This is a genomic window from Roseivivax jejudonensis (assembly GCF_900172265.1).
GTDB lineage: Bacteria > Pseudomonadota > Alphaproteobacteria > Rhodobacterales > Rhodobacteraceae > Roseivivax > Roseivivax jejudonensis.
In genome coordinates this window covers 1-109,159 of the sequence record NZ_FWFK01000007.1, presented here as the reverse complement: position 1 = coordinate 109,159, position 109,159 = coordinate 1, and the positions used below count along the sequence as shown (strand labels likewise).

Genomic DNA, 109,159 nt, shown 5'->3' with positions numbered 1-109,159 from the left:
CGCCGTTGTCCCACGCGATATCGGCCGACAGGATCTCCTGCGGCTCCTCCCCCGTGACGAAGCGCGTCGAGCCGTAGATGTAGACTCCGATGTCCGGGATCGAGCCGCCGCCGGTTTCCGCACGGTTTCGGATGTTCGCCATGTCGTCGTTGTGAAAGCTGAACATGGCCGTGACGGATCTGATCTCTCCGATCGCGCCGGTCTGCACGAGCGTGCGCGCGCGCTGCCACTGCGGATGATGGACGATCATGTAAGCCTCGGCTGCCAAGAGGCCCGACCGGTCGCGCGCCGCGATCACCTTGTCGAAGGCCCCGGCCTCCGTCGCGAGGGGCTTCTCGCATAGCACATGCTTGCCCGCGTCGAGCGCGCGCAGGGTCCATTCGACATGCATCGAATTGGGCAGCGGAATATAGACCACGTCGATGTCCGGATCCGACAGAAGCGCGTCGTACGTGTCGTGGACCCTGAGGCCCGGCGCGAAGGCGGCGAACGGTGTCGCCTTTCCGGGATTCGAGGTCGCCAGCGCATCGAGACGCGCGCCGCGCGCGGCATGAATTGCGGGGCCCATCTGGTCGCGCGCGAAATTGGCGGCTCCGAGAATGCCCCAGCGGACGATGTCGCTCATGTCACTGCCTTTCGATCCGAACGCTCCGATCCCCTTCATCGCGAGCTTGCGGCCAAAACGCAAAACCGCCGCGCGAGGGTCCTCGCGCGGCGGCATGATCTCGGACGGCTCTGGCGTGCCATGGCGATGCGAGCGGATCAGGCGCTTGCCAGCATGCCCTGCTCCTTGGCGAGGTCCGTCATCCGCTTCTGCAGCTTCTCGAAGGCGCGCACCTCGATCTGGCGGATACGCTCCCGACTGACGTCGTATTCGCCCGAAAGATCTTCGAGCGTCATCGGCTGGTCCGACAGCCGACGCTTGGTCAGGATATCGCGCTCACGGTCGTTGAGAACGTCCATCGCCTCGGTCAGCAGGGCGCGGCGCGCCTCGAGCTCGTCCTTGGCCTCGTAATCCTGCGCCTGGTTCGCGTCCTCGTCCTCGAGCCAGTCCTGCCACTGCATCGAGCCTTCGCCCTCCTGCCCGACCTGAGCATTGAGCGACGCGTCGGAGCCCGACAGCCGGCGGTTCATCGAGATGACCTCATCTTCGGTGACCCCGAGGTCGGTGGCGATTTTCTCCACGTGTTCGGGGCGCAGGTCACCGTCTTCGAGAGCCCCGATCCGGCTCTTAGCCTTTCGCAGGTTGAAGAACAGCTTCTTCTGCGCCGACGTGGTGCCGAGTTTCACGAGGCTCCACGACCGCAGGATATATTCCTGGATCGAGGCGCGGATCCACCACATCGCGTAGGTGGCGAGGCGGAAGCCCTTTTCGGGGTCGAACCGCTTCACGGCCTGCATGAGACCGACATTGGCCTCCGAGATCACCTCGGCCTGGGGCAGGCCATAGCCGCGATACCCCATCGCGATCTTGGCGGCGAGGCGCAGGTGCGAGGTGACGAGCTTGTGCGCCGCCGCCGTGTCCTGATCCTCTACCCACCGCTTGGCGAGCATGTATTCCTCTTCCGGCTCGAGAAGCGGAAACTTGCGGATCTCCTGCAAGTAACGGCTCAGCCCGGCCTCGGGGGACGGCGCGGGAAGGTTGCCGTAGTTGCTCATGACCATCCCTCCTTATGTAAACGGGCTTAACATGCCCCATTCGCAAATGGGTGCGGGCCCGAGGGGTTTCAAGCGAACGTCGTCTGATTTCCTTTACGTGGATATAACGCAAATCCGTCGCGCACGATCCAAGTTTCCGTGCGCTCAAGCACCCGTGCTGTGTGTTTCAGGCCCATCTGTTCGCAGAAGCGTGATCAGATCGGCCATATCCCGCGGAAGATCCGCGTCGAAGCGCAACGTCTTGCCGTTCGCGGGGTGCACGAACCCAAGGCTCGCCGCGTGCAGGGCTTGGCGCGGGAAAGCCGCCACTGCCTCGGCCGCGTCGGGCTCGAGCGCGGTGGCCTTCGCGCGCCGCCGCCCGCCATAGACGGGATCTCCCACCAACGCGTGCCCGGCATGCGCCATGTGGACGCGGATCTGGTGCGTGCGGCCCGTCTCCAGCCGGCACTCCAGAAGCGCCAACGACGGCGGCGTGCCAAAGGACTCGAGCACCCGGGCCCGCGTGATCGCGTGGCGCCCGGCGCCGAAGACCACCGCCTGCCGCTGCCGGTCGGTGCGATGCCGGGCGATGCCGGTCGTCACCTTGATGACGCCACCCGGCTCGACCGACACGCCGCGCGTATTGACGAGCCGAGGATCGCCCGGATCCGGCACCCCGAGAGACAGCGCGAGGTAGCGCCGCTCGACGGTGTGCGCGGCGAATTGCTCCGCCAGTCCGTGATGCGCGCGGTCGGATTTCGCCACGACGAGAAGCCCGCTCGTGTCCTTGTCGATCCGATGCACGATGCCCGGCCGGCGCTCTCCACCGACACCAGAAAGACGGTCGCCGAAATGCGCGAGCAGCGCGTTGACCAGCGTGCCGCCGGGGCTGCCCGGCGCGGGATGCACGACCATGCCGGCGGGCTTCATCACCACGCACAGGTCCTCGTCCTCGTAGCGGATGTCGAGGGGGATCGCCTCGGCCACGGTCTCTACCGGGGCGGCCTCCGGCACGTCGATCTCGATCACGTCGCCTTCGCGCACGGCCGCCTTGCCGTCGCGCAGCGGCGCGCCGTCGCGGCGAACGGCGCCGTCGGCGATCAGACGGGCCAGCCGCGTCCGCGACAGCGCCGCCGCCTCTGGCACGTCGCGGGCGAGCGCCTTATCAAGGCGCGGGGGCGGCGCCGCCCCGATCACGACGCGAAGGATGCGCTCCGTCATGAGTGATGCTCCCGATCCGGCTCCGGGCGCGGAGATCCGATGGCTCAAGATCCTCGTCAGCGTGCTGACGATCGTGATGATCGGCGGGGTTCTAGCGGTGACGTCCCTGCTTGTCATCCGGCTGCGCGCGCCGACCGTGCCCCTGCCCTCCGAGATCGCCCTGCCCGACGGGGCGCGGGCCACCGCGCTGACGCAGGGAGAGACGTGGTACGCCGTCGTCACGGACGCGGACGAGATCCTCATCTTCGACCGGCTGACCGGAGAGATGCTCCAGCGGATCGAGGTCATGACCTCTCCGTGATCGCGGCAGTCCGCACTTGAAGCGTTCGTGCAGCGCGTCATCGTCGAGGCATGACCTCGCGCAAGGCGGCGCTGCCGTCACTCCTGGTGTCGATGCTCGTGTGTGCCGCCGCCCCCGCGGCGGCCGAGCTGCGCCATCGCCAGACGCTCGACGGCATCCGCGGCGTCAGCCTCGCCTACGACGCGCAATTATGCGGCACGTGGGTCGCGACCGAGGGACCGACCCTGTCGCTCTATTCCCCGGGCGGGCGCGAGATCCTGAGCATCGATAGCGGGTTTTCATCGGTGCGCAGTCTGACGGTCGAGGAGGACGGTTTGCTGCTCGCCGATGGATGGGGCCGCTTCCGCCGAATCGACAGGACCGGCCGGCCGCGGGACGAGACTTTCAGCCTGTCCGACCGCATCCGCGACACCGAGGGGCTGCACCGCGATGCTGACGGCTCCTTCCTCGTGGTGGAGGACGATCCGTCGCGGCTCCTGCGGCTCTCACCGGACGGTGCGGTGCTGATGGAGCTTTGGGGTGACGGGTTCGATCCGCCGATGGTGGAGCCTCAGGGCGTAGAGCGCGATCCCTATTCCGGCAACATCCTCGTCGTGGACGACAACGAGGGGCGCAACGCGCTCTTCGAGCTGTCGCCCGACGGCGCGGTGCTGAGCGTGACACCCTTGTCCGAATGGGGCCGCGACGCGGAGGGCGTGGCGCTCCAGCCCGAAACCGGCACGCTGTTCATCGGGTTCGACGGCGGCGTGCGGCTTTCGATCTTCGACTGGCGGCCGTCAGGCATGTCGATCGACACGCCGCTCGATCACGGCCCGGCCTGCGCCTATTCCTGATCCTGTCGGGAGTATGGTACCGCCTCCCCGGCTCGAACGGGGGACCTCTAGATCCACAATCTAGCGCTCTAACCTACTGAGCTAAGGCGGCACTGATCGGGGCAAATAGCGCCTCGGGCGGAGCGATGCAACCCCGCGAACGGGGCGTTCCGGCGGCCCGGATTTCCGCTCAGAGCGCGATCTCCCAGTGCTGTTCGACGAGCGCCTGTCCGAAGTTCGTGACCGGTCGCGTGCTCCGGCAGACAAAGCCGGTGCGCGCGTAGAGCGCACAGGCCGCGCGATGGCTTTCATGGGTCGCAAGCGTCATGCGCGCGTATCCCCGCGCCCGGGCCCACGCCATGCAGGTGGCGAGCATGTCGCGGCCGAGCCCCTGCCCGCGCGCCTCCGGCAAGAGCAGGAAGAGCCGGAGTTTCGCGGCGCTGCCGCCGGCATCGACGCAGAAGATGCTGCCGACCCGCGCATCGTCGTTCCACGCGATCCACCCGCGCTCTCGGGCCGGGTCGTGATCCGACAGGAACGCCTCCACGATCGTCGCCACCAGCGCGCCGAAACTGTCGTCGAAGCCCGCCTCGCGCGCGTAGAGAACGCGGTGCGCGTCGATCAGCCAGTCCGCATCCGCGGCGGTGAAGGGACGAAGGGCGTGCGCCATGCACAGCAGAAGGGCATGGCGCGGCTTGATTCTCAATGCACGCGCGCGTACCTCCGGCCAACCCCGGGCATGGACCTCCGCCCGGGCGGACGAGCGGCACGGAGAGCGCGGACCATGAGCATCAACGACGAGCGCGACATCGAGGCGAACCTCCAGATCGGCCCGACCGACGTCGGGATGGTCCGGCTCTACATCACTGCCGACGGGCAGGAGATCCCGATGGATTTCTCGCCCGACGAGGCGCGCGAGATCGCGGAGGAGATCGTCGCTGCCGCCGACGCCGCGGCCCGCGTCAAACCGAAGTCCAGGCGCTGACCGCGTCGGGATCGCGCGCGGCCTGAAGCCGCCGCGCGGCATGAAAGGCGAAGCGGCGGACCAGCGCGTTGCGCCGCGCGGACGCCAGCTTGTGCTCCGGCGCCATGCGCAGGATCTCCGCATCGTAGGAATCGGCGATGATGAGCCCGGTGCCCTCGGGCAGCAAATCGGTCGGAAACTCCTGATCCACTGCCCAGAAGTAGCGGTCGCACCAGTCGAGGTAGCCTTCCCACTTGCCGTCCGACATGAAGTCGGCCCGGCTCGACTTGCACTCGACGACCCAGATCTCGCCCTTCTGCCCGAGCGCCATGACGTCCACGCGCTTGCCGCGCTCCGGCACGAATTCCTCGACCACGGCAAAGCCGAGCGCGCCCGACAGGTGTCGCGCGACGCCGCGCGCCAGCAGTTGGCCGGGCATAAGGAGCGGGTCTGGATCCAGAGACATGCGCCAATTAAAGAACAATGTATGAACACGCGCAAGGCCTCACGTTTTCGCCGGTCCCTTCCCGCGAGCCCCCGCGCATCCTAAGTTTGTGCGAACGCCACGATATGCGGGGGTGGAATGGACGACGGCAAGCTGAGCCGCGCGGAGGCGCGCGGCGTCCGCTACGCGCGAGAGCTCGAAGGTCACGTAAGCTGGCTCGACACGTTTTCGGGCACCGCGCTCGGCGTTCTGGCCGTGGCGTCCGGGATCTACACCTATCTCGGTGTCTCTTCCCTTCTCGAGGACAACGGCGCGATGTCGGTGTTCGCCGCAATCGCGTATTCCACGGCGGTCTCGGTCGGCATCTTCGTCTTCTGGTCCTACCTGCTTCGGCTCTTTCCGGCGGTGCGCTCGTCCGGCGCGCGCGCCGGGCTCTTTGCGGCGATGGGCGTCGGATCGCTCGCCATCGTCGCGATGTCGTCGTGGCTGAACGCGGCGGCGCTCGCGGGTTCCGCGGCGGTGGAGCAGCACCTCGCCACCACGGTGCAGGACTATCAGGCGAGCCTCGAGCGCGCGCACGAGGTCGCGCTTTCTGGACAGGCGCTGGAACGCGACGTAGCGCGGGTGCGCCAGAGCTTTCAGGATCTCTCCGAGCAGGAGGCTGCCGGGTCGCTGTCGGGACTGGCCGGGCGCGGCGCCGTGTTCCGGGTGCTGACCCAGAAGTCCGAGGAACTGGCCGCGCTCGAAGAGCAGATCGCGAGCCAGACGCCGCTGGTCGAACAGGCCTTCTCCGAAGGCAACGCGATCCTCAGCCGGATGCGCGCGCTGACCGTGGAGCAGGGGCCGATCGAGCCGCGGTCGGTCGAATTCTCTGAGGCAGCGGTGCAATTGCAGGGCCTGATCACGCGACTGCGCCAGCTTTCGGTTGCGAGCCTTGTCGAACGCGCGGCGCAGGACCTCTCGGCGTCGGTCGTGCTGCCCGAACTTGACGGCAGTACCGCGGAGAGCCGTGGCAACCAGCAGGCCACGATCACCTCGGTTCTCGACGTTCTGGCCGCGCGCGCGCAGACCTTGGAGCGTGCCGCGCAGGCCGTGCAGGACATGGCCCCTGCCGACGAGGTGACATACACGCCGGTGTCCTCGGCCGACGCCGTGATCCTCTACGCGCGCAATTTCGTGCCGTCCTGGGCCGGCGCGATCGCGATCGACCTTTTGCCGGCGGTCCTGGTCTTCATTCTCGCCATCACGCAGGCCGCGATCCGCTCGGGCCGTGAGGGCGCGGGCGTGGAGGATACGCTGACCCTCGCCGAGTTGCGCGCCGCGCTTCTCGCCGTGCGCGACGTCGAAGGCGCGGTGAGCGCGCTCGACCGGCCCGAAGCGGCGGCGTCGCAAGACCCCCGGACCGGCGACGATACCGACACCGCGCCGGCGGGGACGGACGAACGCCCGGTGTCCGCGGTCAAGCCGTTCACTGGCTCGCGGACATGAGCACCGCACCCGCCGTCGGCCGCACGCTGAAGGCGGTGCTGGCCGTGCAGATCGGCCTCGGACTTCTGCTGGTCCTCGGCGATATCGGGGCGCGCCCCGGCGGGTTCAGCCTGCCCGGGTTCGGGCCCGACGCGCCGAGCCTGACCGAGCCCGTGCGTCCCGGCGATCAGCGCCGCGTCTACGACCCGAGCCGGCCCACGCCGTCCACGCGGCCCGCGCGCACCCCCGGCGATCTGCCGGAGCGGCTGACGCTGACGCGGATCGATGGCGCGCGCTATCGTCTCGAGGGCGGAATCCAGCCCGGCGACGCGGATCGCGTCGCGACGCGCCTGACCGAGGTGTCGCCGGCACCCGACACGCTCGTGCTGCAATCGCCCGGCGGGTCGGTGACGGATGCGCTGCGCCTCGGTCGCACGCTGCGCGAGCGCGGGATCGGCACGGAGGTTCTCGCGGGCGAGGTGTGCTTTTCCGCCTGTCCCTACCTGCTGGTCGGCGGCACGACCCGGACGGTCGAAGCGGACGGCGCGGTCGGCGTGCACCAGCACTACTTCGGCGAAAGCACCATCCTACCGGCCCGTTTCGCGGTCGAGGACATCCAGCGCGGGCAGGCGGAGGTGATGACCTACCTGTCGGACATGGGCATCGACCCGATGATGATGACCCATGCGCTCGCGACCCCGCCGGACGAGATCTACGTCCTGCTTCCGGAAGAGCTCGAACGCTACGGGATCGTCGACGCCGAGAGCTGAGCGCACGTCAGCGCCGGGTGCCGATCGTGATCAGGTAGTCGCGCTTCACGTGCAGCCCCGCCTCGGTCACGTACCGGTCGTGGAACGCGTCGATGTCCGACCATAACACCGCGCGCCGCGCCGGATCGAGCGAGGCCGCCATCGCCCGTACCGGCCCGAAGCCGCGCGCGTACCAGTCGCGGATCGCCGCGACGGTTTCGTGATAGGCATGGCTGGTGCCTTGCTCGAAGGTCAGCTCGAACGCGTCCCCGAGAAGCCCGTCGACATGATCGGGATCGCCCCAGAGCATCGGCGACGGTTCCGGCGGTGCGGCGTCGCCGTGTCGGCCGATCACGCCAAAGAACTCCTCGACGCTGCCGCCGGGCGCCCACGTGGCCAGCACGAGCCGCCCGCCGGGCCGGCAGACGCGGGTCAGCTCGGCCGCGGCCTGGCGGTGATCCGGCGCGAACATGACCCCGAACGTCGATATGACGCCATCGAAGGTGGCTGTTTCGAACGGAAGCGCCTGCGCATCGGCGACTGCGAAGGTGATCTCCTTGATGTGCGACGAAAGCGCACGCGCCGCGTCGAGCATCCCGGGCGAGAAATCGACCGCATCCACGTGCGCGCCGAAGCGGGCGACATTGCGGGCGGTCCATCCGGTGCCGGTGGCGACATCCAGAACCCGGGCCCCGGGCGGTGGCGCCAGCCGCTGCGCGGCGTGGGCCAGCGCGTCGCCGATGGCGAAGCTGACGAGATCGTAGTGCGCGCCGCCGAGACCCCACATCTCGGCCGCGGGCGGCGGTGCCGTCGTCGTCTCTGTCATGGGCTTGTCCTCCGCGTCGCCCGCCGGAGTCCCAGTCTCGCGAAACGGTCCGCGTGTGGGACCGACAAGACACGTTTAGCACGAATCACGAGACCTGCGCATTAGGCAAAGCTGCATCCGGCGATCCGGCGCGCGGAGGCCACTTGTCAGCGGACAGATGTGCGCTTAGCTCTGGTGACAGGCGGGCACTGCCCTTCCCGTGAAACGGTTGCATTCCGGTGGCCTTAAGCAATTCCGAGGGAGCTGGCTCTGTCCGGGCCGTGGTCCGGTTACCTGGCGCCCACCTGTATATACAGGTCCTCGGGAATGAGATAACCTCACGGTTGCGGTGGTCCCGCCGCCTTAATCCCTGAAACTCTCCCGCTCGCGTATCCGTGACTTGGCGTGTCTCCAGTCACTCGCGGCGTGCTCTCAACGGCCGTCGCCTCGTCCCGGCGGGCCGCGCCCGATATCGGCCGGGCCGGAAAGGGTCCGACCATGAAGGACAGCGCGCCTCATCCCAAAGCGGCCGTGAACGCCGCGGAATACGTCCTGCGCCTGCTCGACCCCGAGCAAGAGCGCGCCGTCGAGCGGCGGATGCAGACCGATGCGCGGCTGCGGCGCGAGGTCGTGCTTTGGGCGATCTGGCTGGGTGGCCTCGCGCATGACATGCCCCCCTCAAGCGCGCAGCCGGCCGCGCGGCGCGCGCTGTGCCGCCGGCTTTTCGACGACCGCTGAGCGATGGGCGCGACCGCGCGCCTCTGGTCATCCCGCCACCCGTGCCTTATCTGGCGCGGGCAGACGGACGAGGACGCGCGATGACCCATTTCGAGAGCCCGGGCCCGGTAGAGAGCGAATGGCGCGACGCCATCTCGGGGGTGGACGACATTCTCGAGGATGCGCGCAACGGGCGCATGGTCATCCTGGTCGACCACGAGGACCGCGAGAACGAGGGCGACCTCGTGATCCCCGCCCAGTGGGCGACGCCGGATGTCATCAACTTCATGGCCACCCACGGGCGCGGCCTGATCTGCCTGGCGATGACCTCCGACCGGATCGACGAGCTCGGCCTGTCGCTCATGTCGTCGAACAATTCCTCGCGCCACGAAACCGCCTTCACGGTGTCGATCGAGGCACGCGAGGGCGTCACCACCGGAATTTCCGCCGCGGACCGCGCGCGAACGATCCAAGTGGCGATCGACAGCTCCAAGGGTGCGGCGGACATCGCGACGCCCGGCCACGTGTTTCCCCTGCGCGCCAAGGACGGCGGCGTTCTGGTGCGCGCGGGCCATACCGAGGCCGCGGTCGATATCGCGCGGCTCGCCGGGCTCAACGCCGCCGGCGTGATCTGCGAGATCATGAACGAGGACGGCACGATGGCGCGCCTGCCGGAGCTCATCGCCTTCGCGCAGCGCCACGGCATCAAGATCGGCACGATCTCCGACCTCATCGGCTACCGGCGGCGGAACGACAATCTCGTGCGCGTCCAGAAGGAGGAGCAGATCACCTCCGAGTTCGGCGGCACGTGGCAGATGCGGATCTACGCGGACACGACCCACGGCGACGAGCACATCGTGCTGACCAAGGGCGATCTGGCGACCGCCGATCCGGTGTTGGTCCGGATGCACGCGATGGACCCGATGCTGGACGTCGTGGGCACCGGCCCCGAGGGCCGCGCCGACGAGTTCCGCGATGCCATGCGCGCCGTCGAGGCCGAGGGCCGTGGCGTCGTCGTGCTGCTGCGCGACACCGCGATGAAGCTGGACGTGCCCGACAGCGTAAGCCCAAAGACGCTGCGCCAATACGGGCTCGGCGCGCAGATCCTGTCATCTCTGGGCCTCTCCAAACTCGTCCTGTTGACCAATTCGCCGACACCGAAGGTCGTGGGCCTCGAGGCCTACGGTCTCGAAATCGTCGGCACGCGCAAGATATCGGAGCTCGGCTGATGGCCTCGCAAGAAGACCACTACACCCTGCCGCGGCCGACCTTCGACGAGGGTCCGAAGATCCTGATCGTGGTCGCGCCCTATTACCGGCAAATCGCGGACAACCTGATCGCCGGCGCGCGCGCCGAGATCGAGGCGGCAGGCGGCTGGCACGACACCGCCGAGGTGCCCGGCGCCCTCGAGATCCCGACAGCCATCGGCATCGCCGGGCGCATGTCGGACTATGACGGATACGTTGCGCTCGGCTGCGTCATCCGGGGCGAGACGACACACTATGAAACGGTCTGCAACGACAGTTCGCGCGGGCTCACACTGCTCGGGCTGCAGGGCCTCGCGGTCGGCAACGGCATCCTGACGGTCGAGACGATGGCCCAGGCCGAAGTGCGCGCCGATCCGGACGGCCAGAACAAGGGCGGGGGCGCGGCCGCGGCGGCCTTGCATCTGATCGCCCTTTCGCGCAAGTGGGGCGCTTCGCGCAAGGGTGTCGGATTCGTCCGGCCCAACGACGACGACAGCTGACGCGGCGCCCCTGCATCACCCAGGCGCGCCCGAGGATCCCGAAGTGATGACCGCCGACACCGCACCAGACGACAGCCCGAAAACCCCGGACGCCCGCGAGCTTAAAAAGCTGCGCCGGTCGGCCGCGCGGCTCCACGCCGTGCAGGCGCTCTTCCAGATGGAACATTCCGCGCTGTCTTCGGACCAGGTGCGCGAAGAGTTCCTCGCCCACCGGTTCGGGCTGGAGCTGGAGGAAGGCGAGGAGATGATCGATGGCGACATCGATCATTTCCGCATGGTGATCGACGAGGCGGTGAACTGGCAGGCCAGGGTCGACCAGATGACCGACCGCGCGCTCGTGGCGAAGTGGCCGATCGACCGGATCGATCCGACGCTGCGTGCGCTCTTCCGCGCCGCCGGCGCCGAATTCGTGGCGACAAAGACGCCGCCGCGCGTCGTCATCGTGGAATACGTCGAGATCGCCAAGGCGTTCTATCCCGAAGGACGCGAGCCGCGCTTCGTCAACGCCGTTCTCGACCACATGGCCCGCGAGGCGCGACCCGACGCGTTCTGAGCGCGGCGCCACCCCGCGCGAGGTCTAGTCCCTTGGTCCGGCCCCGCGGCGCGACGCGGCATAGAGTGCGACCGCCGCGGCGTTCGACACGTTGAGCGACCCGAAGCCCCCGGCGAAGTCGATCCGCACCAGCGCATCGCAGGTGGCCTTGGTCTTCGGCCGAAGTCCGGGCCCTTCCGCCCCGAGGACTAGGCCGAGCGGCCGGTCCTTCGCGGCGACGAGCTCGGTTTCGAGAGAGGCTTCCGCCTCCCCGTCGAGGCCCAGAAGCACGACCCCCATCTCGCGCAGCCGCGTCATCGTGTCCGACAGGTTGCGCTCGCGCAGGTAGGGCTGACGCTCCAGCGCGCCGCTCGCGGTCTTGGCCAGCGCCCCTGTCTCCGGCGCCGAATGATGACGTGTGCCGATCACCGCGCCGGCACCGAACACCTCTGCCGACCGCAGGATCGCGCCGACGTTGTGCGGATCGCTCACCCGATCGAGCAGCACCACGACCGGCGGGGCGCCGTCGCCGCCCAGCACGACGTCATCGAGCCGCCCCCAGTCGAGCGGCCGCACCTCGAGCGCGGCGCCCTGATGCACCGATCCCGGATCGAGCGGCGCGGCAAAGCGCCGGGGATCGCTTTCTTCCGGCGTCACGCCCGCCGCCGCGATCGCGTCCGAGAGCTTCGCACCCGCGTTCGGCGTGACGACGAGGCGCAGCTTCTCCCGCCGCGGGTTCATCAACGCGTCGCGCACCGCGTGCAGCCCGAAGAGCCACACCGTCTCCGACGCCTTCGACCGCGCCGCCTGTTCCTTGCGGATCACCCAATCCGGCTTCTTCATATTCGCCTCCGCGCGGCCTGATCCCGTGCTGTCGCACCGGTCGCGCGACGAGACAAGAGCGCCTGGGAATTTCCTGTTGACGCTTTCGGGGGCCGCTTGTATCCCCCGCGCTACGTCGGCGGAGGGCTGTTGTCCGCGCCGTCTCGGGCGACGAGCTGCAAGGTGCGGCAGCGGACTGTAAATCCGCCGGGGAGACCCATGCCAGGTTCGATTCCTGGGTCGCCCACCACTCTCCCCTCTCCTGCGACATGGCGATGCACCCGGCCCCTGGTGGCCCGCCCCGCGTCGCGTCACCCTTGACATGACGCGCCGATCCTCGACCCTCGGGGGACAGGATCGAGGCCCCAGATGATCGAATTCACCGTCAACGGAACGTCCCAGCGGATCGAGGCCCCGGCCGAGATGCCCCTGCTCTGGGTGCTGCGCGACAGGCTCGGGCTGACCGGCACGAAGTACGGCTGCGGCGTGGGCCAGTGCGGCGCCTGCACCGTCCATGTGAACGGCATGGCGGTCCGGTCGTGCCTGCGCCCCGTGGGTCAGCTCTCGGGCGCCGATATCACCACGATCGAGGGCCTCGGCGACGCTGGGGCGCCCCATCCCGTCCAGGCCGCATGGATCGACCGACAGGTCGCGCAATGCGGCTACTGCCAGTCGGGCCAGATCATGCAGGCGGTGGCCCTGCTGTCCGTCCGGCCGGATCCTGACGACGCGGAGATCGACGCCGCGATGACCGGCAATCTCTGCCGCTGCGGGACCTATCCGCGCATCCGCGCCGCGGTCCGCGACGCCGCGCAGCGCCTGCAGGAGGCCTGACCCGTGTCGCGCCTCGGCACGATCACCCGGCGCGGCCTCGTCATCGGCGCCGTCGCCGTCGCCGGCGGCGTGGCCTTCGGCGCGTGGAGCGTTCGCCGCCCCCACGCCAACCCTCTCGCGGACGGGCTTGCCGAGGGCGCGGCGACCTTCAACCCCTGGGTCCGTATCGACGCCGACGCGGTCACGCTCGTGACCCCGCACAGCGATCTCGGACAGGGCGCGCGCTCCATGCAGGCGCTGCTGATCGCCGAGGAGATGGACCTCGACTGGGGCGGCTTCCGGACCGAGTACGGCCCGCCCGCGCCGGCCTACTGGAACCGCGCGCTCGCCGATGAGGGCGCCCCCTTCATGGCCCACGATGACGGCACGCTCGCCGAGGGCACGCGCGCCGCGATGGGCGCGGCGATCAAGCTGCTCGGACTGCAGATCACAGGCGGGTCCACCAGCGTTCCCGACAGCTGGGTCAAGCTGCGCGAAGCCGGCGCCGTCGCCCGCGAAACGCTGAAACGCGCCGCCGCCGCAGAGGCGCGCGTGCACGTGCGCGACGTCCGTACGGAGGCGGGCGCGGTGATCCTGCCCGACGGCACCCGGCGCCCCTACACGGCGCTCGCCGCCCGCGCCGCGCGCATCGACCCGGTCACCGACGTGACCCTGCGCGATCCGTCCGCCTGGCGGCTGATCGGACAGTCCCTGCCGCGGCTCGACATCCCGGCAAAGTCGACCGGCGCCCAGACCTACGGGATCGACCTGTCGCTGCCCGACATGCTGCACGCCAGCGTGCGCACCAATCCCGGGCGCGGCCCGCTCGAGGACTTCGACGCCGAGGCGGCCCGCGCCATGCCTGGGGTGGTCGACGTCGTCGAGGTCACGAACGGCGTGGCCGTCCTCGCCGCCGACACCTGGACCGCGATGCGCGCGGTTCACGCGATCGCGTGCCGCTGGGGCCCCGCGCCGTATCCGGCCGAACAGGCCACGCACTGGCAGAGGGTGTCCGACAGCTTCACCGACGCCGCGCTCGACAAGGAGTGGCGCCACGACGGCGACGTGCCCGGTACGCTGACCGCCGAGGCGGCCATCACCGCCGAGTACCGCGCGCCCTACGTCGCGCACCAGCCGCTCGAACCGCTGAACGCGACGGCGCGCGTCGCCGACGGCCGGGTCGAAGTCTGGGCGGCGCACCAGATCCCCCGCTTCGTGGAGCGGATCGCGGCCGAGACGGCAGGCGTCGCGCCCGAAGCCGTCACCTTCCACCAGCAGGATGCCGGCGGCAGCTTCGGCCACCGGCTCGAGTTCGAGAACATCCGCCTCGCGGTCGAGATCGCCGCGCAGGCCGAGGGCCGTCCGGTCAAGCTGACGTTCACCCGCGAGGAGGACTTCGCGCAGGATTTCCCGCGCCAGATCAGCATCGGTCGCGCGCGCGGCACCGTCGGCCCCGAGGGCATCGTCGCCGTTGATATCGAGATCGCCTCGGCCTCGGCCTCGCGATCGCAGATGGCGCGCGCCGGTCAGCCGCTCCCGGGCCCCGACAAGCAGATCCCCTCCGGGGTCTGGAACCAGAGCTACGCGATCCCGCATTTCCGCTGCCGTGCCTACACGGTCGACGGCCTCGCGCCCACGTCCTCGTGGCGCTCGGTCGGCGCATCCTCGGCCGGGTTCTTCTGGGAAAGCGTCGTCGACGAGCTTCTCCACGCGGCGGGCCGCGATCCGCTCGAGGCGCGCATCGCCATGTGCACGGTGCCCCATCACCGCGCCACGCTCGAGGCGGTCGCCGAGATGTGCGACTGGGCCGGCCCGCTCGGCGACGGACGCGGCCGCGGCGTCGCGATGATCGAGAGCTTCGGCGTGCCTTGCGCGCAGGTCGTCGAGGTCGAGGCCTCCGAGGCCGGCCTGCGCATCCCGCGGGTCTGGGTCGCGCTCGATGTCGGCCGCGTGGTCGACCCGATGACCTTCGAGAACCAGGTCCAGGGTGGCGTGATCTGGGGCCTGGGCCACGCGATGAATTCCGAGATCACCTATGCGGGCGGACGCGCCGAGCAGCGCAACTACGACGCGGCACCGGCGATGCGGCTGCACCAGGCGCCCGAGATCGCGGTCCGCGGCCTCGAAACCGCGCCCGAGATCCGCGGCGCGGGCGAGCCGCCGGTGCCGCCCGCCGCGCCGGCGCTCGCCAACGCGATCTTCGCGGCGACCGGGCGCCGCCTGCGCGAGATGCCGTTCAGCCGCGAGATCGCATTCGTCTGATCCGCCGCGCGCGATCCTGCATCAGGCCGCGCGCGGCGCCCGCTGGCGTTGCCGCGACAGCTGCACCGCGAGGATCCCCGCGGCGATCACCGCGACGCCCAGCGCGTCGAGCGGCCCGAACCGCTCGCCGAGCAATACCGCCGCGATCGCCACGCCGAAGAACGGGTTCAGGAAATGAAACGTCGCCGCCCGGGTCGCGCCGATGCGCCCGACGAGCCAGAACCACACCAGAGTCGCGGCGAGGCCGGGCACCAGCGTGGTGTAGAGGAACGCCCAGAACAGCGGCCAGGACGGGCTGACCGCATGGGTCTCGAAGAGCGCCGGCACGACCAGCGCCGCCGACCCGACGAGCATCTGCAGCCCCACCACCATCAGCAGATTGCCGCCCGAACTCGCCTGCCGGAGCGCCAGCGTCGCAGTGGTCAGCGACGCCGCGCCCACGATGCAGAGCACCACACCCAAGGGATCGATCCCGCCCGACATCCGCGCGCCCATGATCACCGCCACGCCGGCGACGCCGGCCACCAGTCCGGCGATACCGAGCGCGGGCAGCTTCTCACCGAACAGCGTCCAGCTCGCGAAGGCCACCATCAGCGGCATCGTCGACGCGATGATGGCCGCCAGCGACGCCTCCACGCTCTGCATCGCGACGAAGTTCAGCCCGAGATAGAGCGTGTTCTGGCAGATCCCGAAGATCACCGTCGCCTTCCATTGCGCCCGCGTCAGATGCCAGCTCTGGCCCAGCGCCCGCGCGATCGCCACCGCGATCAGCCCCGAAATCAGAAAGCGCAGGGCCAGCGCCGACAGCGGCGGCGCCGCGGTCACGATGATCCGCGCCGAGGTGAAGGCCGAGGACCACATCGCCGCGAAGACGAGGCCCATCAGAACGGCGCGGATATCCATGCGGTCTCTCCCGGTCGGCGTGCCGGCCGACCTGACCGGACCCGCGCCGGAGCGTCAAGCGCTCCGCCACCCACGGCGCGCCGGCGCCCCTTCTTCTTGGCCGAAATACTCCGGGGAGCGCGAGGGGCAGCGCCCCTCGCTCCTGCGGTCCGCGTGCGGCGCGGCTGCCGAACGAAAAGGACCCCGCCTGATACGCAGGCGGGGTCAGTGGCGCTCCGCGGCGAGGCGCGGGCGCTGGCGGTAACCGAAAAAATCGTGGAAAGGCGCGCGCCTCAGCCGCTGCCCTGCATCTCCGCGCGGATCTGCTGGCGCAGCACGTCGATCGGTACGGTCACGCCGTCCCGCACGAAGTGCCAGTAGGTCCAGCCGTTGCAGGACGGCGCGCCCTCGAGCGCGGCGCCGACCTGGTGGATCGATCCGGTCACGTCGAGCCCGACGAGCGTGCCGTCCGCGCGCACCCGCGCGCTCTTGCCGGTCGCGGAGACCAGCGTCTCGCCCGGGCGCAGCATGCCGCGCTCGACCAGCTGGCCGAAGGGCACGCGGGGCTCGGCACGCTTCGGCCGGGTGACCTCGAGCGCCGCCTTGTCGAACTTCCGCACCTGGGCGATGCGCGTCTCGGCGACCGTGCGGTAGCTCTCCTCGCGCTCGATGCCGATCCAGTCGCGGCCCAGCATCTTGGCGACGGCGCCGGTCGTACCGGTGCCGAAGAACGGATCGAGCACCACGTCGCCCGGCTTCGTGCAGCCCACCAGCACGCGGTGCAGCAGGCTGATCGGCTTCTGCGTCGGGTGCGCCTTTTCCCCGGCCGCGTCCTTCAACCGCTCGCCGCCGGTGCAGATCGGCAGAACCCAGTCCGACCGCATCTGGATGCCCTCGTTGAGCGCCTTCAGCGCCTCGTAGTTGAAGGTGTAGCGCGCGCCCTCGGACCGCGACGCCCAGATCAGCGTCTCGTGCGCGTTGGTCAGCCGCTTGCCGCGGAAGTTCGGCATCGGGTTGGACTTGCGCCAGACCACGTCGTTGAGGATCCAGTAGCCTTCGTCCTGCAGCGCGGCGCCGACGCGAAAGATGTTGTGGTAGGACCCGATCACCCAGATCGCTCCGTCGGGCTTCAGCAGACGCCGCGCCTCGCGCAGCCACGCGCGGGTGAACGAGTCGTAGCTCGAGAACCCCTCGAACCGGTCCCACGCGTCGTCGACGGCATCGACCCGACTGTTGTCCGGACGGCGCAGATCGCCCTTGAGCTGCAGGTTGTAAGGGGGATCGGCAAAGATCAGATCGACCGACCCGGCGGGCAGCGCGGCCATCTCGGCGACGCAGTCGCCAGCCAGAATCGTGTTGAGAGGGAGCGCCGCGGCGCCCTTCATCCGGTCCATCTTCGTCATTCTCTGCCTCGTTCCCCGGCGCCTCTCTGACGGGCGCGCTGTGGTTGCCGAGGAGGATGAGTCAAAGGCGATTCGCGGTCAATTCCAATTTTGAATCAGCCACTTGGCAAATCATCTTGATACAAGATATTGCGCACGGGCCGGAAGCTCCGCCTATGGTGTGGGGTCACGCCGAGATCTCGGAGCGCCGTTCTGTGTCTTTTGGACGGGTAGCCCATGTTGGTCTCCCAGCCGTAGCCGGGAAAGTGTTGCGCCAAGTCCCGCATGAGCGCGTCGCGCACCACCTTGGCCAGAACCGACGCCGCGGCGACCGACACCGCCCGCGCGTCGCCCCGTATCAGAGGCGTCGCCGGCACCGGGCACGGCAGTGGCACGTGCCGTCCGTCGATCAGCGCATGACCCGGGCGGCGCGGCAGCGCCGCCAGCGCCCGAACCATCGCGAGGTGGCTGGCGCGCAGGATGTTGATCCGGTCGATCTCTTCCACGCTCGCCATGCCGACGCCGGTCTCGCAGCGGGCGAGGAGGATCTCGGCCAGCGCCTCGCGGCGCAGCGCGGACAACGTCTTGCTGTCGCGCAGGCCGTCTGGCAGCGCCGCGGGATCCCAGATCACCGCGGCGGCGACGACGGGGCCGGCCAGCGGGCCGCGGCCCACTTCGTCGACCCCGGCGACCGGTCCGAGGCCGGCCGCGACCAGCGCGCGTTCGTGGTGTTCGTCCATCTGCCTGCTCTAGCGCGAGGACCCGCCCCCGCGCCAGAGCCGCGCTGCGCCCTCAGCCACGAAACCGGTAGCCGCGCTTGCGCAGACACCGCGCGTCGTAGGCCTGGTGCACGCCGCCGCGCAGCCGCACCAGCTGCCGGCACGCATCTGGCAACCTGTATGCGGCAACCCCGTTGCGCAGCAGGCAGCGCGTTCCGAGAAGGCGCGCGTCGCGTCCGTGCCGGGTCTCGACGCGGCGCAAGCAGCGGGCCGGCAGCGTCCGCCGCGACTCGTGCCGCAGGATCCGGCCGCGATGGCCCGGCCGCACGTGGTGCCTGCGGTCCCGGTCGCGGAACCGGTGGTCGTCGCGGTCCCTGTCGCGGATCACGACGCGCCGCTTGTCGCGGTCGTGGTCGGTGTCGCGCGCGGCGTTGACCGCGCTCCCGATGATGGCGAGCGCGGCCGCACCGCCAAGGATGCGGGCAATATCGTCGCGGTCCGCGGCACGGGCGGGTGCCACGCTCGCAGGGACGAACGCCGTGGCGATGGCGGCGGCGATCAGGGTGGTGCGGATGGGCATGGGTCGTCTCCTTGTGGTCGGACAGCCGGATCGGGCGCAGCGGACCGGGGTGAGCGGTCCGCCAGCGCCACGGACAGGTTGACCGGCGAGAGAGACGCCACGCCATGTCGCGCCGGTGTCATCGCATAACCGCGCGCCGAACCGACTGCGGTTATTGCCTTTCCCGGTGCGGCTCCGCAGTGTCGTCGCATGTTGAGATGCCTCGTACTCCTCGCGCTTCTCGCGCCCGTAACCGCAACCGCGCAGGCGGCCTGCTACGCGGATTACAAGGCCAAGCGGGAAGACCCGCTGCGCCTGCACTACGGCGTTGCCGAGATCGCGGGGCCGTGCCGCCGGGGCGCGGCCGCGCGCGAGCTGGAGCCACGGCTGGCCCGGGCGGGATGGACGCTGTTGAACGTGGTATCGGTGTTCGACGAGGACGGACTCGGGGAGAGACGCGACAGTGCCGGCGCGAACTTCCTCCGCTACTGAGGCGCGCCGCTCCGGCACGCGCCTGGTGACGGCGGGCATCGCCGCCATCGTCGTGCTGCTGCTCGGCGCTGGCGCGTGGCTCTTGCTGACCCTGCCGGACGCCGGGGCGTTCAACGACCGGGTCGAACGGCTCTTCGTCGAAAACGACGACCTGACCGCGCAGGCGGAAATCAAGCTCCTCGAAATCCTCGCGCAGTCCGGCACGGCGTTTTCCGAGACGCTGGCCTCCTACCGCACGACGATCTTCGTGCTTCTTGTCTTTGCCACCGCGCTGATGATCGCGGCGCTGGTCTTTCTCGTGATGCTGGTGACGCTCAACCGCCGCATGGCCGAGATCGAACGCTCGGGCATCGAGGTGTCGTCGCTGATCATCAGCCGCGAGGAGAATACCGTCTACCTGAACACGATGGGCTTCAAACTGACCGAGGCGATGATGGAGACGCTGGCGGTGCTGGCCGAGGCGCGGCTCGACGACGAGATGCTGACCGGCGCGCAGATCGAGGCGATGATCTCGGGCCGCCTGGAAGCCGATTGTGACGAGGCCTCGGGCGCCACGCGGGTGAAGCGCCTGCGCGACGGTCTGGGCAATCAGCTGGTCTCCGAACTTCTCGTCAAGACGATCGCGCGGCGGGGGTACGTTCTGGCCGTCGACAAGGGCGTGATCGAGGTCGTCTGAACGCGACACGGAATCGTGAGCACGTCGCTTTCGTGTCGGAAATAGCCGCCGGCTGGATACCGATCGAAACCGGCGATCCTTATATGCCTGCCAGCGTTCAACACCAGTACAGGCACCTCCTCCATGTTCGTCGGCATCATCAGCAGCGTCATCGTCCTCGGCTGCATCGCAGCGGGCTACTTCATCATCAGCGACTTCGTCGGCAAGCTCGAAAAGAAGTCCTGATCCACCGTCGGCCGGTCTGGCACCGGCACCTCGCGGATCCACGAAAAAGGGCCCCGGCAGCGATGCCGGGGCCCGTTCCTTTTTGGAAGCCGAGGCGGCGATCACTCGTCCGCCGGCTCCTCGCTCTTCTCTTCCGAAACCTCTTGGCCGGTCTCCTGGTCGACGACCTTCATCGACAGGCGCACCTTGCCGCGATCGTCGAAGCCCAGAAGCTTGACCCAGACTTCCTGGCCTTCCTTGAGGACGTCCGAGGGATGGTTGAGCCGCTTCGGCATGATCTGCGACACGTGCACGAGGCCGTCGCGCTTGCCGAAGAAGTTCACGAAGGCGCCGAAGTCGACGATCTTCACGACCTTGCCCTTGTAGATCTTGCCTTCCTCGGGCTCGGCCACGATCGAGTAGATCATGTCGTAGGCCTTCTGGATGGCTTCGCCGTTCGGGCTGGCGATCTTGATCACGCCGTCGTCGTTGATGTCGACCTTGGCGCCGGAGGTTTCCACGATCTCGCGGATCACCTTGCCGCCCGAGCCGATCACTTCGCGGATCTTGTCCTGCGGCACGGTCATCGTCTCGATGCGCGGCGCGTGAACGGAGAATGCGCCCACTTCCGACAGCGCCTTGTTCATCTCGTCCAGGATGTGCATCCGGCCGTCCTTGGCCTGCGCAAGCGCCTGGCTCATGATCTCGGGGGTGATCCCCGCGACCTTGATGTCCATCTGCAGCGAGGTGATGCCCTTCTCGGTGCCGGCCACCTTGAAGTCCATGTCGCCGAGGTGATCCTCGTCGCCGAGGATGTCGGTCAACACGGCCCATTCGCCGTCGTCCTCGAGCACGAGGCCCATCGCGACGCCGGCCACGGGCGCCGTCAGCGGAACGCCTGCATCCATCATCGACAGCGACCCGCCGCAGACCGACGCCATCGAGGACGAGCCGTTGGACTCGGTGATCTCGGACACGACGCGGATCGTGTAGGGGAAGTCTGTCGCCGCAGGCAGGACCGCCTGCAGGGCACGCCACGCCAGTTTGCCGTGGCCGATCTCGCGCCGTCCCGGAGGTCCGACGCGACCTGCTTCACCGACCGAGTAGGGCGGGAAGTTGTAGTGCAGCAGGAAGTTCGAGCGGAAGTTGCCGTGCAGCGCGTCGATGATCTGTTCGTCGTCGCCGGTGCCCAGCGTCGTGACGACCATCGCCTGCGTCTCGCCGCGCGTGAACAGCGCCGAGCCGTGCGTCCGCGGCAGGAAGCCGGTCTGCGCCTCGATCCCGCGCACCTGGTCGAGCGCGCGGCCGTCGATGCGCCGCTTGTTCTTGACCACGTCCGCGCGCAGCACGGTGGATTCGAGCTTCTTCAGCGCCGAGCCGAGATTGGGATCTTCGAGTTCGTCCTCGCTCAGCTGCTCCTTGATGGCGGCCTTGGCGTTCGCCACGGCCTCCTGGCGCTCGAGCTTGTCGAGGATCGCATACGCATCGCGCATCTTGTCCTCGCCGAGCGATTTCACTCGGTCGTAGAGCCCGGAGTAGTCCGGCGGCTGGAAGTCGAACGGATCCTTCGCGGCGTCCTCCGCCAGCGACACGATCAGGTCGATCACCGGTTGGATCTGCTCGTGCGCGAAAGTGACCGCGCCCAGCATCTCCTCTTCGGACAGCTCGTAGGCCTCGGACTCGACCATCATCACGGCGTTCTTGGTGCCGGCGACCACGAGGTCGAGCTTCTGGTCAGGGTTGTTGCGCAGGTCCTGCATGTCCTCGACATCGGGGTTGAGGACGTATTCGCCACCCTCGTAGCCGACGCGGCAGCCGGCGATCGGCCCCATGAACGGCGCGCCCGAAATCGTCAGCGCCGCCGAGGCGGCGATCATCGCCACGATGTCGGGATCGTTGACGAGGTCGTGGCTCAGCACGGTGCACATGACGAGGACTTCGTTCTTGAAGCCGGGCACGAAGAGCGGGCGGATCGGACGGTCGATCAGGCGCGCGGTCAGCGTCTCCTTCTCGGTCGGACGCGCCTCGCGCTTGAAGAAGCCGCCGGGCACCTTGCCGGCCGCATAGTATTTTTCCTGGTAATGAACGGTCAGGGGAAAGAAGTCCTGACCCTCTTTTTGCGTCTTGGCAAAGGTCACGTTGGCCATGACGCTCGTCTCGCCCAGGGTGGCGATGACCGAGCCGTCGGCCTGACGGGCGACCTTGCCCGTTTCCAGTGTGAGCGTTTCCTCGCCCCACTGCATTGATTTCTTCGTAACGTTGAACATCCGCGTATCCTGTCTGGGAGCACTCCCGGCCGGATGCCGGGTCTCCCGTTTGAATGGCGGCCCCATTGCCGCCGGCCCCATCATCATCTCCCAGCGCCGGGGCCCGGGCGCCGCGTCTCAGATGCATGGGGCCTATACGAAATGCGGAACGAATGAAACTGTGATTCGCGTCGCAGCCAAGGGGCCGTCGAGCGCACGAAAAAGGGCGGCCCACGGGCCGCCCTGTCGCCTCATATACGCCATGACTTCAGTTGTCGGTGGCGGTCCCGTCCTCGGTATCGTTCATCGCCGGATCGTCGGTCATCGTGGCGATGGGACCGCCGCGCGCGGCTTCCGACGACTGGTCCATCGCGTCCTGAACGGACGCCTCGGAGTCCATCGCGCAGACCTCGAACACACCGGTCACGAGTGCGACCATCGGCTCGCCAGAGGCCTCCCGGTTACCGGTGTCGCCGCCGTCCATTGCGCCCGACGCACTGGCCGTTGCCGAACCTCCGGTCTCAGCGGCGCCCGACGTGTCAGCCGAGGTCGAGGCGCCGGTTTCGGCGGTGCCCGACATGTCCGACGCGGTCGAGCCGCTCGTTTCGGAGGTGTCCGACGCGCCATTCGTCGCATCGTCGGTCGCGCCGAGGTCGGATGCCGTCGTGTCGGAGCTTCCGATCTCGGGATCTTCGGTCATCTCCGCGCCATCCCCTTCGGTCCTGTCGGACGCGCCGAGATCCGATGCACTGGTGTCCGACGTGCCGATCTCCGGATCCGTCGCTGCACTGTCATTACCCGACTCCGACTGTCCGGACGCGCCCTGCATCGACGGCATGATCGGCATCAGGATTTCGCCCTGTTCGGGTGTGTCGAGGACCAGGAACTCGGCGCAGGTCACGTCCATCGCGTTGCGCGGCGCGCCGTCGTCCGACTGAGCGAGAGCCGCACCGGCCGGGACCAGGGCGGTTCCGGCTGCGAGGGCGAGGATACGGGTGATGGTCATGGCAGAAACTCCGCTATTGCTTTCGTCCGCCGGCAGGGACTCAACCAAAGCGCGGGGGTGATGTTCCCGAGCGTCATACGACGCGCGGGCCCCGAAACGCGAAAGGACCGCCGTGGCGGTCCCTTGCATGATGCGGAATGTCCGGTCTCGAGCCGGTGGCTCAGCGACGGATGCCGAGCTTGCCGATGAGCGTGCGATACCGTCCTTCATCGCGCGACCGCAGGTAGTCGAGCAGCTTGCGGCGCTGCGCGACGAGCTTCAGAAGGCCACGGCGGGAGTGGTTGTCCTTCTTGTGCGTCTTGAAGTGTTCGGTCAGCGCGGTGATCCGCGTGGTCAGGATCGCGACCTGAACTTCCGGAGAGCCGGTGTCGCCCTCCTTGGTCGCGAAATCCTTCATGATCTTCTGTTTTTCTTCGAGCGTGATCGACATCGGGATCTCCTGTTCTGGTGTTTCGGTCATGGCGCAAGCCGGGATGTCGTCCAGCAGGGCCCGTGGAGGCACCGGCCACGGCGGCCGGGATGCGCGCGTATAGGGCGAATCGGCTGGCGTGAAAAGCCGAAACTCCGTGCGCTGCTCAGCTCTCGCCATGCGGCAGCAGAGCGATCGCATCGAGCGGCGGCGCATCGGCACCCGGCACGGTGGCGAGGACCGTGCCGTCGGCCACGAGCCGCGACAGCGCCGGGTTCGCCGGATCGACCTGCCAGGTAACGTCCGGCGCTGCACCGGCGGGGTCGAACAACACAACCAGCTTGTCCTCGGCGGGGTCGAACTCTGCCAGGTGCGCCGGGGCGTCGCCCCCGCCGACCGGCGTGCCCCGCAGGTCCAGCGCAACGAGATCTTCGCCGGGCCCACCGGTCACCGTGTCGCCCGCCCCGGGGCGCAGCGTGTCCGCCCCATCGTTGCCGTTGATGTAGTCGCCGTGCGGCACGCCGGCCTCTCGGCCCGCGAGCACGTCGTCACCGGGCCCACCGAACAGGGTGTCGGCGCCATCGCCGCCGTCGAGCATGTCCGCGCCCTCCCGCCCGTGGAGCGCGTCCGCCCCGGCGCCGCCCGAGATCGAGTCGTCGCCGAGCCCGCCGTGCAGCACGTCGGCGCCTGCGCCGCCGCGCAAGGTGTCGTCTCCGTCATGTCCGAATATCGCGTCAGCCCCCGCACCGGCCACGAACCTGTCATCGCCCGCCGCACCGTGAAGCGTGTCGGCCCCGGCGGCCCCGATCAGCAGGTCCGCACCGTCCCCTCCGCTGAGCGCATCGTCACCGGCGGCGCCCCGAAGGGTATCGTCCCCCGCCCCGCCGTTCAGATGATCGGTGAGAACGGTGCCGGTGATCGAATCGGCCGCGGCGCCGCCATCGGCGACCACGCCGCCCTCCTCGGTGACGGGCCAAGACACCGGGCCGGGCGGCTGCGGATGCCGTGCCGGCTCGGGATCCGGTTCCGCGTCGAGGCCGCCCGGCAGGTCCGCGTCGGCGGTATCGACCTCGTCGGGGGCCTCGTCCTCCGCCGCGACCTGGTCGAGGGGGAGCATCCCGGCGAGCGCCACTGTCCCGAGCAGCATCGCCCCGGCAATCCCGGTCAGCCAGATCATCCCGAACCTCCGTCGCGGCGGCGCGGCACGCGATCCGTGCCGGTACTGTCTGGATGTCGGCGACCGCCGCGCGGCGATCAATCGCTTTCGGGTCCGAAGGTTAACGCGGCCCTACCGCTCCGGCACGGCGTAGCGATCCGTCGGCGGCCACTCGGACGGTGCCACCGCATAGGGCACGTAGAGCGGATGCCGGGGATGGCCGTCGCGCGTCAGGCCGAGATGCCAGAGCGCCCCGAGGCGGCGCGCCGCGGCCGGGCCGGCGCCGCGCAGCGCCCCGTGCACGCCCCACGCGGCAATCGTCATCGCCGCGTTTTCGCTCCACTCGGACAAGAGCGCAGCGTTGCCCGGCCCTTCCGGCGCTTCCGCCCGACGCAGATCCGCGGGCCGGGTCGCGCGCCATGCGAAGAGGTTGGCGATACGCACCCCGCCGGCGTCCATCGCCCGCGCACGACGCTCGCACCGTTCGATCGTCGGGTCGTTGGCGCGCTCTGTTGCGGTCGAGGGATTCAACATCACGAAGAGGATGGGCGCTCGGTCCGGATTCCAGATCCGCTCGAGCCCGTAGCGGTAGGCGTCGCAGGGCGAGTAATGCGCGGCCGACACCGTGCCGTCGCGTTCGAACCGTCGCGTCAACATGGCGCCGTCTCTGCCGCGGCCCGCGCGCGGCCGCAAGCCGCCTTGTCTTCGCGGCGCGCCACATAGATCAGGACGCATGACCGCGCTTCCCGCATCCCTGCAATCCTGGTTCGACGCCCGCGGCTGGCAGATGCACCCGCACCAGCGCGCGATGCTGGACCGGGCGCGCGCACCCGCTCTGCTGCTGATCGCGCCGACGGGCGGGGGCAAGACCCTCGCCGGTTTCCTGCCGACGCTGGCGGATCTCGCCGAGGCCCCCGAGCCGGGGATGCACACCCTCTACGTGTCGCCGCTGAAGGCGTTGGCGGCCGACATAAAGCGCAATCTGCGCACTCCGATCGACGAGGCCGGGCTGCCGATCCGGGTAGAGGATCGCACCGGCGACACCTCGGCCCACGCCAAGAAGCGTCAGCGCGCCGACCCGCCGCATATTCTGCTGACCACGCCCGAGAGCCTGGCGCTGCTGACCTCCTACGAGGACGCGCCGCGCATGTTCGCGGGGCTCAAGCGCGTGGTGATCGACGAGATTCACGCGCTTGCGGAATCGAAACGCGGCGATCAGCTCATGCTCGCGCTCGCCCGGCTTCAGGCGCTCTGCCCGGACCTGCGCCGGGTCGGGTTGTCGGCAACGGTGGATGACCCCGACGCCATCGCGCGCCTCCTGGCGCGACATCCCGACCCCTGCGAGATCCTCGAGGCCGATCCCGGCCCCGATCCAGACATCGAGATGCTTGTGACGGACACGCCGCCGCCCTGGTCCGGCGGCGGCGCGAAATACGCGATCCCGGCGGTGCTCGAGGAAGTGCGCAAGCATCGCACGACGCTGATCTTTCACAATACCCGGGCCCAGGCCGAAATCTTCTTCCACAACCTCTGGCTCGCCAATGACGAGGGGCTGCCGATCGGTATCCACCACGGCAGCCTCGACCGCGGCCAGCGCGAGAGGGTGGAGGCGGCGATGGTCGCAGGAGAGCTGCGCGCCATCGTCTGCACCGGATCGCTCGACCTCGGCATCGACTGGGGCGACGTCGATCTCGTGATCCAGGTCGGCGCGCCGAAGAACGTGAAACGGCTGGTGCAGAGGATCGGGCGCGCCAATCACCGCTACAACGCGCCGTCCAAGGCGCTGCTCGTGCCGGCGAACCGGTTCGAAGTGGTCGAATGCGTCGCCGCGCTGCAGGCGGTCAAGGAACGGGACTTGGACGGCGACCCGCGCGGCCCGGGCCCGCGCGACGTCCTGTGCCAGCATATCCTGATCGCCGCCTGCTCGGGGCCGTTCGACGCCGACATGCTCTTTGCCGAGATGAACTCGGCCGGCGCCTACGCGGGGCTCACCCGCGCGCAATTCGATGCCTGTCTCGATTTCTGCGCCACCGGCGGCTACGCGCTGCGCGCCTACGATCAGTGGCGCCGCATCGTGCAGCGCCCCGACGGGCTCTGGCAGCTGCGCGATCCGCGCAGCGCGCAGCGCATCCGCCAGAACATCGGCACGATCCAGGACACCGACACGCTCAAGGTGCGCTGGCGCGGGCGGGGCGGCGCGCCGCTCGGCGAGGTCGAGGAGGGCTTCGCCGCGACCCTGACCAAGGGCGACACGTTCCTGATCGGCGGCCAGATCGTGCGTTACGAGGGCCTGCGCGAGATGATCGTGGAGGTCAGCCGCGACGCCGCGCAGAAGCCCAAGATCGCGACGTTCATGGGCACGAAATTCGCCACGTCGACGCAGCTGTCCCATCGCATCGTCAAGATGTGCCAGCAGGAGGACTGGCCGGAGCTGCCAGATCACACCGCCGACTGGTTGCGGCTGCAACGCGAGGTGTCGCGCCTGCCACAGCCCGGGCGGCTCCTGATCGAGAGCTTTCCGCACGACGGGCGCGAACAGCTCGTCGTCTACGGGTTTGCCGGGCGCAACGCGCAGCAGACCCTGGGCCTGCTTCTGACAAAGAGGATGGAGGAAGAGGGCCTCGCGCCGATGGGGTTCGTCGCGACGGACTACGCCACGCTGATCTGGGGCCTGGACGCCGTCACCGACCCGCGGCCGCTGTTCGACATCGCGCGGCTCGAGGCCGGGCTCGACGGCTGGCTGGCCGGCAACGCGGTGATGAAGCGGACGTTTCGCGCCTCGGCGTTCATCGCCGGTTTGCTCGAACGGCAGGTCGGCGGCCAGCGCAAGACCGGCAAGCAGGCGACGATGTCGTCCGACGTACTTTACGACACGCTGCTGAAATACGACCCCGAACATCTGCTGATGCAGATCACCCGCGAAGAAGCGATGCGCGGCCTGGTCGATTTCGACCGGATCCGCGAGATGGCCGCCCGCGTGGGCGACCGGATCGACCTTCTGCGGCTCACACGCGTGACGCCGCTCGCCGCCCCGCTGTTCCTCGAACCCGGACGCGTGCCGATCCGGGGCACGGCCGACGAGCGTCTGCTGGAAGAGGAGGTGACGCGGCTCCTCGACGCCTCCGGCCTCGCCACGGTCGACGCCCCGGCCCGCCCGGTCTGGCGGGTGCCGTGGTGAGATCCTGAAAGGCATACGCGATGTCCGACCGTGCCCGCGATCACGGCGTTGCCAGAGAGCCGCTTGACCCCGCTCGCCGGGCTGACACATGAGGCCACGAGGATCGGGACCGCCCCGATCGAGGGATTGAACCTGGAGAGAAACGATGCGGCGGCCGCTCGACCGGATCCGACATGCCGTGCTGTTCGAGGCGATCGCGATCTCGCTCGTGACGCCGCTGACGGCTTGGGTGTTCGACGTGTCGCTGGAGGACAGCTTCGTGGTGACCGCGGTGAGCGCGCTCGTGGCGATGGCGTGGAACTACCTCTTCAACGAGGGGTTCGACCGCGCTCTCGTGCGGGCCGGCCGGTCGACCTACAAGACGCCGCTCCTGCGCGTCGTCCATGCCACGCTGTTCGAGATCGGGCTGATCCTGATGCTGGTGCCGTTCTTCATGATGTGGCTGGATATCGGCACGGGGCGGGCGCTGGCGATGAACCTGAGCCTGTCGGTGGTCTACATGGCCTACGCGTTCGCGTTCAATTGGGCCTACGATTGGCTGTTTCCGCTGCCGGAGTGGCAGACCGACACGTGATCGCGCCGCCCGGTCCGGGCTGACGGGTCGAGCGGATGGGACGGCATGTGCGGGCCGCAGCTTCGTCTTGCGATACTATGGTCGCCGCTCCGCTTTGCCGTCTTCCCGGGCGCCGCTTCGCTTTGCCCTTGTCGGCGCCGCTCCGCTTTGCCATGAAACAAAGCATGAACCGACTGGTCTTCGACTTCTGCGGTGCGACGCTCGAGGCGTTGGGATCCGGGGCGCTGCACTGGCCCGCGGCGCGCACGCTCGTGGTGTCCGACCTGCATCTCGGCAAGTGCGCGCGCGGCGCGGCGACGGGCGGCGCCGCGCTGCCGCCCTACGACACGCGGGAAACGCTCGCGCGGCTCGCCCGGGACATCGCGGCCACCGAACCGGAGCGGGTGATCTGCCTCGGCGACAGCTTCGACAGTGTCGCGATCGGGGCCGCGCTGCCGTCCGAGGAGCGCGCGCGGATCGCCGCACTGCAGACGGGCCGCGACTGGATCTGGATCGAGGGCAACCACGACCCGGGCCACGTTGGTGCGGGCGGGACGCATTTGGAGACATGGGCGCAGGCGCCGCTGGCCTTCCGCCATATCACCGTGCCCGCGTCCGACGCCGGAGAGGTGTCGGGCCATTACCACCCCAAGGCGCGAATCCTCTTGCGCGGGCGCGCACTCAGCCGGGCGTGCTTTCTCATGGACAGCGAACGTCTGATGCTACCGGCCTACGGCGCATACACCGGCGGTCTCTGGACACATTCGGCGACGCTTTCGAGGCTGATGGGCCCCGGCGCCGAGGTCATCCTCTGCGGTGAACGGCCGGCGCGGCTCCCGATGCCCCGCGCAGAGGCACGGCGGGCGTGAGCGGCATCGCGCCTCGGCTTCAGGCCAGTTTCGACCGTCAGGCGATGATGGCGACGCTCGGGGCACGGATGATGTCCTGCGCCGATGGCGCGTGCGAAATTACCGCGCCGATCCTCGATCTCGCGATGCAGCAGCACGGCTTCGGCCATGCGGGGCTTGCCTTTTCGCTTGGCGACAGCGCGATGGGCTATGCCGCCCTGTCGCTCCTGCCGGAGGATCGCGAGGTCGTCACGTCGGAGGTCAAGACCAACCTGCTGGCGCCGGCACGCGGTGATGGGCTGGTCGCGCGCGGGCGGGTGGTCAAGCCGGGCCGCCGCCTGATCGTCACGTTGGCCGAAGTCTTTGCCCAGCAGGGCGACCGCGAAGTCGCGGTCGCGCTTCTGACCGGAACGATGGTGCCCGTCGATCCCTGAGCGGGCTCAGGCCGGAGAGACGAGAGGGCGCACCTCGAACCCCGCCCAGGCAGGCTGATCCGGCACGTGAAGGCGCAGCATCGCCCCGAGCGTGATGAGACCGGGTCGCTCGACCCACGCCGTCACGCCGCGGCGCCCTTCGGCGGCGGCCTTGAACCGTGCCCCGGAACCCGGCAGCTCCTGTTCGATCTCGCGGCCCGGCAGGTTGCAGGGCCGGTTTGCCATATCGACCACGAGCGTGACGCCGTCGGGCCCCTGCAGCCGCGAGGAGGGCGGCAGGTTGGTCAGGTCGGGCAGACCCTCCAGCACCATCGACGCACCGAGCCACGACGGCGCCAGCGCGCGCAGCCCCATCGCCTGCGCGATGTCCGACAACTCTTCCTGCGACACGATGGACAACTGGCGCACGTTGCGGATCTCGGTCCCACGCGGATGCTGGTCGGTCACGCGACCGCAGGAGGGGCGCGTCAGGCCGCTGTGGCGCTCGTCGCGCATCCCGGCCCAGCCCAGTTCCACACGGGTCAGGGGAGACGAGCGCACACCGTCGCCAGACACAGGTACGGAGCCGAGCCACAACACGCGGGCGTGGTAATCGGTCGGTCTGAGAGCGGGCATTCACGTCTCCGCAACGTCGGGGGCTTCAGGGTTGCCCGTTCAGCCAAACGATCCCGCGTGAGGCGCGCGTGACTTCAGGGGGCGTGCAGCGTGAAAAACAGCCGGCGGAACGGAAAGAGGACGGTGCCGCGGGCATCGGTCGGATACGCCTTGCCGATCGACGCCTCGTAGGCCGCGATCAACTGCGTGCGCTCCTGTTCGTTCAGCGCACCGAGGATCGGCCGCGCAAAAGTGGCCTCGGTGAAGCGGCGGACGGGATGGCCCTCGCCGTCGGGCGCGAGTTCCTGGTAATACTCGGTTTCCCAGAGCGACACGCGCCCGAGCGGCGCGAGCATCCGGAAATATTCGGCAGGCAGGAGGATGCGCGGACGCTTTGCCGGATCGCTGCGCCCGGGGAAAAGCTCGTCTGCGATCTGGGTCCAGAAGCGATGCGACGGCGCGTTGTTCTGGTTGGGCAGTTGCACGGCCAGAACGCCGCCGGGTGCCAGCATCTCCGCCAGCCGCGGGACCAGCGTGTCATGGCCGCCGACCCAGTGCAGTGTCGCGTTCGCGAAGATCAGCGCCGGTGGACGGTCCGGCGCCCACTCCACCAGATCACTCTCGATAAGGGTGTCGTAGACCCCGGTCAGCCGCGCCTGCGAGAGCATCTGCGGGCTCTGCTCGACCCCGATCAGAGGGCGCCGCAACTGCTTGAGCGCGGGGCCGACGGCCCCTGCCCCGCACCCGAGATCGATCACATCGCCGTCGGGCAGCGGTCCGATGCTGCGCAGGAGGTCGAGCGCCGGTCTCAGGCGAAGACCCCGGAACCTGTAGTAGGCCCCGGGGTCCCAATCCGGCTCGGTCGTGTCGTTCATGCGGTCGGTTCGGGCTCCATCCCGCCGTCGCCGCCCGCGGGCTTCGACTTGGGCTTGGTCTTGGGGATGGCGGTGACGCTCGGCCGGTCGTCCTTGATCTCGCCCGCGCCCTTGTCGTCATCGCCCGATTGCGGCGGCTCGCCGTTCATCACGCGCTTGATCTCGTCGCCGGTCAGCGTCTCGTATTCCAGAAGCCCCTCGGCCAGCCGTTCCCACTCCTCGCGGCGATCCATGAGGATCTTGTATGCCCGTTCGTAGGCCTCGGAAATGAAGCGGCGGACCTCGTCCTCGATCAGCTCCTTCGTATGCGCGGAGACGGACAGGCCGGCGGTGTTGCCCTGGTAGCCCTCATGCGCCTCGGCATAGTCGATGTTGCCGATCTTTTCGGACATGCCCCAACGCAGGACCATGGCGCGCGCCAGCGCCGAGGCCTGCTGGATGTCGCCGGCCGGGCCGTTCGACACGTTCTCCTCGCCATAGTGGATGATCTCGGCAGCCTTGCCGGCCATCGTCATGGCGAGCTTTTCCTCGCACTCGGCCTTGTGCCAGTTCAGGCGGTCGATCTCCGGAAGCGACACGACCATGCCGAGCGCGCCACCGCGCGGAATGATCGTCGCCTTGTAGACCGGATCGCACTGCGGAAGCGTCAGGCCGACGACGGCATGGCCCGCCTCGTGATAGGCGGTCTTTTCCTTCTGCTCGGGGGTCAGCACCATCGACCGGCGCTCCGACCCCATCATCACCTTGTCCTTGGCGTTCTCGAAATCGACCATCGTGACGAAGCGGCGGCCGACACGCGCGGCCATGAGCGCCGCCTCGTTCACGAGGTTGGCGAGATCCGCACCGGAAAAGCCGGGCGTGCCGCGGGCGATGATGCGCAGATCCACGTCCGGACCGAGCGGAGTCTTCCGCGCGTGCACGCCGAGGATCTTCTCGCGGCCCTTGATGTCGGGGTTCGGAACCGTGATCTGGCGGTCGAACCGGCCCGGGCGCAACAGCGCGGGGTCGAGCACGTCGCGCCGGTTGGTGGCCGCGACGATGATGACGCCTTCGTTCGACTCGAAGCCGTCCATCTCGACCAGGAGCTGGTTGAGCGTCTGCTCGCGCTCGTCGTTGCCGCCGCCGTAGCCCGAGCCGCGGTTGCGGCCCACGGCGTCGATCTCGTCGATGAACACGATGCACGGCGCGTTCTTCTTGGCCTGCTCGAACATGTCGCGCACGCGGCTGGCGCCGACGCCCACGAACATCTCGACAAAGTCGGAGCCGGAGATCGTGAAGAACGGAACGCCGGCCTCGCCCGCGATGGCGCGCGCGAGCAGCGTCTTACCCGTGCCCGGAGGACCGACCAGAAGCGCGCCTTTCGGGATCTTGCCGCCGAGGCGCGAGAATTTCTGCGGGTTGCGCAGGAACTCGACGATCTCCTCGAGCTCCTCCTTGGCCTCGTCGATGCCGGCCACGTCGTCGAACGTTACTCTCCCGTGCTTCTCGGTCAGCATCTTGGCCTTTGACTTGCCGAAGCCCATGGCTCCGCCACGACCGCCGCCCTGCATCCGGTTCATGAAGTAGATCCAGACGCCGATCAGCAGCAGGAACGGCAGCAGCGATATCAGGAAGGACTGGAAGCCGGACTGCTCCTGTTGCTCGGCCCGGACGGTCACGCCGTTGTCGACCAGAAGCTGGGTGACCTCGGCATCCTCGGGCTTCACCGTCACGTAGTCCTGACCGTCGGAGGATCGGAAACGCACGCGTTCACCGTCGATCGTGGCCGACTGAACGGCGTCGTTCTCGACCCGCTGGACGAATTCGGTGTAGCTCACTTCGCGGCTCTGCAGCGTGTTGCCGCCGCCCGAGAAGAGGTTGAAGAGCGCAAGGACGAGCAGGAAAAGCACGACCCAGAAAGCGATATTGCGCGCGTTGCCCAAAAGGGACCTCCTTCCAAAGGGGAGACGGCCGCTGTCGCGACCGGATTGCACCATAACATAAGGATCGCGGGGCTGCGTTCAATCCGAAAGCAACCGGGCGGTGAACGCGTCGCAGGTGTCGCAGATCCGGTGCGGGACGCCGAAACCGGCCGGCGAGAAGCCCGCGAGTCGGGCGCCCGACCACAGCGCAGGAAGAACGCGGGCGATGCGAAGCGGCGGCACCGCGGGCGCCGCGCGCCTTTCGGCCGGGAGCGCGGCCCATCCCGCCTCTCCCAAGGCCCTGACCTCGAGCCCCGAAAGATCGCGGTCCTCCGCCACGACGACGCGCCACCGGCCGTCCCACAGCGTGTCGCCTGCCGGCGTCGACAGGTCACGCACCGCGCCCGCATCGCGCCAGATCGCGATTTCTTCGGGCAGGCAGGCGACTTCGCAGCCATGCAGGGTACCGCGACCGCCCGCCAGCACGCGATCGAGCAGATCCTCGAGCGGCACCCCCCGCGGTTTGTAGTCGGCGCCGGACACCCAGCGCAGGGCAGCGGCGAGGAGGCGCGCCTGGCTCTCACGAGGTGCGGCCTCGACCGGTGCGCGCGCGAAGCACAGCGTGCCCGGATGAGCGGAACGCATGGCGATTTCGGCCAACTCGGCAACGCCGTGATCGAGCGCGGTGCGCGCCCGCGCGAGGCGTGTTGCCGCGCCGGCCAGTTGCGGCACGCCGATGCCCTCGTCCGCGAGCGTCGCGACCACGCGCCGCATCCGCGCGCGGTCGTAGGCGGGATCGGCGTTGGTCGGATCCTCGACCCACGGCACCTTCAACGTCCGGATGTAGTGGCGCAGCGTGTCGCGCCGTTGCCGCAGAAGCGGACGCACGACAGCGAAGCCGGGCGCCCAGATCCCCGGCGGGGTCTCTCCGCTTACCTCGGCCGGGTCCAGAGGCAACGGCGCCTCTGGATTCGGAATGACCCGGCGCGACGCCGCCATCGCGGACAGACCGTCGATCCCCGCGCCGCGCTGCAGGCGCATCAGGAAGGTCTCGGCCACATCTTCGGCGGTATGCGCCATCAGGACGTGCCGGATCCCGCCGCGCCACCGGTCGATCATCGACAGCCGCGCGCGTCGCGCGGCGTCCATCACGTTGCCCCGCTCGTCCCAGCGCCAGCGCAGGGTCGCATGGGGATGGCCCAGAAGTCGGCATTCCGACGCGACCATCTCTGCTTCGCCCGCGCTTTCGGGACGGAGCCCGTGATCGACGGTGACAACCCACAAACGCACGCCCCAGACGCGGGCCCAGGTGTGGGCGAGCGCCAGCATGGCCATGCTGTCGCCACCGCCCGACACGGCAAGCGCGATGTCTTCGGGAAAGTCCGGGCCGAGGTGATGGCCCATTTCGGTGGCGAAGGCGTCGTCGAGCGACGCGTCGCCGCGGCCGGTCACTGGCAGGACAGCCCGGACCGCGCCTCCTGTGCCCGCGCAACCGCATCGGTACCCGGGTAGCGGTTCGGCACTTCGGCCAGCGTCACGCAGGCCTCCCGAACCGAACCGAGCTCACCGAGCGCGGCGCCCAGCCGCCAGAGCGCATCGGGCGCGACGGGGCTGTCGGGATAGCCGGAATACACGTCGAGATAGGCGCGCGCGGCCTCGCGCGTGTCGCCCAGCCCCTGCAGCGCGCGCCCCCGGCCGAGAAGGGCGGCGGCGTCGAGCGGGCCGCCGGGATAAGTCGTCCGGAAGGACGCGAACTGGTCTGCCGCGGACTGGAATTCCCCGGCCTCGAGCGCGCTGCGGGCACGGCGGTAATCCTGTTCTTCGGCCGCGGCGAGCTGCAGGTTCGGATCGCTCAGCGGCAGCGGCGCTTCGCCCTCGGACGCCCCCTCCGAGCCTGCGACCGGCCCGGTCTCGATATCGGACGGCGTGACCGGCCCGGACTGGGTGTCGAGCCCGCCGAGGCTAGGGCCGCCGCCCGTTTCCGGAGCGGCGCCACCGAGCGGATCCTCGGTGTCGAGCGATCCGATGTCACAGCCCTCTTCCAGCTCGCAGAGCCGGAACTTCAGGTCGCCGATCCGGTTCGACCCGTCGGACACGACCCGGTCAATCCGGTTCTGCAGCTCCTCTGTGCGCGATGTCAGCCGCTGCAGCGCGCTCTCGATCTGGTTCACGCGATCGAGCGTCGAACCCGCCACGTTCACCTGCGCGCCTCCGGTTGTCGACAGCTCGCGCTTGAGCTTCTGCAGCTCGAACGCGAGTGCGGACACCTCCTGCCGGATGTCGGCGAGGGTCTGGTCATCCTGCGCGGCGACGGGACCGGCGATCAGGCAGGCGGAAAGACAGAGCGCGGCGAGCCGGGTCAACATGGGTCTGGCCTCAGACGCCGGCCGAGCCGAACGAGATCACCGTGACCGCGCGGCGGTTCTTGGCGTAGCAGCTCTCTTCCGAGCAGATCTCGATCGGACGTTCCTTGCCGTAGCTGACGGTGCGCAGGCGATTGGGCGCCACCCCGCGCGAGATCAGGTACTCTTGCACCGCGTTCGCCCGGCGCGCGCCGAGCGCGATGTTGTATTCCCGGGTGCCCTGCTCGTCCGCGTGGCCCTCGATCACGGCGAGGTAGTCGGCGTTCTGCTGCAGCCACTGCGCCTGCCCGTCCAGCGTCGTCTGCGCCTGCGGCGACAGCGTCGACTGGTCGACCGCGAACAGCACGCGATCTCCGACGGTCTGGTTGAAATAGGCGGGCGAGGCGGGATCGTTGGCGCTGCCGGGGATCACACCGCCAGCGGCGCCCGCGCCGGCACCGGCGCCCGCACCACCGGCCATGCCGTCGGCCCCGCCGGGGCCGAAACGATCGGGATTGGTGCAGGCCGCGGCAAGAAGCACGGCGCCCAGCACGAGGGCCTTCGAGAAATGGGTCATTGTCACTGTCCTGCTCGGGTTTTGCCGCAGATTATCACGGCGAGTCACGCAAGGGAATGGAAGCGGCACGCCCGAGACGCGATACCGCGAACATTCTCGTGACGTCGCCGCCCGCCGGATCACTGGAGGGGGCCCCAGCTTGGGTCGGAGGCGCCGTCGGGCGTGGGCACGGGCTTGAGGTTCCGGCCCGACACGTCGACCGTGTAGAGCGAGGACGACCCCTGCGCGCCCTGCGTCTCGCGCGCGAACATGATCACCCGGCCGTTCGGCGCCCAGGTCGGGCTCTCGTCGAGGAAGGATGCGGTCAGCAGACGCTCTTCGGAGCCGTCGGTGCGCATCACGCCGATATGGAAGCGGCCCGCGTTCTGCTTGGTGAACGCGATCAGGTCGCCGCGGGGCGACCAGACCGGGGTGCCGTAGCGCCCCGGGCCGAAGCTGATACGCGTGGGTTCGCCGCCGCCGGCGGACATGATGTAGAGCTGCTGCGACCCGGAGCGGTCGCTCTCGAACACGATGCGGCTGCCGTCGGGCGAATAGGACGGTGCCGTCTCGATCGCCGGGCCGGAGGTGATCGCGCTCGTCTGCCCGCTCGAGATGTCCATGCGGTAGATGTCGGTGTTGGAGCCGCTGGTGGCGGAGTACAGGAGCCCCTGCCCGTTCGGCGTGAAGCGCGGCGCAAAGCTCATGTCGCCCGACTGCGCCGGAAGCACGCGGCTCTGGACGTCGCCCACGTTCAGGACGTGAATGCGCGGGCTGCCGGTGGCGTAGCTCGTGTAGATCACCCGGCCGCCATCGGGCGAGAACCGTGGCGCCAGCACGATCGACCCGCTGTCGGTGAGATACTGCACGTTCGCACCGTCGTAGTCCATGATCGCCAGCCGCTTGGCGCGCGCGTCCTTGGGCCCGCTCTCCGAAACGAAGACCACGCGGCTGTCGAAATACCCGCCCTCGCCGGTGATCCGCGAATAGACCTGGTCGGCGACCTTGTGGGCCAGCCGGCGCCAGCCGTCCTCGCCGGCGGCGAACTGCATGCCCTCGCCCAGTTCGGTGCCGGCGAAGACGTCGTAGAGGCGGAACTTCACGCTCACCCGGCCGCCCGACACGCTGACCGCGCCGGTGATCAGCGCCTGCGCGTTGATGGCGCGCCAGTCGGCGTACTGCACCGGACTCGCGAAACTCGTGACCGAACTGATGAAGGCCTCGCGCGGGATCCGGCGGAAGAGCCCCGTGCCGGTCAGGTCATCGGCGACGACCTGCGTGATCCGCTGCGCCAGTTCGCCCGCGCCGCCCTCGTCCACGAAGGCCGGCAGGGCGATCGGGACGGGTTCGATCACGCCCTCGGTGATGTCGATGCGCAGCGGACCGTCCTGCGCCGCCACGGGCGCGGCGAGCACCGGCAGAAGCGCGGCAAGGCCGAGAAGCGTCAGAAGCAGTCGTCTCATCTGTCACCCTTTCCGATTGAGTCGAACGAGGGGCGTCCGGGTTGGCGCGAGCCTATCCTGCCCGCGCGTCGGGGAAAACGTGGCGCGGCGGTAACCCGCCGTTGCCGGAAGGGATGCAGGCACCCCGATCATCGCACGCGCATGCCGGACGGATCGAAGGTGATCTCGATCCGGTCCCACTGGCCGTATTTTTCGGACGGCAGGTCGTATCCGTCGCCCTGGCACCGCAGGATCGCGCGGCGCGCGGCCTGGAACGCCGTCTCGATCGCCCGGGCGTCGCCGCCCGACGCGCTCAGGCGCTCGATCGAGTCGGTGACGACCTGTCCGCTCTGCTGCATGTCCATGCCGATCGTCACCGTGACATTCGCGGCCTGGCTGCCGACATCGACGACCCAGCAGCTCTGGACAGCAACGCGGAAGGCATCGCGCTCGCCCGACGTCATCGGCGGGCCGACGGGCACGTCCGGCTGCGGATCCGTCGTGCCGCCTCCGCCAAGCGCCTCGGCCAGGGCATCCTCGATGCCGCTGCCCAGGTCCTCCGGCGGCGTTTGCTGCGGCTCCGGCTCTGGCTCCGGCGCGGGTTCGGACTCGGGCTCCGGCGCCGCGGCGGTCTGCGTGTCGGGCTCTGGTTCGGGCTCCGGGTCCGGCTCCGCGACCGGAGTCGGGCGCGCCGGGCGGACACGGGGTCGCACCGATGCGTCGGGGGCGCGCGACGGCTCCTCGGCCTCGGTCACGATCTCGGACGCGGCCGCCTCTGGCGCTTGCGCCTCCTGGGGCTCCTGCGGCTCGTCGGCCGGGGTGTCCGACGGCTCCGGCTCGATCGCCTCGGCCACGTCCGGGGCAACCTCGGCCTCCGGTTCGGGCTCCGGCAGCGGCTCGGGCGCGACGCGCGGCACCGGGCGCGGCACCGGCCGTTCGGAGACCTCTGGCGCGTCGATCTCGGGATCCGGCTGCGGCGGCGCGGCCACATCGTCCTGCGCGTCGGCCTGCGGCTCGGGCGCGACCGGCTCCGGCGCCGTCTCTGGCTCGGGCGGGGTCACGGCTTCGGGCTGCGGCGGCGGCTCCGGGGCCGGCTCGGGCTCCGGCGCGGGCGGCTCGGGCGACGGTTCGGGCTCCGCCTCGGGCACCGGCGGCGCGTCGATGTCCTGCGTGCTCTCGGGCGGCTGGCTGCGCTCGGTCAGCGCGGCGAACTCCTCCTCGGACAGGATCGAGACCTCGCGCACCTCCACGGGGTCGGGCTCCGACGAGAACACGCCGCCGAACAGGACCCAGCCGATCAGGGCCAGATGGCCCGCGCCCGAGATGTAATGGCCCGTGTGCAAAGGCCGCCCCTCAGTTGCCTTCCCCGGCAGGCGCCGCAAGCGACGGCTCGGCCGCGGCCGCCCCGTCGAGCGCCGGCCCGCCGATATCGGTGACGAGACCGATCGACGCGAAGCCGCCCGCGTTGAGCGCGCCCATCACCTCGGCCACGTCGTTGTAGGGCACGGTGCCGTCGGCCCGCAGGTACACGCGATCGTCCGACCGCTCGGCCGCGATGGCGCGCAGCCGGCCGATCAACGCGTCGCGCGGCACCTCGGTCGTCATCACCGTGACCGTGCCGTCGGCAGCAACCGTGACCGTCAGCGGCTCCTCGTTGTCGGAGGGCAGCGCGGTCGCCGCAGTCTTCGGCAGTTCGACCGGAACGCCGACCGTCAGGAGCGGCGCGGCCACCATGAAGATGATCAGCAGAACCAGCATCACGTCCACGAAGGGCGTGACGTTGATCTCGGACATCGGCTGCGCGCCGCCGCGGCGATTGCGCCGCCGCCGGCCGCCGCCCGAGCCCTTCTTGATGACGCCCGCGCCCATCTCAGCCGTCCAACTGGCGCGACAGGATGGTCGAGAACTCGTCCGAGAACGCCTCGTAGCCGCCGATCAGCCGATCGGCGTCCGCCGACAGCTTGTTGTAGAAGATCACCGCCGGGATGGCCGCCAGAAGCCCGAGCCCTGTGGCCAGCAGCGCCTCGGCGATGCCCGGTGCGACGACGGCGAGGTTGGTGTTCTGCTGCTCGGCGATCTCGATGAAGGCGTTCATGATGCCCCAGACCGTCCCGAACAGCCCGACGAACGGCGTGACCGACCCGACCGAGGCCAGGACCGGGAGCCCCGCCTGAAGCTCGTCCGCCTCCTTGGCGATGGCCACGTCCATCGAGCGGTCGATCCGCGCCTGCGCGCCGGCAATCATCGCGCCGTCGTCCCGGTGGCTGCGCCGCCATTCCGACATGCCGGCCGCAAAGACGCGCTGTGCGCGGCCGCTCGGATCGGGCCCGATCTCGTCGAACAGCTCGTCCAGCGGCTCGCCCGACCAGAAGGCGCGGTCGAACCGCGCCGCCTCGCGCCGCGCCGCGCGGTACGAGATGATCTTCTGCACGATGATCGACCACGACCAGAAGGATGACAGGATCAGCGCCAGCATCACCAGCTTCACGGTGAGCGTGGCGCGCGCGAAAAGGCCCCACATCGAAAAATCGACCTGCGACGCCGCCTGGAGTGCTTCGGTTTCCATGAGCCTGCTCTTTGTCCGCCTCGGGCCTCTGACGGGCCTCCTGAGGCTCGGTCTACCGCAAATCCGCCACCGCGGCCAACACGGAATGCCGCCGGGCCTTACACGGTCGCGTGCACTCAGTGCACCTTTTGGCGGATCTCCGCCGGCAAACGCACCGGCTGTCCCGCAAGAGTTGCGCAGACGGCCGTGACTTCGGCCCGGAACAGGACCTCGCCGGCGCGCAGCACCTCCTGGCGCATGACGAGGCGCGCGGCTGTCACGCTCTGCGTCTCGGTGCGCACGAGCAACTCGTCGTCGAGCCGCGCGGCGCCGAGGTAATCCGCCTCGATCCGGCGCACGACGAAGACGATGCCGGCCTCGCGCATCGCGTTCTGGTCGACGCCCAGCGTGCGCACCCAGGCGGATCGCGCCCGCTCGATGAATTTCAGGTAATTCGCGTGATAGACGATACCGCCCATGTCGGTATCCTCGTAGAACACCGTGACGGCGAACTCGTGCGGCTCCATCGACATTCCCTCGCAGGCCGGATCAGGACAGGCGCCCGGCGGTGAGCCGGGCATGAAGACGCAGCGCGTGGCTCGGGTCGCGGGCGACGTCCGGCAGAACCGGGTCGTAGGCGGCACGCAGGATCGCGGCGACGTCCGGGCGCAGCACAACCCGTCCGTCCGACAACGTCCCGAGCGCGGAGCGCGTGGTGAAGGCGGTGTCCGACCACAGAAGCATCGAGTGCACGACCTGCGAAAGCGCGAGTGTCTCGGCCGGGACGGCCGACAGTTCCGCATCCATGCGCAGGAAGACGAAACAGGCGGTGATCGCCCCGTCGCCGTCGAACCGGAACACGCGGTACTGGTTCGCGTCCGCCGCCTTCAGTCGCTCCACGAGCGGCGCCAGCCCCTGAACCAGCCGGTCGAGGTTCGGCACCTCTGTCAGCTCGTCCCAGTCGCGAAAGAAGAAGACCATGACATTGGCGCCCAGCTCGGGATCCGTCTCCGCGATCTCGTGCCCGGCCAGCTCCGCGACCGCCTCGAACGCGCCCTTGACAATGCCGAGCGTGCGATCGTCGACCCCGAAGACGACCGGCGCCAGCGGCCGCCCCCACCGCGCGCAGAGATACTCGCCGTCCGACCGCGTGAAGAGCGCAGCGATCTCGTCGGCGGAGGGCTCGGAACCCCGCTCGGGCGGCGGTGTGTCGTGCATGGCAGGTGGCTCCTGTCGCTCGCGGCGCTCCTGCCACAACGGCGCGGCGAAGTCCAACGGCCGGACCGCGAGGGGGCTCTGCCCCCGTCGCCTGCGGCGACTCCCCCGGGGTTCACGGGCAAGATGAAGGATGAGCGTGTCGCGTGGAAACCTCCTGTTAACCCAACTCACGTCAACTGGTTCCGCGGGGCCGGCTGGGGAGCCGAGCCGCGTGCAAGGTGAAGCCCCGTTCCGGCCCGGTCCGTTTCCGTATCCACGGCGCGCCGAGTCGGAACGGGGTGGATTGCGCATATCGTGTCCGACCGCCCAGGCTTCATCTTGCCACAAACCCCCCGCCGGAGGCTCCGGATGGTCGTGCCGAACCATCGGCTGCCGCGCCCGGGCGAGACGTGGGTTTACCTGAACAGCGCTCCCTGGCCGGGCGCGCCCTGTGCGGGCAGACCGAGATGGCTCCAACCTTTCTGCGCGAGCATGCGGCCGCGCGGCGTGCGCTGGATCAGGCCCTGTTGCAGCAGGTAGGGTTCGATGACTTCCTCGAGCGCATCGCGGCTCTCCGACAGGGCCGCGGAGATCGTCTCGATGCCGACCGGACCACCGGCGTAGTTCTCGGCGATCAGTCCGAGATAGCGCCGGTCGGCGCCATCGAGGCCGAGCGAGTCCACGCCGAGACGAGTCAGCGCGTTGTCGGCCAGCGCGCGGGTGACCACGCCGTCGCCCTCGACCACCGCGAAGTCGACGACGCGGCGCAAGAGCCGGCCGGCGATGCGGGGCGTGCCGCGGGCACGGCGGGCGATCTCGCGCGCGCCGTCCGGCTCGGCCCGCACGCCGAGCTTTTCCGCGTTCCGGGTCACGATGCGATCGAGTTCCTCGACCGTGTAGAATTGCAGGCGGGTGGGGATGCCGAAACGGTCGCGCAGCGGCGTGGTCAGGAGCCCGAGCCGCGTCGTTGCGCCGACGAGCGTGAAGGGCTGGAGTTCGATCCGCACGGTGCGCGCCGCGGGGCCCTCGCCGATCACGAGATCGAGCTCGAAGTCTTCCATCGCCGGGTAGAGCACCTCTTCGACTGCGGGGTTCAGGCGGTGGATCTCGTCGATGAAGAGCACGTCGCGCGCCTCGAGATTGGTGAGGATCGCGGCGAGATCGCCGGCCTTCGCGAGGACGGGGCCCGAGGTCATGCGGAAGTTGACGCCGAGCTCTTTCGACATGATCTGGGCCAGCGTCGTCTTTCCGAGGCCGGGGGGGCCGTGAAACAGCGTGTGGTCCATCGCCTCGCCCCGGCTGCGCGCCGATTGCACGAACACGCGCAGGTTCGCGCGCGCCTCGGCCTGCCCCACGAAATCGTCGAGCGACTGGGGCCGCAGCGCGCGCCCTTCGTCCTCGGCCTGAGGCTCGGGGCGCAGCATCGGATCCGGCCCGGTCATCGCAGGCGCCCGCGACGACGCCCGTACGGGCGGAGGCGCGCCAGCCCGATCATGCGGGGGCCAGGCGCTTGAGTGCGGCGCGGATGAGCGTTGCGGTGTCGGCGTCGGGCGCATCTCCCGCGGCTTGTGCCACGGCGCCGGCGGCCTCGCCCGGCGCATAGCCGAGGTTCGTCAGGGCCGACAGTGCCTCGGACTGCGCCGCGCCGCTGCCGGCCTGCGGCGTGGCCGGTGCCGGGAACGGCGCGGCTTCGTCCACGGCCGGGGCCGCTCCCGCCTCCGGTGGCGACGCCGGGGCCGCCACCGCACCGGCGCCCATCGCCATCACGCCGGGCGCCTTGTCCTTGAGTTCGTGCACCACGCGCTGCGCGGTCTTCGGGCCGATGCCCCGGGCCGCCTTGATGGCGGTGGCGTCTCCCAGCGCGATCGCGCGGCTGACGCCGTCGGGTCCGAGCGCGCCGAGTATCGCCAGCGACGCCTTCGCGCCAACGCCCTGCACGCTCATCAGCAGGCGATGCCATTCCTTCTCGGCCAGCGAGGGGAAGCCGTAGAGCTGCAGGATGTCTTCGCGCACGAGGAGGTCCGTGAACAGCGCCGCGGCCTCGCCCGGGCCGGGAAGGCTTGCGAGGACACGGTCCGAGCAGAACACCACGTAGCCCACGCCGCCGACATCGATCAGGACGTGGTCCTCGGCCTTGTAGGCGATACGGCCGGCGACGCGGCCGATCACGCACGCACCTTCGGCGCGACGGCCGTCGCATCCATGTAGAAGGCGTGGCAGATGGCGACCGCCAGCGCGTCGGCCGCATCGGGCCCGGTCAGGTCCGCGCCGGGAAGCTGCATGCGCACCATGTGCTGCACCTGCCGCTTGTCGGCATGCCCGACTCCGACCACGCATTTCTTCACCTTGTTCGGCGCATATTCCCCGACGGTCAGGCCGAATTGCGCCGGGACCAGCAGCGCGATCGCCCGCGCCTGTCCGAGCTTGAGCGTCGCAACGGCATCCTTGTTGACGAAGGTCTGCTCGACCGCGGCAGTCTGAGGCCGGTAGGAGTCGATGATCCCGGAGAGCTGGCGGTGAAGCTGCAGCAGGCGGTCGGCGAGGTCGCCCTTGCCGGAATGGCAGCTGCCATTGGCGACGTGGCGCATCCGGCCGCGGTCGGCCTCGATCACGCCCCAGCCGAGATTCACCAACCCCGGATCGATCCCCAACACTCGGATCACTGCCGCCCGCCTGTATTCGCTGCATTTCGTTTTGACGACAGGATTAGCACGAAGCGCGAACATCCGCCAAGGGGTCTTGCGCAGGCGCGGTCCCGGCGCCGGTTTGCGACGCTTTGCCGGCACTTCGCGACCCCGCGCACGCGCGAGCCGGATTTCACGCCTAAAAACATGACCATAGCGTGAAGAATGGCATGCAAAAAACGCATGTGACCCATGCGGGAAAGAGCTCTTGTTCGTTCTCGTTCCGCCTTCTACCTGCGCATCAGACAGCAAGATCGCCGCTTTGCGCGCCAGTTTCAGGATTCCCGACATGAGCTTCACCGCCGCCCCCTCCCGCCCCGCTTCGCTCGATGCCGCCGGTCGCATCGGTGCACTGTTCGTCAGCGCCGTCTCCACGGTTGCGCATTCGCGCGACGTGCGCCGCACCGAAAAGGCGCTTTCGCAGCTGACCGACCGCGAACTCGACGATATCGGCCTGACCCGCGCCGACATCGCCCGGGTCGCGCGCCGCTGACCAGCGCCGCGTCGTCCGTCCGGGGCGGCGCACGTCGCAGCAGGCACACAGAAAACGCCGCGCGGGCCAGGGGCCGGCGCGGCGTTTCTGCGTCGGGGCGCAGCGGTCCTACATGAGGCGCGAGACGACCTCGGTCGCGATCATCGTCAGCGGATCGGCGGCCATCAGCACGGCGCCGATACGCTCGACCATCGTGCCCTCGGCCAGTGCGGAGAGGTGGCGACCGTACGCGTCGGCGCCGAGGCTCGAGAACAGCACGATCTTGAAGCCGAAGAACGAGATGAGAAGCACGCCGATCGGCGGGACGACCAGACCCGCGAGCTCGCGTCGCGGCTGGTGCTCGATGACGCCGTTGGATCCCAGGCGGGTCACGTAACCCCGGGCCAAACGACGATGCTTGCGGCGCAGCTGCCGGTGCCTGCGCGCGAACTCTTTCAATCCTTGATCCATGGCAGCCTCGAACGTACCGGCCCCCACCGGACAATAGACTGGGTCGGACGTAGCCCTGAATTAAGGCATTTTTGCGGCAATCGCTGCGGTCGCCGCGTTACGACGACGCCTCCGCGTCACGACGCAGCGTGAGGGTGACCCAGTCGCCGATCTCTTCGCGATGCTCGACCTCGAACCCGGCGTCGCGGTACGCGGCCACGGTTTCATCCGCCTGCCGCGTGAGGATTCCCGACAGGATCGCGCGCCCGCCAGTCGCCACCACGCGGCCCATGTCGGGCGCAAGCGCGACGAGCGGGGCGAGCAGGATGTTGGCGAAGACGAGATCGAACGGCACGGCCTCGGCCAGGCGTGGGTGGTCGAAGCCCGTGGCCTCGACGCAGATGACTCGCCCCTCGAGATCGTTGGCCCGGACATTGGCCTCGGCGACCTCGACCGCTACCGCGTCTATGTCCGACGCGAGGACCGGGTTCGGCCAGATGCGCGCCGCGGCCATCGCCAGAACGGCGGTGCCGCACCCGATATCGGCAACGCGCTGCCCCTCGACGCCCGCCGTCGCAAGACGGTCGAGCGCACGCAGACATCCAAGCGTGGTGCCGTGGTGTCCGGTGCCGAACGCCATCGCCGCCTCGATCAGGAGCGGCTCCGCGCCCTCGGGCACCTTGTCGGCGTCATGGCTGCCGTAGACGAAGAAACGGCCGGCCTCGACCGGCGTAAGTTCGCGCCGGACCTTGTCGACCCAATCGGTGTCGGGCACCTCGGACACCGCGAAATCGGCGGCGCCCCACGACGCGGCCAGAAGCGCGAGCCCGATCTCGTCGGGCGGCGCATCGAAGTAGCCGCCGACCTCCCACAGGCCGCTGTCGTCCTCGATCTCGAACACGCCGACCCCGGTCGGCGCCGGGTCGAGCTCTTCGAGCGCCTCGCCCAGCGCCTCCGCCGGTTCGCGTCCGCGCAAGGTCGTCAGCGCCGTGTAGGTGGCCATGCCTGGGATCTCCGTTCGCGTTTAGCGGGAACCTCCGCAGCGCCGCTCCGGTTGGTGCGACACAGTGTCAGGAGGAGCTTGAAGCATGGAAGAGGGAGCCTCGCAAGCGGTGTCGGGCGCGATCACCGGGCTCGATATCGCCGTCCTCGTCGCCTATTTCCTTGTGATCATCGGGATCGGTGTATGGGTCTCCCGACGAACCGAAAGCGGTGAGGATCTCTTTCTCGCGGGGCGAACCCTGACCTGGACGGTCGTCGGTTTCTCGCTCTTCGCCTCCAACATCTCCTCGACCACGCTCATCGGCCTGACGGGGGCCGCCTACACCACCGGCATCGCCACCTCGGCATACGAGTGGATGGCGGGCATCCCCCTCATCCTGCTGGCCTTCGTGTTCGCGCCCCTGTTCTTCAAGGCCCGGGTGACGACGATCCCCGAATGGCTCGAGCGGCGTTTCGACCGCCGCGCGCGGCTCTACTTCTCGGCGGTGACGATCGTGCTGACGGTCATCGTCGACACCGCCGGCGGGCTCTATGCCGGCGGCGTGGTGGTGCAGACCTTCTTTCCCGACATCCCGATCTGGCAGACCTGCGTCGGTCTCGGCATCTTTGCAGGCATCTACACCGCGTCGGGCGGCCTGAAGGCCGTGGTCTATACCGACGTTCTGCAGGCCGTCGTGCTCATCATCGGCTGCGCCGCGATGACGTTCATCCTGTTCCAGGGCAACGATTTCTCGTGGGCGCAGGTGAAGGAGAGCGTGCCCGGCGAGGATCACCTGAGCCTCGTGCTGCCGCGCGACAACGAAACGCTGCCCTGGACGGGGCTGTTCTTCGGCGTGCCGCTCCTCGGCTTCTGGTACTGGGTCACCAACCAGTACATCGTGCAGCGGGTGCTGGGCGCGCGCGACCTGCGCGAGGCGCAGCGCGGCGCGATCCTCGGCGGTTTCCTCAAGATCATCCCGATGTTCATCATGGTGCTGCCGGGCGCGATGGCGATCTCGGTCGTTCCGGACCTGTCGAACGCCGACATGGTCTTTCCGACGATCACCACCACGATCCTGCCCGCCGGCCTGACCGGTCTGGTGCTCGCAGGCCTCGTCGCCGCGATCATGTCGAGCGTCGATTCCACGCTCAACTCCTCCTCGACGCTGATCGGGCACGATTTCATGAACATCGCCGACCGCGAGCCGTCCGAGCAGCGCCGCATCGGCCAGATCACGACGCTGGTGCTGATGGTGATCGCGATCCTGTGGGCGCCCTTCATCGACGACATGGGTGGGCTCTGGGACTACCTGCAGCAGGCATTCTCGGTGCTCGTGCCGCCGGTCGTGGCGATCTTCATCCTCGGAGCGCTCTGGCCGCGCGGCACCGATACCGCGGCCTTCACGACGCTCTGGGCCGGGCACGGCATCGCCATCGCCGTCTTCATCGCCACGCAGCTCGAGTACTGGCCGATCCACTTCACCGCCAATGTCGGCCTGATGACCCTCGTCTCCTGCCTGATCTTCGCGGCCGTCAGCCTCAGCGGAAGCCACGGCGCCGGCGAGGAATACGAGGGGGCGACCTGGACCCCGGAGATCGCCACCGAGGCGCTGCGCGACGACGCGCCGATCTACGCCAACGTCAAGCTTTGGGCCTGCCTGCTCGGCGTGGCGATGCTGGGGATCCTCGTACTGTTCTGGTGACGCCGGGACGGGCGCGCGCTCAGGCGCGCGCCCTCACTCCGCCGGGGCCGCCGGCAGGAGCGGGGCGAACACCGTCTCGTGGCCGGGCGCCGGGTGCCGCGGGATCAGCAGCGCCAGCATCAGCGACGTCGCAGCCATCCCGGCGGCCAGCGTGAACACCGCCTGCGGCGCGACCAGCCACAGATAACCAAGGAGCGCCGGCAGGAAGACCGCGGCGATATGGTTGATCGTGAAGGCGACGGCGGCCGTCGGGGCGATATCTCCGGGGTCCGCGATCTTCTGGAAATAGGTCTTGAGCGCCAGCGCGAGCGCGAAGAACAGGTGATCCAGCACGTAGAGCGCGGCAGCCAGCGCCACGCCCCAGCCGAACCAGTACACCCCGCCATAGGCGAGGAACACGCCCACAAGGCCGGCATACTCGAAGACCAGCGCGCGACGCTCGCCGAAGCGGTGCACCGCCCGCCCCATGAGCGGCGCGAACGCCATGTTGGCGAGGAGATTGACCAGGAACAGGCCGGTCACCTCGTGCACCTCGAAGCCGAAGCGCTCCACCATCATGAAGCCGGCGAACACGACGAAGATCTGCCGCCGCGCGCCCGACATGAACTGCAACGCATAGTAGAGCCAGTAGCGCCGGCGCAGGACGAACCGCTTGACCTGCGGGTTCGGCGCCTCGAACTGCGGCATCGCCACCGCGCAATAGGCGACGATGACGAGCGTCAGGCCGCCAGACGCGACGTAGACGGCCCCATAGGAAAGATCGAGCGTTTCCCACGTCATGACGATGGCGACATAGGCGACGAGTGTCGCCGCCGAGGCGGCCGCGACGAGAAGCCCGAGCACCTGCGGCGCGCGGTCCTTCGGCAGCCATTGCAGCTGCAGCGACTGGTTGACCGTCTCGAAGTAGTGAAAGCCGATCGAGCTCAGCATGGTGATCGTCAGGATGCCGCCCAGCGAAGGAAACATCGCCGTCATGGCCGTGGCGACACCCAGCAGGGCCAGCGACACCAGCGCGAGCACCTGCTCGCGCATGAAGATGATCACCGCGATGACGCCGACGGCGAGGAAGCCCGGGATCTCGCGCACCGTGTGCAGCCAGCCGATATCCGCGCCGTCGAACCCCGCCGCCTCGATGACGAAGTTGTTGAGAAGTGCCGACCACGTGGCAAAGCTCAGCGGCATGGCGATCGCCATCAGGAACAGCAGCGTCACCGGACGCTGCCAGAGCGGCAGATGGCGGGCCTCGCCCAAGGGCACGATGCGTCGGTTCATGGCATGGCTCTAGCCCGGTCCCGGCCCGAAAGCGAGCGCCATGACGTGGCCGTTCCATTCGCACGGCCCGGCCACCGGCCGGACGGCGCGGGCGCACGCTCCGGGCGGGCACCGCGCATCAGGCGCGGATCCGCCACCCTGTGCGGAAGATCCACCAGATCGCGCCGAGGCAGAGCGCGGTGAAGCCGGCGATCGCCAGAAGGCTGACCGCGACAGGCACGTCGGCCAATCCGTAAAAGGACCACCGAAACCCCGAGATCAGGTAGACCACCGGGTTGATCAGCGCGACGTTCTGCCAGAGCGGCGGCAGCATCGAGATCGAGTAGAACGAGCCGCCGAGAAAGACGAGCGGCGTGATGACCAGTAGCGGCACCAGCTGCAGCTGCTCGAAATTCGACGCCCAGATGCCGAGAATGAAGCCCAGGAGCGCGAAACTCAGGCAGGTCAGCACGAGGAACGCGAGCATTGCCACCGGGTGCTCGATCCGCATCGGGACGAAGAGCGACGCGGTCACGAGGATCACGATCCCGATGAACAGCGCCTTCGTGGCCGCCGCGCCGACATAGCCGGTGACGATTTCGATGAAGCTGATCGGCGCCGAGAGAAGCTCGTATATCGTGCCGATGAATTTCGGAAAGTAGATCCCGAAGGACGCGTTCGATATCGCCTGCGTGATCACCGAAAGCATCACGAGGCCCGGAACGATGAAGGCGCCGTAGCTGACCCCCTCGACCTCGTCGATACGGCTGCCGATCGCGGCGCCGAACACCACGAAGTAGAGCGAGGTTGAGATGACGGGCGAGATGAAACTCTGCAGGAGCGTGCGGAAGAACCGCGCCATCTCGAAGCGGTAGATTGCGCCGACGGCCGTCCAGTTCATGCCGCGTCCTCCCCGTCGTGCACGAGTCCCACGAAGATGTCCTCGAGCGAGTTCTGGCTGGTGCGCAGGTCGCGCAGCACGATACCGGCCTCCGCCATCGCGGCGACGAGCCGCGAGATCCCGGTGCGCTCCGCCGCGGTGTCGTAGCTGTAGACGAGCGTCCGGCCGCCATCCTCGAGCGCGAGATCGAACTCCGCGAGCTCGGGCGGTACCGTGTCGAGCCGGTCGTGCAGGTCGATGCGCAGCTCCTTGCGCCCCATCCGGGTCATCAGGGCGGCCTTCTCCTCCACGAGCAGGAGCCGGCCGCCGTTGATGACACCGACGCGGTCGGCGATGGCCTCGGCCTCCTCGATGTAGTGGGTCGTCAAAATGATGGTGACGCCGGCCTCCTTCAGTCCCGCCACGATCTGCCACATGTCCCGGCGCAGTTCGACGTCGACGCCGGCGGTCGGTTCGTCGAGAAACAGAACCTGCGGGTCGTGGCTCAGCGCCTTGGCGATCAGCACGCGCCGCTTCATCCCGCCAGAGAGTGCATTGATCTTCGAGCTCCGCTTGTCCCAGAGCGACAGGCGGCGAAGGATATCCTCCAGGTGCGCGTCGTCACGCGGCCGGCCAAAGACACCGCGGGTAAAGCGCACGGTGTTCCAGACGGTCTCGAACGGCTCGAGATTGACCTCCTGCGGCACCAGCCCGACGAGGGCGCGCGCCGCGCGGTACTCGCGCACCACGTCGTGGCCGCCGACGCGGATCTCGCCCGAGCTCGGCACCGCGATCCCGCAGATGCACGAGATCAGGGTCGTCTTGCCGGCCCCGTTCGGCCCGAGAAGCGCGAGAATTTCTCCCTCCTCGATGTCGAGCGTCACGCCCTTCAGTGCCTCGAACCCGCCGTCATAGACCTTTCGCGCGTCGCGAATCTCGACCATCGCCGCCATGGCGTGTCTCCCGTCCATCGTGTCCCGCCCAGACCTAGCGGCCGCATCGATCCCCGCCAATGTGCATTCCGGCCCACTGCCCTGTGCAGCGCACGATGCCGGCAAAGGGTCTTGCCCGGACAAGCCGCTGTGAAAGCCGGCGCGAAGGCGATACCACGGCTGCATGTCCGCCCCGTCCGCCGCCCTTTCCGCAGACCGCCCCGCGCTCGGTATCGCCCTGATCTCGCTCGGCGTGGCCGCGATCTCGGTGAACGACATGCTGGTGAAGGTGCTGTCGAGCGGTTACCCGCTGCACCAGATCGTCTTCATCCGCTCCGCGATCGGGCTCGTGCTGACGCTCGGCATCGTGCAGGCGGAGGGCGGGCTGCACCTGCTGCGCACGGCCACGCCGGGCCTTCACGCGCTGCGCGGTTTGCTCGTCGCCGGAGCCAACATGACGTTCTTCGCCGCGGTGGCGGTGCTGCCGCTCGGGCTCGCGACCGCGCTGTTCTTCGTTGCCCCGCTCTTCATCACGCTCCTGTCGATCCCGCTTCTGGGCGAGCGCGTGGGGGTGCCGCGGATGATCGCCATCCTCGTCGGACTCGCCGGCGTCGTGGTGATGCAGCGCCCGCTCGCCGATTTGCCCGAGGGGCTTGGCCGGGCGACCCTGCTTCTGCCCGTGGTCGCCGCGCTGCTCTACGCGCTGATGCAGGTGATGACGCGCAAGCTCGGCGTCGCTGCGCGCGCCTCGGCCCTCGCCGTCTACATCCACCTGACCTTCCTCGTCGTGTCGGCGCTGATGTTCGTCGTCGCGGGCGATGGCCGCTTCGCCGCAGGCAGCACCGACGAAAGCGTGCAGTTTCTTCTGCGCGCTTGGATCGTGCCGCCGCGCGAGGACTGGGCGGCGCTCGGCCTGATCGGGCTTATGTCGGGGTTCGTCGGCTATTGCCTGTCGGCGTCGTACCGGCTCGCGGACGCCTCGGTCATCGCGCCGTTCGAATACCTCGGCCTGCCGCTCGCGATCTTCTGGGGCTGGGCAATTTTCGGCGAATGGCCCGACATCGCCACATGGGCCGGGTGCGCGTTGATCGTGGGCGCGGGCCTCGTCGTGTTCCTGCGCGAACGCGGCGCGCGGCGGCCGGGTCGCCGGGCCTGGCCGTTCCGCCGCTGAGCCCGGCTTGCAGGCCGCCGCGCGATGCGCGACATCGTGAGGGACGAAAGGAGCCGTGATGCGCGCTTTCATTGCCCTGCCGCTGCCCCTGTCGGATGCCGACGTGCTCGAGGCGATGGGCGACCGGCTCGATGTCGGTCGCGTGATGGACCCCGAGACAATGCACCTGACGCTCGCGTTCCTCGGCGACGTGCCCGAGGCCGATCTGCGCGAAGTCGCCGAGGCGCTGGAGACGCTCGCGCCGCCCGCATTCACCTATCGCCTGTCGGGGGTCACGAGCTTCGGCAATGGCCAGACGGGTCATGCCCTCGCGCTTTCGGCCGAGGATGATGGCCGACTGCGCGATCTGCACGACCGCGTACGCTCACGCTGTCATGGCGCCGGCCTGCCGCTCGAGCGCCGCCGGTTTCGCCCGCACGTCACCTTCGCACGGCTGCCGGGCCGGCTCGACACGGAGGAAGAGGCCAAGCTCGCGGCGTTCCTGAAGCGCGAGGCACACATGACGGTCGAGGACGTGCGCGCCGATCGTTTCGTCCTCTACGAATCCGTGCTGACAAAGGCGGGCGCGGTCTACGACGAGCTTGCGGAGTTCCCGCTGGGCTGATCGTTCAGCCGGGCGTGACCTCCCACCGCGACGACAGATCCGCCAGGCCGCACCGGATCAGTTCCGACAGGGCCACTTCGTCGATCCGGTCCAGACGCTTGATGTAAAGACACGCCTTGCCCCGCGAATGCGGGCCGAGCCGATCCAGAAGGTCGCCGAACTCGGCGTAGCCCGGCATGATGTAGAGGGACATCGCGCTCTTGCGTGGCGCGAACCCGGTCGCGAGATACGTGCCGCTGCGTCCGCTGGCATAGGTGTAGCTGTATCGGCCGTACCCGATGATCGCATCGCCCCAGACACGCGGCCGGTATCCCGTCACGTCGTGAAAGATCCGGTCGAGGCGCTCGGCATCGGCGCGCCGCGCCTCGGGCGTCAGGGACGCGATCAGGTGGTCGACCGACGCGTCCGTTGCCTGTGTCTTCAGGTGCGCCATTTCAGCCTCCGAACAGGGAGGATAGCACATCCCCGCGCGTGCGGCGCGGGGATGGCGGCATCGGTTCAGGAGGCGAGCTTCGCGGTTTTCTCGACGAAGCGGGTCGTCTGGTGCTTCAGTGCCTTCTTCTCGGTGTCGGTCAGTTCGCCCGCCGATTTCGAGAAGCCGTAAGGGTTGCCGCCGGCGTCGAAGATCGACTGGTCGGTATAGCCCGGCGGCACGATGATGCAGCCCCAGTGCGAGAAGGTGATGAACTGCGACAGTAGCGTCGTTTCCTGCCCGCCATGCACGGTATTGGCCGACGTGGCCATCGTCACCGTCTTGTCGGCCAGCTTGCCCTCCATCCAGAGCGGGCCGAGCGTGTCGATGAAAGCGCGCATCTGGCTGGCCGGATTGCCGTAGCGGGTCGGCGTGATGAAGAAATAGCCGTCCGCCCAGGTCATGTCGTCATGGCTGACCTCGGTGATATCCGACATCTTCTCCAGCTGGGCCTTCCACGCGTCCTGGCTTTCGACAACCTCTTTCGGGGCCGTCTCGGGCACGCGGCGCAGGCGGACATCCGCGCCGGCGGCCTCGGCTGCCGCCTGCGCCTCGAGCGCGACCGCGTGGTTGGTGCCGTAGGTGGTGTAGAAGATGATCGCGATCTTGGGTTGGGCCATCGTCGTCTCTCCTGTGTTCAGAATGGTCTGCGGTGTCTTTCGCATGGCCAACTAGCGCGCGCGAGCGCACGTTCCGCGTTTCTCCGCAAAGATGCTGTGCGACCGCGCAGAGCCTTTCCAACACGTCCCGCACAGGCCATATCCGGCGCCATGACCCGCACCGACGCCGACAGCTTCGAAGCCATGGCCCGCGCCGCACTTGCCGCGCTGCCGGCGCCCTTTGCCGCCCGCGCGGCCGACGTGGTTCTGCGCGTCGAGGACTGGCCGGACGATGCGATGCTTGCCGAGTTCGGGATGGAGGATCCGCGCGAGCTGACCGGGCTCTACGACGGTATCCCGCTGACAGAGAAATCGGTGAGCGACCCGGCGCCATTCCCCGACACGGTCTGGCTCTTCCGCGAACCGATCCTGACCGAGTGGCGCGAGCGCGGCAACGTCGCGCTGGAGGATCTGGTGGCGCATGTGGTGGTGCACGAGATCGCCCACCATTTCGGCTGGTCCGACGACGATATCGCCGAGATCGACCGCTGGTGGGAATGACCGACGACGGCGCGTCGGTCATCGCCGGCCGAGTGCCGCGAGTCGTGCGCTAGCGCGGCAGCGGCGTTTCGTGGCGGTTGTAGGCCCGCCAATCCTCGATCTCCGGATAGAACTGACGCCGCCACGCCCGGACGCGGGGATTCATCACGCGGCGCCAGATCGGCGGGATCATCGCCGCCACCGTCATCACAGGGTAGCCGTAGGGCAGTTGCGGCGCCTCTTCCTCCTCATAGGTCTGAAGCAGCGGGAACCGCCGGTCGGGCTTGTAGTGATGATCGGAATGACGCTGGAGATTGATAAGCAGCCAGTTCGAGGCCCGTTGCGACGCGTTCCACGAGTGGCGCGGCTTGACGTGTTCGTACCGGCCCCCGCCCTCGTGCTTGCGCGTCAGCCCGTAGTGCTCGACATAATTGACGAGTTCGAGCTGCCACACCGCCGTGCCCGCCTGCACGAAGAACAGCGCAAGGCCGGATGCGCCTCCGAGGATCATCGCCAGCGCGAGAAATGTCGCCTGCAGCGCCCAGTAGAGCCAGAACGGATTGCTGCGGTCCGTCCATGGCCGGTCGCGGCGCGCCAGCATGGCGCGCTCGGCGCGGAAGGCGGACACCAGCGACTCCCGAAGCACGCGCGGATAGAACCGGTGGAAGCCCTCGTTGTAGCGCGCCGTTACCGGATCGCGCGGCGTGCCGACATAGCGGTGGTGAACGAGCAGATGCTCGGACCGGAAATGCGAATAAAGCACCATGGCAAGAAGGATGTCGGCCAGCCGACGCTCTACCCGGTTGCGCTGGTGCATCAGTTCGTGCGCGTAGTTGATCCCGACCGTGCCCGAAACGACGCCCATGCCGAGGAAGACGCCCACGGCCTCCAGGCTCGACAGGTGCGGCGCGCGCGGCACGTAGTACAGCAAAGCGAGAAGCGTCGCAGCCTGCAGCGGTGCCCAGATCAGCGTGACGAGGCGATACCAGAACAGCTGCGCCTCGTCGGTCTGAGGGTCCGCGTTGTCGGTGTTAAGGCCGATCGCCGCGTCCAGAGCGGAAAACAGGTACCACGTGACGAGCGGCGTCAGCAGGATCCACGCGCCACCGAGGACCGCTCCGACCCACAGCACCGGCAAAAGCGCCAGCGAGATCCAGAACGGCAGCGCTGCGGACAGCCGGCGCAGCCGGTCGGCGCGGATGTAGGGGGCGTCGGTCATTCGCGGGCCAGCGTCGAAGGTTTGTCCGCGGATGTTACAGCCGCGCGGCTCGCGCTGCCAAGGGGAAGCGAGGCCGCAGCGAGAGCGACCGTGCTCCTCGTGCCCGCGCCGGCCCGGGCCGCTGTGTGGGCCTGCCGGCCGCCAGCGTCACTGCTTGCGCAATTCCGTGATGGATTTCAGCACCGGCGTGCCGTCGCCCTGCCGGATCAGGAAGGCAGGCTCGTCCACGCTCGCCGTGCGCTTGATCTCGTTGCCCTTGATCGTGCGCGTGACATCCTGGGTGAAGCGCTCCTCAATGGTGCCCGAGGCGGTGCCGTTGCCCCAATCCCATTCTACGCGGTCGCCTGTCGAATAGCCCATGGCGCAGTCCTTCCTTGCGGTGACGTGACGCCAGCCGAACCGAGCGGGGCGCGGCCGGGTTCCCGCCGACCGCACGAGACACGTCGCGCGGCCGTCCGTCAGCCGCCGTTGGACGGATCCTGAGGGGCCTCGGGCGTCTCGGGTCCCTCTGCCAGCGGCGCCGCGTCCGTGTCGTCACCGTCCGCCGCGGCCTCGTCGCTGCTGCCGTCCTCGGGGGTGTCCTCTTCGGTCAACGCGCCGTTCACGAAGGTGCCGGAGCGGACCTCGCCCGTGGCGTAGGACAAGGTGCCTTCGCCTTGCCGCTTGCCGTCCACGAACATGCCCTCGTAGACGTCGCCGTTGGCATATGTCGCGCGGCCCTCGCCGCTAATCTCGCCGTTCTGCCATTCGCCTTCGTAGCGGAAGCCCTCGGCCATAACGAGCGTGCCCTGACCGTGGCGCTGGCCGTCACGGAATCCGCCGGTGTAGGTCGTGCCGTCGGGGAAGGTGGTGGTCCCCTGCCCCTCGCGCCGGTCGTCGACCCACTCGCCCTCGTAGCGATAACCGTCGGGATAGGTCATCACGCCGGTGCCGTGCTTGCGCGCGTTGCGGAACTCGCCCTCGTAGACGAGGCCGTCTGCGTATTCCGCGCGCCCCTCACCCGAGATCACGCCCTCTTCCCAGTCGCCCTGGAAGGTGGAGCCGTCGGCGTAGGTGATCCGGCCGGTGCCGTTCGGAAGCCCGTCGACGAATTCGCCGACATAGACCGACCCGTCGGGATAGCTGAGCTGACCCTCGCCCTGCATCACGCCCTCGACCCAGGCCCCGGTGTACTCGTAACCGTCCGCGCCGCGGAACGTGCCCTCGCCGTGCCGGCGGTCGTCGCGGAACGCGCCTTCGTAGACATCGCCGTTCTCGTAGGTGGCGGTGCCGGTGCCGTGGCGGCGGCCGTCGACCAGCTCGCCCTCGTAGACATCGCCGTTCGGCTGCTCGATCCGGCCGGCGCCATCAATCTGGCCGTCGTTCCACATGCCTTCGTAGACCCAGCCGTCGGGCATGGTCAGCGTGCCCTGGCCGTCGCGGACGCCGCCGGACACGCGGCCTTCGTAAATCGAGCCATCGGGGAACGTCAGGGTGCCGGTGCCTTCCTTGACGCCGTTGACCCAGTCGCCTTCGTAGGTGTGCCCGTTCGGCGTGGTCATCGTGCCGCGGCCGTGGTGGCGCGCGTTGCGGAACGATCCCTCGTAGCGCACGCCGTTGGCGTAGATTGCCACGCCGCGTCCGTTGATCTTGCCGTCGGACCACGTGCCCTCGTAGGTGCCGCCGTCGACGAAGGTGATCTTGCCGACGCCTTCGGGCTTGCCCTTGGCGAACTGGCCTTCGTAGATCGCGCCCGACGGAAACGTCGCGACGCCCTCGCCGCGGATCTCGCCGTCGACCCATTCGCCGACGTACTCGTAGCCGTTGGGAAGGCGGTAGGTGCCCTCGCCATGCTGCAATCCGTCGCGGAACGTGCCTTCGTAGACGCCGCCATCGTCGAATGTCTTGGTCTGGACCTCGCCGTCCGACTGCGCCGACCCGAGGCCGGGATTCAGCCAGATCGTCGCTGCCAAGAGGATGAGACGCGCCTGTCCTGTCATGCGCCCGCGATGCTCCCGTTGTCGCCTGCCCGGTTCTGAGAGTGTCTGAAACGTAAAGAAGGCGCGCCGCGCGCACAATGTCTTTTGGCCGCAGGCGCTTCCCCTCGCCGCCGCATCTGCTATGTCGCCACGCGATTGTGACCGTGTCAGGAGCCTTTGGATGGGCGATCGTTTCCGCCTCACGCTGGGACAGCTGAACGCCACGGTGGGCGATCTCGACGGCAATGCCGCGCTCGCGCGAGACGCGTGGGAGGCCGGACAGGCGGCTGGCGCCGACCTCGTCGCGTTGCCCGAGATGTTCATCACCGGCTACAACCCGCAGGACCTGACGCTGAAGCCGTCCTTCCACATGGCGGCGATCGAGACGGTGCGCCGGCTTGCCGAGGAATGCGCCGACGGGCCCGCGCTCGCCATCGGTGGGCCGTGGCTCGAGGGCACCGAACTCTACAACGCCTACTTCATCCTGAAGGGCGGCAAGGTCTCCTCGACGCTGCTCAAGCATCACCTGCCGAATTACGCCGTCTTCGACGAGATGCGCGTATTCGACGCGGGGCCCATCGGCGGCCCCTACAGCGTCGGCAACACGCGCATCGGCTCGCCGATCTGCGAGGATGCGTGGTTTTCGGACGTGGCCGAGACCCATGCCGAGACCGGTGCGGAGTTCCTGCTGGTGCCGAACGGTTCGCCCTACCACCGCGGGAAATACGACATCCGCCTGAGCCACATGGTCGCCCGCACGGTCGAGACGGGCCTTCCGCTGGTGTTCCTCAACCTCGTCGGCGGGCAGGACGACCAGGTTTTCGACGGGGGCTCGTTCGTGCTCAATCCCGGTGGCGACATGGCCGTGCAGCTGCCGGTCTTCGAACAGGCGGTGGTCCACGTCGATCTCGAACGCACGGACGACGGATGGCGCGTCGCACCGGGCGAGGTCGCGCACCACCCCGACACGCTCGAGCAGGATTACCGTGCGATGGTCGTGGCGCTCGGGGATTACCTGCGCAAGGCCGGCTTTCCCAAGGTGCTGCTCGGGCTTTCGGGCGGCGTCGATTCCGCGCTCGTCGCCACTATCGCCGCCGATGCGATCGGGCCCGAGAACGTGCGCTGCGTCATGCTTCCGTCGGAATACACCTCCGAACACTCGCTGGAAGACGCGAAGGCGTTGGCCGAGCGGCTCGGTTGCCCCTACGAGTTCGTGCCGATCGGGCCCGCGCGGGCGGCGATCAGCGAAACCCTCGCGCCCCATTTCGAGGGCCGGGACGAGGATCTGACCGAGGAGAACGTGCAGTCGCGCCTGCGGGGCCTGCTGCTGATGGCGATGTCGAACAAGTTCGGCGAAATGCTCCTGACCACCGGCAACAAGTCGGAGGTGGCGGTCGGCTACGCCACGATCTACGGCGACATGTCCGGCGGCTACAATCCGATCAAGGATCTCTACAAGACCCGGGTCTTCGATATCTGCCGCTGGCGCAATGCGACCGCGCGCGACTGGATGAAGGCGCCCACAGGCGAGGTGATCCCGCCGCGTATCATCTCAAAACCGCCGACCGCAGAGCTTCGCGCCGACCAGAAGGACAGCGACTCGCTGCCCGACTACCCGGTGCTCGACGGGATCCTGGAAATCCTTGTCGATCGCGACGGATCGATCGCCGATTGCGAGGCAGCCGGCTATTCCCGCGAGGACGCGGCGAAGGTCGAGAACCTGATCTACGTGAGCGAATACAAGCGCTTCCAGTCGGCACCCGGCACGCGGCTGTCCGAGAGAGCGTTCTGGCTCGACCGCCGCTATCCGATCGTCAACCGCTATCGCGAGGGCCGCCGGTAAGCCCCGGCGTCCGGACACCACGAGGCGTTCGCATCGTCCTCCGGACGCGAAAACACCCGGCGGAAACCGCCGGGTGCCTCGAACATGACGTGTTGGGCCGCCTCAGTTCAGGCGCTGGTCCACGGTCGTGATGGCCCCGTCGATCAGCTCGGCCTGCTTGGACGCGCTCATCTGCTGGCCCACGACCTCGCGCGCCGCGGCCACCGCGATATCGACGGCCCGGTTGCGCACCTCGGCAACAGCCGCGGCCTCGGCCGACGCGATTTGTTCCTCCGCCGCGGCGAGGCGACGGTCGATCGTGCGCTGAAGGTCTTCCTTCGCCTGCTCGGCGGAGGCTCGCGCGTCCTCACGGGCTTGCGCCACGATCCGGTCCGCCTGCTCGGACACCTCGCGCTGCTTGCGCTCGTACGAGGCCAGAAGGCTCTGGGCCTCCTCCCGGATGGTGCGCGCTTCGTCGAGTTCGCCCTGGATGCCCTCGGCACGTTGGTCGAGCATCTTCGCGATCATCGACGGCACGTTGAAGTACATCAGCACCGCGATGAACAGAACGAACGCCAACAGGACGATGAAGTCCGTGTTGTTGAGCGAGAAGAACGGGGTGCCAGCCGTCGCCGCCATCGCCGGGGACGCCGCTAGGGCCGCGCCCGCACTCAGGATAATCCGCATGACGCTCACCCCTCGATCCGCTTGTCGACCGCTGCATCGAGCGCCGACTTGTCCGCGTTGACGCCAAGCGCCGCGACGAGCGCCTCGGCGGTATCCTTGGCCACCGTCTCGACGTTGGCGAGCGCGGAGGCGCGAATCTCGGCGATCTGCTTTTCCGATTCGGCCGTGCGCGCGGCGATCTCGGCATCAGCCTTGTCCTGCGCGTCCTGAACCTGCTGCCGGATCTCGGCGCGGGTCTCTTCCGCGATCTTCTGAGCTTCGCTGCGGGCCTCGGCCAGCGCTTTCTCGTAGGCGCGCTCGGCCTCTTCGGCCTGCGCCTTCAGCTCCTCGGCCTTGGCGAGGTCGCTGGTGATGGTGCCCTGCCGCTCGGCAAGGATCGCCTGGATACGGGGCAGCGCCACGCGGTCCAGCACGAAGTAGATGGCCACGAGCGCGAGGATCAGCCAGAAGACCTGGTTCCCCACCCACTCGCCGCACAGCTGCGGCATGCCGATGGCGGAGCCGTTGGGGCCGACGCAGGCGCTGGCACTCTCGGCGGTCGTTTCGGTCGCCATGCCGTCCTCCGGAATTCGTTGGGATTACCACGGGCGGAGCCGGCATCCGGCACCGCCCGCGCGTAAGGATCGTTCGGGGTCGATTACACCGCGAACATCAGCAGGAGCGAGACGAGGAAGGCGAAGATGCCCAGCGCTTCCGCGAATGCGATGCCGATGAAGAGGGTCGCGGTCTGCGACGCGGCAGCCGACGGGTTGCGCAGGGCGCCGGCAAGGTAGTTGCCCGCGACGTTGCCCACCCCGATGGCGGCTGCGCCGGAGCCGATTGCCGCGAGGCCTGCGCCGATATGTGCGAGATCGCCTTCCATGATGATGTCTCCTTACGAATTGGAAGTTGGCGTGTTCGATGCGCGCCCGGAGGCGCAGCGGCAGGGTGGGGTGTCACCCCACCGCATTAATGATGCGGATGCAGCGCGTCCTTGAGATAGACGCAGGTGAGGATGGTGAAGACGTAGGCCTGAATGAAGGCCACGAGGATCTCCAGCCCGTACATCGCGGTGATCGCCAGAACCGAGATCGGCGACACGGCCGCGATCGCGGCAAAGCCCGCGAAGACCTTGATCACCGCGTGACCGGCCATGAGGTTGCCGGCAAGACGGATGGAGTGGCTGACCGGGCGCACGAAGTACGAGATCACCTCGATGATCGCGAGGATCGGGCGCAGCGCCAGCGGCGCCGACGCCACCCAGAAGAGTTCGAGGAACTTGGCGCCGTGCTTCACGAAACCGAGGATCGTGACGAACAGGAACACCGCGAGTGCCAGCACGACCGTCACTGCGAAGTGCGAGGTAGTGGTGAACGCCATCGGGATCAGCCCAAGGAAGTTGGCGAAGACGATGAACATGAACAGCGTCATGATGTACGGGAAGTACTTCACGCCGTCGCGACCCGACACGTCCTCGACCATCTTGTAGACGAAGCCGTACGCAAGCTCGGCCACAGACTGGACGCGGCCCGGAACGATCCCGCGGCCCGATGTGCCCAGAACCATCAGCCCGATGACGCACAGCACCGCGAGCGCCATCCAGAGCGTGGCGTTCGTCACGGTGAACAGCCCGACGCCGCCGTCACCGAAGAGCGGCTTCACGATGAACTGGTCCATCGGGTGGAAGACGAGGCCGCCGCCCTCTCCGTGCGCCGCGTCACCGCCTTGCGTCTCTGTCGCCATTCTCGCCGTCCTCTTCTTCGTCCGCGCCGTCGCCCGACGCGTCCAGCAATCCCTTTTGCTGGATCTCGTTGGCGGAGCGTATCATCGTCTTTACGCCGGCCACGAAGCCCAGCAGCGTGAATATCACCATCAGGAACGGTGTCGTCCCGACGAGGATGTCGAGCCCGTAGCCGATCCCGAAGCCGATGCCCAGACCGGCCACCAGCTCGATCACCAGACGCCACGCCATCTGCGCCTGGCTGTAATGCTCGTCTTGGTGGCGCTTGCGTGGTTCGTCCCGTCCCCGCGCCGCAGCGATCCGCGCCTCGAGCGCGGCAAGCCTGGACTTCGGGTCGGGTTCGGTCACGCGGTCCCCCTGAGCGTCGCGCTGGTGCTATGCTGCGCCCGCGCGCAAGTCAAGCCACGCGCCGCCTCGGGCGGACGCGCGCAAAACAACTGATTTTGCTGGATTAATTGCCGCTGCACGCACGCACCCTGGCGGTCGCGCCCGCACCGGCCGAGCGGGCGTTATTCAACCGTTCAGTTGAACATGCGCGCGCACCGCCGCCCGAACGATAAAAGGCGCGCCCCTGTCGGGACGCGCCTTTCGAATTCCTGTGTCCGTCAAGCCGGACCGAAGATGCGATCAGTTGGTGCCGGTGGTGCCGGTGCCGTTGTTGTCGTCATCATCGTCATCGTCGTCATCGTTCGCGGCGGCAGCGATGGCGCCTGCGGCGAGCACGCCGCCGGCGACGAGCGCGGCGGTTGCCGGCAGGCCGAGGCTGCTTGCTGCTGCGGCCGGAGCGGCCGGAGCCGGCGCGGGCTGGACGTCGCCGTCACCTGCGATGACGCCCTTCGGGCTGCCGGCCATGGCCGGAGCAGCGGCAACGAGGGCCGAGATCGCGACGAGCGCTTTGATCGAGGTGTTCATTGGTGTCTCTCTCTTCAAGATTCGAGTGGCACTGGCCTACGTGGAGCACTAACCCGAGAACGGGCGAGGTTGCCACAAAAAAAATCGAAAAACCTGCGCTTGTGTGGCGGTTTTGCGCGCAAGGCTCAAGTGCCGGGCGTTCCGGTGCCGCTATCGCCGTCGTCATCGTCGTCGTCGCCGGCAAGCGCGGCGCCCAATCCGATGACGCCGACCCCCACCCCGGCGGCCAGTCCGGCATTGGCGGTCAGGGGCGTCGGCACGGCCCCCGCACCGGTACAATCGGCGCGGATCACCTCGACACGGCGGTTCAACGGGTCGGTCGCGCCGGAGGTTCCGGGGCGCACAGCCTCGCCGACGCCCACCACCGAGGTGATCGACGTGCCCGGCAGCGCCGCCGCAACGTTGCGGGCCCGCTGCTGCGCCAGCGCCTGGTTGGCGGCTGCGCTTCCGGCCGCGTCGGTATAGCCCGTCACGGCCAGCTCGGCGCCGGGATAGGTGCGCGCATATTCGAGCAGCACGTCGCGGGACTGCTGGCCCAGCGCGACCTGTCCGCTGTTGAAGAACACGTAGACGCCGCACTCGGCGCCCTCCTGCGCCGAAGCGCTGCCCGCGGCGAGCATCGCTGCGACAGCGACTGCAGCGAAACCTCCGGTTCTGGAACCCATATGTCGTCCTCCTTGATCCTGCACGGCCGAGCGTCGCACCACCGCACGAAGCGGGCTTCACGCGGGCACGCGCGTCAGGTAGCCGCATGAGGCACGTCAGGCGAGTGGAAGTCATGCGAAATTCTTCTGGAGCTGGGGGCAAGGCGGCAATCCGCGCAACGTCGGACGCCACTTGGCCCGCACGAGAGGCAAGCCGTGGCTGAGCGCGGCGGCGATCTCGACCTCGTCTTCGCCGCGCTGGCCGATCCGACGCGCCGCCGGATCCTGTCGATGCTTCTGGAGGACGACATGGCAGTCACCGACGTCGCCGCCGCGTTCGACATCTCGCTCGCCGCCGTGTCGAAGCACCTCGGAATCCTCGCGCAGGCCGGCCTCATCAGCCAGGATCGGCGCGGGCGCCTGCGTTGGTGTCAGCTCGAACCCGACGCGTTGCGCGCCGCGAGCGTGTGGATGCAGGGCTTCGGCCAGTTCGAGCCCGTGCATCTCGAGGCGTTCGAGCTGTTCCTGGAGCGCGAGTTCGCCGGTCCGCCCGCCCCGCCGACGGATCCCGAGGACTAGGCGCTAGCCGTCGTCGCGCAGCAGCAATGCCAGCGCGACGATCGTCAGCGCGCCGCCTGCCAGAACGCGCGCTTCGGGCAACGACCGGCCCAGCGCCATGTCCCAGACCAGCACCCAGCTCGGCACGAGGTAGGTATAGGCCATGACCTTGGCGGACGGCAGGCGCAACGCGCTGAACCGCACGAGCGCGAAGGTCAGCGCCGTGGCCGCGATCGCCGTGTAGAGCAGCGTCGTCCACACGATCTGCGGCAGTGCCGCCCAATCGGTTCCGACCATCGCGCGCCAGCCCCAGATCCACAGCAGGATCGCGCCCGTGCCGAGGACGGCGGTGTTGACCACGAGAGCCGGCTCACCGCGATTGAGCCGCGCCAGAAGCGGCGTGTAGACCGCATGCGCGACGCATCCGACAAAGAATATCGCCTCCCCGCGCCCCACCTCGAGCGCGAGAAGCGCGCTCAGATCGCCGCGGAACACGACCCAGAGCGCGCCCGTCCCGCCGATCAAGAGCGCGAGCGCCATCCGCGGCGTGGTGCGTTGACCCAGCAGCCACCAGCCGAAGAGTGCCGACATCGCCGGAGTCAGCGTGAATACCGTCGACATCGACACCGCCGGGGCGGTCTGCAGCCCGGTGAACATCGTCACGAAATAGCCGGCAAAGAGCCCGGCGAGCAGGATGTAGCGCCACGGCGCCGTCAGCGCCGCGCGCGGCACCGGCCCGGCCGCCCGCATCACCAGAGCGACGCCGAGCGCGGCGATGGTGAACCGCATGGCGGTGAACGCCTCCGGCGCGACATGCGGCGCGGCCATCGCCCCCAGCGAGAACGAGCCTGCCACCAGCGCCGAGAAGGCGAGCATCGCGAGGTGACCGCGCCGCGCCGCAACGGTGGGGCCGGCGCCCGAACTGACGGGCCGTTCAGACATCCGCCGCGACTTGCCCGAACTCCTTCAGGTGCTTCAGGAACGCCTGCACCTTCGCCGTCCGGTGCAGGTCGACGTGGGTCACGAGCCACAGCGGCGGCGTCCACTCGTCCTGCGGCGGCATCAGTTGCACCAGTGACTTGTGATAGCGCGCCTCGCGCACGAGGAAGAACCCGATCCCCGCGCCGGCAAGGATGGCCTGCTCGCTGACGCGCGTGTCGGTGGAGCGCAGAACCAGCCGCTCGTCGGGAATATGCTCGCGCAACCAGCGATAGAATGGCGCGCGGCTCTCGAGGTTCTCGGGCCCGACGAAATCGTGCTCGGCCATGTCCTCTATGGTCTTCGGCACGCCGCGCCGCTTGAGGTAGTCCTGCGAGGCATAGAGCGCGACCGGCTCGCTCGGGAACTTCTGGACCACGTTGTCCGGCTCTTGCGGCGCGTTTCCGGCGCGCAGGGCGACATGGGCCTCGCCGTATTCCAGCCGGAACACGCGGTCATCGGTGATGTAGCGCACCCGCACCTCGGGATGCAGCGCGCGGAACGCCGCGAGCGCCGGGATCATCAGGGTCGCGAAGGTGATGACCGACGTCACGATGAGATCACCCGACACGTCCGAACCCCGCCCGCGGATGCGCCCGGCGAGCTGCTGGAACTGCTCGTCGGTCGTCTGCGCCACGCGCAGGAGGTCTTCTCCGGCCTCGGTCGGCGTGTAGCCACGCGCGTGGCGCTGGAACAGCTTCACGCCGAGCCGACCCTCGAGCGCGTCTATGTGCCGGATGACCGTGGCGTGATGGACGCCCAGTTCCTCCGCCGCGCCCGACACCGTGCCGCGGCGCGCGACCTGAAAGGCGGTGCGGATCTCATCCCAATTGTCCATGCTCGCGTCCTCGGGGCTGTGCACAGGCTCACACTCACGCCCGTTCTGCCGCAACGTCGTGCGGCAGGGCAAGGGTGGAAGTGTCGGATCGGCTCAGCCGGCGCGCGCGAGCACCGCCATGTAGAACCCGTCGAGGCCGCCGCGGTCCGCCCAGGCATCGGGCCGAAGGCGCAGACCGCCCTCGGGGGTACGCCAATCTGGATCGAGGCCGGGCGCCTCGGCCGGCAGGACCGTCAGCCCGTCATGACGCTCTATCGCCTCCTCGACCTGGCATTCGCCCTCGTCCGGGAGGAGCGAACAGGTGCAGTAGACGACGCGCCCGCCGGGCGCGACGAGATCCAGCGCCCGGTCCAGCATCCGCGCCTGCAGCTCGATCAGGTCGGCGATTCCCTCCCCGGCCCGCGCGTGCGGCAGGTCCGGATGCCGCCGGATCGTGCCGGTGGCCGAGCACGGCGCGTCGAGAAGCACGGCGTCGTACGGCCCGCCGGCATGCGCCAGCGCGTCGCCCGCCACGATGGCCGCCGACAGGCCGGTCCGCGCGAGGTTTTCCCGCACCCGCCCGAGCCGGGCCTCCGACACGTCGAGCGCGGTCACCTCTGCCCCCGCGGCCGCGAGTTGCAGCGTCTTGCCGCCCGGCGCCGCGCACATGTCCAGGACGCGCCGTCCCGTCACGTCGCCGAGGAGCCGCGCGGGCAAAGCCGCCGCAGCATCCTGCACCCAGAACCGGCCGTCGTCATAACCCGGAAGCGCCGAGACCTGCGCACGCCGTGCCAGCCGCACCGACCCCGTCGGCAAGAGGGTGCCGCCCGTTGCCTCTGCCAGCGCCGCCGGATCGTCGCGCGCCGTCAGATCCAGCGGCGCGCCGGCGAAATGCGCACGCTCCATCGCCGCGACGGCATCCGCGCCCCACGCCTCGACGAGGGGCCCGCGCAGCCAGTCCGGCAGCGCCGGGATCGGCAGCGTCTCCCATCGCGCGGGCGCGTCGTCCGCGATCTTGCGCAGCACGGCGTTTGCGAGCCCTTTGAATCCCGCGGTGCGCTTCGACGCGGCGAGCGTGTCGACCGCGCCGTTCACCACGCCATGCGCCGCGCCGCCATGCGCGAGCTCCCACGTTGCGATGCGCAGCACGTTCCGCGCCCGCAGAGGCGGCGCCTTGCGCAGGTGCGGGGCGATCAGCGCATCGAGCCGCGGCAGCGCGCGAAGCGTTTCCGTCGCCAGTCGCTGCGCTTCGGCCCGCGCCTCCGCCGGCATCCGGCCGTGGTCGCGATCGCCGAGCGCATCGCTCAGAAGCCGCCCCTCGCCCAGCACCTGTCCGAGGAGATGGGCCGCCGCGCGGCGCGGGCTCGGCAGGGTATCGGGCATCTGGCGCTCTCTTGTCAGGATCGGAGGCGTGCGTATATCACCGGCAACCCCGCGCGAAAAGCGCAGGAGATCCCGGAGGTTTCGCCATGACGACACATGACGAGGACGCGCCCGACACCCCGCGCGAGTTGCCGCCCGCGGCGCAGCGCGCACTGGCCGAGGCCGATGAACGCCGCCGCGCGCAGGAGGCGGCCGAGGCTGCCGCACCGCGCCCGGTCGAGCTGGGTGGCCGCAAGGGCCCGGAGCCGGTGCGCTACGGCGACTGGGAGAAGAAGGGACTCGCCATCGATTTCTGAGGATGTGGCCCGCGGCCTCAGTTGAGCGTGAAGCCCGCGGTCCGTCCCGCCCCCCGGTCCTCGGTGAACCGGATGCGGTCACCATCGGCGGTCACCAGCTGGCAATTGTAGCCGAGGTCGTCGCCGCCCCAGTTGAGATCGCGGCAGAAATATCCGTCCTGCCACGACCACGACCCGCTGACGTTCCAGCCCGCACCGCTGCCGGAGATGGTGCCGTCGGCCCCGACCTGCAGGTTGACCAGCGGTCGGCTCAGGGTTCGTCCCTGCACCAGTTCCAGAAAGCGCGCCCGGTCGGTCACCGGCGACATGTCGGCCAGCGCCGGGGTCGCCGTCAGCGCGGCGAGCGCCATGGCGGCGGCCCGGCGGCCGGTAAAGGGTGGGATCAGGTCGCGGAACATCGTCGATCTCCCCGTGTGGTGTCGATGATCGGATGCACCAGATACGGCGCCGGACGCGCGGCCGTTCATGAGTTCACGCGGACGTGATCTGTGGAGATCAGAGCCCGAGCACGTCGTGCATGTCGTACTGCCCCGGCGGCCGCCCCTGACCCCAAAGCGCGGCCGCGAGCGCGCCGCGGGCAAAGATCGCGCGGTCGGTTGCGACGTGGCGCAGCACCACGCGCTCGCCCGGTCCGGCGAAGATCACGTCATGCTCGCCCACGATGTCGCCCCCGCGGATCGCGGCAAAGCCGATCGCGCCGGGCGCTCGTGCGCCGGTCATGCCGTCGCGGCCGCGATCGGCCACGTCGGACAGCGTCACGCCGCGCCCCGCGGCCGCGGCGTCGCCCAGCATCAGCGCGGTGCCCGACGGCGCGTCGACCTTGCGGTTGTGATGCGCCTCGACGATCTCGATGTCCCAGCCCTCGCCCAGCGCCGCCGCGACCCGGCGCGTCAGCCCGACGAGGAGGTTGACCCCGAGCGACATGTTCCCGGCTCTAACCTGCACGCAGGTCTCGGCCGCCCCGGCCAGTTCGGCGATCTGCGCCTCGGACAGGCCGGTGGTGCCGATCACGTGCACCGCGCCGGCGCGCGCGGCCTCTGCGGCGAATCCGAGCGTCGCGTCCGGCGCGGTGAAATCGATGACGGCGTCGGCCCCCGCGATGACCGCCGCCGGGTCGTCGCGCACCGCGACACCGAGGTCGGCGCCGCCCATCGCCGCGCCCACGTCCCGGCCGACCCAGTCGTGCCCCGCCCGCTCCAGCGCCCCGGCAAGACGCAGCCGCGCATCTCCGGCGACCTCGCGCACCAGCATCTGCCCCATCCGGCCCGACACGCCGGTCACCACCACGCCCGGTTTTCCGTCCATCTCGCGTTCCCTGTCGTCCCTCGTCGCGATCGTCTCTACCGGCGCGGCCGTCGCTTGGCAAAGCGTCCCGGCTCGCATAGGTGGAGGACATGGCGAAGAACCGGCATTCCTCGGGCGACGGCCCCTCGCAACGGCAACTGCGCGTCGGCGAACTCATCCGGCGGACGCTGTCGGACGTGCTGATGCGCGGCGACCTGCACGATCCCGATCTGGCCGGGCGATCGATCACCGTGGGCGAGGTGCGCGTGTCCCCCGATCTCAAGGTCGCGACCGCCTACGTGCTGCCGCTCGGCGGCCACGGGCAGGAAGACCTCGTGCGGATCCTGGCGCGCAACCGCGCGGAGCTGCGCCGGCTCCTGTCCAGGGAACTGACGCTGAAATTCTCGCCCGACCTGCGCTTCCGCGTCGACGAGACCTTCGACCGGCTGGACGAGACCCGCGCGCTTTTCGATCGCGACGACGTGCGCCGCGACCTCGACGAGTGAGACCCGCCATGCGCGCCCTGTCCGCCCTCGCCGCGCTGACCCTCGGCGCCGTCCTCGGGCCCGCGCCGGCCACCGCGCTCGGCTGCGAGGAGATCCGCTTCGACGGACTGCCCTACACGATCTGCCGCGTCGACATGCAGCAGGACGACCTGCGGCTCTTCCTCGACGCCCCCGACGGCCAGCCCTGGAGCCAGTTCGGCCGCCTCGACGCCGCGCTCGAGGCCACCGGACAGCGTCTCGCCTTCGCGATGAACGCGGGCATGTACCACCCAGACCGCGCCCCGGTCGGGCTCTACGTCGAGAACGGACAGGAAGTCGCCGGCCTCGTCGCCACTCCCGGCCCCGGCAATTTCGGCTTGCTGCCGAACGGCGTCTTCTGCTTCGGCGACGGGCGCGCGCACGTGATCGAGACGCGCGCCTTCCAGGCGGACAGCCCCGCCTGCCGCTTCGCCACCCAGTCGGGCCCGATGCTGGTGATCGACGGCGCGCTGCATCCGCGCTTTCTCGAGGACAGCACCTCGCGCTACGTGCGGAACGGCGTCGGCACCAGCACCGACGGACGCGAAGCGGTCTTCGCGATCTCCGAGCGGCCGGTCACCTTCCACGAGTTCGGCCGGCTCTTCCGCGACGGTCTCGACCTCGACCAGGCGCTGTTTCTCGACGGAAACGTCTCGAAACTGCACGCGCCCGCGCTCGGCCGCTCGGATTTCGGCCGCGCCATGGGGCCGATCGTCGGCGTGGCGGCCCCGGCCCCCTGACCGCGCCCCGGCGCGCCGGCACCGGTCCGGCGCGGCGCGCGCCACCCGCCCCTTCATCTTGCCGAAAACCCCGGGGGTGCGGGGGCAGAGCCCCCGCGCGCCGCCGGCCGCCGGCGCGGGCTCCGTTCGGTTCGGGGCGCACCGCGCGGGGTGCGGCCCTTGCGCCGGGTGCCCCCCGCCTCTACGTCTCCGCCCATCCCGACAGACGAGGCGAGACGATGGACCACGACCTCTCCGCGCTGACGCATGCGCTTCTCGACGCGGCCGGGCGGGCCGGCGCGGACGCGGCGGACGCGATCGGCACGGCGCGCCGCGCCGTCGGCGTCGACGTGCGCGCCGGCGCGCTCGAGGAGGCCGAGCGCGCCGAGACGACCGAGATAGGGCTGCGCGTCTTCCTCGGACGGCGAAGCGCGGTGGTGTCGGGCTCCGACCTGCGTGAGGAGAGCCTGACCGCTATGGCCGAGCGCGCGGTGGCGATGGCGCGCGTCGCGCCCGAGGATCCGCATGCCGGGCTGGCGGATCCCGCCGCGCTCGCGCGGGACTGGGACGCCGGCGCGCTCGATCTCGTCGATCCCGCGCCCGAACCGGACCCGGCCGAGCTCGAGGACGCGGCGCGGCGCGCCGAGGCAGCGGCACTGGCGGTCGACGGCATCTCGCGCACCGATTCGGCATCCGCCTCCTGGACCTCCGGCCAGGTGCATCTCGCGGCCAGCAACGGCTTCTCGGGCGGGTACGCGCGCACCGTCGCGTCGCGCGGCTGCACCGCCATCGCCGGCGAGGGCACGGGGATGGAGCGCGACCACGACGCCGACAGCCGCGCCCATGCCACCGACCTGCGCAGCCCCGAGGAGATCGGCGCGGAGGCGGCGGCCCGCACGCTCGCGCGGATGAATCCGCGCCGGCCGAGGACAGGCGCCTACCCGGTGGTGTTCCACGAGCGCATCGCCGCGTCGCTGATCGGCCACCTGATGGCCGCGGCGAGCGGCTCGGCGGTGGCGCGCGGCGCGTCGTGGCTGCGCGGCCGGCTGGGCGAGCCCGTGCTGCCCGATGGCCTGTCGCTGATCGAGGATCCGCACCGTCCGCGCGCGCTGGCCTCGCGGCCGTTCGACGCCGAGGGCCTGCCGACGCAGGCGCGCGCGGTGGTCGAAGCGGGCATTCTCAAAAGCTACACGCTCGACCTCGCCTCGGCCCGCAAGCTCGACCTCGAACCAACCGCGAACGCGGCGCGCGGCATCTCCTCGGGGCCCGGGCCGAGCGCGTGGAACCTCGAACTGACGCAGGGCGATCTCGATCTCGACGCGATGCTCGCGGAGATGGGCACAGGCCTGCTCGTCACCGCCATGATCGGCGCGACGATCAACCCGAACACCGGTGACTATTCCCGCGGCGCGAGCGGCATCTGGATCGAGAACGGCGTGCCCGCCTACCCCGTCTCGGGCGTTACCGTGGCCGGGTCGCTGCCCGACATGCTGCGCCGGATCACACCCGCGAACGATGCGCGGCCTTGGCTGAGCCGGGTCGTCCCCTCGCTCCGGGTCGAGGGCCTGACCCTTGCCGGCGACTGACCTGTCCCTTCTGGTCGAGGCCGCGCAGGCCGCGGCCGAAACGGCGACGCGCCACATCGGCGCGCCGCTCGACGTGCGCGACAAGCCCGATGGACAGGGACCTGTGACCGCCGCCGATCTCGCCGTCAACGAAACGCTGGCGTCGATCCTGCAGGCGGCGCGTCCGGCCTATGGCTGGCTGTCGGAGGAAAGCGCACAGGATCCCACCCGCGGCCTTGCGCCGGCCACCTTCATCATCGACCCGATCGACGGCACGCGGAATTTCATCGAGGGTGGCGAGATCTGGGCCCATTCCCTTGCCGTGTGCGAGAACGGCGCGATCACCGCAGCGGTGGTTTACCTGCCATTGGCGGACAAGCTCTACACCGCCGCCCGCGGCCACGGTGCCCGCCTCAACGACGCTCCGATCGCGCCGACCGGCCGGCCCGGAATCGACGGTGCGCACGTTCTCGCGACCCGGCCCAACCTCGATCCGGCACACTGGCCGGAGGGCGTGCCAGACGTGCGCCGCGCGCACCGCCCATCGCTGGCCTACCGGCTCTGCCTCGTCGCCGACGGCAGCTTCGATGCGATCTTCACCTTCCGCGATGCGTGGGAATGGGACGTCGCCGCGGGCACGTTGATCATCGAGGAAGCCGGCGCGACGGTGACCGACCGGGACGGCGCGCCGCTGCGGTTCAACGGGCCGACCGCACGTGTTGGCGGGCTTGTCGGGGCCAGCCACGAGGCGGCGGCCGACATCGCGCGCCGCCGCGGCGTTTCCGCCACCTGACGCCCGCGCTCAGATCTCGAGGGCGCGCATCGGATGCGCACGCCCGGAAAATACGTCGCGCACACCGATCCAGTTGCCCCGGGCGCGGCCGCGCCGGTCGATCCACGGCTCGCTCCTGAGCACGCGCAGGTGGTTTCCGGCGAAGTTTCGCAGCGCCAGTTTCGCGGCGAAGCCGGGGGGAAGCGATCCGGTCCGCCAGAGATAGTGGATGTTGACGATCTGGCTGTAGCCCAGCCGCACCCCGTTCCGGTCGCGCCCAGACTTCACGCCGCGATGGAGACCGCGAAACGCATCGGTTTTCACGAGGCGGCCACTGCGTGCGCGGGCGACGCGCCGGGCGAAATCGACATCCTCCTGCCAGCCATAGAGCGGCAAGGCTTCGTCGAAACGGATGTCGCCGATCGCGGCGCGCCGGTAGATCATGTTGCAGCCGTAAAGACCGACCGTGTCTTCGAGGATCGCGCCACCATCCGCCCCCAGCCGGGCGTTGGCGTCGCTCGCCTCCCACGCGGCGAGGCGCCCTTCGGCCTCGGACAGCTCGATCCCCGGACCGCCAATTCCGTCGGCGATCAGCACGCCGGTCAGACCGACCACGTCGGGTCCGAAGCGGTCGAAGGCCGCGCGGATGCGCGCGAGCGCCCGCCGCTCGGGCAGGTAGTCGTCGTCGAAAAACGCGACGAGGCCGCAATCGGGGCCCAGCGCCTCCAGCCCCGCGTTGCGCTGCATGCAGATGCCGCGCGGCGCGAACAGCGCTTCGGGACGGACGCGAAGCGGCCACGGCCCCGCCTCGAGCGCCGCGAGGTCGAGGTCGGCGGGACCGGGCACGACCAGGAGAATCCGATCCGGCAGGCAGGATTGTGCGTTCAAAGCGCGGACGATGTCGTTGACGCAGGACGGACGTCCGGACGACACGATCACGATCGAAATCCGCGAACCTGCCTGGTCCATCTCCGTCCCATCCATGTCCCGGCTCGGCTCCGCCGCGGCCGCCGACATGGCGGCCGGGCCTTCCCGGCTCCGACGCGAGTCGCGCGCGCGGCGCCTGCATCCGATACGGGTTATCCCCTCAAAACAGTAGCAGGCGCGTTAACCTGTCCGTGATTGTGCCGCTTCCCGCCCGAGTCTAGGGTCACGGCCGAGGGAGGCCGTGACACAGGAGCGTTCCATGCAGCGTCTGCACCTCGTCTATGGCGGCGAGCTGACCGATCCGACCAAGACCGAGTTCCGCGACGTGGACGACATCCACGTCGTCGGTATCTTCCCCGACTACGCCAGCGCCTTCGACGCGTGGAAGGAATGGGCGCAGAAGACCGTGGACAACGCCCACATGCGCTATTTCATCGCCCATCTGCACCGGCTCCAAGACGAGGGAGCGCCCGGCTCCGCGTCGAAGGACCCGACCTGACCGCGTGAGCCGGCGCCCGATCTCGCTGAGCACCTACCTCGCGGCGATGCGCGGGGCGGGGGCGCCGGTGCCAGTGCGGGCGCCTCGCGGCGACGGGCCGTTTCTGTGGGTCCATGCGAGCGAGGCGGCAGAGGCGCGCGCGCTCGGCACATTGCTGGCGCGGCTGGCGACCCAATGGCCCGAGATCGTGACGCTCCGCACCGGCGCATGGGACACGCCCGACGACGCACTCCCGCCGGAGGCGGTCGGCGAGATCGCGGCATTCCTCGATCATTGGCGGCCGGACCTTGCGCTGTGGTCGGGCCTGCGGCTGCATCCCGCCCTTCTGTGGGAGGCGGCGGATCGCGACATCCCGCTTCTTCACGTCGATCCCGGCGGCGATCCCCACAACGCGCCCGGTCCACGCTGGCTTCCCGACACGGTGCCGCCCACGCTCGCGCTCTTCGACACGATCTTCCTGCCGGACGCGGCGGCCGAGCGGCGGCTGCCGCGCGTCTCGCTCGGGCAGGCGCGGATACGGCGCAGCGGAGCGCTGACCGAAACGACGCTGCCGCTCGACTGCAACGACGATCTCCTGGAGGAGGCGCTCGCCGCCGTCGCGGGGCGGCCGGTCTGGCTCGCCGCGCACGTGCGCGGCAGCGAGGCCCGGCTGGTGATCGAGGCGCATCGCCGCGCCGCGCGGCTGTCGCATCGCCTGCTGCTCGCGCTGGTGCCTGAAACGCCCGAGGACGCGGCCGAGGCCGACCGGACGGCGGCCACCAGCGACTTGCGGCTCTGCCGCTGGGACGAAGGCGAGATGCCCGATGACACGACACAGGTCGTGTTGTGCGGCGGGCCCGAGGATATCGGGCTGTGGTACCGACTCGCGCCGCTGGCGTTTCTCGGCGGGTCGCTTGCGCCCGGCCATGGCGGCACCGACCCGTTCGAGGCTGCCGCGCTCGGGACCGCGATCCTCTACGGGCCGAACGTCGGACGGCATCTGGGTGCCTATTCGACGCTGGTCGAGGCCGGGGCGGCGCGGATCGTGCGCGACGAGGATTCGTTGTCGGGCGCGGTGTCGCAGCTGCTGGCCCCCGACCGCGCCGCCGCGATGGCCCATGCCGGGTGGGACATCGTCTCGCGCGGGGCAGCGGCGAGCGACGCCGTGATCGACCGGATCATCGAGTTGCTCGAGGCACGGCGCGAGGCGGCGGGCTGATGCGGCCGCCGAACTTTTGGGATGCAGCCCCAGACCGGCCCGGGCTGGCCGCGCGGGTCCTGGCGCCGATCGGCGGACTCACCGCCGCGATGACGGCGCGCCGCGTCGCGCGGCGCGGCCGGCGCGTCGGCGTGCCGGTGATCTGCGTCGGCAACCTGCATGCCGGCGGCACGGGCAAGACGCCGACGGTGATCGCCCTGCTCGAACGCCTCTCGGCGCGCGGGATCGCGGCGCACGTGGTGTCGCGCGGATATGGCGGCACGCTCACCGGGCCCGTCCGTGTCGACCCCGCGGCGCACACGGCCGAGGCCGTCGGCGACGAACCCCTCCTGCTCGCGGCCTTCGCTCCGGTCTGGGTCGCAAAGGACCGCGCCGAAGGCGCCGCGGCGGCGGCCGCGGATGGCGCGCAGGCGATCGTTCTCGACGACGGGTTCCAGAACCCGGCGATGCAGAAAGACCTGTCGCTCGTCGTCGTCGATGCGGAGCGGGGATTTGGTAACGGGCGCTGCATGCCTGCGGGTCCGCTGCGGGAACCCGTGGCAGCAGGTCTCGCTCGCGCGGATCTACTCGTCTCGATCGGCGCGCCTCCGGCGCAGGAGAGTTTCCAGGCGGCCTGGGGGCACGCGCTGCGGCTGCCGCACGTGACCGCGACGCTCGCGCCGCTGCCCACCGGCATGCCGTGGGAGGGCCTTCCGACGCTCGCCTTCGCCGGGATCGGCCGGCCCGAGAAATTCTTTGCCACGCTGCGCGCGCTCGGTGCCGACCTGCGCCGGGCCGAGGCGCTCGACGACCACCAGCCGCTGACCGGCGCGCTCATGGCGCGGCTCGAGGCCGAGGCCCGCTCCGCCGGCGCACAGCTCGTGACCACTGAAAAGGACGCGGTGCGTCTGCCGCCCGATTTCCGGCAGAAAGTACTGACGCTCCCGGTCCGGCTCACGCTCGACAATCCGGCTCCGCTCGAGGCGGCACTCGACCGGATCCTGCCGCGCTGACCCCTACTCGGCCGCCAGGCTTCGGGGATCGGCCGGACCGATCGCCGCGATATCGGCGATGATCCCGCGCAGGAGCTTGCGGAAGGCGTGAAAATTGGCGTTCGGCCGGATCCGCGCTTCGTCCATGTAGATGGCGCGGTCGATCTCGATCTGCACGGCGTGCTGGCGCCGCGCCGGCCGGCCGTAATGCTGGGTGATGAAGGCGCCGGCGAACGGCGTGTTGCGCGACACAGCGAAGCCGGCATCGATGAACGCCGCCTCCACGCGGTCGACCAGCCGGCCGGCGGCCGATGCGCCGAAGCGGTCGCCGATCACGATGTCGGGCCGGCGCGCGCCGCCGCGCGCGACCCCGTCCACGGCCTCGTGCGGCATCGAGTGGCAATCGACCAACAGCGCCTCGCCGAACGTCGCGTGCGCGCGGTCGAGGCTCGACTGCAGCGCCGCGTGATACGGGCGCCAGTAGTCACGGATCCGCCGCTCTGCCTCGGCCATGCCGAGCTTGCCGCGGTAGATCGCGCGCCCGTTGGCCACCACTCGCGGCACGACGCCGAGGCCCGAGGCGACACGCGGGTTGTGACCCGCCTTGCGCACGCCCTCGATCAGCGCCGGGTCGAGCTCGTCCGCCGCGCGGTTGAGATCCACGAAGGCGCGCGGCGCCCCGGCCTTGAGGAAGGTCGCCCCGAACTGCGGCGCGCAATCGAAGAGCCTGTCGACATAGGCGTCTTCGGAGGAGCGGATCGAGTGTTCGTCGAGAAGCGTGTGGCGCAGGAACGACCACGGGTAGTCCCGCCCGCTGTGGGGCGAGGCGAAGACCACGCAGGAGGTCATGACCTCCGGACGGAAGAGATGATATGCGACCTTCGGCATGCGCGCTCCTTCGCATGTACATAGCGCGAAAGCACGGCCCGCCAAAAGCCCCCTTGATCCCTCCTGCGACTCTATTTATAGACCCCGCTTACCGGCGCGGGGCTCCCGCGCCCCATTTCTTTGTGGGGTGCCGTTCGGCGGCCAAGTGTCGGAAAAATCGGGCGGTTAGCTCAGCGGTAGAGCACTACGTTGACATCGTAGGGGTCACTGGTTCGAACCCAGTACCGCCCACCATCTTCGCCGCTCCGGGGTCCGGAGCGCCCGCAACGAACAGGCGCGACCGAGCGCCGCGACATGAGGAGACGACCGATGAAGGTCAAGAACTCGCTCCGCTCGCTCAAGAACCGTCACCGCGATTGCCGCGTGGTGCGTCGCAAGGGCCGCGTCTACGTCATCAACAAGACCCAGCGCCGCTTCAAGGCCCGCCAGGGCTGAGACGCGCGACACGCGCTGTGCGAAGGGCCGCCCTCCCCGGGCGGCCTTTTCGCGTTGGGCCGCCGCACCGTCGGCCGTTTGACGCGGACAAGTGACGGACCGCCGCCCTTTCAAGGGCCGAAGGCGACCGCGTGCATGATACGCCCCGGCACGAGGGTGAACGCACCGGCCAGGATCAGCGCGAAACCGTAAAGGCCGATCATCGTGCCGCGATGGGCTGTGGTGCGGCCGGCCCGCGCGTGCGAGATCGCGCGCCAGAGCTGCCACAGCACCAGCGCCGACAGCAGGTGGATCGGCCCGAACGGCCCGATGACGGCGAATCCGTGGATCGCGAAACTGCCCGCGGCGACGAAGGCCATCGCTCCGACCCAGACATAGCCGGCCACACGATGCAGCGCCGTGCCCTTGGGCAGAATGAACTGCAACGGACCGATCAGCGCCGCCGCGATCGCGGCGACCGCATGACTTGCGACGACCGGGCCGGCCTGCCAGAGCGGCGCCCAGTTCAACCTGCGGCCCCGGTCAGCGCCCCGCGGTCACCGTAAATCCAGCGGACGACGTCGATTGCGTCGAAGATCAGCGAAACGGCGATCGACAGCGCGAAGATCATCGCAACGACGCGCGGGACGATCCGCCAGGACACCGCGCGCAGCTCTCCCGACAGCCAGACCAGGAGCGGTCCCCAGATCAGCAGGTGCGGCAGCCCAAGCAGGCGCACCATGCCGACCCGCGCGTAAAGAAGGTGCATCGCGACCGCGACCGCGACGTTCGCGACAAGGATGACCGCGCCGGCACGCCGGCTTTCGCCGAAAATCAGAAGGACCAATGGCGCAGCGACCATCATGATCGTCAGCCAGAGCACCCACAGGCGCACGGCATCCGGCAAGGTCGCGACGGCGTCGGCAAAGCTCATGCGGGTGCTCCGGCTCAGTGTTTCGACCAGCGAAACATCCGACCGGCCACCCGCGCAAGCGTCAACGGCCGCCGAAAATCGTCTCGGCCAGCAGTCGCGCCGCCGTCGCGTTGTCGAGGAAGCCCGACACCGGCAGATCGCGGTTCTGCTGATACTGCCGCAGAGCGCGCCGCGTGCGCTCGTCGAAGACCCCGTCGGTCCGGCCGGGATCGACGCCCGCCGCTGCCAGACGCTGTTCGGCCAGTGCCCGCGCCGCCTGCGGCAGACCGAGCGCCGATTCTTCGGCCCGCGCCGCCGCACGGCCGTCGTTCGCCCCCTGAAGCGCCGCGATCCGCGACTCGGCCCGGTTGGCGTACGCGCCCTCCGGGAACTCCGCGAGGTAGTCGCGGTACGACGCGACGGTATCGCGCTGCTCGGCGGCCTCGAAGGCATCGCGGTCGCGCACGGCGGCACGCTGCCGCGCCGCCTCCACCAGGCGGTCCAGCCGCCGCTGCGCCTGTGCCGCGTAGATCCCGTCCGGGAACCGCTCGAGGTAGCGGCGCAGCGCCGGCGCGTTGGGCTCGGGCCCGATCTCCTGCCACAGCGCGCGGTCGGCGCGCTCGGCCTCCGCCTCTGCCTGGGCGCGCGCACGATCCGCCGCGGCACCGATCCGGTCGATCTGCGCAGCCGTGAGGTATCCGGTCACCTCGCGGCCCTCGGCCTCCTGCCACGCCCGAATGGCCGAGCGGGTCCCGGGTCCGAAGATCCCGTCAACGCCCCGCGTGTCGCGGCCCAGCGCCGTCAGGTCCTGCTGCACCGCGCGGCGGGCATCGCGGTCGAGGTCGAGCGCAGCCTCGCGCGCCTCGGCGGCACGGCGCGGCGCATCGCGCAACTCTGCCAGCCGGTCGCGCGCCGCGGCGGCGTTCGGTCCGTCGGGATAGGCCGACAGGTAGGTCTCGTAGCCCGCCACGTCGTCACGCGACTCGACCGAGGCCCAAAGCCGCGCCTCGCCGCGATCCTCCTCCGGCGCCTCCGGTTCGGGCGGCGTGTCCGCCGCCTCGTCCGCGGGCGCGGTTCCGGCCTCGACGAAGACCAGCCGCGGCGGCGCGTAGCCCTCGAGCTCGAGACCGGCGTCATCGACCGCCGCGACGAAATCGCGAGACGGCGTGGCGAGGTCGCGGCGCGCCAATTCGGCGATCTCGCGTGGCGCCCCGCGCACGAGGCTCACGCCCTGCGGCGTGTCGATCCGCCCAAGGCCCGCGCGCAGGAACGCGGCATCTTCCAACGGCTCCATCTCGTCCTCGGCCAGCAGCAGCACCGCCTGTCCGGGATGGTCCGCCAGCGGACCGAGCACCGCCGACAGCGGCAGCGCACCGGTCATCACCGCCGCGGGATCGAGCGGCAGCGGCGCGTCCACAGGCAGCAGGTATGTTTCGGCCGCGCTGTGCACGAAACGGCCCGAGAGGATGACGGCGACCCGGTCCGTGTCCGCGTCGAGCCCGGCCAAAAAGCGCCCAAGGGCTTCCTCCATGTCCGCGCTGTCGCCCTCGACCTGTGTCACAACGTCGAAATCCTGCGCCGACAACGGGTCCGCGGCGGCAAGCACGCGGTTCGCGCCCCGCAATCTCTCCACCGACTGGTATTCGCCGTTGGCGAGGATGAGCGCATCGCCATCGGCGAGCGCCATCACGGGAACGGTCGCCGCGACAAGCGCGGCGGCGGTCACATGTCGGATCATTCAACCCTCCTTGCAGTCGAAGCGGAGCCCGCGCGGCCACGATGGCCGCGGCGTCAGTCGTAGCTCCGCGTATCCTCGATGACGATGCCATCGCGCGGCAGGCTGCCGGGCGCGACGATCTCGACCCGGCCCTTGAGCTTGAGCGTTTCCGCTGCGCTTGCCTCGAAGGCGGCTGCGTCGCCGCCCTCGGCCTCCACCCGCACCAGCATCGTGTCGGTTTCGCCCTCGCGCCCGGCGACGACACGCGCAAGCGCGATCTCGGGATGCCGGGCGACGAAGTCTGCGACCTGCTCGGGCCGGACGAACATGCCCTTGATCTTCGTGGTCTGGTCGGCGCGCCCCATCCAGCCCTTGATCCGCATGTTGGTGCGACCGCAGGGGCTCTGCCCCGGCAGCACAGCCGAAAGGTCTCCCGTGGCGAACCGGATCAGCGGATAATCGGGGTTCAATGTCGTGACAACGACCTCGCCGACCTCGCCCTCGGGCACCGGATCACCGGTGCCGGGGGTGACGATCTCGACGATCACCCCTTCGTCGACGATCAGTCCCTCCATCGCCTGGCTCTCGTATGCGACGTTTCCGAGATCCGCCGTGGCGTAGCATTGCAGGCACGCAATGCCCCGGTCGGCATAGAATTCGCGCAGGCTCGGGAACAGCGCACCGCCCGACACCGCCGCCTTGGTGATGGACAGCGTCAGATCCAACGCGTCGGCCTTCTCGAGGATGACCTTCAGAAAATCCGGCGTGCCGGCATAGGCGGTGGCACCCACATCTTGCGCGGCGCGGGCCTGCAGCTCGGTCTGGCCGGTCCCGGCGGGCAGGATCGCGGCGTCGACGGCTCGCGCGCCGTTCTCGAAGATCATGCCGGCGGGTGTCAGATGATAGCCGAAGCAGTTCTGCACGATGTCGCCCGGCCCGATGCCGCACGCGTTCAGGAACCGGCCCATGCGCCACCAGTCCGTGGCGTCGCCACCCGGCTCGTAAAGCGGCCCCGGCGACTGGAACAGGTAGCGGAACGCGCTCGGCGGGCGGGTGGCGAAGCCGCCGAAGGGGGGCGCCTCTGCCTGTGCGGCACCGAGGTCGCTCTTGCGCAGCACGGGCAGCCGCTTGAGCGCGTCCGGGCCCGTGATCTCCGATGCCGAGACGCCCGACAGCGTTGATGCGTAACCCGGCAGCGCCTGCGCCCGCGCGATCTGCTGCGGCAGGTCCTCGGCCAGCGCCGCGGCACGCTCGTCCACGCCGCGCGTTTCCAGCGCGTCGAAATAGCTGGTCATGCCGCACCTCCACGGCGTGGCCACGACGTTGCAGTCTCAATCTGGCAGGCTGTCACGAGCGTCCTCCTTCGCGTCGCAGGTGGGCCTTGCGGCCCCGGTCAGTCAATGACAGGGGCCACGCTATCAGATAACAGCGCGCCCTGAACCCGTCGGGGCCGCGACGCAAAAAGGCCGCGCACGCGGCGCGGCCTTTTGTGAATCGACTCGAAAGAGCCGTAATCAGTTCGCGCCTGCGGTCATCGCTGTCAGAAGCGCGGTGTCGCCGTTGTCACCTTCCTCGCAGGTGCTCTCGAGCTCGATCGTCGCTGCATCCACGTCCATCGGGCTCTCGAGCTCGGCCACGAGGGCCTCCGCCGCGGCCATCTTGCCGGCCTCGTCCATGTCGAGGTATTCGGCGCAGGTCACGGTCTCGACATCCATTTCCATATCGGTCTGGGCGAGAACCGGTGCGGCTGCCGTGAGGCCAAATGCGGCGACGAGTGCTGCGGTGGTCTTCATGACTAAACTCCTGTTGTCTCTAGGCCCGTTCGGGCCATCCGGTCGCATAACCGTCACACGCCGCGAGACGTTCCCCGATTGACACCAAAATAATTGCGATTTGACAAAGGGATGGATCAGTTTAGGTGCATGCGCCCTTATCGCGCAGGATGGGACTTCTGCCACACTCGGGACGGTCTGCGCTCCATCGCGTCACGCGCACAGCGCACCGCGCATCACGCGCACATGGCGGATCCTGCGCGGTCCTTCGCTCCGGGGATCGGGCGCGCGGCCGGCAGAACATGACGGTCAAGGGCCCCCTCGGTCCGCCGCGCTGCGAGCGCCTCGGCTCGCGCCGCCACGGCCCCCGCGATGCGATGGAACTGAAGCTCAGGCCAGCCAGCGCTTGCGCCGGCGATAGGAGCGCACGTCGCGGAAGGACCGCCGCCCCTCGTCGGACATGCCGAGGTAGAACTCCTTCACGTCGTCGTTCTCGCGCAGCGCCTTGGCGCTGCCTTCCATGACGACCCGCCCGTTCTCCAGGATATAGCCCGCATGGGCGTACTTCAGCGCGACGTTGGTGTTCTGCTCGGCCAGGAGAAAGGACACTCCCTCGCCTTCGTTCACCGCGCGCACGATCTCGAAGATCTGCTCCACCAGCTGCGGCGCAAGGCCCATCGACGGCTCGTCCAGAAGGATCGTCTCCGGCCGCGACATCAGCGCCCGGCCGATCGCGCACATCTGCTGCTCGCCGCCCGAGGTGTAGCCGGCCTGGCTGCGCCGGCGCTCCTTCAGCCGCGGAAAGTAGGAATAGACCATCTCGAGGTCGGCCTCGATCGCGCCCTTGCCGTCCTTGCGCGTGTACGCGCCCGTCAGCAGGTTCTCCTCCACCGTCAGGTGCGAGAAGCAATGGCGTCCCTCCATCACCTGAATGACGCCCTTCTTCACCAGCGCCGCGGGATCGAGATGCTGAACCCGCTCCCCGCGATAGAGGATCGACCCCTTGGTCACCTCACCCCGCTCGGAGTGCAGCAGGTTCGACACCGCCTTCAGCGTCGTCGTCTTTCCGGCGCCGTTGCCGCCCAGAAGCGCGGTGATCCCGCGCTCGCGCACGGTCAGGGACACGCCCTTCAGCACGAGGATCACGTGGTTGTAGATCACCTCGATATTGTTGACCTCGATCAGCGCCTTCGCCTCGGTCTCGCTCGCATCCGGCATCGCACGCCTCCCTCGCGCCCTTGCGCGCCGCCCCCCGCGACGCGCCGCGCCCCTGGTTCTTCTTGGTGAAAATACTCAAAAATGCCCGGCGGCGGCGCGCCGCCGCCGGGCCGGCGGCATCAGCCGCCCACGTTGCACTCTTCGTTGGTCGGCCACGGCGCGTTGGTATCCGCGTAGTCCTGCGCGTTCGACTCGACCAGCGGCATGATCTTGTCCATCTCCGGCGTCAGCAGGTCCGACGCCTGGACGAACTCGGAGCCGTTCCACTCCAGCATCCAGCCGCCGCCCTGGCCGGTATGGTCGGCGCAAGACGTCTCGAACGGCGGCACCATCCCGGCGATGCCGAGTTCCTCGAGCCGCGCCTCGGTCATGTCGAGGTTCTCGAAGCCGTAGCGCATGTCGGCCGGGGTGATCTCGGGCGTGCCCGCGTTCTCCTGCGCCACGCGGATCGCCTCGGCCAGGATCGCCGACATCACCACGCCCCGCTGGTAGTAGACCTCGCCCGCCTGTTCGGCATCGGTGAGGCTGAGGCCGGCATCGATCACGTGCTCGCGGATCGCCTGCATCGCCGGCGCGTCGTCCACCGGCTTCGACCACGAAATCGAACGGAACCCGGTTCCGTCCTCGCCGAGCGGTTCCAGGTCGTCGGTATGCGCGCCCCACCAGACCGACAGGAACTGATCCATCGGGTAGCGCGTGCGGGCCGCCTCCTTGAGCGCCGCGCCGTTCATCGCGCCCCACGCCCACATGATGACGTAGTCGGGGCTCTCGCGCCGGATCTGCAGCCACTGCGCCGACTGGTTCTGCATCTCGGTCAGCCCGACCGGGATCGGCAGAAGCTCGAAGCCCTGGCGCTCCGCCGCGTCCTCGAAGAACGGCAGCGGCTCCTTGCCGTAGGGATGATCGAGGTGCAGGAAGGCGATCTTCTTGCCTTCGAGCGAGCCGTCATTCTCCTCGAGCAGCGCCTGGATCAGCATCGACGCACCGTCCCAGTAGCCGGCGGGGATGTTGAAGGCCCACTGGAACACCCGGCCGTCGCGCATCGGCGAAAAGCCGTAGCCGGGCGCGAAGATCGGGATCTCGTCGATGTTGGTCTGCGGCAGCACCTGCAGCGTGATGCCCGTGGACCAGGGCTGAGTGACCAGCGCCGTCGCCTTGGTGCGCTCGTAGCACTCCACGCCGGCCTCGGTATTGTAGCCGGTCTCGCATTCGCTGTAGTTGATCTCGAGCCCGCCGATGCCGCCGTCGCGCTCGTTGAGCATGACCAGGTAGTCGCGCTGCCCGTTCATGAGCGGGATGCCCGTCGAGGCGAACGGCCCCGTGCGATAGCTGAAATTCGGCACGTTGAGCGTCTCGCTCTGCGCCAGCGCCCCCGTGCCGATCAGCGCCGCCGCGACGGCGATGCTTGCCAGTGTCTTCATCGGTTTGTCCTCCCTTAGACGGTTTTGGTGTCGCGCGGCCGGTCAGTAGGGGAACGGCCACGAGATGAGTTTCTCCCGGATCAGCGCCCAGAGCCGAGCGAGCCCGTGCGGCTCGATGATCAGGAAGAAGATGATGAGCGCCCCCACGATCATGGTGTTCAGGTGCTCCACGGTCGCCGAGGCGATCGGGATGCCCAGCATCTCCGGCACGATGTTGAGCACGACCGGAAGCCCCACGATCAGGATCGCCCCGAGATAGTTGCCGAGGATGGACCCGAGCCCGCCGATGATCGCGATGAACAGGATCCGGAACGACAGGCTGATGTCGAAGAGGTTGGGCTCGGCCGCGCCGCGCCACATGAAGACGAAGAGCGCGCCGGCCACGCCGACGATGTAGGACGACACCGCGAACGCGGTCAGCTTCGAGCGCATGAGGTTGATGCCGATGAGCTCGGCCGCGATATCCATGTCGCGCGTCGCCTTCCACGTGCGCCCGAGGGTGCCTCGCGTCAGGTTGATGCACAGGAGGGTCATCAGGCTGACCACCACCAGCACGACGTAGTACTGCGTGATCGAGGCCGCTTGCGGCCCCGCGACCCAGACGCCGAGCATGTCGAGGTTCGGCACCTGGATCGCGCCCGAGGCGTTGAAGTTGTAGAGCCACGCCCACTTCTCGAACAGCCAGATCAGGAAGAACTGCGCCGCGAGGGTCGCGATCGCGAGGTAGAAGCCCTTGATCCGCAGCGACGGGATCCCGAACAGCACCCCCACTCCGGCGCTGAACACGCCCGAGAGAAGGATCGCCGCCACCGGGTTCAGCCACGGCATGAGGGTCAGCATCTTGTAGCAGGCATAGGCACCCACCCCCATGAACGCGCCCGTTCCGAGGGACAGCTGCCCGGCATAGCCGGTGAGGATGTTGAGCCCCATCGCCGCCAGCGCGTAGATCAGGACCGGAATGAGCAGCGTCTGGAAGGCGAACTCGCTCGCCGTCAGCGGCAGGATCACCCAGGCGAAGACGAGGATGATGCCCAGAAGCATGGCGTCCTGGCGCACCGGAAACAGCGCCTGGTCCGCCTTGTAGCTCGTCTTGAACTGTCCCGCCGTGCGGTAGAGCATGATCGTCCGTCCTTCCCTTCTCGTCCCTTGCGCGCCGCGCTGCGGGCCCTTGGCCCGCGCCGGCGCTAGCGCCGCGATCCGAAGATCGCGCCGAACACCCCGTCCCAGCGGCCGCTCAGTTGCCAGTCCGCCAGCGCCGCGAGCACGAGGATCGGCACCAGCGTCAGCACCCGCAGCAGTGACCCCGCGCCGATCGCCGCGGCATAGAGCGTCGCCGCCCCGCCGAGCGCCGCCACCAGCAGCAGGATCGCCCGCATCGCCACCAGCGCGCCCCGGCTCATCGGTTCACTCCCATGTCGCCGCCTCTGCGCAAGGCGTCTTGAGGCCGAGCCGGTGGCCGGTCGGTGCGTGCCTCCCGGTCCGGTCCTCGACCGCGCTACCCGCGCAAGAGCGCGCCGCCTCCGCCGCGCGACCGTCCGTCTCGGGGCCGATGCGCGCGCCCGCGGCGGGATCGACGCGCAATCGCCTGACGTGCGGCACGCCCGCAGGCCCGACGGCCACGGCGCACTCCACGTCCACACCGAGGGGCCGGCCACGGACAGGCGCCGTCGACAGGCCCTCCATGACGGCTCCGCCAGTCCGCCCGCCGTGGGTCATGTCACACCCCTGTCTGGCGGTGTCACGGCGCCGACACGGAACCCGCCGCACCTCATCGGCGTTGAAACAATAGTTTTGAAATGGTAGCCGAAACGCAATATCGTTTCGACACACCCCTCCGAAAGGCTCGGTCCGATGTCCGAAGACCTCGAAACCCGCATGCGCAAGCTCATCTCCGACGCCGAGGCCGACATCGGCTTCGACCGCGATGCCGCACCCCGCTGGCCCTCCACCGGGAGCTTCGCGATGCGCGAGGCGCTCGAGTTCTGGACCACGCCCGCGATCTCCGCGATGCGCGCGCTCTGGTGGCCGGCGTCGCGGCGCTGATCGCGGCGCGCCCCCATCTTCAGACGCGCTCGATGATGCGCTCGCCGAACAGGCCCTGCGGCCGGAACAGCAGCACGATCAGCGCCAGAACGAAGGCGAACCACGTCTCGGTGTTCCCGCCGAGCAGCGGCTGCCCCCAGTAGATCTCGAACAGCTTCTCGAGGATCCCGATCATGAGCCCGCCGACGATGGCGCCGGTGATGCTCTCGAGCCCGCCCAGCATCAGAACCGGCAGCGCCTTGTAGGCGATCACCTCGAGCGCGAAGGACACGCCGGCGCGCGCGCCCCATGCGATCCCTGTGACGAGCGCGATGATCCCGGCGATGAACCACACCAGCACCCAGATCGTCTGCAGCGAGATGCCGACCGACAGCGCCGCCTGGTGGTCGTCGCCCAGCGCGCGCACCGCGCGGCCCATCCGGGTAAAGTTCAGGAACGCCAGGAGTGCTGCGACGAGGAGTGCCGCGACCACCACCACGGTCACGTCGAGCTGCTGCAGGATCAGCAGCCCGCCGCCCGGCTCGAGCACGAAATCGCCCGTCGGGATGCCCAGCTCTTCGGTGATCATCGACTTGTTCTCGCCGCCGAAGATCGTCTCGCCGAGGCCGATCAGGAACAGCGTGATCCCGATCGTCGCCATGAACAGGATGATGTCGGGCTGTCCGACCAGCGGGCGCAGCACCACACGCTCCACCGTCACAGCCAGAACGAACATCACCACGAGCGTCGCCGCGACCGCGACCCAGGCCGGCAGCCCGGCCGAGTGCAGACCCACGAGCGTCAGCGCCGCGAACACGACCATGATGCCCTGAGCGAAGTTGAAGATCCGGCTCGAGCGGTAGATCAGCACGAAGCCCAGCGCGATCAGCGCGTAGAGCACGCCCGACACCAGCCCCTCCCACAGCACCTGCAGCAGGAAGTCCGGCGCCGCGGCCATCTCCACGAAAGGTTCGACAAAAAAACTGTAGAGCATCGCGTCAGGGCCTCTCTGCGGAACGGGTCGGCGCCGGGCGACGGGCCCCGGCACGCGGCGCGGGCCGGCGCGCGGCGCGCGCCGCCGGACCAAACCGGATCATCAATGCGGCACTCCCAGGTAGGCGTCGATGACGTCCTGGTTGCCGCGCACCTCGTCGGGCGTGCCGTCGCCGATCTTCTTTCCGTAATCCATCACCACGACCCGGTCGCTGAGGTCCATGACCACGCCCATGTCGTGCTCGATCAGGCAGATCGTGGTGCCGAACTCGTCGTTCACGTCGAGGATGAAGCGGCTCATGTCCTCCTTCTCCTCGACGTTCATGCCCGCCATCGGCTCGTCCAGCAGCAGCAGCGACGGCTCCGCGGCAAGCGCTCGCGCCAGCTCGACCCGCTTCTTGAGCCCGTAGGGCAGCCGGCCGACCGGCGTCTTGCGGATCCGCTGGATCTCGAGGAAGTCGATCACCCGCTCGACCTTCTCGCGGTTGTCCATCTCCTCGTCGCGGGCGCGCCCCCACCACAGCGCCTGGCTCAGCACGCCGGCAGTCATGTGGGTCAGCCGCCCGGTCATGACGTTGTCGAGCACCGTCATGCCTTCGAACAGCGCGATGTTCTGGAAGGTCCGGCCGACGCCCATCCGCGCGACCTCGTAGGGCTTCATCGGCGGGCGCCTCTCGCCCTTGTACCACAGCTCGCCCTGGCTCGGCGTGTAGAAGCCCGAGATGACGTTGAGCATCGACGACTTGCCCGCTCCGTTCGGGCCGATGATCGCGCGGATCTCGCCCTCCCGGATGTCGAAGGTGATGTCGTTGATCGCGACCACGCCGCCGAAGCGCAGCGTGATGTTGCGCAGCTCCATCAGCGTGCCGCCGATCTGGCGGCCGTCCTCGGTGACGTAGCCCTCGGTGTCCTTCACGCGCCCGGGCCTCCCTTCATCTTGCCGGCAAACCCCGGGGAGCGCGAGGGGCTGGCCCCTCGCTCCCGCAGGCGAAGCGCGCGCGCCGCGGGGACGTCGCGCATGTCGCGCCGCGCGGTCATTCCGCCGCCGCCTTGACCGGCGCGGCGACCGGCACGGTCTTGGCGTCGCGGATCTCCAGAGTGGCGCGGATCCGGCCCTTGCGGCCGTCCTCGTAGGTCACCTCGGTCTCCGTAGAGATCGTCTCGGTGCCGTCGTAGAGCGCCTCGACGAGGTCGGAGAACTTCTCGGCAATGATCTTGCGGCGCACCTTGCGGGTGCGCGTCAGCTCACCGTCGTCGGCGTCGAGCTCCTTGTGCAGTACGAGGAAGCGATGCACCTGGCAGCCCGAGAGCATCTCGTCCTCGGCGACGCTGGCATTGGTCTCCTCGACATGGCTCTGGATCATGTCGAGCACCTGCGGATGCCCCGCGAGCTCCTGGTAGGAGGCGTAGGCGATGTTGTTGCGCTCGGCCCAGTTGCCGACGGCGGTCAGGTCGATGTTGATGAAGGCGCAGCAGCGGTCCTTCCCGGCCCCGAAGACGACCGCCTCGAGGATGTTTGGATAGAACTTGAGCTTGTTCTCGACGTATTTCGGCGCGAACAGCGCGCCCGAAGCCATGTGCCCCACATCCTTGGCGCGGTCGATGATGCGCAGGTGCCCGGTGTCGTCCTCGATGAAGCCCGCGTCGCCGGTCGCGACCCAGCCCTCGGCATCCTTGGTGTCCTTCGTCGATTCCGCGTTCTTGTAGTATTCCACGAAGGTTCCCGGCGAGCGGTAGAAGACCTCGCCCGACTCCGCGATCCGCAGCTCGACACCCGGCGACGGCACGCCCACCGTGTCCGAGCGCACCTGGCCGTCGGGCTGCTGGGTGATGAACACCGACGCCTCGGTCTGGCCGTAGAGCTGTTTCAGGTTGATGCCGAGCGCGCGGTAGAAATCGAAGATCTCGGGCCCGATCGCCTCGCCGGCGGTGTAGCCCACGCGGATGCGCGAGAAGCCCAGCGCGTTCTTCAGCGGCCCGTAGACCAGCACCTCTCCGACCCTGTATTTCAGCCGGTCCCAGAGCCCGACGGATCGGCCGTCGAGCAACGCCGGCCCGACGCGCCGCGCGTGATCCAGGAAATGCTGGAACATCCGCCGCTTGGGCGCGCTCGCGTCCTCCATCCGGATCATGATCTGCGTCAGCCCGGTCTCGAACACCCGCGGCGGGGCGAAATAGTAGGTCGGCGCGATCTCCCGCAGGTCCGTCATCATCGTGTCGGCGCTTTCGGGGCAGTTCACGCAGAACCCGGTCCAATAGGCTTGTCCGATCGAGAAGATGAAATCCCCGACCCACGCCATAGGCAGGTAGGCGAGCACCTCGTCGGTCTGCCGCAGGTCGTCGAACGCGGCCGAGTTCTTGGCCGTCTCGATGATGTTGCGGTTCGACAGCACCACGCCCTTGGGGCGGCCCGTCGTGCCCGAGGTGTAGAGCATCACGCAGGTGTCGTCGTAGCCAAGCCCGTCGCGCAACCGGTCGAGCTCCGCGCCGCGCGCGTCGCGCGCCGCGCGTCCCGAGGCCTGCAGGTCGGTGAACGAGGTCAGCCGGGAATGGTCGTATTTCCGCAGGCCGCGGGGGTCGAGATAGACCATGTGCCGGAACGACGGCAGGCGGTCGGCGATCTCGATCACCTTGTCGACCTGCTCCTGGTCGCCGGCCATCACGATGCGCGCGCCGCAATGGTCGAGGACGTAGGCCATCTCCTCGCCGACGCTGTCCTGGTAGAGCGGGACCGGCACCGCGCCGACCATCTGCGCGGCGACCATCGACCAGTACAGATAGGGACGGTTGCGCCCGATCACCGCGACGAAGTCGCCCGGCTCCACCCCGAGTTCCAGGAGGCCCAGCGCGAGCGCCCGGACCTCTTCCTCGGTCTCGGACCAGCTCCAGCTCTGCCAGATGCCGAATTCCTTCTCGCGATAGGCCGGGGCCGCGCCGAAGGATTGCGCGTTGCGCCGGAGCAGCGCCGGAATCGAAGAGGGTCCTCCGGCGTCGGGGGCCTCGGTCGTCACGTTCATGTCCTCCCTGATGTCCGCAGGCGGGGGCGCCTGTCCTCCCGGATCATCGTCAGCGTCGCGCGTTGACCGCGCCGTGTTCGGGTACATTTGTTCAACGCGCCGCCGCGGTCAACGACTGTGTTGGTCCTCGAAGACTGCCCCGGCGTCAGAGCCCGAGCAGGGCGCGCAGCGGCGGGAGCGCACTGGCGGCAAGCACGCCGACCGCGATGCCGACCGTCAGCCGGAGCCACGCGCGGGCCAACCGCGCGACCGCCAGCGACAGAACGCCGCACACGATCGCGTAGTAGAGGACTGTCACGGCATCCATCGCCGGCCCCTACCCTGCCCCGTCGCGGCGCGGCGCACGACGACCCGCCGCGGGCCGGTCATGCCCGGTCATTCGGCCGCGACCGCATCGCTTTCCGCGGCCTCGACCCGCACCGCGGAATACTTGAACTCCGGGATCTTTCCGAAGGGATCGAGCGCCGGGTTGGTCAGGATGTTGGCCGCCGCCTCGACAAAGGCGAAGGGCAGGAAGACCATGTCGCGCGCCACGTTCCGGTCCGCCCGCGCCATGACCTCGAGGCTGCCGCGCCGCGTTGTCAGGCGCACGCGCCCGCCCGGTGCCACGCCGAGTTCGCGCAGCGTCGCGGGGTGCATGCCGGCGGTCGCCTCGGGCTCGACGGCGTCGAGCACCGGCGCGCGGCGGGTCATCGACCCGGTGTGCCAGTGTTCCAGCTGGCGCCCGGTCGTCAGGATCATCGGGAACGTATCGTCGGGCACCTCGGCCGGCGGCGTCACGCGCGCCGGCGTAAACTTCGCCCGGCCCGCACGGCGCGGGAAGCCGTCGCCGAAGACGACCGCCTCTCCCGGCTCGTCCGGGCTCTTGCACGGGTAGGTGACAGCGCCCTCTGCCTCGAGCCGCGACCAGGTGATGTGATGCAGCGAGAACATCGACATCTTCATCTCCGCGAACACGTCGCGCGGGTGGCTGTAATCCCAGTCGAGCCCGATCCGGCGGGCGAGATCGACGAGGATCGCCCAGTCTTCGCGCGCCGACCCCGGGGTCGGAACCGCGCGGCGGATCATCTGCACCTGACGGTTGGTGTTGGTGGTCGTGCCGGTCTTTTCCGGCAGGGCCGAGGCCGGCAGGATCACGTCTGCGAACATGGCCGTCTCGGTCAGGAAGATGTCCTGCACCACGAGATGGTCGAGATGCGCCAGGGCCTTGCGCGCGTGCTCCACGTCGGGATCCGACATCGCCGGGTTCTCGCCCAGCACGTACATGCCCTTGATCTCGCCGCGATAGACCCGGTCCATGATCTCGACGACCGTCAGTCCCGGCTGCGCGTCGATCTCGGTCCCGCGCCAGATGTGGCGGAAGAGATCGCGCACCTCGCCGTCGGTGACCGACTGGTAGTCCGGCATGACCTGCGGGATCAGCCCCGCATCGGACGCGCCCTGCACGTTGTTCTGTCCGCGCAGCGGGTGAAGCCCGGTGCCCGGCCGCCCGACATGGCCGCACAGCAACGCAAGCGAGATCAGGCAGCGCGCGTTGTCCGTGCCGTGGATATGCTGGCTGACGCCCATTCCCCAGAAGATCATGCCGGCGCGCGCATCCGCGTAGGCGCGGGCGACCTCGCGGATGGTGCCCGGATCGATCCCGCAAAGCTCGGCCATGCGCTCGGGGGTGAAGGCGCGGATATGGTCGCGGAACTCGAAGAAGCCTTCGGTGAAGCCCTCGATATACTGACGGTCGTAGAGCTTTTCCTCGACGATCACGTTCATGATCGCGTTCAGCAGCGCCACGTCGGTGCCGGGGCGGAAGCGCAGCTCCTTCCACGCATGCCGCTGCAGCCCCCGCTGGCCGCGCGGGTCCATCACCACGAGCTTGCCGCCACGCTTGGCGAACTGCTTGAAATACGTCGCGGCAACCGGGTGGTTCTCGGTCGGGTTGGCGCCGATCACGATCGCAATGTCGGCGTTCTCGATCTCGTTGAAGCTCGCGGTGACGGCGCCCGAGCCGACGTTCTCCATCAGCGCGGCGACCGACGAGGCGTGGCACAGCCGCGTGCAGTGATCGACGTTGTTGTGCTTGAATCCCTGACGGATCAGCTTCTGGAAAAGATAGGCCTCTTCGTTCGTGCACTTGGCGGAGCCGAACCCGGCGACCGACTTGCCGCCGTAGAACGACCGCAGGTCGACGAGACCGCGCGCGGCGAGGTCGAGCGCCTCGTCCCACGTCGCCTCCCGGAAATGGGTCCACGGGTTCGCCGGATCGACGTTCAGCCCCTTCGCGGGCGCATCCTCACGGCGCACCAGCGGCACGGTCAGGCGCTGCGCGTTGTGGATGTAGTCGAAACCGAAACGCCCCTTCACGCAGAGCCGGCCCTCGTTCGCAGGGCCGTTGATGCCCTCGATATACTTGACCCTGTCGTCCTTGATCTTGACCGACACCTGGCAGCCGACCCCGCAGAACGGGCAGACGCTCTGCACTTCGCGGTCGATGTCGGCGCGATCGCCGACCTGATCGTCATTCACGACGCTCGCGGGCATCAGGGCCCCGGTCGGGCAGGCCTGCACGCATTCGCCGCACGCCACGCAGGTGGACGCGCCCATCGGATCGTCCTGGTCGAACACGGGAAATGCCTCGTGCCCGCGACCGGCCATGCCGATCACGTCGTTCACCTGGACCTCGCGGCAGGCGCGGACGCACAGGTTGCACTGGATGCACGCGTCGAGGTTGACGCGCATCGCCACGTGGCTGTCGTCGAGCAGCGGGATCCGGTCGGCCTCCATCGTCGGAAACCGGCTCTCGGCGACGCCCACGGCATCGGCCATCTCCCAGAAATGGCTGGACCGGTCGTGGGCCTCGGCCCGTTCGGGCTGGTCGGCGGCCAGCATCTCGATCACCAGTTTCCGCGCCGTCGCGGCGCGCTGCGTGTCTGTCGAGACGACCATGCCATCCGTCGGCTGCCGGATGCAGGATGCGACGAGGTTCCGTTCGCCGTCGACCTCGACCATGCAGGCGCGACAATTCCCGTCGGGGCGGTAACCGGGCTCGGGGCGATGACAAAGGTGAGGGATCACCAGGCCCTGCCCGTGCGCGACCTCCCAGATGGTCTGGCCGGGGGCGGCTTCGACGTCGCGGCCGTCGAGGGTGAAGCGGATCGTGTCGGACATGGCTGGCCTCCGTAGTCACCCGATGTCTAACGGGGAACGCAGGCCGGCGCCGCGATCAATACCGACATGCTGCCGGGATTATGCGGCGCGTGCGTTTCCGATCGGCGCGCCTTGGCGCCGACCGGAGCGTGTGCGGGGCCGATCGGCGCCGATCAGGCGACGTCGAACTGCAGCGGGCGAACCTGCTGGAACATGCCGGTCGCCTTCAGTTTTCCGATCACGTCGTCGGGCACCGGCGCATCGACGTAGAGAAGCGCGATCGCCTCGCCCTTCGCCGTCTTCCGGCCGAGGGTGAAGTTGGCGATGTTCACGCCGTTCGAGCCCATCGTGTTGCCGAGCGTGCCGATGATGCCGGGAACGTCCTCGTTCGTGGTGTAGAGCATGTGCCGGCCGATCTCGGCATCGATGTTGATGCCCTTGATCTGGATGAAGCGCGGCTTGCCGTCCGAAAACACCGTTCCCGCGATGGAGCGTTCGCGTGCGTCGGTGACCACCGTGACTTTCACGTAGCCTTCGAAGGCCCCCGACTGCGCCTGGTTCGTCGTCGAGATCCGGATCCCGCGTTCGCGTGCGGTGAGCGGCGCGGACACCATGTTGGTCTCGGGGTTGAAGCGCTTCATGATGCCGGCGACGACGGCGCAGTTCAGCGCCTCGAGGTTCATCTCGGCGACCGAGCCGTCGTAGAGGATGTTGATCGCCTTGATCGGTTCGTCGGTCATCTGCCCGATGAAGCTGCCGAGATGATCCGAAAGCTTGATCCACGGGCCCATGATCTTGGCCTCTTCGGCGGTCACCGAAGGCATGTTGAGCGCGTTTGTCACCGCCCCGGTCAGCAGGTAGTCCGACATCTGCTCGGCAACCTGAAGCGCGACGTTCTCCTGCGCCTCGGTCGTCGCCGCGCCGAGGTGCGGCGTGCAGACGACGTTCGGCAGATTGAAGAGCGGGTTCTCCGTCGCCGGCTCTTCGGCGAAGACGTCAAAAGCCGCACCGGCGACATGGCCCGACTGCAGCAGCTCCGCGAGCGCCGCCTCGTCGACGAGTCCGCCGCGGGCGCAGTTGATGACGCGGACGCCCTTCTTCGTCTTGGAGAGGTTCTCCTTCGACAGGATGTTGCGGGTCTGGTCGGTCAGCGGAACGTGCAACGTGATGAAGTCCGCCCGGCCCAGCAGATCGTCGAGCTCCACCTTGGTGACGCCCATCGAGTCGGCTTTCTCCTGGGAAAGATACGGGTCGTAGGCCAAGACCTTCATCCGCAGGCCGCGCGCGCGGTCGCAGACGATGCCGCCGATGTTGCCGGCGCCGATCACCCCGAGCGTCTTGCCGGTCAGCTCGACGCCCATGAACTTGGACTTCTCCCACTTGCCGGCATGCGTCGAGGCAGAGGCCTCGGGGATCTGCCGGGCCACGGCGAACATCATCGCGATCGCGTGCTCGGCGGTCGTGATCATGTTGCCGAACGGCGTGTTCATCACGATGACGCCGCGCTTGGAGGCCGCGTCCTTGTCGATGTTGTCCGTGCCGATGCCGGCCCGGCCGATGACCTTCAGGTTGGTCGCGTTCTCGAGGATCTTCTCGGTGACCTTGGTGGCCGAGCGGATCGCGAGACCGTCGTAATCGCCGATGACCTCGGCGAGCTTGTCCTTGTCCTTGCCGAGATCCGGCTGAAAATCGACCTCGATGCCGCGATCCTTGAAGATCTGCACGGCGGCCGCGGACAGTTTGTCGGAAATCAGTACCTTGGGTGCCATGTGTCTGGTCCTGTCAGGAATATCTGGACGCTTCTCCGCCCTGCCGGGCGTCCGCGCAGGGACGCCCGAAGAGCCGAAGAGCGACGGAAATGGAAGTTCAGGCGGCCTGCGCCTGCGCGTCGAGCTCGGCGTGGAACGCCCATTCGATCCACGGCATCAGCGCTTCGACATCGGCCGTTTCGACCGTGCCGCCGCACCAGATCCGCAGACCGGCAGGCGCATCCCGATAGGCGCCGACGTCGAGCGCCACACCCTCGGCCTCGAGCCGCTTCTGCACCGCCTTGGCGAACGCCTCGGCGTCCGAGATCCGTCCATCGGTGAACTTGAGGCAGACCGACGTGTTCGAGCGTGTCGCCGGATCATCGGCGAGGTTGGCGATCCAGTCGCGGTCTTCGCAGAAATCCCAGACGGTCCGGGCGTTCGCGTCCGCGCGCGCCTTGAGGCCCGAGAGCCCGCCGACCGAGCGCGCCCAGTCGAGCGCGACGAGATAATCCTCGACACAGAGCATCGACGGCGTGTTGATCGTCGCGCCTTCAAAGATGCCTTCGTTGAGCTTGCCGCCCTTGGTCAGGCGGAAGATCTTGGGCAGCGGCCACGGCGGCGTGTAGCTTTCGAGCCGTGCGACGGCGCGCGGCGACAGGATCAGGATGCCGTGCGCGGCCTCCCCGCCCAGCACCTTCTGCCAGGAGAAGGTCACCACATCGAGCTTGTCCCAAGGCAGGTCCTGCGCGAAGGCCGCCGAGGTCGCGTCGCAGATCGACAGGCCGGCGCGGTCCGCCGGGATCGCGTCGCCGTTCGGCATCCGCACGCCCGAGGTCGTGCCGTTCCAGGTAAAGACCACGTCCGTGTCCCAGTCGAGCGCGGCCATGTCCGGCAGCTGGCCGTAATCGGCCTCGACGATATCGGCGTCGATCTTGAGCTGCTTGACGCAATCGGTCACCCAGCCGGCACCGAAGCTCTCCCAGGCGACCATCGTTGCCTTGCGCTCGCCGAGGAGCGACCACATCGCCATCTCGACCGCGCCGGTGTCAGAGGCCGGAACGATCCCGATGCGGTAGTCGTCCGGCACGCCCAGCACCTCGCGGGTGCCGTCGATCGCTGCCGCCAGCTTGGATTTGCCGACGCTGGCGCGGTGCGAGCGGCCGAGCGGCGCATCGTTCAGCATGTCGAGGGAAAAGCCCGGAATCTTGGCGCACGGGCCCGAGGAAAAACGCGGATTGGCCGGCCGCGTCGCCGGTTTGGTCATCGCCATGTCTCTAACCTTCCAGATAGTCGCCCCTCGTTGGGGAGGGGTGTCCCACCGCCGGAGCTACGGCGCGGCACGCGGTTTCACAAGGCGCAAAATGTCGCTAAAGCGGCCGGGACTGACGTTTCGAGACCCTGCGCGACCGCTATCGGAAACTTCCGCCCATGTTCACCGCTTCCCTGATCGCGCGCCCCGGCGCGCTCGACCCTTCGCTCGTCCATGCGCTTCGCGACGCCTGGGGCGGCTCGGACGCACGCTGGCTCGCTCCCGACGAGGCGGCAGAGTTCGACGTTCCAGAGATTCCCTCGAACCGTTGGGACGTCTGGACGGACCTGCAGGCGCAATCGACCGACCTTCTCGTGCAGCCGACCAAGGGGCGGCAGAAGAAGATGCTGCTGGCCGACATGGATTCGACGATGATCCGGCAGGAATGCATAGACGAGTTGGCGGAGGTCGCCGGCGTTGGCGCGCGGGTGCGCGAGATCACGGCCCGGGCGATGAATGGCGAGCTCGGCTTCGAGGGCGCGCTGACCGAGCGGGTCGCGCTCCTCGCCGGCCTGCCCGAGGAGATCGTCGACGATGTTCTCGCCACGCGGATCGAGCTGATGCCGGGCGGGGAGACGCTCCTCGCGACGATGAAGGCCGCCGGCGCGCATGCCGCTCTGGTGTCGGGCGGTTTTACCGCGTTCACCTCGCGCATCGCCGCGCGACTTGGTTTCGACGAGCACCGCGCCAACACGCTTCTGGCCGAAGGCGGGACGCTGACCGGGCGCGTGGCGGAGCCGATTCTCGGTCGCGAGGCGAAGGTCGCGGCGTTGTCCGAGATCACCGCGCGCCTCGGCCTGTCAGAGGCCGACGTGCTGGCCGTCGGCGACGGCGCGAACGACCTCGGCATGCTCGGCCGCGCCGGCACCGGGGTCGCGCTCCACGCCAAGCCGTCCGTTCAGGAAAAATGTGACCTGCGCGTCAATCACGGCGATCTGACGGCGCTTTTGTACCTGCAGGGCTACGCGAAGGCCGACTTCGCTGCCTGAACCTCAGGACAGGAGGTCGGCCGCAGGCTCGATGCGCCCGACTGACAGGCCGCGGCGGTTCCGGATCTCGGGTCGGAGAAACCGCGCCACGTCCGGATGCTCGGGATCCAGAACGCCCAGCCGTACGAGCACCGCCGCGATCGCACACTCCGCCGCCCGCGTCGCGCCATCCGCCGCCTTGACCGCGATACCGGTCCCGCGCTCGGGCAGGATCGCCACGAAAAACCCTTCCGCCCCGGTCTTGAGCGCAACCGGCTCCCGGGCCGCGCGCATCAGGAGCGTGCAGGCCCGCCCCTCGCCCGCCACCTCCAGCGGATAGGCGATCATCGCCTCAACCAACCGAGCCGCCGCGCGCGACAGCGCGTCCTCGCGCCGGTGCGCCGTGGCAAAGACGGACATCGCCCGCGCCATCGCGTCCATCTTCGTGGCGAAGTTCGGGGCCGAGCAGCCGTCGATGCCGAAGCCCGGGCTGTCGCGTCCGGTGACCTCCTCGAAGGCGTCGCGCGCCGAAATCTGGACCGGGTGGTCGGGCGCAACGTAGTCGGGCCCCGCGCGCAGGTGCTGCATCAGCGTCAGGAAGCCCGCGTGCTTGCCCGAGCAGTTGTTGAGCAGCTGCGTCGGCGTTTCTCCGTCCCGGATCATCTCGAAACGCAGCGCCTTGTCGCGCGAGGGCTCTGGCCCGCAGAGCAGATCGGCCTCGGACAGCCCACGCGCGTCGAGCCATTCGGCGACGGCACGGGCGTGGAGCGGCGCACCTTCGTGGCTCGCGCAGGCCAGCGCGAGGTGCCGCTCGGCCAGGCCGGCCGCGTCCGCCGCGCCCGAGGCCACGAGCGGCAGCGCCTGGATCATCTTGGCCGAGGAGCGCGGCAGAACGACCGTCTCGGGCGCGCCCCACGCCTGCGTCACGGCGCCGGTTTCGTCGGCCACGACGATGTGCCCCGCATGGGCGGATTCGGGGATCGGTCCGCGCCAGATTTCGGCGAGCGGAGCGGCGTTCGACAGCATCGGGAAGGTATCCTCACGTCTCGGCGAGCATTCGCCGACGGGGGTTTCCGCATTCCACGCAATGGCGGTAATGTCTCGCCCGTCGACAAGCGGTCTGATTGAGCATAGACCGCGGAAAACCGGACGCAACCCGGTCACGATTGAGGTTCAAGGCCGCTGGAGGCAAAGCCATGACATTCAGGGGAGCAGGGGTCGCCGCGGCGACCGCGCTGGCGATCTGCGCAGCCGCGGGCGTCGCCCAGGCACAGGACGACGAGAGCGATAGCCGAGTCGACGCGATGACCGACTGGTCGGTCTTCGAGGAGTCCGAGCCGCAGCAGGAGTGCTGGATCGTCTCGACCTACAAGGAAAGCGTGAACACCCGCGACGGAAACGTTGTGTCGGTGACGCGCGGCGACATCCTCTTGATGGTATTCTTCCGCCCCGATGCCGATGTGCAGGGACAGGTGACCTTCACCGGCGGCTACCCGTTCGCCGATGGCTCGACCGTGAATGTCGAGATCGGAGGCTCGGAATTCGAGATGTTCACCGAGGGTGAATGGGCTTGGCCGCCGTCCCCGCAGGACGATGCGCGCATGGTCACCGCCATGAAGCGCGGCGCGGATGCCGTGGTGACCGCGCGGTCGTCGCGCGGGACCCGCACCGAGGACACGTTCTCGCTTCTCGGCTTCACCGCAGCCTACGAAGAAGCCCAGAGCCGCTGCGCCTCCGACGGGTCGGCCAGCGCCGAAAACGCCGAGGCCTCCGACAGCTGACGCGCGGTCCGGGCGTGTGCCTCGCGTCCGAGCCCCGAAATCCTCCGACCCGTCCCCGGTTGCCCCGGGGGCGGGTCGTGTCCTATATGAGTGCTTTGCCGCCGGAGGGAGCTTCGATGCCCGCCACAGCCCCGATCACACAGGATCTCGTGACGATCCCCCGCAAGGCGCCGGAGGGACCGACGAACCTCGTCGGCCTGACGCGCGCTCAGATGCGCGACGCCTTTCTGGCGATCGGGACGCCCGAGAAACAGGTGAAGATGCGGGTGAACCAGGTCTGGCAGTGGGTCTACTACTGGGGCGTGCGCGACTTCGCGCAGATGACGAACCTCGCCAAGGACTTCCGCGCCAAGCTGACAGAGCACTTCACCATCGCCCTGCCGGAGCTCGTGTCGCGCTCCGTGTCGGCCGACGGCACGCGCAAGTACCTTGTGCGGATCGCCGGCGGTCACGAGGTCGAGGTCGTCTACATTCCCGAGGCAGACCGGGGCACGCTGTGCATCTCGAGCCAGGTCGGCTGCACGCTGACCTGTTCGTTCTGTCACACCGGCACGCAGAAGCTCGTCCGCAACCTCACCCCGGGCGAGATCGTGGGCCAGATCATGCTGGCGCGCGATGATCTGGGCGAGTGGCCCGAGCGCGGCGCGCCGAAGAACGAGACGCGGCTTCTGTCGAACATCGTGCTGATGGGCATGGGCGAGCCACTCTACAACTTCGATGGCGTGCGCGACGCGATGAAGATCGCGATGGACGGCGAGGGCATCGCGCTCTCGCGCCGCCGCATCACGCTGTCCACCTCCGGCGTCGTGCCCGAGATCGCCCGCTGCGCCGAGGAGATCGGCTGCCAGCTTGCCGTGTCGTTCCACGCCACGACCGACGAGGTGCGCGACAAGCTGGTTCCGATCAACAAGAAGTGGAATATCGAGACGCTTCTGAAGGCGCTCAAGGAGTATCCGCGGCTGTCGAACTCCGAGCGCATCACGTTCGAGTACGTGATGCTGAAGGACGTGAACGACAGCGACGCGGACGCGCGGCGCCTCGTGAACCTGATCAAGGGCATCCCCGCGAAGATCAATCTGATCCCGTTCAACGAATGGCCCGGCGCGCCCTATGAGCGCTCGGACTGGAGCCGGATCGAAGCCTTCGCCGACATCGTCTACAAGGCCGGATACGCCTCTCCGATCCGCACGCCGCGGGGCGAGGACATCATGGCCGCCTGCGGGCAGCTCAAGTCCGCGACAGAGCGCGCGCGCAAGTCGCGCCGGGCGATCGAGGCCGAACTGCGCGAGGGCTGACGGCCCGCACAAGGGCGTTTCACCGCCTTCACGATCCCGCCAGAACTCTGTGCGCGCGTTGAAATCACGCGCCTTCGCCACACCGTCAGCGGCTATCCGCCGTCCGATCGGGCGGCCTGACCGAGGCGGAGGCACGCGTGAGTACGACACTCAAGACCCTTGCCGGCGTGATCGTCGTGGCGGCGTGTGCCGCGATCGGCGTATTCGGCACCGAGTACGTTCTGTCGAGCCGGGGCGAAGCCAGCCAGCCGCAAGGCGGTGGTGAGGCCAATGCAGTGCGCGTTGGCGTAGCGCAACCCGAACGGCGCCAACTCGAAAGTGCCGTTTCGGCCGTGGGAACGGTCATGCCGGTACGCTCGGTCGAGATCACGCCTTCCGTCGCCGGACGGGTGGTCGAAGTGCCGGTGAGCTCGGGCGGCGAGGTCGAGGAAGGAGACCTGCTCCTTCAGCTCGATGCACGAGCCGAGCGTGCGGCACTGCGCAGCGCGGAGGCGACGCTGGCCGAGGCGCGTCAGAACCTCGACCGCATCGAGCAGCTCGCCGACGCGAACACCGCGGCCGAGCAGCAGCTCGAGCAGGCGCGCGCCAATTTCCAGCGCGCCGAAGGCGATGTCATGGCGGCGGAGGCCGATCTGGAGGATCGCCGGATCACCGCGCCCTTTGCCGGCACGCTCGGCTTCGTCGATATCGATCCGGGCGCTTACCTGTCGCCATCAACAGTCGTGACACGGCTGTCCGATCTCTCCGTGGTGCAGGTCGATCTGTCCCTGCCGGAACGGTATTTCCAGCAGGTCGAACCGGGACAGACAGTCGAACTGCGCGTCCCCGCCTACCCCGACGCGACATTCGACGGGTCGGTCACGGTCCGCGACACCTCGGTCGCGCAAGGCTCTCGAAGCTTCGACGTGCGAGCGGAGGTGGACAATTCCGACCGCCGGCTCGTCGGCGGCATGTTCGCGCAGACGCGGCTTGTCTTCGATACGTACGAGGGCCTGGCCGTGCCCGACGATGCGATCATCAGCGAAGGCGCGTCCACCTATGTCTATGCCGTGTCCGACGGCACGGCGCAGCGCCGGGACGTGAGCGTCGGAGGCTCGGCGGGACAGCTGACCGAGGTGACGGACGGCCTCGACCCTGACACGCAGATCGTCGTCGCCGGCTGGAACACGCTGCGCGACGGCGCGCCGGTCGAAGTGGCCGAAGACGTGGAGCGCGAGGGTCTCGAATGACACTTCCCGATCTTTGCCTGCGGCGACCGGTCCTCGCCACCGTCATCTCGATCCTGATCATCATCCTCGGCATCGCGGGACTGACCCGCATGCCGGTGCGCGAACTGCCCAATACCTCGACAGCAGAGGTCACCGTCAGCGTCACCTACACCGGCGCGAGTCCCGGCGTCGTCGATTCCGAGATCACGTCCGTCATCGAGGGCGCGATTTCCAGCGTTTCGGGAATCGACCGCATGACGACGGAGGCCGAGCTCGGCGGGTCGCGCACCGTCATCACCTTCCAGCAGGATCGCGATATCGACCAGGCCGCGTCCGACGTGCGTGCGGCGGTCCAGGCGGTATCGGGTGACCTGCCCGAAGAGGCCGAGGAGCCGGAGGTCGAAAAGAACGACAGCCAGGGCGATCCGATCATCTGGATGACGATGACGTCCGACGGCATGTCCGCCACCGAGCTGACGGACTACGCCGACCGCTATGTCACCGACCGGCTTGAGACGCTCAGCGGGGTTGCGGCGGTCCAGATCTACGGCGACCGGCCGTACGCGATGCGGGTCTGGCTCGACCCCGATGCGATGGCTGCGCGCGGCGTCACCGTGAACGAGATTTCTCAGGCGCTCGAGAACAACAACCTTGAGCTTCCCGCCGGCCAGATCGAAAGCGCCTCGCGGACCTACCTGCTACGCACCGAGACGCGGCTGACCGACCAGGCCGAGTTCGAGGAGCTCATCATCGGCGAGCGCGACGGGTTCCAGATCCGGTTGGGCGACGTTGCGCGCGTCGAAATCGGCACCGAGACCGATGATTCCGAGTTCCGCGCGAACGGCGAGACGGCGATCGGGCTCGGCGTCCTGCGCCAGAGCTCGGCCAACACGCTCGAAATTTCGACGGCGATCAACGACGAGGTCTCCAACATCCAGTCGGAGCTTCCGGAGGGCACGCAGATCGCGGTGACGAGCGACGACGCCGACTTCATCCGCTCATCGATCGAACAGGTCCTGACGACGCTCGCCATCGCGGTCGCGGTCGTCGTGGCGGTGATCTACCTGTTCCTGACATCGGTGCGCGCGACTATCGTGCCTGCTGTCACGATCCCCATCGCGCTTCTCGGGGCCTGCGCGGGCATCGCGCTGGTCGGATTCTCGATCAACATCCTTACGCTCTTCGCGCTCATCCTCGCGATCGGGCTCGTGGTCGACGACGCCATCGTCGTGCTCGAGAACATCGAGCGGAAGGTTGAGGAAGGCGACGATCCGACCGAAGCTGCCCGCGAGGGCGCCAACCAGGTCTTCTTTGCCGTCGTGTCGACATCGGCCACGCTGATCGCGGTGTTCGTGCCGCTGTCGTTCCTGCAGGGCGAGATCGGCAAGCTCTTCACCGAATTCGGCGTCACGCTGGCCATCGCGGTTGCGGTGTCCACGTTTGTGGCGCTTTCGCTCTGCCCGGTGATCGCGTCGCGCGTCCTGAAGGCCGGCATGAATGAAAGCCGATTCGCCCGCGCGGTGCACGGCGCCACGCGGCGGCTGTCCTCCGGCTACAAGAGCCTCCTGACCCGGGCGATCCGGATGCCCGCGATCATTCTCGGCATTGCCGCGCTGATGACCGGCATGTCCTACGCGCTCTACCAGGCGCTGCCGTCGCAGCTCACGCCCGAGGAAGATCGCGGCATCTTCTTCGTGTCCGTGTCCGCACCGGCGGGCTCCGCACTCGGCCTGACTGATGCGGCGGTGCAGGAGGTGGAATCGCTGATCGCCCCCTACCGCGAGGACGGCGGGCCCGTGGACGACGTGATCGCGATCGTCGGTCAATACGGCGAAACCGGACGCGCCTTCCTCGTCGGGGTCATGGCGCCCTACGGCGAGCGCGACATGGGGCCCCGCGACGTGGTGAACGAACTGCGTCCGGAATTCGCACAGATCACGCTTGCCAGCGTGCGGTCGTTCGCGCCCTCCGGTCTCGATGCCGGGGCGGGATCGGGGCTCGAACTGATCGTCACCGCGCCGACCTTCGACCAGGCGGCGGAATACTCGGCCGATCTAGAACAAGCGCTGCGCGACAACGGCGATATCGTCGGGGTCCGCCGGGCCTACGAGGTGAACACGCCGGGCTTCGATATCCGCGTCAACCGCGAGCTTGCGCGGTCGATCGGCGTCGACGCCCGCGCTATCTCGGACAGCGTGCGAACCTTCTTCGCCTCCGCCGAAGTGACGGAATACATCCAGCAGGATCGCCAGTACCCGGTGATCCTGCAGGCCCCCGAGGATCTGCGCGCCACGACGGAGAACCTGCGCGGCCTCAATATCCGAACCGCGTCGGGCGAACTGGTGCCGCTGGACGGATTGGTCGAGCTCGAACGGCGGGCGTCCGTCGCCGCGTTCAACCGGTTCAACCGGCAACCCTCGGTCGAGATCACGGCGTCGCTGGCCGAAGGGGTTGATCTGGGCGCGGCCATCGCCACGGTCGAACGCCTCGCCTCGGAACTGCCGCCGCAGATGTCCATCGCCTATTCCGGACAGGCGGAGCAGTTTCAGGAAACCTCTGGCGGGATCCTCGCCACCTTCGGGCTTGCGCTGCTCGTCGTCTTCCTCGTGCTCGCCGCGCAATTCGAAAGCTTCGTGCAGCCGGTGGTGATCCTGCTGTCGGTGCCACTGGCGGTGGCCGGCGCGCTCATCACCCTGTTTCTCCTGGGTCAGGCGATCAACATCTACAGCCAGGTCGGGATGGTGATGTTGATCGGGCTGATGGCCAAGAACGGCATCCTGATCGTCGAGTTCGCCAACCAGCTCCGCGATCAGGGCCAGTCCGTGCGCGACGCGGTGATCGAGGCGTCGGCCGTCCGCATGCGCCCGATCCTGATGACGGTGATGTCCACGGTTCTGGGCGCCGTGCCGCTCGTCTTTTCCTCGGGCGCCGGGGCGGAGAGCCGGTTTTCCATCGGCATCGTCATCATCGGCGGCTTCATGGTCGCCTCGATCCTGACGTTGTTCCTGACGCCGGTGCTCTACGATCTGCTGCAACGCGATCGCGACGTGTCGCGCGACACCGACAGCGAACCGGCTGCGCAGCCTGCAGAATAACCGGGAGCGCGAGTCAGCGCCTCGGCGCGCCGGGCCTGACCTGTCCGGCGCGCAGCACCGACCTTTCCCGACAGATTCACTCCGGAAATAAAGCAGATTTTTATATATCGTTTCCAATTACTTGGGCTCGACCAACACTCTGTTACGCGGTTTTGGGCAACATTTTCGGTTGGACGTCCTTCGCACATCCTTTATCCGACAATTTATATCAGCAAAGGGAGATCCGAATGACCACCCGCCTTTTCACCGCCTCGACGCTGTCGCTGCTTGCCCTGTCGTCGGCCATGCCGGCCATCGCGCAAGACGGCGGTGAGCTGAACCTCTACTCGTCGCGCCATTACGACACCGACGAGCGGCTCTATTCCGACTTCGAGGAACAGACCGGCATCACCATCAACCGCATCGAGGGCGACGCCGACGAGCTGATCGCCCGGATGGAAGCGGAGGCCGAAAACTCCCCCGCCGACGTGCTCCTGACCGTCGATACCTCGCGCCTCCAGCGCGCGAAGGATGCCGGCATCCTGCAGAGCGCCGAGAGTGACGTTCTCGAAGAGCGCGTGCCCTCGCAGTACCAGGACGCCGACAACCAGTGGTTCGGCTTCTCGCTGCGGTCGCGGATCATCTTCTACAACGAAGAAACCGTGGACAATCCGCCGCAGACCTACATGGATCTCGCCGATGATGCCTACGAGGGCATGGTCTGCATCCGGTCCTCGTCGAACGTGTACAACCAGACCCTGCTGGCCTCGATCATCGAAAACGAGGGCGAGGACGCCGCGCGCGACTGGGCGCAGGGCGTGCTCGACAACATGGCGCGCGACCCGCAGGGCGGCGACACCGACCAGCTTCGCGGCATCGCCTCGGGCGAGTGCGACATCGCGGTGGCGAACACCTACTATTTCGCCCGCGCCCTCGCGAGCGATGTGGATGGCGTCACCGGCAGCATCGATACCTTCGGCTGGGTCTTCCCGAACCAGGACTCGACCGGCGCGCACGTGAACCTGTCGGGCGGCGGCGTCGCGGCGAACGCACCGAACCGCGACAACGCGATCGCGTTCCTCGAGTACCTCGCGTCCGACAGCGCTCAGGAATACTTCGCCGCCGGCAACAACGAGTACCCGGTGGTCGAGGGCGTCGAGACGACCGAGGCGGTCGACGAGCTTGGCGAATTCACCGCCGACGATGTCGATCTGTCGGCCGTGGCGCAAAATATCGGCACCGCGCAGCAGATCTTCAACGAGGTCGGCTGGGAGTGATCCCGCGCTATCGGGTCCGGATGTCCGGACCCGACCCTGACATCGGGCGCCGCGTTCCTTCGGGACGCGGCGCTTTTTCGTGCCGGCCCGGCCCTACCTGTCGCCGGCGCCGATCCGTCGGATGAGCACGATCACCGGCAAGAGGCCGACCGCGGCGATGGCGAGGCTCGGCACCGCGGCCCCGTCCAGCCGCTCGTCCGCAGCCAAGCGATGTGCCTGCACGGCGAGCGTGTCGAAGTTGAAAGGTCGCAGGATCAGCGTCGCCGGCAGCTCCTTCATCGTGTCGATGAACACGATCAGGAGCGCCGTCAGAAGGCTTGGCGACATGATCGGCAGGTGCACGCGGGTCAGCACGATGTAGGGCCCCTTTCCCAGCGACCGGGCCGCCGGCCCGACATTGGGATTGACCATCGCCTGCCCGCCCTCGTAGGCGCCGATCGCCGCGGCGAGGAACCGGATGAGATACGCCGCGATCATCAGCCAGATCGATCCCGTCACGAGCAGCCCCGTCGAGATCCCGAAGCGCGCCTCCATGAAGGCGTCGAGCGCGTTGTCGAACGCCGCGAACGGAACGAGAAGGCCGACGGCGATCACCCCGCCCGGCACGGCGTAGCCGATGCGCCCGATCCGCACCGTGGCGCGCGACAGCGGCCCCGGGCTCAACCGCTCCTGGTAACCGATGACGATCGCGGCAAGAACCGTGACGCCGGCGGCGATCGCGGCCAGAAGGACCGAGTTACCCGCGAACTGGAGGTAACGTTCGCTCAGAAGGCTCTGGTTCGATCCGGTTGCCATCGTGGCGAGCGTGACCGCCGGCACAACCGCGCCCAGCATCACCGGCAGCGCGCAGGCCGCAGAGGCCGCCCAACGCGCGGCTCCGCCAAGCGGGATGCGCGGCAGCGGCGCGCCGTTCGAGTGGTGCTGGGCCGCCCCGCGCGAACGCTGCTCCAGCGTCGCCAGCAGCAGCGCGATCGCCAGGAGCCCGAGCGCGAGCTGCGCGGCGGCCCCGCGGTCGGCCATGCTGAACCAGCTCTGGTAGATGCCGTTCGCGAGGCTCTGGACCCCGAAATACGAGACCGTCCCGTAATCCGCTATCGTCTCCATCGCCGCCAAGAGCACGCCCGCCGCAATGGACGGCCGCGCCATCGGCAGCGCGACGCGCAGGAACGCACCCCACGGCCCGGCACCCAGCGTCCGGGCGATGTTGAAGGGCCGTGCCCCCTGCCCGAGAAACGCCGCGCGCGTCAGAAGATAGACATACGGGTAGAGCACGAGCGTCAGCATCGCCGCCGCGCCCCCGGCCGAGCGGATCTCGGGAAACCAGTAGTCGCGCGGCCCCCATCCCATCACCGCGCGCAGGGTCGTCTGCACCAGGCCGGGATGGTCGAGAAGGTCGGTGTAGGCGTAGGCCACGACATAAGCCGGAAAGGCCAGCGGCAGCACCAGAGCCACTTCGAGAAACCGGCGTCCCGGAAAGGCGCAGCAGCTCACCAGCCAGGCAGTGCCCGCACCGATCACCGCCGTGCCCGCCGACACCGTCGCGACCAGCAGCGCCGTGGTCCCGAGATAGCGGGGCAGAACCGTCTGCCAGAGATGCGTGAGCGTCTCGAGGCTGCCGGTCAGCGCCGCCACCGCCACCGCGATCAGGGGCAGAAGCACCAGCGCCGCCACCGCGTGCCCAAGCACGCGAAACGCCGGGGCGCCCATCCGGACGCGCTTCGGGATCATCGCCTGTCGCTCTGCGTGGGTCATCACCGCACCATGGGCCGTCGGAGGATCGTCGCGCGCGGCTCGGCCGCACGCCTCTTCGTGCTCCTAGCCATCCTCGCACGAGGGCACCACCCCCGTCGCGTCGAGGTGATCGAGATGCCGTGTCGGCCCCGCAAAACGGCGCCGGGTCACCCGATTTCCGGCGGGCGGGGATAAGCGGCGCGCGCATCAGCCGAACCCGCGCCGTCTCGAACTTGGCTCGCCTCCGATCAAGGAGCCGCCGATGCGACGGGCGTCGGGCTACCGCAGGCGTCGGGGCGATCCCGATCCGAGGTCCCGCCGCCGAACTGTATTGCGAGCACCCGCGCAAGTCTCCACGCGCCGCATCCCGTGACCTGTCGGGATGGGCTTTGTGCGCCGTACGCACACCGGAGCCTACCGGAGGGATGACCACCGGGCAGGCTTGCAGTGTTTCATATTGGTTGTGCTGATATGGTTGCGGGAGGGCGGATTGGCTTGCACCGAACCTATGGGCGCTTTGTAAAAAATATCGTTAATTAACTAATCAGTCAAAAAACTTTGCCCCGAGCGAGGAGACGCTACAGCGTCATCCTACTGTCAGACGATGGCCCGGCCTTACAAGCACGAGCATGCATAAATTCACCACTTCGACGGCTCTTGAGAAAGCGATTTCCCACGAGGCTTTGGGCCTCTGTCAAGCCTACGCTATCGTTTCTTTGGCGACTTCTATGGCAACTGATGCTTTCTGCTTCAGCTCGTTGATCGGCACCGCCTTGCCAGCGCCGAATGGGTGCGCACCTTTGTGCGTCCACAGTTCGCCGTCCTCAAACGTCCAGTTGTCTCTCGGGAGCTTCAATAACTCTCTCGTGGGCTTCGATGAATGTACAAGCGACGCGTAGATGCGTATTCCTTCATCCGGCCAAGCGTAAACGGAAAACTCTAGTGTATACTCAGGATGGCACCCATTTTCCCCAAAAAGCATTGAGAGTTGACGTTCGGTCCAAACCGTTTCGACTGACAACATGCTGTCGACTACGCTTAGTTGCCTGAATCGGCTCTCTATCAAGTCGCAGCTCCAAATTTCTCGGAATGTCCTCGAGAGGAGCTTGGCGTACTCACATCGAACTTGATGCGCCGAGAGGACGGCGCTGTAATAAAAGTCCATCTTTTTCCAGTCGAAATCTCCTGGCGGGTTAGGTTTGGTCCCAAGCAGCGTGTCGACTGCTGTTTGGGTTCGTTTCGAGCCCAGGTAGAGTTCTAGGCTCTCTGGTAGAGTCTCGAGTATGGATGTGTCGCTCATCGTCCTCTCTCACTGTGCCTTTACGCGATCCCAAACCGTCCTTCGGAAGGTCCTAAACTCGCTTGTGTCATCCCTCGTGACCTGCTCCCCTGAAACCTCCCCACTCTGAGGTTAGTCTGTTCCTCGACAGAGGAGATGAACGATGAAGCGCAGCAGGTTCAGCGAAGAACAGATCATTGGCATCCTGAAGGAGCACCAGGCCGGGCTGAGCGCGGCGGAGCTCTGTCGGAAGCACGGCGTGAGCGAGCCGACGTTTTACAAGTGGC

The 109,159-nt window shown here is 68.7% G+C and carries 115 protein-coding genes, 3 tRNA genes and 1 other RNA gene (1 of these 119 cut by a window edge); 44 read left to right on the top strand and 75 right to left on the bottom strand.

The window, feature by feature from the left end; translation table 11 throughout:
* The 3 genes from ROJ8625_RS17305 to ROJ8625_RS17295 form a co-directional block, all read right to left on the bottom strand.
* Positions 1-625, bottom strand: the 5' portion of a protein-coding gene (locus ROJ8625_RS17305) for a Gfo/Idh/MocA family protein (protein ID WP_085793335.1). It extends 344 nt beyond the left edge of the window; the window shows 625 of its 969 coding nt (coding positions 1-625); its start codon is at positions 623-625; the stop codon falls past the left edge of the window.
* Positions 626-762: 137 nt separating this feature from the next.
* Positions 763-1,659: an RNA polymerase sigma factor RpoH gene (rpoH, locus tag ROJ8625_RS17300; RefSeq protein ID WP_085793334.1), complete on the bottom strand. Its 897-nt coding sequence runs from the start codon at positions 1,657-1,659 to the stop codon at positions 763-765.
* 144 nt (positions 1,660-1,803) lie between these two features.
* Positions 1,804-2,859 carry an RluA family pseudouridine synthase gene (locus ROJ8625_RS17295; protein ID WP_085793172.1) on the bottom strand — a complete coding sequence of 352 codons (1,056 nt, stop codon included), beginning with the start codon at positions 2,857-2,859 and terminating at the stop codon, positions 1,804-1,806.
* On the opposite strand from ROJ8625_RS17295, the gene ROJ8625_RS17290 reads away from it, so the two are divergent.
* Positions 2,858-3,160, top strand: coding sequence for a DUF6476 family protein (locus ROJ8625_RS17290; RefSeq protein ID WP_085793171.1), 303 nt, complete (start codon positions 2,858-2,860; stop codon positions 3,158-3,160). The genes ROJ8625_RS17295 and ROJ8625_RS17290 overlap by 2 nt on opposite strands.
* 50 nt (positions 3,161-3,210) lie before the next feature.
* The gene (locus ROJ8625_RS17285) at positions 3,211-3,993 is read left to right on the top strand and encodes an NHL repeat-containing protein (protein WP_085793170.1); all 783 of its coding nucleotides are present in this window, start codon (positions 3,211-3,213) and stop codon (positions 3,991-3,993) included.
* 14 nt (positions 3,994-4,007) lie between these two features.
* Here ROJ8625_RS17285 and ROJ8625_RS17280 read toward each other — a convergent pair.
* Positions 4,008-4,084 (bottom strand) — tRNA-His (locus ROJ8625_RS17280).
* 78 nt (positions 4,085-4,162) lie between these two features.
* On the bottom strand, positions 4,163-4,642 hold the full coding sequence (locus ROJ8625_RS17275; RefSeq protein ID WP_085793333.1) for a GNAT family N-acetyltransferase: 480 nt from the start codon (positions 4,640-4,642) through the stop codon (positions 4,163-4,165).
* A 114-nt stretch (positions 4,643-4,756) separates the two neighbouring features.
* Between ROJ8625_RS17275 and ROJ8625_RS17270 the strand changes: the two genes are divergently transcribed.
* Positions 4,757-4,957 (top strand): DUF6324 family protein, encoded by a 201-nt coding sequence (locus tag ROJ8625_RS17270; RefSeq protein WP_085793169.1) that lies wholly within the window; start codon positions 4,757-4,759, stop codon positions 4,955-4,957.
* Here the strand turns inward: ROJ8625_RS17270 and ROJ8625_RS17265 are convergent.
* Positions 4,935-5,375 carry an MmcB family DNA repair protein gene (locus tag ROJ8625_RS17265; RefSeq protein WP_234984307.1) on the bottom strand — a complete coding sequence of 147 codons (441 nt, stop codon included), beginning with the start codon at positions 5,373-5,375 and terminating at the stop codon, positions 4,935-4,937. The two genes, ROJ8625_RS17270 and ROJ8625_RS17265, sit on opposite strands and share 23 nt — an antisense overlap.
* 144 nt (positions 5,376-5,519) lie before the next feature.
* On the opposite strand from ROJ8625_RS17265, the gene ROJ8625_RS17260 reads away from it, so the two are divergent.
* Both ROJ8625_RS17260 and ROJ8625_RS17255 read left to right on the top strand, forming a co-directional pair.
* Positions 5,520-6,869, top strand: a complete 1,350-nt coding sequence (locus ROJ8625_RS17260; RefSeq protein WP_234984306.1) for an AAA family ATPase — start codon at positions 5,520-5,522, stop codon at positions 6,867-6,869.
* On the top strand, positions 6,866-7,618 hold the full coding sequence (locus ROJ8625_RS17255) for a COG3904 family protein (RefSeq protein WP_085793168.1): 753 nt from the start codon (positions 6,866-6,868) through the stop codon (positions 7,616-7,618). The genes ROJ8625_RS17260 and ROJ8625_RS17255 overlap by 4 nt, the downstream gene beginning before the upstream one ends.
* Positions 7,619-7,625: 7 nt before the next feature.
* Here ROJ8625_RS17255 and ROJ8625_RS17250 read toward each other — a convergent pair whose 3' ends face one another.
* A complete protein-coding gene (locus tag ROJ8625_RS17250) occupies positions 7,626-8,423 on the bottom strand; it encodes a class I SAM-dependent methyltransferase (RefSeq protein WP_085793167.1) in 798 nt (265 codons plus the stop codon).
* A 182-nt stretch (positions 8,424-8,605) separates the two neighbouring features.
* On the opposite strand from ROJ8625_RS17250, the gene ssrS reads away from it, so the two are divergent.
* The 5 genes from ssrS (at position 8,606) to nusB (ending at position 11,419) form a co-directional block, all read left to right on the top strand.
* Positions 8,606-8,762: non-coding RNA, 6S RNA (gene ssrS, locus ROJ8625_RS21590), on the top strand.
* 138 nt (positions 8,763-8,900) lie between these two features.
* Complete coding sequence (locus tag ROJ8625_RS17245; protein ID WP_085793166.1) at positions 8,901-9,140, top strand: hypothetical protein; 240 nt, start codon at positions 8,901-8,903, stop codon at positions 9,138-9,140.
* Positions 9,141-9,220: 80 nt separating this feature from the next.
* A complete protein-coding gene (gene ribB, locus ROJ8625_RS17240; RefSeq protein ID WP_085793165.1) occupies positions 9,221-10,348 on the top strand; it encodes a 3,4-dihydroxy-2-butanone-4-phosphate synthase in 1,128 nt (375 codons plus the stop codon).
* Positions 10,348-10,866, top strand: a complete 519-nt coding sequence (locus tag ROJ8625_RS17235) for a 6,7-dimethyl-8-ribityllumazine synthase (RefSeq protein WP_085793164.1) — start codon at positions 10,348-10,350, stop codon at positions 10,864-10,866. Before ribB ends, ROJ8625_RS17235 begins: the two co-directional genes overlap by 1 nt.
* Positions 10,867-10,912: 46 nt before the next feature.
* The gene (gene nusB, locus ROJ8625_RS17230) at positions 10,913-11,419 is read left to right on the top strand and encodes a transcription antitermination factor NusB (RefSeq protein WP_085793163.1); all 507 of its coding nucleotides are present in this window, start codon (positions 10,913-10,915) and stop codon (positions 11,417-11,419) included.
* Positions 11,420-11,443: 24 nt separating this feature from the next.
* On the opposite strand, the gene rlmB is transcribed toward nusB, so the two are convergent.
* Positions 11,444-12,241: a 23S rRNA (guanosine(2251)-2'-O)-methyltransferase RlmB gene (gene rlmB / locus ROJ8625_RS17225; RefSeq protein ID WP_085793162.1), complete on the bottom strand. Its 798-nt coding sequence runs from the start codon at positions 12,239-12,241 to the stop codon at positions 11,444-11,446.
* Positions 12,242-12,386: 145 nt separating this feature from the next.
* Between rlmB and ROJ8625_RS17220 the strand changes: the two genes are divergently transcribed.
* From ROJ8625_RS17220 to ROJ8625_RS17210, 3 genes are all read left to right on the top strand, one after another.
* Positions 12,387-12,470: transfer RNA gene (locus tag ROJ8625_RS17220), tRNA-Tyr, on the top strand.
* Between the two features lie 122 nt (positions 12,471-12,592).
* A complete protein-coding gene (locus tag ROJ8625_RS17215) occupies positions 12,593-13,054 on the top strand; it encodes a (2Fe-2S)-binding protein (RefSeq protein ID WP_085793331.1) in 462 nt (153 codons plus the stop codon).
* Positions 13,055-13,057: 3 nt separating this feature from the next.
* A complete protein-coding gene (locus tag ROJ8625_RS17210) occupies positions 13,058-15,295 on the top strand; it encodes a xanthine dehydrogenase family protein molybdopterin-binding subunit (protein ID WP_085793161.1) in 2,238 nt (745 codons plus the stop codon).
* Between the two features lie 21 nt (positions 15,296-15,316).
* On the opposite strand, the gene ROJ8625_RS17205 is transcribed toward ROJ8625_RS17210, so the two are convergent.
* From ROJ8625_RS17205 to ROJ8625_RS17190, 4 genes are all read right to left on the bottom strand, one after another.
* On the bottom strand, positions 15,317-16,198 hold the full coding sequence (locus ROJ8625_RS17205; RefSeq protein ID WP_085793160.1) for a DMT family transporter: 882 nt from the start codon (positions 16,196-16,198) through the stop codon (positions 15,317-15,319).
* Between the two features lie 272 nt (positions 16,199-16,470).
* Entirely contained in the window at positions 16,471-17,580 is a 1,110-nt protein-coding gene (locus ROJ8625_RS17200; protein WP_085793159.1) for a site-specific DNA-methyltransferase, read from the bottom strand.
* A gap of 95 nt (positions 17,581-17,675) precedes the next feature.
* Positions 17,676-18,299, bottom strand: coding sequence for a ribonuclease HII (rnhB, locus tag ROJ8625_RS17195; RefSeq protein WP_085793158.1), 624 nt, complete (start codon positions 18,297-18,299; stop codon positions 17,676-17,678).
* Between the two features lie 52 nt (positions 18,300-18,351).
* Positions 18,352-18,858: a hypothetical protein gene (locus tag ROJ8625_RS17190; protein ID WP_085793157.1), complete on the bottom strand. Its 507-nt coding sequence runs from the start codon at positions 18,856-18,858 to the stop codon at positions 18,352-18,354.
* 189 nt (positions 18,859-19,047) lie between these two features.
* On the opposite strand from ROJ8625_RS17190, the gene ROJ8625_RS17185 reads away from it, so the two are divergent.
* Complete coding sequence (locus tag ROJ8625_RS17185) at positions 19,048-19,329, top strand: hypothetical protein (protein WP_085793156.1); 282 nt, start codon at positions 19,048-19,050, stop codon at positions 19,327-19,329.
* Between the two features lie 25 nt (positions 19,330-19,354).
* Positions 19,355-20,005: a winged helix-turn-helix domain-containing protein gene (locus ROJ8625_RS17180; RefSeq protein WP_370738480.1), complete on the top strand. Its 651-nt coding sequence runs from the start codon at positions 19,355-19,357 to the stop codon at positions 20,003-20,005.
* Positions 20,006-20,331: 326 nt separating this feature from the next.
* On the opposite strand, the gene pnp is transcribed toward ROJ8625_RS17180, so the two are convergent.
* From pnp to ROJ8625_RS17155, 5 genes are all read right to left on the bottom strand, one after another.
* On the bottom strand, positions 20,332-22,476 hold the full coding sequence (pnp, locus tag ROJ8625_RS17175; RefSeq protein WP_085793154.1) for a polyribonucleotide nucleotidyltransferase: 2,145 nt from the start codon (positions 22,474-22,476) through the stop codon (positions 20,332-20,334).
* A gap of 247 nt (positions 22,477-22,723) precedes the next feature.
* Positions 22,724-23,461, bottom strand: a complete 738-nt coding sequence (locus tag ROJ8625_RS17170; RefSeq protein WP_085793153.1) for a hypothetical protein — start codon at positions 23,459-23,461, stop codon at positions 22,724-22,726.
* A gap of 160 nt (positions 23,462-23,621) precedes the next feature.
* Complete coding sequence (rpsO, locus tag ROJ8625_RS17165) at positions 23,622-23,891, bottom strand: 30S ribosomal protein S15 (RefSeq protein ID WP_085793152.1); 270 nt, start codon at positions 23,889-23,891, stop codon at positions 23,622-23,624.
* A 145-nt stretch (positions 23,892-24,036) separates the two neighbouring features.
* Positions 24,037-25,047, bottom strand: coding sequence for a calcium-binding protein (locus ROJ8625_RS17160; protein WP_085793151.1), 1,011 nt, complete (start codon positions 25,045-25,047; stop codon positions 24,037-24,039).
* A 111-nt stretch (positions 25,048-25,158) separates the two neighbouring features.
* Positions 25,159-25,683: a DUF1643 domain-containing protein gene (locus ROJ8625_RS17155; protein WP_085793150.1), complete on the bottom strand. Its 525-nt coding sequence runs from the start codon at positions 25,681-25,683 to the stop codon at positions 25,159-25,161.
* Between the two features lie 76 nt (positions 25,684-25,759).
* On the opposite strand from ROJ8625_RS17155, the gene ROJ8625_RS17150 reads away from it, so the two are divergent.
* The 4 genes from ROJ8625_RS17150 to ROJ8625_RS17135 all read left to right on the top strand — a co-directional run bounded on the left by ROJ8625_RS17150 (position 25,760) and on the right by ROJ8625_RS17135 (position 30,039).
* Positions 25,760-28,204 carry a ligase-associated DNA damage response DEXH box helicase gene (locus tag ROJ8625_RS17150; RefSeq protein WP_085793149.1) on the top strand — a complete coding sequence of 815 codons (2,445 nt, stop codon included), beginning with the start codon at positions 25,760-25,762 and terminating at the stop codon, positions 28,202-28,204.
* Positions 28,205-28,349: 145 nt separating this feature from the next.
* Positions 28,350-28,778 carry a PACE efflux transporter gene (locus tag ROJ8625_RS17145; RefSeq protein ID WP_085793148.1) on the top strand — a complete coding sequence of 143 codons (429 nt, stop codon included), beginning with the start codon at positions 28,350-28,352 and terminating at the stop codon, positions 28,776-28,778.
* Between the two features lie 164 nt (positions 28,779-28,942).
* A complete protein-coding gene (gene pdeM / locus ROJ8625_RS17140) occupies positions 28,943-29,626 on the top strand; it encodes a ligase-associated DNA damage response endonuclease PdeM (protein WP_085793147.1) in 684 nt (227 codons plus the stop codon).
* A gap of 44 nt (positions 29,627-29,670) precedes the next feature.
* Positions 29,671-30,039 carry a PaaI family thioesterase gene (locus tag ROJ8625_RS17135; RefSeq protein ID WP_085793330.1) on the top strand — a complete coding sequence of 123 codons (369 nt, stop codon included), beginning with the start codon at positions 29,671-29,673 and terminating at the stop codon, positions 30,037-30,039.
* A 6-nt stretch (positions 30,040-30,045) separates the two neighbouring features.
* On the opposite strand, the gene ROJ8625_RS17130 is transcribed toward ROJ8625_RS17135, so the two are convergent.
* The 15 genes from ROJ8625_RS17130 to ruvC all read right to left on the bottom strand — a co-directional run bounded on the left by ROJ8625_RS17130 (position 30,046) and on the right by ruvC (position 44,151).
* Complete coding sequence (locus ROJ8625_RS17130) at positions 30,046-30,654, bottom strand: MOSC domain-containing protein (protein WP_085793146.1); 609 nt, start codon at positions 30,652-30,654, stop codon at positions 30,046-30,048.
* Between the two features lie 74 nt (positions 30,655-30,728).
* A complete protein-coding gene (locus tag ROJ8625_RS17125; protein ID WP_085793145.1) occupies positions 30,729-31,508 on the bottom strand; it encodes a methyltransferase domain-containing protein in 780 nt (259 codons plus the stop codon).
* Positions 31,505-33,430, bottom strand: coding sequence for an ATP-dependent zinc metalloprotease FtsH (gene ftsH, locus ROJ8625_RS17120; RefSeq protein ID WP_085793144.1), 1,926 nt, complete (start codon positions 33,428-33,430; stop codon positions 31,505-31,507). Before ftsH ends, ROJ8625_RS17125 begins: the two co-directional genes overlap by 4 nt.
* A 78-nt stretch (positions 33,431-33,508) precedes the next feature.
* Positions 33,509-34,861, bottom strand: coding sequence for a tRNA lysidine(34) synthetase TilS (gene tilS, locus ROJ8625_RS17115; RefSeq protein WP_143535163.1), 1,353 nt, complete (start codon positions 34,859-34,861; stop codon positions 33,509-33,511).
* Positions 34,858-35,775 carry a tol-pal system protein YbgF gene (gene ybgF / locus ROJ8625_RS17110; RefSeq protein ID WP_085793143.1) on the bottom strand — a complete coding sequence of 306 codons (918 nt, stop codon included), beginning with the start codon at positions 35,773-35,775 and terminating at the stop codon, positions 34,858-34,860. The genes tilS and ybgF overlap by 4 nt, the downstream gene beginning before the upstream one ends.
* Positions 35,776-35,785: 10 nt before the next feature.
* The gene (gene pal / locus ROJ8625_RS17105; RefSeq protein ID WP_085793142.1) at positions 35,786-36,328 is read right to left on the bottom strand and encodes a peptidoglycan-associated lipoprotein Pal; all 543 of its coding nucleotides are present in this window, start codon (positions 36,326-36,328) and stop codon (positions 35,786-35,788) included.
* Between the two features lie 119 nt (positions 36,329-36,447).
* Entirely contained in the window at positions 36,448-37,770 is a 1,323-nt protein-coding gene (gene tolB / locus ROJ8625_RS17100) for a Tol-Pal system beta propeller repeat protein TolB (protein WP_085793141.1), read from the bottom strand.
* 128 nt (positions 37,771-37,898) lie between these two features.
* Complete coding sequence (gene tolA, locus ROJ8625_RS17095) at positions 37,899-39,092, bottom strand: cell envelope integrity protein TolA (RefSeq protein ID WP_085793140.1); 1,194 nt, start codon at positions 39,090-39,092, stop codon at positions 37,899-37,901.
* 10 nt (positions 39,093-39,102) lie between these two features.
* A complete protein-coding gene (gene tolR / locus ROJ8625_RS17090) occupies positions 39,103-39,618 on the bottom strand; it encodes a protein TolR (RefSeq protein ID WP_085793139.1) in 516 nt (171 codons plus the stop codon).
* 1 nt (position 39,619) lies between these two features.
* On the bottom strand, positions 39,620-40,315 hold the full coding sequence (tolQ, locus tag ROJ8625_RS17085) for a protein TolQ (protein WP_085793138.1): 696 nt from the start codon (positions 40,313-40,315) through the stop codon (positions 39,620-39,622).
* A 116-nt stretch (positions 40,316-40,431) separates the two neighbouring features.
* Entirely contained in the window at positions 40,432-40,827 is a 396-nt protein-coding gene (gene ybgC / locus ROJ8625_RS17080) for a tol-pal system-associated acyl-CoA thioesterase (protein WP_085793137.1), read from the bottom strand.
* A gap of 16 nt (positions 40,828-40,843) precedes the next feature.
* Positions 40,844-41,512, bottom strand: coding sequence for a hypothetical protein (locus ROJ8625_RS17075; RefSeq protein WP_085793136.1), 669 nt, complete (start codon positions 41,510-41,512; stop codon positions 40,844-40,846).
* Between the two features lie 395 nt (positions 41,513-41,907).
* On the bottom strand, positions 41,908-42,933 hold the full coding sequence (gene ruvB / locus ROJ8625_RS17070; protein ID WP_085793135.1) for a Holliday junction branch migration DNA helicase RuvB: 1,026 nt from the start codon (positions 42,931-42,933) through the stop codon (positions 41,908-41,910).
* Between the two features lie 49 nt (positions 42,934-42,982).
* Positions 42,983-43,660 (bottom strand): Holliday junction branch migration protein RuvA, encoded by a 678-nt coding sequence (gene ruvA / locus ROJ8625_RS17065; RefSeq protein ID WP_085793134.1) that lies wholly within the window; start codon positions 43,658-43,660, stop codon positions 42,983-42,985.
* Positions 43,657-44,151, bottom strand: a complete 495-nt coding sequence (ruvC, locus tag ROJ8625_RS17060; RefSeq protein WP_085793328.1) for a crossover junction endodeoxyribonuclease RuvC — start codon at positions 44,149-44,151, stop codon at positions 43,657-43,659. Before ruvC ends, ruvA begins: the two co-directional genes overlap by 4 nt.
* A 313-nt stretch (positions 44,152-44,464) precedes the next feature.
* On the opposite strand from ruvC, the gene ROJ8625_RS17055 reads away from it, so the two are divergent.
* Positions 44,465-44,668: a DUF1127 domain-containing protein gene (locus ROJ8625_RS17055; RefSeq protein ID WP_085793133.1), complete on the top strand. Its 204-nt coding sequence runs from the start codon at positions 44,465-44,467 to the stop codon at positions 44,666-44,668.
* 108 nt (positions 44,669-44,776) lie between these two features.
* On the opposite strand, the gene ROJ8625_RS17050 is transcribed toward ROJ8625_RS17055, so the two are convergent.
* Both ROJ8625_RS17050 and ROJ8625_RS17045 read right to left on the bottom strand, forming a co-directional pair.
* A complete protein-coding gene (locus ROJ8625_RS17050; protein WP_085793132.1) occupies positions 44,777-45,106 on the bottom strand; it encodes a hypothetical protein in 330 nt (109 codons plus the stop codon).
* Between the two features lie 109 nt (positions 45,107-45,215).
* Positions 45,216-46,100, bottom strand: a complete 885-nt coding sequence (locus ROJ8625_RS17045) for a 50S ribosomal protein L11 methyltransferase (protein WP_085793131.1) — start codon at positions 46,098-46,100, stop codon at positions 45,216-45,218.
* An 85-nt stretch (positions 46,101-46,185) separates the two neighbouring features.
* Here ROJ8625_RS17045 and ROJ8625_RS17040 point away from each other — a divergent pair, with 85 nt between their 5' ends.
* A complete protein-coding gene (locus ROJ8625_RS17040; protein WP_085793130.1) occupies positions 46,186-47,781 on the top strand; it encodes a sodium:solute symporter in 1,596 nt (531 codons plus the stop codon).
* 33 nt (positions 47,782-47,814) lie between these two features.
* Here the strand turns inward: ROJ8625_RS17040 and ROJ8625_RS17035 are convergent, their stop codons facing one another.
* From ROJ8625_RS17035 to ROJ8625_RS17025, 3 genes are all read right to left on the bottom strand, one after another.
* On the bottom strand, positions 47,815-49,053 hold the full coding sequence (locus tag ROJ8625_RS17035) for an MFS transporter (protein ID WP_085793129.1): 1,239 nt from the start codon (positions 49,051-49,053) through the stop codon (positions 47,815-47,817).
* Between the two features lie 118 nt (positions 49,054-49,171).
* On the bottom strand, positions 49,172-49,933 hold the full coding sequence (locus tag ROJ8625_RS17030; protein WP_085793128.1) for an ABC transporter permease: 762 nt from the start codon (positions 49,931-49,933) through the stop codon (positions 49,172-49,174).
* The gene (locus ROJ8625_RS17025) at positions 49,930-50,865 is read right to left on the bottom strand and encodes an ABC transporter ATP-binding protein (RefSeq protein WP_085793127.1); all 936 of its coding nucleotides are present in this window, start codon (positions 50,863-50,865) and stop codon (positions 49,930-49,932) included. Before ROJ8625_RS17025 ends, ROJ8625_RS17030 begins: the two co-directional genes overlap by 4 nt.
* A gap of 163 nt (positions 50,866-51,028) precedes the next feature.
* Here ROJ8625_RS17025 and ROJ8625_RS17020 point away from each other — a divergent pair, with 163 nt between their 5' ends.
* Both ROJ8625_RS17020 and thpR read left to right on the top strand, forming a co-directional pair.
* A complete protein-coding gene (locus tag ROJ8625_RS17020; protein WP_085793126.1) occupies positions 51,029-52,015 on the top strand; it encodes a DMT family transporter in 987 nt (328 codons plus the stop codon).
* 58 nt (positions 52,016-52,073) lie between these two features.
* Positions 52,074-52,619 (top strand): RNA 2',3'-cyclic phosphodiesterase, encoded by a 546-nt coding sequence (gene thpR / locus ROJ8625_RS17015; protein WP_085793125.1) that lies wholly within the window; start codon positions 52,074-52,076, stop codon positions 52,617-52,619.
* Positions 52,620-52,623: 4 nt separating this feature from the next.
* Here the strand turns inward: thpR and ROJ8625_RS17010 are convergent, their stop codons facing one another.
* Complete coding sequence (locus ROJ8625_RS17010) at positions 52,624-53,052, bottom strand: DUF1801 domain-containing protein (RefSeq protein ID WP_085793124.1); 429 nt, start codon at positions 53,050-53,052, stop codon at positions 52,624-52,626.
* Between the two features lie 65 nt (positions 53,053-53,117).
* Positions 53,118-53,711 (bottom strand): NAD(P)H-dependent oxidoreductase, encoded by a 594-nt coding sequence (locus ROJ8625_RS17005; RefSeq protein ID WP_085793123.1) that lies wholly within the window; start codon positions 53,709-53,711, stop codon positions 53,118-53,120.
* A gap of 150 nt (positions 53,712-53,861) precedes the next feature.
* Here ROJ8625_RS17005 and ROJ8625_RS17000 point away from each other — a divergent pair, with 150 nt between their 5' ends.
* Positions 53,862-54,251: a metallopeptidase family protein gene (locus ROJ8625_RS17000; RefSeq protein WP_085793122.1), complete on the top strand. Its 390-nt coding sequence runs from the start codon at positions 53,862-53,864 to the stop codon at positions 54,249-54,251.
* A 49-nt stretch (positions 54,252-54,300) separates the two neighbouring features.
* Here ROJ8625_RS17000 and ROJ8625_RS16995 read toward each other — a convergent pair whose 3' ends face one another.
* From ROJ8625_RS16995 to ROJ8625_RS16985, 3 genes are all read right to left on the bottom strand, one after another.
* Entirely contained in the window at positions 54,301-55,449 is a 1,149-nt protein-coding gene (locus ROJ8625_RS16995; protein WP_085793121.1) for an alkane 1-monooxygenase, read from the bottom strand.
* A gap of 147 nt (positions 55,450-55,596) precedes the next feature.
* Positions 55,597-55,809: a hypervirulence associated TUDOR domain-containing protein gene (locus tag ROJ8625_RS16990; RefSeq protein WP_085793120.1), complete on the bottom strand. Its 213-nt coding sequence runs from the start codon at positions 55,807-55,809 to the stop codon at positions 55,597-55,599.
* A gap of 98 nt (positions 55,810-55,907) precedes the next feature.
* On the bottom strand, positions 55,908-57,428 hold the full coding sequence (locus ROJ8625_RS16985) for an MORN repeat-containing protein (RefSeq protein WP_085793119.1): 1,521 nt from the start codon (positions 57,426-57,428) through the stop codon (positions 55,908-55,910).
* A gap of 160 nt (positions 57,429-57,588) precedes the next feature.
* Here ROJ8625_RS16985 and ROJ8625_RS16980 point away from each other — a divergent pair, with 160 nt between their 5' ends.
* Entirely contained in the window at positions 57,589-59,250 is a 1,662-nt protein-coding gene (locus ROJ8625_RS16980; RefSeq protein ID WP_085793118.1) for an NAD+ synthase, read from the top strand.
* 102 nt (positions 59,251-59,352) lie between these two features.
* Here the strand turns inward: ROJ8625_RS16980 and ROJ8625_RS16975 are convergent, their stop codons facing one another.
* The 7 genes from ROJ8625_RS16975 to ROJ8625_RS16945 form a co-directional block, all read right to left on the bottom strand.
* Positions 59,353-59,916, bottom strand: coding sequence for a F0F1 ATP synthase subunit B (locus ROJ8625_RS16975; protein WP_085793327.1), 564 nt, complete (start codon positions 59,914-59,916; stop codon positions 59,353-59,355).
* Positions 59,917-59,921: 5 nt separating this feature from the next.
* Positions 59,922-60,470 carry a F0F1 ATP synthase subunit B' gene (locus ROJ8625_RS16970; protein WP_085793117.1) on the bottom strand — a complete coding sequence of 183 codons (549 nt, stop codon included), beginning with the start codon at positions 60,468-60,470 and terminating at the stop codon, positions 59,922-59,924.
* An 83-nt stretch (positions 60,471-60,553) separates the two neighbouring features.
* Positions 60,554-60,778 (bottom strand): F0F1 ATP synthase subunit C, encoded by a 225-nt coding sequence (locus ROJ8625_RS16965; protein ID WP_072775827.1) that lies wholly within the window; start codon positions 60,776-60,778, stop codon positions 60,554-60,556.
* An 86-nt stretch (positions 60,779-60,864) separates the two neighbouring features.
* The gene (locus ROJ8625_RS16960) at positions 60,865-61,638 is read right to left on the bottom strand and encodes a F0F1 ATP synthase subunit A (RefSeq protein ID WP_085793116.1); all 774 of its coding nucleotides are present in this window, start codon (positions 61,636-61,638) and stop codon (positions 60,865-60,867) included.
* Entirely contained in the window at positions 61,613-61,984 is a 372-nt protein-coding gene (locus tag ROJ8625_RS16955) for an AtpZ/AtpI family protein (RefSeq protein ID WP_085793115.1), read from the bottom strand. The genes ROJ8625_RS16960 and ROJ8625_RS16955 overlap by 26 nt, the downstream gene beginning before the upstream one ends.
* Before the next feature lie 279 nt (positions 61,985-62,263).
* Positions 62,264-62,548, bottom strand: coding sequence for a hypothetical protein (locus ROJ8625_RS16950; protein ID WP_085793114.1), 285 nt, complete (start codon positions 62,546-62,548; stop codon positions 62,264-62,266).
* A 125-nt stretch (positions 62,549-62,673) separates the two neighbouring features.
* The gene (locus tag ROJ8625_RS16945; protein ID WP_085793113.1) at positions 62,674-63,213 is read right to left on the bottom strand and encodes an OmpA family protein; all 540 of its coding nucleotides are present in this window, start codon (positions 63,211-63,213) and stop codon (positions 62,674-62,676) included.
* 195 nt (positions 63,214-63,408) lie between these two features.
* Between ROJ8625_RS16945 and ROJ8625_RS16940 the strand changes: the two genes are divergently transcribed.
* Positions 63,409-63,771, top strand: a complete 363-nt coding sequence (locus tag ROJ8625_RS16940; RefSeq protein WP_085793112.1) for an ArsR/SmtB family transcription factor — start codon at positions 63,409-63,411, stop codon at positions 63,769-63,771.
* Positions 63,772-63,774: 3 nt separating this feature from the next.
* Here ROJ8625_RS16940 and ROJ8625_RS16935 read toward each other — a convergent pair whose 3' ends face one another.
* The 3 genes from ROJ8625_RS16935 to ROJ8625_RS16925 form a co-directional block, all read right to left on the bottom strand.
* Positions 63,775-64,692: a DMT family transporter gene (locus tag ROJ8625_RS16935; RefSeq protein ID WP_234984305.1), complete on the bottom strand. Its 918-nt coding sequence runs from the start codon at positions 64,690-64,692 to the stop codon at positions 63,775-63,777.
* Positions 64,685-65,566 (bottom strand): LysR family transcriptional regulator, encoded by an 882-nt coding sequence (locus ROJ8625_RS16930; protein ID WP_085793111.1) that lies wholly within the window; start codon positions 65,564-65,566, stop codon positions 64,685-64,687. The genes ROJ8625_RS16935 and ROJ8625_RS16930 overlap by 8 nt, the downstream gene beginning before the upstream one ends.
* Before the next feature lie 93 nt (positions 65,567-65,659).
* A complete protein-coding gene (locus tag ROJ8625_RS16925; RefSeq protein WP_085793110.1) occupies positions 65,660-66,928 on the bottom strand; it encodes an RsmB/NOP family class I SAM-dependent RNA methyltransferase in 1,269 nt (422 codons plus the stop codon).
* An 86-nt stretch (positions 66,929-67,014) separates the two neighbouring features.
* Here ROJ8625_RS16925 and ROJ8625_RS16920 point away from each other — a divergent pair, with 86 nt between their 5' ends.
* The gene (locus ROJ8625_RS16920) at positions 67,015-67,224 is read left to right on the top strand and encodes a DUF1674 domain-containing protein (protein WP_085793109.1); all 210 of its coding nucleotides are present in this window, start codon (positions 67,015-67,017) and stop codon (positions 67,222-67,224) included.
* Between the two features lie 17 nt (positions 67,225-67,241).
* On the opposite strand, the gene ROJ8625_RS16915 is transcribed toward ROJ8625_RS16920, so the two are convergent.
* Complete coding sequence (locus tag ROJ8625_RS16915) at positions 67,242-67,622, bottom strand: dihydrodipicolinate reductase (protein ID WP_085793108.1); 381 nt, start codon at positions 67,620-67,622, stop codon at positions 67,242-67,244.
* A gap of 97 nt (positions 67,623-67,719) precedes the next feature.
* Complete coding sequence (gene dapB / locus ROJ8625_RS16910) at positions 67,720-68,529, bottom strand: 4-hydroxy-tetrahydrodipicolinate reductase (RefSeq protein ID WP_085793107.1); 810 nt, start codon at positions 68,527-68,529, stop codon at positions 67,720-67,722.
* A gap of 89 nt (positions 68,530-68,618) precedes the next feature.
* Here dapB and rbfA point away from each other — a divergent pair, with 89 nt between their 5' ends.
* The 4 genes from rbfA (at position 68,619) to ROJ8625_RS16890 (ending at position 72,109) form a co-directional block, all read left to right on the top strand.
* A complete protein-coding gene (rbfA, locus tag ROJ8625_RS16905) occupies positions 68,619-69,014 on the top strand; it encodes a 30S ribosome-binding factor RbfA (protein WP_085793106.1) in 396 nt (131 codons plus the stop codon).
* 8 nt (positions 69,015-69,022) lie between these two features.
* On the top strand, positions 69,023-69,772 hold the full coding sequence (locus tag ROJ8625_RS16900; RefSeq protein ID WP_085793105.1) for a phosphodiester glycosidase family protein: 750 nt from the start codon (positions 69,023-69,025) through the stop codon (positions 69,770-69,772).
* Between the two features lie 218 nt (positions 69,773-69,990).
* Positions 69,991-71,337, top strand: coding sequence for a TldD/PmbA family protein (locus tag ROJ8625_RS16895; RefSeq protein ID WP_085793104.1), 1,347 nt, complete (start codon positions 69,991-69,993; stop codon positions 71,335-71,337).
* Complete coding sequence (locus ROJ8625_RS16890) at positions 71,324-72,109, top strand: inositol monophosphatase family protein (RefSeq protein WP_085793103.1); 786 nt, start codon at positions 71,324-71,326, stop codon at positions 72,107-72,109. Before ROJ8625_RS16895 ends, ROJ8625_RS16890 begins: the two co-directional genes overlap by 14 nt.
* A 9-nt stretch (positions 72,110-72,118) precedes the next feature.
* Here ROJ8625_RS16890 and ROJ8625_RS16885 read toward each other — a convergent pair whose 3' ends face one another.
* The gene (locus ROJ8625_RS16885) at positions 72,119-73,072 is read right to left on the bottom strand and encodes a glycosyltransferase family 2 protein (protein ID WP_234984304.1); all 954 of its coding nucleotides are present in this window, start codon (positions 73,070-73,072) and stop codon (positions 72,119-72,121) included.
* A gap of 202 nt (positions 73,073-73,274) precedes the next feature.
* Between ROJ8625_RS16885 and ROJ8625_RS16880 the strand changes: the two genes are divergently transcribed.
* From ROJ8625_RS16880 to lpxK, 3 genes are read left to right on the top strand one after another with little or no spacing between them, the layout of a single operon-like run.
* Positions 73,275-73,514, top strand: a complete 240-nt coding sequence (locus tag ROJ8625_RS16880) for a DUF4170 domain-containing protein (protein ID WP_085793102.1) — start codon at positions 73,275-73,277, stop codon at positions 73,512-73,514.
* A 4-nt stretch (positions 73,515-73,518) separates the two neighbouring features.
* The gene (locus tag ROJ8625_RS16875) at positions 73,519-74,712 is read left to right on the top strand and encodes a 3-deoxy-D-manno-octulosonic acid transferase (protein WP_234984303.1); all 1,194 of its coding nucleotides are present in this window, start codon (positions 73,519-73,521) and stop codon (positions 74,710-74,712) included.
* Positions 74,712-75,704, top strand: coding sequence for a tetraacyldisaccharide 4'-kinase (gene lpxK, locus ROJ8625_RS16870; RefSeq protein ID WP_085793101.1), 993 nt, complete (start codon positions 74,712-74,714; stop codon positions 75,702-75,704). Before ROJ8625_RS16875 ends, lpxK begins: the two co-directional genes overlap by 1 nt.
* Positions 75,705-75,707: 3 nt before the next feature.
* On the opposite strand, the gene ROJ8625_RS16865 is transcribed toward lpxK, so the two are convergent.
* Positions 75,708-76,571: an N-formylglutamate amidohydrolase gene (locus ROJ8625_RS16865; RefSeq protein WP_085793100.1), complete on the bottom strand. Its 864-nt coding sequence runs from the start codon at positions 76,569-76,571 to the stop codon at positions 75,708-75,710.
* Between the two features lie 159 nt (positions 76,572-76,730).
* Between ROJ8625_RS16865 and ROJ8625_RS16860 the strand changes: the two genes are divergently transcribed.
* Positions 76,731-76,805 (top strand) — tRNA-Val (locus ROJ8625_RS16860).
* Between the two features lie 75 nt (positions 76,806-76,880).
* Positions 76,881-77,006 carry a type B 50S ribosomal protein L36 gene (gene ykgO / locus ROJ8625_RS16855; RefSeq protein WP_008562923.1) on the top strand — a complete coding sequence of 42 codons (126 nt, stop codon included), beginning with the start codon at positions 76,881-76,883 and terminating at the stop codon, positions 77,004-77,006.
* A gap of 110 nt (positions 77,007-77,116) precedes the next feature.
* Here ykgO and ROJ8625_RS16850 read toward each other — a convergent pair whose 3' ends face one another.
* From ROJ8625_RS16850 to ROJ8625_RS16810, 9 genes are all read right to left on the bottom strand, one after another.
* Positions 77,117-77,515 carry a DUF2306 domain-containing protein gene (locus tag ROJ8625_RS16850; RefSeq protein ID WP_085793099.1) on the bottom strand — a complete coding sequence of 133 codons (399 nt, stop codon included), beginning with the start codon at positions 77,513-77,515 and terminating at the stop codon, positions 77,117-77,119.
* Positions 77,512-77,919, bottom strand: coding sequence for a hypothetical protein (locus ROJ8625_RS16845; protein ID WP_085793098.1), 408 nt, complete (start codon positions 77,917-77,919; stop codon positions 77,512-77,514). The genes ROJ8625_RS16850 and ROJ8625_RS16845 overlap by 4 nt, the downstream gene beginning before the upstream one ends.
* Before the next feature lie 61 nt (positions 77,920-77,980).
* Complete coding sequence (locus tag ROJ8625_RS16840) at positions 77,981-79,636, bottom strand: peptidoglycan-binding protein (protein WP_085793097.1); 1,656 nt, start codon at positions 79,634-79,636, stop codon at positions 77,981-77,983.
* Positions 79,637-79,689: 53 nt separating this feature from the next.
* Positions 79,690-80,910: a phenylacetate--CoA ligase family protein gene (locus tag ROJ8625_RS16835; RefSeq protein WP_085793096.1), complete on the bottom strand. Its 1,221-nt coding sequence runs from the start codon at positions 80,908-80,910 to the stop codon at positions 79,690-79,692.
* A gap of 219 nt (positions 80,911-81,129) precedes the next feature.
* Positions 81,130-81,408: an HdeA/HdeB family chaperone gene (locus tag ROJ8625_RS16830; RefSeq protein ID WP_085793095.1), complete on the bottom strand. Its 279-nt coding sequence runs from the start codon at positions 81,406-81,408 to the stop codon at positions 81,130-81,132.
* A 369-nt stretch (positions 81,409-81,777) separates the two neighbouring features.
* The gene (locus ROJ8625_RS16825; RefSeq protein WP_085793094.1) at positions 81,778-82,605 is read right to left on the bottom strand and encodes an ABC transporter ATP-binding protein; all 828 of its coding nucleotides are present in this window, start codon (positions 82,603-82,605) and stop codon (positions 81,778-81,780) included.
* Positions 82,606-82,724: 119 nt separating this feature from the next.
* Positions 82,725-84,026, bottom strand: a complete 1,302-nt coding sequence (locus ROJ8625_RS16820; protein WP_085793093.1) for an ABC transporter substrate-binding protein — start codon at positions 84,024-84,026, stop codon at positions 82,725-82,727.
* Positions 84,027-84,068: 42 nt separating this feature from the next.
* Positions 84,069-85,145: a branched-chain amino acid ABC transporter permease gene (locus ROJ8625_RS16815; RefSeq protein ID WP_085793092.1), complete on the bottom strand. Its 1,077-nt coding sequence runs from the start codon at positions 85,143-85,145 to the stop codon at positions 84,069-84,071.
* Positions 85,146-85,210: 65 nt separating this feature from the next.
* Positions 85,211-85,426 (bottom strand): hypothetical protein, encoded by a 216-nt coding sequence (locus ROJ8625_RS16810; protein ID WP_085793091.1) that lies wholly within the window; start codon positions 85,424-85,426, stop codon positions 85,211-85,213.
* A 451-nt stretch (positions 85,427-85,877) separates the two neighbouring features.
* Between ROJ8625_RS16810 and ROJ8625_RS16800 the strand changes: the two genes are divergently transcribed.
* Complete coding sequence (locus ROJ8625_RS16800) at positions 85,878-86,069, top strand: hypothetical protein (protein WP_085793089.1); 192 nt, start codon at positions 85,878-85,880, stop codon at positions 86,067-86,069.
* A 19-nt stretch (positions 86,070-86,088) separates the two neighbouring features.
* Here the strand turns inward: ROJ8625_RS16800 and ROJ8625_RS16795 are convergent, their stop codons facing one another.
* The 7 genes from ROJ8625_RS16795 to ROJ8625_RS16770 form a co-directional block, all read right to left on the bottom strand.
* A complete protein-coding gene (locus ROJ8625_RS16795) occupies positions 86,089-87,042 on the bottom strand; it encodes a branched-chain amino acid ABC transporter permease (RefSeq protein ID WP_085793088.1) in 954 nt (317 codons plus the stop codon).
* Positions 87,043-87,144: 102 nt separating this feature from the next.
* The gene (locus ROJ8625_RS16790) at positions 87,145-87,900 is read right to left on the bottom strand and encodes an ABC transporter ATP-binding protein (RefSeq protein WP_085793323.1); all 756 of its coding nucleotides are present in this window, start codon (positions 87,898-87,900) and stop codon (positions 87,145-87,147) included.
* Positions 87,901-88,075: 175 nt separating this feature from the next.
* Entirely contained in the window at positions 88,076-90,058 is a 1,983-nt protein-coding gene (locus ROJ8625_RS16785; protein ID WP_085793087.1) for an AMP-binding protein, read from the bottom strand.
* Positions 90,059-90,203: 145 nt separating this feature from the next.
* A complete protein-coding gene (locus tag ROJ8625_RS21225) occupies positions 90,204-90,365 on the bottom strand; it encodes a hypothetical protein (RefSeq protein WP_200813332.1) in 162 nt (53 codons plus the stop codon).
* 68 nt (positions 90,366-90,433) lie between these two features.
* Entirely contained in the window at positions 90,434-93,220 is a 2,787-nt protein-coding gene (fdhF, locus tag ROJ8625_RS16780) for a formate dehydrogenase subunit alpha (RefSeq protein ID WP_085793086.1), read from the bottom strand.
* Between the two features lie 152 nt (positions 93,221-93,372).
* The gene (gene serA / locus ROJ8625_RS16775; protein ID WP_085793085.1) at positions 93,373-94,968 is read right to left on the bottom strand and encodes a phosphoglycerate dehydrogenase; all 1,596 of its coding nucleotides are present in this window, start codon (positions 94,966-94,968) and stop codon (positions 93,373-93,375) included.
* 97 nt (positions 94,969-95,065) lie between these two features.
* Positions 95,066-96,220, bottom strand: a complete 1,155-nt coding sequence (locus ROJ8625_RS16770; protein WP_085793084.1) for a phosphoserine transaminase — start codon at positions 96,218-96,220, stop codon at positions 95,066-95,068.
* A 158-nt stretch (positions 96,221-96,378) separates the two neighbouring features.
* Between ROJ8625_RS16770 and serB the strand changes: the two genes are divergently transcribed.
* Positions 96,379-97,248 carry a phosphoserine phosphatase SerB gene (gene serB, locus ROJ8625_RS16765; protein ID WP_085793083.1) on the top strand — a complete coding sequence of 290 codons (870 nt, stop codon included), beginning with the start codon at positions 96,379-96,381 and terminating at the stop codon, positions 97,246-97,248.
* A 3-nt stretch (positions 97,249-97,251) separates the two neighbouring features.
* On the opposite strand, the gene ROJ8625_RS16760 is transcribed toward serB, so the two are convergent.
* Entirely contained in the window at positions 97,252-98,250 is a 999-nt protein-coding gene (locus tag ROJ8625_RS16760; RefSeq protein ID WP_085793322.1) for an asparaginase, read from the bottom strand.
* Between the two features lie 173 nt (positions 98,251-98,423).
* Here ROJ8625_RS16760 and ROJ8625_RS16755 point away from each other — a divergent pair, with 173 nt between their 5' ends.
* The 5 genes from ROJ8625_RS16755 to ROJ8625_RS16735 all read left to right on the top strand — a co-directional run bounded on the left by ROJ8625_RS16755 (position 98,424) and on the right by ROJ8625_RS16735 (position 105,862).
* The gene (locus ROJ8625_RS16755) at positions 98,424-99,008 is read left to right on the top strand and encodes an invasion associated locus B family protein (protein WP_085793082.1); all 585 of its coding nucleotides are present in this window, start codon (positions 98,424-98,426) and stop codon (positions 99,006-99,008) included.
* A 116-nt stretch (positions 99,009-99,124) separates the two neighbouring features.
* On the top strand, positions 99,125-100,303 hold the full coding sequence (rlmN, locus tag ROJ8625_RS16750) for a dual-specificity RNA methyltransferase RlmN (RefSeq protein WP_085793081.1): 1,179 nt from the start codon (positions 99,125-99,127) through the stop codon (positions 100,301-100,303).
* Between the two features lie 137 nt (positions 100,304-100,440).
* On the top strand, positions 100,441-101,532 hold the full coding sequence (locus ROJ8625_RS16745) for an efflux RND transporter periplasmic adaptor subunit (RefSeq protein WP_159456793.1): 1,092 nt from the start codon (positions 100,441-100,443) through the stop codon (positions 101,530-101,532).
* Positions 101,529-104,606 (top strand): efflux RND transporter permease subunit, encoded by a 3,078-nt coding sequence (locus ROJ8625_RS16740; protein ID WP_085793079.1) that lies wholly within the window; start codon positions 101,529-101,531, stop codon positions 104,604-104,606. Before ROJ8625_RS16745 ends, ROJ8625_RS16740 begins: the two co-directional genes overlap by 4 nt.
* Before the next feature lie 227 nt (positions 104,607-104,833).
* Positions 104,834-105,862, top strand: coding sequence for an extracellular solute-binding protein (locus tag ROJ8625_RS16735; protein ID WP_085793078.1), 1,029 nt, complete (start codon positions 104,834-104,836; stop codon positions 105,860-105,862).
* A 93-nt stretch (positions 105,863-105,955) separates the two neighbouring features.
* Here the strand turns inward: ROJ8625_RS16735 and ROJ8625_RS16730 are convergent, their stop codons facing one another.
* Together ROJ8625_RS16730 and ROJ8625_RS20710 are read right to left on the bottom strand one after the other, a co-directional pair.
* On the bottom strand, positions 105,956-107,614 hold the full coding sequence (locus tag ROJ8625_RS16730; RefSeq protein WP_200813330.1) for an ABC transporter permease: 1,659 nt from the start codon (positions 107,612-107,614) through the stop codon (positions 105,956-105,958).
* 679 nt (positions 107,615-108,293) lie between these two features.
* Positions 108,294-108,893: a hypothetical protein gene (locus ROJ8625_RS20710; protein WP_143535160.1), complete on the bottom strand. Its 600-nt coding sequence runs from the start codon at positions 108,891-108,893 to the stop codon at positions 108,294-108,296.
* Between the two features lie 142 nt (positions 108,894-109,035).
* Here ROJ8625_RS20710 and ROJ8625_RS16725 point away from each other — a divergent pair.
* Positions 109,036-109,159 (top strand): transposase (locus ROJ8625_RS16725; protein WP_143535044.1); only part of this gene is annotated, 124 nt, incomplete at its 3' end.

Excerpts from the sequence above, each read along its gene's own strand:
- rpoH (WP_085793334.1), bottom strand. The coding sequence starts at position 1,659 with ATGAGCAACTACGGCAACCTTCCCGCGCCGTCCCCCGAGGCCGGGCTG.
- ROJ8625_RS17290 (WP_085793171.1), top strand. The coding sequence starts at position 2,858 with ATGAGTGATGCTCCCGATCCGGCTCCGGGCGCGGAGATCCGATGGCTC.
- ROJ8625_RS17295 (WP_085793172.1), bottom strand. The coding sequence starts at position 2,859 with ATGACGGAGCGCATCCTTCGCGTCGTGATCGGGGCGGCGCCGCCCCCG.
- ROJ8625_RS17285 (WP_085793170.1), top strand. The coding sequence starts at position 3,211 with ATGACCTCGCGCAAGGCGGCGCTGCCGTCACTCCTGGTGTCGATGCTC.
- ROJ8625_RS17275 (WP_085793333.1), bottom strand. The coding sequence starts at position 4,642 with ATGGCGCACGCCCTTCGTCCCTTCACCGCCGCGGATGCGGACTGGCTG.
- ROJ8625_RS17270 (WP_085793169.1), top strand. The coding sequence starts at position 4,757 with ATGAGCATCAACGACGAGCGCGACATCGAGGCGAACCTCCAGATCGGC.
- ROJ8625_RS17265 (WP_234984307.1), bottom strand. The coding sequence starts at position 5,375 with ATGCCCGGCCAACTGCTGGCGCGCGGCGTCGCGCGACACCTGTCGGGC.
- ROJ8625_RS17260 (WP_234984306.1), top strand. The coding sequence starts at position 5,520 with ATGGACGACGGCAAGCTGAGCCGCGCGGAGGCGCGCGGCGTCCGCTAC.
- ROJ8625_RS17255 (WP_085793168.1), top strand. The coding sequence starts at position 6,866 with ATGAGCACCGCACCCGCCGTCGGCCGCACGCTGAAGGCGGTGCTGGCC.
- ROJ8625_RS17250 (WP_085793167.1), bottom strand. The coding sequence starts at position 8,423 with ATGACAGAGACGACGACGGCACCGCCGCCCGCGGCCGAGATGTGGGGT.
- ROJ8625_RS17245 (WP_085793166.1), top strand. The coding sequence starts at position 8,901 with ATGAAGGACAGCGCGCCTCATCCCAAAGCGGCCGTGAACGCCGCGGAA.
- ribB (WP_085793165.1), top strand. The coding sequence starts at position 9,221 with ATGACCCATTTCGAGAGCCCGGGCCCGGTAGAGAGCGAATGGCGCGAC.
- ROJ8625_RS17235 (WP_085793164.1), top strand. The coding sequence starts at position 10,348 with ATGGCCTCGCAAGAAGACCACTACACCCTGCCGCGGCCGACCTTCGAC.
- nusB (WP_085793163.1), top strand. The coding sequence starts at position 10,913 with ATGACCGCCGACACCGCACCAGACGACAGCCCGAAAACCCCGGACGCC.
- rlmB (WP_085793162.1), bottom strand. The coding sequence starts at position 12,241 with ATGAAGAAGCCGGATTGGGTGATCCGCAAGGAACAGGCGGCGCGGTCG.
- ROJ8625_RS17205 (WP_085793160.1), bottom strand. The coding sequence starts at position 16,198 with ATGGATATCCGCGCCGTTCTGATGGGCCTCGTCTTCGCGGCGATGTGG.
- ROJ8625_RS17200 (WP_085793159.1), bottom strand. The coding sequence starts at position 17,580 with ATGACGAAGATGGACCGGATGAAGGGCGCCGCGGCGCTCCCTCTCAAC.
- rnhB (WP_085793158.1), bottom strand. The coding sequence starts at position 18,299 with ATGGACGAACACCACGAACGCGCGCTGGTCGCGGCCGGCCTCGGACCG.
- ROJ8625_RS17190 (WP_085793157.1), bottom strand. The coding sequence starts at position 18,858 with ATGCCCATCCGCACCACCCTGATCGCCGCCGCCATCGCCACGGCGTTC.
- ROJ8625_RS17185 (WP_085793156.1), top strand. The coding sequence starts at position 19,048 with ATGTTGAGATGCCTCGTACTCCTCGCGCTTCTCGCGCCCGTAACCGCA.
- pnp (WP_085793154.1), bottom strand. The coding sequence starts at position 22,476 with ATGTTCAACGTTACGAAGAAATCAATGCAGTGGGGCGAGGAAACGCTC.
- ROJ8625_RS17170 (WP_085793153.1), bottom strand. The coding sequence starts at position 23,461 with ATGACCATCACCCGTATCCTCGCCCTCGCAGCCGGAACCGCCCTGGTC.
- rpsO (WP_085793152.1), bottom strand. The coding sequence starts at position 23,891 with ATGTCGATCACGCTCGAAGAAAAACAGAAGATCATGAAGGATTTCGCG.
- ROJ8625_RS17160 (WP_085793151.1), bottom strand. The coding sequence starts at position 25,047 with ATGATCTGGCTGACCGGGATTGCCGGGGCGATGCTGCTCGGGACAGTG.
- ROJ8625_RS17155 (WP_085793150.1), bottom strand. The coding sequence starts at position 25,683 with ATGTTGACGCGACGGTTCGAACGCGACGGCACGGTGTCGGCCGCGCAT.
- ROJ8625_RS17150 (WP_085793149.1), top strand. The coding sequence starts at position 25,760 with ATGACCGCGCTTCCCGCATCCCTGCAATCCTGGTTCGACGCCCGCGGC.
- ROJ8625_RS17145 (WP_085793148.1), top strand. The coding sequence starts at position 28,350 with ATGCGGCGGCCGCTCGACCGGATCCGACATGCCGTGCTGTTCGAGGCG.
- pdeM (WP_085793147.1), top strand. The coding sequence starts at position 28,943 with ATGAACCGACTGGTCTTCGACTTCTGCGGTGCGACGCTCGAGGCGTTG.
- ROJ8625_RS17135 (WP_085793330.1), top strand. The coding sequence starts at position 29,671 with ATGATGGCGACGCTCGGGGCACGGATGATGTCCTGCGCCGATGGCGCG.
- ROJ8625_RS17130 (WP_085793146.1), bottom strand. The coding sequence starts at position 30,654 with ATGCCCGCTCTCAGACCGACCGATTACCACGCCCGCGTGTTGTGGCTC.
- ROJ8625_RS17125 (WP_085793145.1), bottom strand. The coding sequence starts at position 31,508 with ATGAACGACACGACCGAGCCGGATTGGGACCCCGGGGCCTACTACAGG.
- ybgF (WP_085793143.1), bottom strand. The coding sequence starts at position 35,775 with ATGTTGACCCGGCTCGCCGCGCTCTGTCTTTCCGCCTGCCTGATCGCC.
- pal (WP_085793142.1), bottom strand. The coding sequence starts at position 36,328 with ATGACCCATTTCTCGAAGGCCCTCGTGCTGGGCGCCGTGCTTCTTGCC.
- tolB (WP_085793141.1), bottom strand. The coding sequence starts at position 37,770 with ATGAGACGACTGCTTCTGACGCTTCTCGGCCTTGCCGCGCTTCTGCCG.
- tolR (WP_085793139.1), bottom strand. The coding sequence starts at position 39,618 with ATGGGCGCGGGCGTCATCAAGAAGGGCTCGGGCGGCGGCCGGCGGCGG.
- tolQ (WP_085793138.1), bottom strand. The coding sequence starts at position 40,315 with ATGGAAACCGAAGCACTCCAGGCGGCGTCGCAGGTCGATTTTTCGATG.
- ybgC (WP_085793137.1), bottom strand. The coding sequence starts at position 40,827 with ATGTCGATGGAGCCGCACGAGTTCGCCGTCACGGTGTTCTACGAGGAT.
- ROJ8625_RS17075 (WP_085793136.1), bottom strand. The coding sequence starts at position 41,512 with ATGCACGACACACCGCCGCCCGAGCGGGGTTCCGAGCCCTCCGCCGAC.
- ruvB (WP_085793135.1), bottom strand. The coding sequence starts at position 42,933 with ATGACCGGGCCGGATCCGATGCTGCGCCCCGAGCCTCAGGCCGAGGAC.
- ROJ8625_RS17055 (WP_085793133.1), top strand. The coding sequence starts at position 44,465 with ATGAGCTTCACCGCCGCCCCCTCCCGCCCCGCTTCGCTCGATGCCGCC.
- ROJ8625_RS17045 (WP_085793131.1), bottom strand. The coding sequence starts at position 46,100 with ATGGCCACCTACACGGCGCTGACGACCTTGCGCGGACGCGAACCGGCG.
- ROJ8625_RS17040 (WP_085793130.1), top strand. The coding sequence starts at position 46,186 with ATGGAAGAGGGAGCCTCGCAAGCGGTGTCGGGCGCGATCACCGGGCTC.
- ROJ8625_RS17035 (WP_085793129.1), bottom strand. The coding sequence starts at position 49,053 with ATGAACCGACGCATCGTGCCCTTGGGCGAGGCCCGCCATCTGCCGCTC.
- ROJ8625_RS17030 (WP_085793128.1), bottom strand. The coding sequence starts at position 49,933 with ATGAACTGGACGGCCGTCGGCGCAATCTACCGCTTCGAGATGGCGCGG.
- ROJ8625_RS17025 (WP_085793127.1), bottom strand. The coding sequence starts at position 50,865 with ATGGCGGCGATGGTCGAGATTCGCGACGCGCGAAAGGTCTATGACGGC.
- ROJ8625_RS17020 (WP_085793126.1), top strand. The coding sequence starts at position 51,029 with ATGTCCGCCCCGTCCGCCGCCCTTTCCGCAGACCGCCCCGCGCTCGGT.
- thpR (WP_085793125.1), top strand. The coding sequence starts at position 52,074 with ATGCGCGCTTTCATTGCCCTGCCGCTGCCCCTGTCGGATGCCGACGTG.
- ROJ8625_RS17010 (WP_085793124.1), bottom strand. The coding sequence starts at position 53,052 with ATGGCGCACCTGAAGACACAGGCAACGGACGCGTCGGTCGACCACCTG.
- ROJ8625_RS17005 (WP_085793123.1), bottom strand. The coding sequence starts at position 53,711 with ATGGCCCAACCCAAGATCGCGATCATCTTCTACACCACCTACGGCACC.
- ROJ8625_RS17000 (WP_085793122.1), top strand. The coding sequence starts at position 53,862 with ATGACCCGCACCGACGCCGACAGCTTCGAAGCCATGGCCCGCGCCGCA.
- ROJ8625_RS16995 (WP_085793121.1), bottom strand. The coding sequence starts at position 55,449 with ATGACCGACGCCCCCTACATCCGCGCCGACCGGCTGCGCCGGCTGTCC.
- ROJ8625_RS16990 (WP_085793120.1), bottom strand. The coding sequence starts at position 55,809 with ATGGGCTATTCGACAGGCGACCGCGTAGAATGGGATTGGGGCAACGGC.
- ROJ8625_RS16985 (WP_085793119.1), bottom strand. The coding sequence starts at position 57,428 with ATGACAGGACAGGCGCGTCTCATCCTCTTGGCAGCGACGATCTGGCTG.
- ROJ8625_RS16980 (WP_085793118.1), top strand. The coding sequence starts at position 57,589 with ATGGGCGATCGTTTCCGCCTCACGCTGGGACAGCTGAACGCCACGGTG.
- ROJ8625_RS16975 (WP_085793327.1), bottom strand. The coding sequence starts at position 59,916 with ATGCGGATTATCCTGAGTGCGGGCGCGGCCCTAGCGGCGTCCCCGGCG.
- ROJ8625_RS16970 (WP_085793117.1), bottom strand. The coding sequence starts at position 60,470 with ATGGCGACCGAAACGACCGCCGAGAGTGCCAGCGCCTGCGTCGGCCCC.
- ROJ8625_RS16965 (WP_072775827.1), bottom strand. The coding sequence starts at position 60,778 with ATGGAAGGCGATCTCGCACATATCGGCGCAGGCCTCGCGGCAATCGGC.
- ROJ8625_RS16960 (WP_085793116.1), bottom strand. The coding sequence starts at position 61,638 with ATGGCGACAGAGACGCAAGGCGGTGACGCGGCGCACGGAGAGGGCGGC.
- ROJ8625_RS16950 (WP_085793114.1), bottom strand. The coding sequence starts at position 62,548 with ATGAACACCTCGATCAAAGCGCTCGTCGCGATCTCGGCCCTCGTTGCC.
- ROJ8625_RS16945 (WP_085793113.1), bottom strand. The coding sequence starts at position 63,213 with ATGGGTTCCAGAACCGGAGGTTTCGCTGCAGTCGCTGTCGCAGCGATG.
- ROJ8625_RS16935 (WP_234984305.1), bottom strand. The coding sequence starts at position 64,692 with ATGTCTGAACGGCCCGTCAGTTCGGGCGCCGGCCCCACCGTTGCGGCG.
- ROJ8625_RS16930 (WP_085793111.1), bottom strand. The coding sequence starts at position 65,566 with ATGGACAATTGGGATGAGATCCGCACCGCCTTTCAGGTCGCGCGCCGC.
- ROJ8625_RS16925 (WP_085793110.1), bottom strand. The coding sequence starts at position 66,928 with ATGCCCGATACCCTGCCGAGCCCGCGCCGCGCGGCGGCCCATCTCCTC.
- ROJ8625_RS16920 (WP_085793109.1), top strand. The coding sequence starts at position 67,015 with ATGACGACACATGACGAGGACGCGCCCGACACCCCGCGCGAGTTGCCG.
- ROJ8625_RS16915 (WP_085793108.1), bottom strand. The coding sequence starts at position 67,622 with ATGTTCCGCGACCTGATCCCACCCTTTACCGGCCGCCGGGCCGCCGCC.
- dapB (WP_085793107.1), bottom strand. The coding sequence starts at position 68,529 with ATGGACGGAAAACCGGGCGTGGTGGTGACCGGCGTGTCGGGCCGGATG.
- rbfA (WP_085793106.1), top strand. The coding sequence starts at position 68,619 with ATGGCGAAGAACCGGCATTCCTCGGGCGACGGCCCCTCGCAACGGCAA.
- ROJ8625_RS16900 (WP_085793105.1), top strand. The coding sequence starts at position 69,023 with ATGCGCGCCCTGTCCGCCCTCGCCGCGCTGACCCTCGGCGCCGTCCTC.
- ROJ8625_RS16895 (WP_085793104.1), top strand. The coding sequence starts at position 69,991 with ATGGACCACGACCTCTCCGCGCTGACGCATGCGCTTCTCGACGCGGCC.
- ROJ8625_RS16885 (WP_234984304.1), bottom strand. The coding sequence starts at position 73,072 with ATGGATGGGACGGAGATGGACCAGGCAGGTTCGCGGATTTCGATCGTG.
- ROJ8625_RS16880 (WP_085793102.1), top strand. The coding sequence starts at position 73,275 with ATGCAGCGTCTGCACCTCGTCTATGGCGGCGAGCTGACCGATCCGACC.
- lpxK (WP_085793101.1), top strand. The coding sequence starts at position 74,712 with ATGCGGCCGCCGAACTTTTGGGATGCAGCCCCAGACCGGCCCGGGCTG.
- ROJ8625_RS16865 (WP_085793100.1), bottom strand. The coding sequence starts at position 76,571 with ATGCCGAAGGTCGCATATCATCTCTTCCGTCCGGAGGTCATGACCTCC.
- ykgO (WP_008562923.1), top strand. The coding sequence starts at position 76,881 with ATGAAGGTCAAGAACTCGCTCCGCTCGCTCAAGAACCGTCACCGCGAT.
- ROJ8625_RS16845 (WP_085793098.1), bottom strand. The coding sequence starts at position 77,919 with ATGAGCTTTGCCGACGCCGTCGCGACCTTGCCGGATGCCGTGCGCCTG.
- ROJ8625_RS16840 (WP_085793097.1), bottom strand. The coding sequence starts at position 79,636 with ATGATCCGACATGTGACCGCCGCCGCGCTTGTCGCGGCGACCGTTCCC.
- ROJ8625_RS16835 (WP_085793096.1), bottom strand. The coding sequence starts at position 80,910 with ATGACCAGCTATTTCGACGCGCTGGAAACGCGCGGCGTGGACGAGCGT.
- ROJ8625_RS16830 (WP_085793095.1), bottom strand. The coding sequence starts at position 81,408 with ATGAAGACCACCGCAGCACTCGTCGCCGCATTTGGCCTCACGGCAGCC.
- ROJ8625_RS16825 (WP_085793094.1), bottom strand. The coding sequence starts at position 82,605 with ATGCCGGATGCGAGCGAGACCGAGGCGAAGGCGCTGATCGAGGTCAAC.
- ROJ8625_RS16820 (WP_085793093.1), bottom strand. The coding sequence starts at position 84,026 with ATGAAGACACTGGCAAGCATCGCCGTCGCGGCGGCGCTGATCGGCACG.
- ROJ8625_RS16815 (WP_085793092.1), bottom strand. The coding sequence starts at position 85,145 with ATGCTCTACCGCACGGCGGGACAGTTCAAGACGAGCTACAAGGCGGAC.
- ROJ8625_RS16810 (WP_085793091.1), bottom strand. The coding sequence starts at position 85,426 with ATGAGCCGGGGCGCGCTGGTGGCGATGCGGGCGATCCTGCTGCTGGTG.
- ROJ8625_RS16800 (WP_085793089.1), top strand. The coding sequence starts at position 85,878 with ATGTCCGAAGACCTCGAAACCCGCATGCGCAAGCTCATCTCCGACGCC.
- ROJ8625_RS16795 (WP_085793088.1), bottom strand. The coding sequence starts at position 87,042 with ATGCTCTACAGTTTTTTTGTCGAACCTTTCGTGGAGATGGCCGCGGCG.
- ROJ8625_RS16790 (WP_085793323.1), bottom strand. The coding sequence starts at position 87,900 with ATGGAGCTGCGCAACATCACGCTGCGCTTCGGCGGCGTGGTCGCGATC.
- ROJ8625_RS16785 (WP_085793087.1), bottom strand. The coding sequence starts at position 90,058 with ATGAACGTGACGACCGAGGCCCCCGACGCCGGAGGACCCTCTTCGATT.
- ROJ8625_RS21225 (WP_200813332.1), bottom strand. The coding sequence starts at position 90,365 with ATGGATGCCGTGACAGTCCTCTACTACGCGATCGTGTGCGGCGTTCTG.
- fdhF (WP_085793086.1), bottom strand. The coding sequence starts at position 93,220 with ATGTCCGACACGATCCGCTTCACCCTCGACGGCCGCGACGTCGAAGCC.
- serA (WP_085793085.1), bottom strand. The coding sequence starts at position 94,968 with ATGGCACCCAAGGTACTGATTTCCGACAAACTGTCCGCGGCCGCCGTG.
- ROJ8625_RS16770 (WP_085793084.1), bottom strand. The coding sequence starts at position 96,220 with ATGGCGATGACCAAACCGGCGACGCGGCCGGCCAATCCGCGTTTTTCC.
- serB (WP_085793083.1), top strand. The coding sequence starts at position 96,379 with ATGTTCACCGCTTCCCTGATCGCGCGCCCCGGCGCGCTCGACCCTTCG.
- ROJ8625_RS16755 (WP_085793082.1), top strand. The coding sequence starts at position 98,424 with ATGACATTCAGGGGAGCAGGGGTCGCCGCGGCGACCGCGCTGGCGATC.
- rlmN (WP_085793081.1), top strand. The coding sequence starts at position 99,125 with ATGCCCGCCACAGCCCCGATCACACAGGATCTCGTGACGATCCCCCGC.
- ROJ8625_RS16740 (WP_085793079.1), top strand. The coding sequence starts at position 101,529 with ATGACACTTCCCGATCTTTGCCTGCGGCGACCGGTCCTCGCCACCGTC.
- ROJ8625_RS16735 (WP_085793078.1), top strand. The coding sequence starts at position 104,834 with ATGACCACCCGCCTTTTCACCGCCTCGACGCTGTCGCTGCTTGCCCTG.
- ROJ8625_RS16730 (WP_200813330.1), bottom strand. The coding sequence starts at position 107,614 with ATGACCCACGCAGAGCGACAGGCGATGATCCCGAAGCGCGTCCGGATG.
- ROJ8625_RS20710 (WP_143535160.1), bottom strand. The coding sequence starts at position 108,893 with ATGAGCGACACATCCATACTCGAGACTCTACCAGAGAGCCTAGAACTC.